This window comes from Bifidobacterium psychraerophilum (genome assembly GCF_000741705.1).
Taxonomy (GTDB): domain Bacteria; phylum Actinomycetota; class Actinomycetes; order Actinomycetales; family Bifidobacteriaceae; genus Bombiscardovia; species Bombiscardovia psychraerophila.
In genome coordinates, this window is sequence record NZ_JGZI01000010.1 from 519045 (window position 1) to 634387 (window position 115343).

General features: G+C 59.0%; 87 protein-coding genes and 2 other RNA genes (2 of these 89 cut by a window edge). 28 read left to right on the forward strand and 61 right to left on the reverse strand.

The window, feature by feature from the left end:
* The 4 genes from secA to hpf all read right to left on the reverse strand — a co-directional run.
* Positions 1–2786, reverse strand: partial view of a preprotein translocase subunit SecA gene (gene secA / locus BPSY_RS09310; RefSeq protein ID WP_033495236.1) — the 5' portion only. 136 nt of this gene lie to the left of the window's left edge; the window shows 2786 of its 2922 coding nt (coding positions 1–2786); its start codon is at positions 2784–2786; its stop codon lies off the left edge, out of view.
* Between the two features lie 285 nt (positions 2787–3071).
* Positions 3072–6002, reverse strand: coding sequence for an Ig-like domain repeat protein (locus BPSY_RS11180; protein WP_160247969.1), 2931 nt, complete (start codon positions 6000–6002; stop codon positions 3072–3074).
* Between the two features lie 266 nt (positions 6003–6268).
* Positions 6269–12082: a family 43 glycosylhydrolase gene (locus BPSY_RS11185; protein ID WP_051921894.1), complete on the reverse strand. Its 5814-nt coding sequence runs from the start codon at positions 12080–12082 to the stop codon at positions 6269–6271.
* Positions 12083–12859: 777 nt separating this feature from the next.
* Complete coding sequence (gene hpf / locus BPSY_RS09330; protein ID WP_033495234.1) at positions 12860–13522, reverse strand: ribosome hibernation-promoting factor, HPF/YfiA family; 663 nt, start codon at positions 13520–13522, stop codon at positions 12860–12862.
* A 220-nt stretch (positions 13523–13742) separates the two neighbouring features.
* Here hpf and rnpB point away from each other — a divergent pair.
* Positions 13743–14135: RNase P RNA component class A (rnpB, locus tag BPSY_RS11250), an RNA gene on the forward strand.
* A gap of 128 nt (positions 14136–14263) precedes the next feature.
* Here rnpB and BPSY_RS09335 read toward each other — a convergent pair.
* The 7 genes from BPSY_RS09335 to BPSY_RS09360 all read right to left on the reverse strand — a co-directional run bounded on the left by BPSY_RS09335 (position 14264) and on the right by BPSY_RS09360 (position 21478).
* Entirely contained in the window at positions 14264–14821 is a 558-nt protein-coding gene (locus BPSY_RS09335; protein ID WP_081884378.1) for a regulatory protein RecX, read from the reverse strand.
* 53 nt (positions 14822–14874) lie between these two features.
* Entirely contained in the window at positions 14875–16038 is a 1164-nt protein-coding gene (gene recA, locus BPSY_RS09340) for a recombinase RecA (protein WP_033495232.1), read from the reverse strand.
* A gap of 207 nt (positions 16039–16245) precedes the next feature.
* The gene (locus tag BPSY_RS11480; protein ID WP_081884379.1) at positions 16246–16479 is read right to left on the reverse strand and encodes a DUF3046 domain-containing protein; all 234 of its coding nucleotides are present in this window, start codon (positions 16477–16479) and stop codon (positions 16246–16248) included.
* Between the two features lie 55 nt (positions 16480–16534).
* A complete protein-coding gene (locus BPSY_RS09345) occupies positions 16535–17056 on the reverse strand; it encodes a helix-turn-helix domain-containing protein (protein WP_033495230.1) in 522 nt (173 codons plus the stop codon).
* Between the two features lie 156 nt (positions 17057–17212).
* Positions 17213–17761 carry a CinA family protein gene (locus BPSY_RS09350; protein WP_033495228.1) on the reverse strand — a complete coding sequence of 183 codons (549 nt, stop codon included), beginning with the start codon at positions 17759–17761 and terminating at the stop codon, positions 17213–17215.
* Positions 17758–18450, reverse strand: a complete 693-nt coding sequence (gene pgsA / locus BPSY_RS09355; RefSeq protein WP_051921895.1) for a CDP-diacylglycerol--glycerol-3-phosphate 3-phosphatidyltransferase — start codon at positions 18448–18450, stop codon at positions 17758–17760. Before pgsA ends, BPSY_RS09350 begins: the two co-directional genes overlap by 4 nt.
* 172 nt (positions 18451–18622) lie before the next feature.
* Positions 18623–21478: a DNA translocase FtsK gene (locus BPSY_RS09360; RefSeq protein ID WP_033495226.1), complete on the reverse strand. Its 2856-nt coding sequence runs from the start codon at positions 21476–21478 to the stop codon at positions 18623–18625.
* Positions 21479–21690: 212 nt separating this feature from the next.
* Between BPSY_RS09360 and BPSY_RS09365 the strand changes: the two genes are divergently transcribed.
* A complete protein-coding gene (locus tag BPSY_RS09365) occupies positions 21691–22350 on the forward strand; it encodes a Fic/DOC family protein (RefSeq protein WP_238556859.1) in 660 nt (219 codons plus the stop codon).
* 116 nt (positions 22351–22466) lie between these two features.
* Here BPSY_RS09365 and BPSY_RS09370 read toward each other — a convergent pair whose 3' ends face one another.
* The 3 genes from BPSY_RS09370 to miaB all read right to left on the reverse strand — a co-directional run bounded on the left by BPSY_RS09370 (position 22467) and on the right by miaB (position 25880).
* Positions 22467–23210: a carboxymuconolactone decarboxylase family protein gene (locus BPSY_RS09370; protein ID WP_033495222.1), complete on the reverse strand. Its 744-nt coding sequence runs from the start codon at positions 23208–23210 to the stop codon at positions 22467–22469.
* A gap of 141 nt (positions 23211–23351) precedes the next feature.
* On the reverse strand, positions 23352–24371 hold the full coding sequence (gene miaA, locus BPSY_RS09375) for a tRNA (adenosine(37)-N6)-dimethylallyltransferase MiaA (protein ID WP_051921957.1): 1020 nt from the start codon (positions 24369–24371) through the stop codon (positions 23352–23354).
* A gap of 57 nt (positions 24372–24428) precedes the next feature.
* A complete protein-coding gene (miaB, locus tag BPSY_RS09380; protein ID WP_033495220.1) occupies positions 24429–25880 on the reverse strand; it encodes a tRNA (N6-isopentenyl adenosine(37)-C2)-methylthiotransferase MiaB in 1452 nt (483 codons plus the stop codon).
* A 252-nt stretch (positions 25881–26132) separates the two neighbouring features.
* Between miaB and BPSY_RS09385 the strand changes: the two genes are divergently transcribed.
* Positions 26133–26858, forward strand: coding sequence for a GTP pyrophosphokinase (locus tag BPSY_RS09385; RefSeq protein ID WP_081884380.1), 726 nt, complete (start codon positions 26133–26135; stop codon positions 26856–26858).
* Positions 26859–26951: 93 nt separating this feature from the next.
* Here BPSY_RS09385 and BPSY_RS09390 read toward each other — a convergent pair whose 3' ends face one another.
* Positions 26952–27911, reverse strand: coding sequence for an aldo/keto reductase (locus tag BPSY_RS09390; RefSeq protein WP_238556844.1), 960 nt, complete (start codon positions 27909–27911; stop codon positions 26952–26954).
* 123 nt (positions 27912–28034) lie between these two features.
* Here BPSY_RS09390 and BPSY_RS09395 point away from each other — a divergent pair, with 123 nt between their 5' ends.
* Positions 28035–28850, forward strand: coding sequence for a Bax inhibitor-1/YccA family protein (locus BPSY_RS09395; protein WP_033495216.1), 816 nt, complete (start codon positions 28035–28037; stop codon positions 28848–28850).
* A 328-nt stretch (positions 28851–29178) separates the two neighbouring features.
* Here BPSY_RS09395 and acnA read toward each other — a convergent pair whose 3' ends face one another.
* From acnA to BPSY_RS09455, 12 genes are all read right to left on the reverse strand, one after another.
* The gene (acnA, locus tag BPSY_RS09400; RefSeq protein ID WP_033495214.1) at positions 29179–31890 is read right to left on the reverse strand and encodes an aconitate hydratase AcnA; all 2712 of its coding nucleotides are present in this window, start codon (positions 31888–31890) and stop codon (positions 29179–29181) included.
* 137 nt (positions 31891–32027) lie between these two features.
* Positions 32028–34505, reverse strand: coding sequence for an HAD-IC family P-type ATPase (locus tag BPSY_RS09405; protein WP_033495435.1), 2478 nt, complete (start codon positions 34503–34505; stop codon positions 32028–32030).
* A gap of 183 nt (positions 34506–34688) precedes the next feature.
* Positions 34689–35309, reverse strand: coding sequence for a type 1 periplasmic-binding domain-containing protein (locus tag BPSY_RS09410; RefSeq protein ID WP_033495213.1), 621 nt, complete (start codon positions 35307–35309; stop codon positions 34689–34691).
* Between the two features lie 119 nt (positions 35310–35428).
* Positions 35429–36685, reverse strand: a complete 1257-nt coding sequence (locus tag BPSY_RS09415) for a class I SAM-dependent RNA methyltransferase (protein WP_033495212.1) — start codon at positions 36683–36685, stop codon at positions 35429–35431.
* Between the two features lie 9 nt (positions 36686–36694).
* Positions 36695–37579: a DUF3159 domain-containing protein gene (locus BPSY_RS09420; RefSeq protein ID WP_081884383.1), complete on the reverse strand. Its 885-nt coding sequence runs from the start codon at positions 37577–37579 to the stop codon at positions 36695–36697.
* 43 nt (positions 37580–37622) lie between these two features.
* Positions 37623–38519, reverse strand: a complete 897-nt coding sequence (locus BPSY_RS09425) for a DUF3710 domain-containing protein (RefSeq protein ID WP_033495211.1) — start codon at positions 38517–38519, stop codon at positions 37623–37625.
* Between the two features lie 172 nt (positions 38520–38691).
* A complete protein-coding gene (locus tag BPSY_RS09430) occupies positions 38692–39552 on the reverse strand; it encodes an exodeoxyribonuclease III (protein WP_033495210.1) in 861 nt (286 codons plus the stop codon).
* Between the two features lie 189 nt (positions 39553–39741).
* The gene (locus BPSY_RS09435; protein WP_033495209.1) at positions 39742–41778 is read right to left on the reverse strand and encodes a dipeptide ABC transporter ATP-binding protein; all 2037 of its coding nucleotides are present in this window, start codon (positions 41776–41778) and stop codon (positions 39742–39744) included.
* A gap of 26 nt (positions 41779–41804) precedes the next feature.
* Positions 41805–42824 (reverse strand): ABC transporter permease, encoded by a 1020-nt coding sequence (locus tag BPSY_RS09440; protein ID WP_238556845.1) that lies wholly within the window; start codon positions 42822–42824, stop codon positions 41805–41807.
* A 10-nt stretch (positions 42825–42834) separates the two neighbouring features.
* Positions 42835–43761, reverse strand: a complete 927-nt coding sequence (locus BPSY_RS09445) for an ABC transporter permease (RefSeq protein ID WP_033495207.1) — start codon at positions 43759–43761, stop codon at positions 42835–42837.
* A gap of 159 nt (positions 43762–43920) precedes the next feature.
* The gene (locus BPSY_RS09450; protein ID WP_033495205.1) at positions 43921–45567 is read right to left on the reverse strand and encodes a peptide ABC transporter substrate-binding protein; all 1647 of its coding nucleotides are present in this window, start codon (positions 45565–45567) and stop codon (positions 43921–43923) included.
* Positions 45568–45881: 314 nt separating this feature from the next.
* The gene (locus BPSY_RS09455; protein ID WP_033495203.1) at positions 45882–46835 is read right to left on the reverse strand and encodes a tyrosine recombinase XerC; all 954 of its coding nucleotides are present in this window, start codon (positions 46833–46835) and stop codon (positions 45882–45884) included.
* A gap of 177 nt (positions 46836–47012) precedes the next feature.
* Between BPSY_RS09455 and BPSY_RS09460 the strand changes: the two genes are divergently transcribed.
* From BPSY_RS09460 to BPSY_RS09470, 3 genes are all read left to right on the forward strand, one after another.
* Positions 47013–47888: an ABC transporter ATP-binding protein gene (locus BPSY_RS09460; RefSeq protein ID WP_081884385.1), complete on the forward strand. Its 876-nt coding sequence runs from the start codon at positions 47013–47015 to the stop codon at positions 47886–47888.
* On the forward strand, positions 47885–50512 hold the full coding sequence (locus BPSY_RS09465; protein ID WP_033495201.1) for an ABC transporter permease: 2628 nt from the start codon (positions 47885–47887) through the stop codon (positions 50510–50512). The genes BPSY_RS09460 and BPSY_RS09465 overlap by 4 nt, the downstream gene beginning before the upstream one ends.
* 130 nt (positions 50513–50642) lie before the next feature.
* On the forward strand, positions 50643–50897 hold the full coding sequence (locus BPSY_RS09470; protein ID WP_033495427.1) for a DUF6725 family protein: 255 nt from the start codon (positions 50643–50645) through the stop codon (positions 50895–50897).
* Positions 50898–50926: 29 nt separating this feature from the next.
* Here the strand turns inward: BPSY_RS09470 and BPSY_RS09475 are convergent, their stop codons facing one another.
* The 9 genes from BPSY_RS09475 to BPSY_RS09515 form a co-directional block, all read right to left on the reverse strand.
* Positions 50927–51991, reverse strand: coding sequence for a prephenate dehydrogenase (locus BPSY_RS09475; RefSeq protein ID WP_081884427.1), 1065 nt, complete (start codon positions 51989–51991; stop codon positions 50927–50929).
* 32 nt (positions 51992–52023) lie between these two features.
* Positions 52024–53049: a prephenate dehydratase gene (locus BPSY_RS09480; protein ID WP_051921897.1), complete on the reverse strand. Its 1026-nt coding sequence runs from the start codon at positions 53047–53049 to the stop codon at positions 52024–52026.
* Positions 53046–53651, reverse strand: coding sequence for a hypothetical protein (locus tag BPSY_RS09485; protein WP_238556846.1), 606 nt, complete (start codon positions 53649–53651; stop codon positions 53046–53048). Before BPSY_RS09485 ends, BPSY_RS09480 begins: the two co-directional genes overlap by 4 nt.
* 243 nt (positions 53652–53894) lie before the next feature.
* Positions 53895–55817: a translational GTPase TypA gene (typA, locus tag BPSY_RS09490; RefSeq protein ID WP_033495199.1), complete on the reverse strand. Its 1923-nt coding sequence runs from the start codon at positions 55815–55817 to the stop codon at positions 53895–53897.
* Positions 55818–56157: 340 nt separating this feature from the next.
* Positions 56158–59058 (reverse strand): isopeptide-forming domain-containing protein, encoded by a 2901-nt coding sequence (locus tag BPSY_RS09495; RefSeq protein WP_156099254.1) that lies wholly within the window; start codon positions 59056–59058, stop codon positions 56158–56160.
* Between the two features lie 310 nt (positions 59059–59368).
* The gene (locus tag BPSY_RS09500; RefSeq protein ID WP_100841100.1) at positions 59369–60778 is read right to left on the reverse strand and encodes an MFS transporter; all 1410 of its coding nucleotides are present in this window, start codon (positions 60776–60778) and stop codon (positions 59369–59371) included.
* 160 nt (positions 60779–60938) lie between these two features.
* Positions 60939–61622 carry an SMC-Scp complex subunit ScpB gene (scpB, locus tag BPSY_RS09505; RefSeq protein WP_100841101.1) on the reverse strand — a complete coding sequence of 228 codons (684 nt, stop codon included), beginning with the start codon at positions 61620–61622 and terminating at the stop codon, positions 60939–60941.
* A 78-nt stretch (positions 61623–61700) separates the two neighbouring features.
* A complete protein-coding gene (locus BPSY_RS09510; RefSeq protein ID WP_081884386.1) occupies positions 61701–62618 on the reverse strand; it encodes a segregation and condensation protein A in 918 nt (305 codons plus the stop codon).
* Positions 62618–63457, reverse strand: coding sequence for a ParA family protein (locus tag BPSY_RS09515; protein WP_033497780.1), 840 nt, complete (start codon positions 63455–63457; stop codon positions 62618–62620). Before BPSY_RS09515 ends, BPSY_RS09510 begins: the two co-directional genes overlap by 1 nt.
* A gap of 328 nt (positions 63458–63785) precedes the next feature.
* Between BPSY_RS09515 and BPSY_RS09520 the strand changes: the two genes are divergently transcribed.
* Together BPSY_RS09520 and BPSY_RS09525 are read left to right on the forward strand one after the other, a co-directional pair.
* Positions 63786–64895 carry an extracellular solute-binding protein gene (locus BPSY_RS09520; protein WP_051921898.1) on the forward strand — a complete coding sequence of 370 codons (1110 nt, stop codon included), beginning with the start codon at positions 63786–63788 and terminating at the stop codon, positions 64893–64895.
* Between the two features lie 48 nt (positions 64896–64943).
* A complete protein-coding gene (locus BPSY_RS09525; RefSeq protein ID WP_081884388.1) occupies positions 64944–66620 on the forward strand; it encodes an amidohydrolase in 1677 nt (558 codons plus the stop codon).
* 68 nt (positions 66621–66688) lie between these two features.
* Here BPSY_RS09525 and xerD read toward each other — a convergent pair whose 3' ends face one another.
* The 6 genes from xerD to BPSY_RS09555 all read right to left on the reverse strand — a co-directional run bounded on the left by xerD (position 66689) and on the right by BPSY_RS09555 (position 72263).
* On the reverse strand, positions 66689–67735 hold the full coding sequence (gene xerD / locus BPSY_RS09530) for a site-specific tyrosine recombinase XerD (protein ID WP_081884389.1): 1047 nt from the start codon (positions 67733–67735) through the stop codon (positions 66689–66691).
* A 93-nt stretch (positions 67736–67828) separates the two neighbouring features.
* Positions 67829–68212: a 50S ribosomal protein L20 gene (gene rplT, locus BPSY_RS09535; protein WP_033497782.1), complete on the reverse strand. Its 384-nt coding sequence runs from the start codon at positions 68210–68212 to the stop codon at positions 67829–67831.
* Between the two features lie 42 nt (positions 68213–68254).
* On the reverse strand, positions 68255–68449 hold the full coding sequence (gene rpmI, locus BPSY_RS09540) for a 50S ribosomal protein L35 (RefSeq protein WP_033497784.1): 195 nt from the start codon (positions 68447–68449) through the stop codon (positions 68255–68257).
* Positions 68430–69263, reverse strand: a complete 834-nt coding sequence (infC, locus tag BPSY_RS09545; protein ID WP_051921963.1) for a translation initiation factor IF-3 — start codon at positions 69261–69263, stop codon at positions 68430–68432. Before infC ends, rpmI begins: the two co-directional genes overlap by 20 nt.
* A 260-nt stretch (positions 69264–69523) precedes the next feature.
* Positions 69524–70492, reverse strand: coding sequence for a peptide-methionine (S)-S-oxide reductase MsrA (gene msrA / locus BPSY_RS09550; protein WP_033497829.1), 969 nt, complete (start codon positions 70490–70492; stop codon positions 69524–69526).
* 76 nt (positions 70493–70568) lie between these two features.
* Positions 70569–72263 (reverse strand): spermidine synthase, encoded by a 1695-nt coding sequence (locus tag BPSY_RS09555; protein ID WP_033497788.1) that lies wholly within the window; start codon positions 72261–72263, stop codon positions 70569–70571.
* A gap of 111 nt (positions 72264–72374) precedes the next feature.
* On the opposite strand from BPSY_RS09555, the gene BPSY_RS09560 reads away from it, so the two are divergent.
* From BPSY_RS09560 to ybaK, 4 genes are all read left to right on the forward strand, one after another.
* Positions 72375–73130 carry a thiamine diphosphokinase gene (locus tag BPSY_RS09560; protein ID WP_238556847.1) on the forward strand — a complete coding sequence of 252 codons (756 nt, stop codon included), beginning with the start codon at positions 72375–72377 and terminating at the stop codon, positions 73128–73130.
* Between the two features lie 145 nt (positions 73131–73275).
* The gene (locus tag BPSY_RS09565; RefSeq protein ID WP_051921899.1) at positions 73276–73671 is read left to right on the forward strand and encodes an arsenate reductase family protein; all 396 of its coding nucleotides are present in this window, start codon (positions 73276–73278) and stop codon (positions 73669–73671) included.
* Positions 73672–73771: 100 nt separating this feature from the next.
* Complete coding sequence (gene gap, locus BPSY_RS09570) at positions 73772–74824, forward strand: type I glyceraldehyde-3-phosphate dehydrogenase (RefSeq protein WP_033497790.1); 1053 nt, start codon at positions 73772–73774, stop codon at positions 74822–74824.
* A 121-nt stretch (positions 74825–74945) separates the two neighbouring features.
* Positions 74946–75464: a Cys-tRNA(Pro) deacylase gene (gene ybaK, locus BPSY_RS09575; RefSeq protein ID WP_033497792.1), complete on the forward strand. Its 519-nt coding sequence runs from the start codon at positions 74946–74948 to the stop codon at positions 75462–75464.
* Positions 75465–75500: 36 nt separating this feature from the next.
* On the opposite strand, the gene BPSY_RS09580 is transcribed toward ybaK, so the two are convergent.
* Positions 75501–76580: a 4-hydroxy-3-methylbut-2-enyl diphosphate reductase gene (locus BPSY_RS09580; protein WP_100841102.1), complete on the reverse strand. Its 1080-nt coding sequence runs from the start codon at positions 76578–76580 to the stop codon at positions 75501–75503.
* Positions 76581–76851: 271 nt separating this feature from the next.
* Between BPSY_RS09580 and BPSY_RS09585 the strand changes: the two genes are divergently transcribed.
* Positions 76852–77841: an aldose 1-epimerase family protein gene (locus BPSY_RS09585; protein ID WP_051921900.1), complete on the forward strand. Its 990-nt coding sequence runs from the start codon at positions 76852–76854 to the stop codon at positions 77839–77841.
* A 124-nt stretch (positions 77842–77965) separates the two neighbouring features.
* Positions 77966–78040 (forward strand): 50S ribosomal protein bL37, encoded by a 75-nt coding sequence (locus tag BPSY_RS12120; protein ID WP_003817083.1) that lies wholly within the window; start codon positions 77966–77968, stop codon positions 78038–78040.
* A gap of 286 nt (positions 78041–78326) precedes the next feature.
* Here BPSY_RS12120 and BPSY_RS11650 read toward each other — a convergent pair whose 3' ends face one another.
* Together BPSY_RS11650 and BPSY_RS11655 are read right to left on the reverse strand one after the other, a co-directional pair.
* On the reverse strand, positions 78327–78623 hold the full coding sequence (locus tag BPSY_RS11650) for a hypothetical protein (RefSeq protein ID WP_238556848.1): 297 nt from the start codon (positions 78621–78623) through the stop codon (positions 78327–78329).
* Positions 78620–79393 carry a sigma-70 family RNA polymerase sigma factor gene (locus tag BPSY_RS11655; RefSeq protein WP_415453408.1) on the reverse strand — a complete coding sequence of 258 codons (774 nt, stop codon included), beginning with the start codon at positions 79391–79393 and terminating at the stop codon, positions 78620–78622. Before BPSY_RS11655 ends, BPSY_RS11650 begins: the two co-directional genes overlap by 4 nt.
* A 172-nt stretch (positions 79394–79565) precedes the next feature.
* On the opposite strand from BPSY_RS11655, the gene BPSY_RS09600 reads away from it, so the two are divergent.
* Complete coding sequence (locus tag BPSY_RS09600; RefSeq protein WP_033497794.1) at positions 79566–80321, forward strand: exonuclease domain-containing protein; 756 nt, start codon at positions 79566–79568, stop codon at positions 80319–80321.
* 142 nt (positions 80322–80463) lie between these two features.
* On the forward strand, positions 80464–81465 hold the full coding sequence (locus BPSY_RS09605; RefSeq protein ID WP_202961809.1) for a lipid II:glycine glycyltransferase FemX: 1002 nt from the start codon (positions 80464–80466) through the stop codon (positions 81463–81465).
* A gap of 47 nt (positions 81466–81512) precedes the next feature.
* Here BPSY_RS09605 and BPSY_RS09610 read toward each other — a convergent pair whose 3' ends face one another.
* Entirely contained in the window at positions 81513–82718 is a 1206-nt protein-coding gene (locus tag BPSY_RS09610) for a DegT/DnrJ/EryC1/StrS family aminotransferase (RefSeq protein ID WP_033497845.1), read from the reverse strand.
* A 194-nt stretch (positions 82719–82912) separates the two neighbouring features.
* On the opposite strand from BPSY_RS09610, the gene BPSY_RS09615 reads away from it, so the two are divergent.
* The 3 genes from BPSY_RS09615 (at position 82913) to BPSY_RS09625 (ending at position 86504) form a co-directional block, all read left to right on the forward strand.
* Positions 82913–84460 carry a UDP-N-acetylmuramoyl-L-alanyl-D-glutamate--2,6-diaminopimelate ligase gene (locus BPSY_RS09615; protein WP_033497847.1) on the forward strand — a complete coding sequence of 516 codons (1548 nt, stop codon included), beginning with the start codon at positions 82913–82915 and terminating at the stop codon, positions 84458–84460.
* The gene (locus BPSY_RS09620) at positions 84460–85686 is read left to right on the forward strand and encodes a carboxylate--amine ligase (protein WP_033497796.1); all 1227 of its coding nucleotides are present in this window, start codon (positions 84460–84462) and stop codon (positions 85684–85686) included. The genes BPSY_RS09615 and BPSY_RS09620 overlap by 1 nt, the downstream gene beginning before the upstream one ends.
* A 74-nt stretch (positions 85687–85760) precedes the next feature.
* The gene (locus tag BPSY_RS09625; RefSeq protein ID WP_033497849.1) at positions 85761–86504 is read left to right on the forward strand and encodes an aspartate/glutamate racemase family protein; all 744 of its coding nucleotides are present in this window, start codon (positions 85761–85763) and stop codon (positions 86502–86504) included.
* Here BPSY_RS09625 and smc read toward each other — a convergent pair.
* Positions 86467–90126, reverse strand: coding sequence for a chromosome segregation protein SMC (gene smc, locus BPSY_RS09630; protein WP_033497798.1), 3660 nt, complete (start codon positions 90124–90126; stop codon positions 86467–86469). The two genes, BPSY_RS09625 and smc, sit on opposite strands and share 38 nt — an antisense overlap.
* Positions 90126–91547 (reverse strand): bifunctional folylpolyglutamate synthase/dihydrofolate synthase, encoded by a 1422-nt coding sequence (locus BPSY_RS09635; protein ID WP_033497800.1) that lies wholly within the window; start codon positions 91545–91547, stop codon positions 90126–90128. Before BPSY_RS09635 ends, smc begins: the two co-directional genes overlap by 1 nt.
* 295 nt (positions 91548–91842) lie before the next feature.
* On the opposite strand from BPSY_RS09635, the gene BPSY_RS09640 reads away from it, so the two are divergent.
* Complete coding sequence (locus tag BPSY_RS09640) at positions 91843–93405, forward strand: aminopeptidase P family protein (RefSeq protein ID WP_051921902.1); 1563 nt, start codon at positions 91843–91845, stop codon at positions 93403–93405.
* Positions 93406–93532: 127 nt separating this feature from the next.
* Positions 93533–94078 carry an NUDIX hydrolase gene (locus BPSY_RS09645; RefSeq protein WP_033497802.1) on the forward strand — a complete coding sequence of 182 codons (546 nt, stop codon included), beginning with the start codon at positions 93533–93535 and terminating at the stop codon, positions 94076–94078.
* A 105-nt stretch (positions 94079–94183) separates the two neighbouring features.
* Here BPSY_RS09645 and BPSY_RS09650 read toward each other — a convergent pair whose 3' ends face one another.
* From BPSY_RS09650 to BPSY_RS09685, 8 genes are all read right to left on the reverse strand, one after another.
* Positions 94184–95452 (reverse strand): N-acetylglucosamine-6-phosphate deacetylase, encoded by a 1269-nt coding sequence (locus BPSY_RS09650; protein WP_033497804.1) that lies wholly within the window; start codon positions 95450–95452, stop codon positions 94184–94186.
* A 59-nt stretch (positions 95453–95511) separates the two neighbouring features.
* The gene (gene nagB, locus BPSY_RS09655) at positions 95512–96300 is read right to left on the reverse strand and encodes a glucosamine-6-phosphate deaminase (RefSeq protein ID WP_033497806.1); all 789 of its coding nucleotides are present in this window, start codon (positions 96298–96300) and stop codon (positions 95512–95514) included.
* A 102-nt stretch (positions 96301–96402) separates the two neighbouring features.
* A complete protein-coding gene (locus tag BPSY_RS09660) occupies positions 96403–97407 on the reverse strand; it encodes an ROK family protein (RefSeq protein WP_081884429.1) in 1005 nt (334 codons plus the stop codon).
* Positions 97404–99449: a family 20 glycosylhydrolase gene (locus BPSY_RS09665; RefSeq protein ID WP_033497808.1), complete on the reverse strand. Its 2046-nt coding sequence runs from the start codon at positions 99447–99449 to the stop codon at positions 97404–97406. Before BPSY_RS09665 ends, BPSY_RS09660 begins: the two co-directional genes overlap by 4 nt.
* A 51-nt stretch (positions 99450–99500) precedes the next feature.
* Positions 99501–100655 (reverse strand): ROK family protein, encoded by a 1155-nt coding sequence (locus BPSY_RS09670; RefSeq protein ID WP_051921903.1) that lies wholly within the window; start codon positions 100653–100655, stop codon positions 99501–99503.
* Between the two features lie 93 nt (positions 100656–100748).
* Positions 100749–101624, reverse strand: coding sequence for a carbohydrate ABC transporter permease (locus tag BPSY_RS09675; protein WP_081884391.1), 876 nt, complete (start codon positions 101622–101624; stop codon positions 100749–100751).
* Complete coding sequence (locus BPSY_RS09680; protein ID WP_051921904.1) at positions 101621–102619, reverse strand: carbohydrate ABC transporter permease; 999 nt, start codon at positions 102617–102619, stop codon at positions 101621–101623. Before BPSY_RS09680 ends, BPSY_RS09675 begins: the two co-directional genes overlap by 4 nt.
* 134 nt (positions 102620–102753) lie before the next feature.
* The gene (locus BPSY_RS09685; protein ID WP_033497812.1) at positions 102754–104067 is read right to left on the reverse strand and encodes an extracellular solute-binding protein; all 1314 of its coding nucleotides are present in this window, start codon (positions 104065–104067) and stop codon (positions 102754–102756) included.
* 405 nt (positions 104068–104472) lie between these two features.
* On the opposite strand from BPSY_RS09685, the gene BPSY_RS09690 reads away from it, so the two are divergent.
* The 4 genes from BPSY_RS09690 (at position 104473) to ssrA (ending at position 108719) form a co-directional block, all read left to right on the forward strand.
* A complete protein-coding gene (locus tag BPSY_RS09690) occupies positions 104473–105678 on the forward strand; it encodes an ROK family transcriptional regulator (RefSeq protein ID WP_033497814.1) in 1206 nt (401 codons plus the stop codon).
* Positions 105679–105758: 80 nt separating this feature from the next.
* A complete protein-coding gene (locus tag BPSY_RS09695) occupies positions 105759–106661 on the forward strand; it encodes a carbohydrate kinase family protein (protein WP_033497815.1) in 903 nt (300 codons plus the stop codon).
* A gap of 61 nt (positions 106662–106722) precedes the next feature.
* Positions 106723–107967 (forward strand): MFS transporter, encoded by a 1245-nt coding sequence (locus BPSY_RS09700; RefSeq protein ID WP_033497817.1) that lies wholly within the window; start codon positions 106723–106725, stop codon positions 107965–107967.
* 354 nt (positions 107968–108321) lie between these two features.
* Positions 108322–108719, forward strand: a transfer-messenger RNA (tmRNA) gene (gene ssrA, locus BPSY_RS11485).
* Positions 108720–109204: 485 nt separating this feature from the next.
* Here ssrA and BPSY_RS09710 read toward each other — a convergent pair.
* Complete coding sequence (locus BPSY_RS09710) at positions 109205–109435, reverse strand: hypothetical protein (RefSeq protein ID WP_033497450.1); 231 nt, start codon at positions 109433–109435, stop codon at positions 109205–109207.
* A gap of 22 nt (positions 109436–109457) precedes the next feature.
* Here BPSY_RS09710 and BPSY_RS11725 point away from each other — a divergent pair, with 22 nt between their 5' ends.
* Positions 109458–109691 (forward strand): hypothetical protein, encoded by a 234-nt coding sequence (locus tag BPSY_RS11725; protein ID WP_033497448.1) that lies wholly within the window; start codon positions 109458–109460, stop codon positions 109689–109691.
* Positions 109692–109861: 170 nt separating this feature from the next.
* Positions 109862–110743, forward strand: coding sequence for a hypothetical protein (locus BPSY_RS09720; protein ID WP_033497446.1), 882 nt, complete (start codon positions 109862–109864; stop codon positions 110741–110743).
* Positions 110744–110899: 156 nt separating this feature from the next.
* On the opposite strand, the gene BPSY_RS09725 is transcribed toward BPSY_RS09720, so the two are convergent.
* The 4 genes from BPSY_RS09725 to BPSY_RS09745 form a co-directional block, all read right to left on the reverse strand.
* Positions 110900–112834, reverse strand: a complete 1935-nt coding sequence (locus tag BPSY_RS09725; protein ID WP_034886820.1) for a P-loop NTPase fold protein — start codon at positions 112832–112834, stop codon at positions 110900–110902.
* A 68-nt stretch (positions 112835–112902) separates the two neighbouring features.
* Positions 112903–113847 carry a pentapeptide repeat-containing protein gene (locus BPSY_RS11190; protein WP_152596826.1) on the reverse strand — a complete coding sequence of 315 codons (945 nt, stop codon included), beginning with the start codon at positions 113845–113847 and terminating at the stop codon, positions 112903–112905.
* 639 nt (positions 113848–114486) lie between these two features.
* Positions 114487–114663, reverse strand: coding sequence for a hypothetical protein (locus tag BPSY_RS09735; RefSeq protein WP_162178450.1), 177 nt, complete (start codon positions 114661–114663; stop codon positions 114487–114489).
* Between the two features lie 471 nt (positions 114664–115134).
* Positions 115135–115343 carry the 3' portion of a helix-turn-helix domain-containing protein gene (locus tag BPSY_RS09745; protein ID WP_081884392.1) on the reverse strand. It continues 181 nt past the right edge of the window, so only the last 209 of its 390 coding nucleotides appear in the window; its start codon lies beyond the right edge, outside the window; it ends in the stop codon at positions 115135–115137.

The following is a 115343-nucleotide window of genomic DNA, read 5'->3' on the forward strand; positions in this document are numbered from 1 at the left end:
GCAGGGACCTTCTGCTCCGCGTGGCTCAGGGGCTTGGGGCCGACGACGGATCCCTCCTGAGCTTCTTCATCGGCGGATGCGTCATCCTTCGGCTCGGCGAGCTCGGATGCCGCTGATTGCTCATCCGCATCCTCATCGCTGCCGTCAGGATCCTCGGGGGCGTTGAAGGTCAAGGTTTCGGCCGCATCATCACCCTCGGTGGCGCCACCTTCACCCAGGCTCTCACGTGCCTGGTCAACCGCGGCATCCTCATCGCTCTCCGAATTCAGATCCTCGGTTTTGGCGATCTGATCGATGTCGACGTTGAAGAGCAGCTGGATGCTTTCCTCTTTGATCGCTTCGATCATCGAGTTGTACATCTGGTATCCCTCACGCTGGTATTCCACCAGAGGATCGCGCTGGCCCATGCCGCGCAGCCCTATGCCGTCCTTGAGGTAATCCATCTCGTACAGATGCTCGCGCCATTTGCGGTCGAGCACGGCCAGCACCACACGGCGTTCGAGCTGGCGTGTGCCTTCCGATCCGAGCGCTTCCTCGCGGTTCGCGTACTGTTCCTTGGCATCGTCGACGATGGCCTGATGCAATTGCTCCGCTGCCTTGTCACCCTTCAGCGAGGCGATCGAATCCTTGGTCTCCTCCTCGTCGATGCCGATCGGGTAGATGGAGGAAAGCGCCTTCCACAGTCCTTCATAATCCCAGGTCGCGGGCTTGTCCGAGCCCTTCCTGGCGCCACGGATATACGAAGTGGCGATATCCGATATGAAGCGCTCGATATCATCATGGATGTCTTCGCCCTTGAGCACCGCCTGGCGCTCTTCGTAGATCACCGTGCGCTGCTTGTTCATCACATCGTCATACTTGAGGACGTTCTTGCGGATTTCGAAGTTGCGTGACTCGACGGCCTTCTGCGCATTGCGCACACCCTTCGAAACGCTCTTCGACTCGATGGGCTCGCCTTCGGGCAGTCCCTTGGACATCACTCTGGCGACAAGCTGCGTGTTGAACAGACGCATCAGGTCATCCTCAAGGCTGAGGTAGAAGCGGGATTCACCGGGATCACCCTGGCGGCCCGAACGGCCTCTCAGCTGGTTGTCGATACGACGCGACTCATGGCGTTCGGTACCGAGCACATACATGCCACCGAGCTTGACGACCTCTTCATGCTCGTCCTTGACCTGCTCCTTGACGGCCTCAAGGGTCTCGGGCCAGAGCCTCTCATAATCCTCGGGGGTGTCCTCGGCGGAGTATCCATCGGCACGCAGCTTCTGATCGGCGAGGAACTCGGTGTTGCCACCGAGCATGATATCCGTTCCTCGTCCGGCCATATTCGTCGCGACGGTCACGGCACCCTTGCGTCCGGCCACAGCCACGACAGAAGCCTCCTTGGCATGCTGCTTGGCGTTGAGCACCTGATGGGGGATCTCAGCGACATCAAGCAGTGTGGAGACGACCTCGGAGGATTCGACGGAGGCCGTGCCGAGCAGCACCGGCTGCCCTGTGGCATGGCGTTTCGCCACATCCTTGACGATCGCGGAAAGCTTTTCCTTCTTGGTGCGGAAGATCAGATCATCCTGATCCTTGCGGACCATCGGACGGTTCGTGGGGATCGGCAGCACACCGAGCTTGTATGTGCCCATGAACTCGGCGGCCTCGGTCTCTGCGGTACCGGTCATGCCTGCGAGTTTGTCGTACATACGGAAGTAGTTCTGCAGCGTGATGGTCGCGAAGGTCTGGTTCTCGGCCTTGACCTCAACGCTTTCCTTCGCTTCGATGGCCTGGTGAAGACCCTCGTTGTAGCGACGGCCGGACAGGATACGACCGGTGTGCTCATCGACGATCAGCACCTCCCCACCCTGGACGACGTAGTCGCGGTCACGCAGGAAGAGCTCCTTGGCCTTGATCGCGTTGTTCAGATATCCGATGAGGGCGGTGTTGCTGGGCTCATAGAGGTTGTCGATACCGAGGTAATCCTCGATCTTGCCGATTCCCGAATCCAGGATGCCGACGACCTTCTTCTTCTCGTCGACCTCATAATCCTCGTCGCGCATCAGCTTGGGAACCAGGCGGGCGAACTGGCGGTACCAGCGGGTCACATCGCCCTCAGCCGGGCCTGAGATGATCAGAGGCGTACGCGCCTCATCGATCAGGATGGAATCGACCTCGTCGACTATGGCGAAGTTATGGCCGCGCTGGACCAGATCGGCTTTCTCCCAGGCCATATTGTCGCGGAGATAATCGAATCCGAATTCGTTGTTCGTGCCGTAGGTGATGTCGGCCTCATACTGCTTGCGACGTTCCTGGGGTTTCTGATCGGTTACGATGCAGCCGACCGTCATACCGAGGAAACGGAAGATTCGGCCCATGAGCTCCGACTGGTAGCTGGCAAGGTAGTCGTTGACCGTGACCACGTGAACGCCCTTGCCGCTCAAGGCATTGAGATAACTCGGCAGCGTGGCGACCAGGGTCTTGCCTTCACCGGTTTTCATCTCGGCGATGTTGCCCCAGTGCAGGGCGGCTCCACCCATGAGCTGCACATCGAAATGACGTTGGCCGAGGGTCCTCCTGGATACCTCACGAACCGTGGCGAAGGCCTCGGGCATGATCGAATCGAGAGATTCACCCTTCTCGATGCGTTTCCTGAATTTAGGAGTCTGAGCCTTCAACTCTTCATCGCTCATTGCTTTGATGTCATCTTCCAAAGCATTGACCGCGGTGGCCACGCCTTGGAGCTTACGAAGCTGGTGCCCTTCGCCGATACGGAGGACTTTATCCAGGATTGCTACCACGTTTCGCTCCCTAATATGCTACCTATTGCACAGGCATTGCCCAACGCTAGAGCGCCGGGCACAAACTTCGTCCATGATACTCGAATGCTGCGATTTACACTACTTGCACACGCCAGTCGTGCATGGCATCCAGGCACGCGCAGAGCACGGCTTTGGCGTGTGGCGACCCACGGTGCCGAGAACGCCACCCTACGACGGATCCCCACACATGATGCGGCCGCGTCCATTCGCACAATGAATACGATGCGCGTGGACGCGGCCGCGATGTCCGACAGCGGGGTCGGGTTAGTGCCTTTCGGCCCCCTCACGCCTGCGGTGTCTGATGATCATGACCAGAGCCGCCATGCAGGCCAGACCTGTCGCAAGCACCGCCGCGACAAGGGCATTGGCACCGGTTCTGGGGAGTGCACCGGAGAGCACCTTCCCGGAGACGTCCTGCGCATCGGCTGCAGCCGCCTGCCCGGCCGAGTCCCCGCCCTTCCCGGATGTTCCCGGTTCCTTGCCATTGCTGCTCCCACCGACCGTGACAAGCCCGCCGAGGGCCTTCTGCAAGCCCGTGAGGGCGGCATCGACCTGCTCCTGCGTTGAGGAGGCATCGGATAGGACCGCCTGCGCACGCTGCAGGGCGGCAGTGAGAACACGCCATGAATCGGCCGTATAGGCTGTGCTCTGCAAGGCGGATGCCTTGTCCACCGCATCCTTGAGCGCGGAGGTATCCACCGTGCCCTTGCCCGCGTCGATTCTTACGCTTCGCGTCTGGGACACCGAGGGTTGCAGCTCTTCGAATCCGAGGTACTCGGCACGGATCGTGTGCTTCCCATCCTGCAGATCGGCGGGGATCGGCATCGTCGCCTGGTAGCTTCCCGACACCCCTTTGAGCTCCTGTTTCCCTATGCTGGCGCCATCGACGAAGAATTCAACGGAACCCGCCAATTCACCGTTGTCCGCTGCGGATACAGTCGCATGCACCTGCTGACCGGCTGTCACCAGCTGGTCTTCCTCAACACCAGGATCCGTCGTGGTGGCAACGTCAGGGACCGCCGTGCCTGTGAAGGAGGCGTATTCCGAGGCCGTCAGACCAAGCGCGGAACCGTGGCGTATCTTCGCCCCGCCATTGAGATTCATCGCCCCCGCATAGGTCCATTCCTGATTCGCATCACCTTCGGTGACGATGTCATCGGTCACCAGCGGCATATATCCGGGGCCACCGTAGTCATCCACGAAGAGCATGTATTGTGAGCCGGCGACACCCGGAACCGAGGATGACGAGATGCCGCTGTCCCCATCGTTGATCTCCATGATCGAAGGACCTTCGACGTATCTGGCGGCATCCTTGTTGGATGTCGTATTCCACAGCTGCTCCTGGATCATGCACCAGCTCTGAGGATCCGTCAGCACGGTGCAATACCGGGGAGAGGAGTCCGAGTAGTCGAGAACGGCCTGAAGGTTTTTGGACTTCTCCACGAAGATGTCCTTCTGCGCTCCGAATTGGGTGTCCTCCGCCTTGGTGAAGCGGTAGTAGTAGCCGTCCTCCCCCTTGGCGACGGTGGAGTCGATCCGGGCTTTTCCTGAATCCTGCCAGACCTTCGCCTGGGTGAAATTCACGAAATCCTTGGTGGTGGCCATCATCACACGCGAACCGCACCAGGCGGATTCTCCTGAATACCGGGAAGGCTGGCACACGGTATGGGCGGCATCCGCATACAAGCGCGAAGACCAATACACCACATACTCCCCCGCTTCATCATCCCAATACGCCTCCGGGGCCCAAGTCATGCCGGCGAGATCCGAGGACACCTTGACATGCCGCTGCTCGCCCCAGTTCACCAGATCCGTCGATTCCCATATCTCCAGATACAGGGAGCCCTTCGACTGGGCATCCCCCCAACTCGTGCGGCCTATCTGCAGATCGGTGGCGAGCATATAGAACTTGCCGCCGTCCTGGGAACGCATGATGAAGGGGTCTCGTAGCCCCTCATCACCGTATGTGGAGCTCAGCACCGCCTGGCCATTGTTCACAGGCGACCAGTCAAGAATGTTGTTCCCGTTGGATTTCGAGAAAAAGATCTTCTGACCGGCGGCGTTGTCACCGGTGAAGTACGCGAACATGTATCCCGTTTTCGGTGCGATTCTCGACTTGGCCTTCACCGTCGAGGGGATGTCGCGGGACGCCGAAACCCCATCCACCGTCGCCGAGAGTCTCAGCACTGCGGGTATGTCCTGTGCGCCGTAGGCCGGCTGATCGACCTTCAGGGCATCCAAGGTATCGGAATCCCCTGAATCCACGACGCGCATGCCCGTTCCGCCGGCCGTGACCTCCCAATCCACCGGCGTGCCATCCGCCAGCGTCTTCGGCAGGGAGGCATCAGCGGTCAGCTCACTGAGATAGTTGGCATCGAAGGCATCCAGCCGCTGTTGCAGCGACACCTTGGGCGTCGTTATCTCCACGTTGTCCAACACGCCGGAAAAGTACTCACCGGACACCCAGTTGGCCTTGCCGAGTTGCACGATCCCGCCGGATGAACCAAGTATCGAGGTCAGGGCTTGACTCGCGGTGGGTGTCTTCTGAGCAAGCAATTCACCGTTGACGTAGAGCTCGGTGATGTCATTCGTTATTCGCAGTTCGATATGACGCCATCCGGCGGTGATGCCGCTTACGGAGGGACTACCCGAGTTGTCGCGTGAACCGCTGTTGTTCCAGCGCTGGACCCCTGTCTGGGTGGCACGTTCATTCACGGCCAGATAATGCTCATTCGGATAGCTGGGGGCCGTGGCATCCCTCGACGCGTAAAAGGCCCAGCCTTGGCTTTCCGCGCTTGCCGCCGTATACACGTCATAGGAGATGGTCACATCATCAAGCCCCGCCAGCAGCGGCGTACCATCGCTTTTCACCACATTGAGCCATTGCCCGTCCGCGAAGCTCAGAGCCTGCGACCCATCTCCTTCGTAGCCGTTGCTCACGGAGACATCCGCGGCCTTGGCCAGGGTCGCCTTCGCCGAACCCGTCGAATCCTCGATCGCACCGGTCTGGCCGGATGAGAGCTCGTTGAAGTCGAAACTCGCCAAAACGCTGTGCTCCGTCTCGTCGGCCGCATATGCGGTGCCGGAAACCGCCACACCGGAAATCATGACGGCGACCGCCATGCCACCGCTCGCCACCAGTCGGAACGCCTGTCTGAGGGGACGATGCCTCGCCCCGCCTACTTGAACAACCATGAATGCCCTCTCCTTTGCTGATAAGCCCCATTGCTTCTGCAAGCTGCCTTCGGGAATACGATGATCTCGGTTTTTTCCTTGCATATGACGGATTCACCCATGAAGTCCGCATCAACTCGCATCCCTTACCATGAAAGCTGCTGGCACCAATACGGTCAACAACCCACGGTAACGATTCCATAACAGTATGCCGACGCACGCCGATCGATCCATCACGGCGTGCAGGTGGTGCACCGGGTACGCGGCGCACCACCTGCGATCTCGGCTCAACGGCGGCGATGTCTACGCACCGTCAATATGGCGAGCGCCCCCAATCCAAGCAGGACAACGACACCATATGAGATGACGAGTGTGCTCGCGCCGCTTTTCGCCAGCGGACCGAGAACACGGCCGGAGACTGCAGGGTCCGCACCAGAGGATGCACCATCCCGCGACCCGTCAGGCGAAGGCGAAGCGGGCTCCGTGACCTTGGGGTCATCGCTGACCTTCACCAGATCCTTGATCGCGGCGAGCAGCGAGGCGGTGGCGGCATCAAGCCGCTCCTGCGTCGCCTCCTCATCGGCGAGCGCCGTGCGGGCATCATCCAACGCGGCGAGCAGCGCCGACCATGAACCGGCCGTGTAATCGCTCTGCTGCAATCCTGTGGCCTGGTTGATCGCGGTGCGCAAGCCTTCCCTGTCGGCATCCTCCGGGGGCAGCAGACCGTCCACGGTGACGACGAAGGAGGTCGACACCGGCGGAAGCGAGGCCTTCAGCGTGACGGTGACGGTTTTGTTTCCGGCGGTGAGCGCTTCGAAACCGGAGAGCTCATACTCGTCGGGATCCAACGGGGATACCGATCCATCGCTGTAGGTGGCGCTCACCACGAGTCCGGTCGTGTCGATCGCCACCGCGCCCACCGTATAGTTCGTTTTGACAGGCATGCTGGTGACCGCAATGGATGTGACCACCACAGGCGCAGGGGTGTCGTCGTCCTGGAGCATCACCGTGTACCTTCTGCTGCTCAGATCGTCAGCGGTGACGATGACCGTCACCACACCGTTCTGGACCGTCACGTCGGAATCCGCCGTGCTGTCACTCGTCGATACGGCCACATCATCGCTCGTGATCCGACTGACATCGTCGACCGTGAGGGTCTGCGTCTCCTTGGAGACATCAAGATCCACACCGCCCACACTCAGGGATCTGAGCGTGGCATCGTTCTCCTTCACCGTGCTTGCCCCCACCCCGAGCAATGTCGGCGTCACGGGCTTGAACAGGCCTTCGTCATCCAGTTCGAGTTTGTCTATCGCCGTTTCCCGGTGATACCCCAGGCCTGAAGTGTAGAAGCCGAGAGGTGTGTAGAAGCGGTGGTACACGATGTAGAGATCATCGCCGTTCTCCATGATCGAATGATGGGCCGTTCCCTTGAGATCATTGGCATTGTCCTTCTGCAGCAGAACGTATTTGTAGGTGATGGCACCGTTGAGGGTGTCCGATACACCGTAATTGACCCGATAGTTCTCGCTGCCGGTATCATCCACGGACCATGTCCAATGGTATTTGCCGGCGATCCTGTTCACGGTCACCGCTTCCCGGAAATCAGTCAGACCGGAGAGCTTGCGAACGCTGCCGGGGACGATGCTTGTCATGTCATCCCCGAGCTGAGCTATGGCGGCTGAGCCGTTACCGTAGAGGATGTAGGAGACCCCGTCATCATCGGTGAAGATCGAGGGGTCGATGGCTTGCCCCACGCTGACGCCCTCCATGCTTGCGGTGATCAGAGGCTGTTCGGATGGCAGGAACGGCCCGGCCGGGTTGTCGGCGACGGCGACGCCGATCGCCGAAGTGCCGCTGGGCAGTTTCGCGCAGTAGTAGTAATAGTATTTGCCGTTCTTCTTCTCGATTGTCGGGGCCCATGCCGAACCCACCGACCACGGTGATTTGACGTAATCGTTATCGGCGTCCCTGTTGACATCGAGAATCACACCCTCATCCGTCCAATTGACCATATCCGTGGAGGACCAGGCGTGGAATTGCGTGCCGCTCCAGGAACTGAAACCATCGGTTGTCGGGTATATCCAGAATTTGCCATCGAAGACATCGGCATCGGGATCCGCATATTGGCCCGGAAGGACCGGGTTGTTCGCCACCGTCACGCCGAGGGTCCAGCTTTCGCTCCTGTTCCCCCTGTTCACGACGATCGTGGCATCGCCATCATTGACGTCAACGGCGCCGCCATTGGTGAAGCCCTCACCATTGACGCTCGCTATTGTGGCGGCGGCCCCATTCAGACTGAGCGTGACCGGCACCGCGGACAGATCCGTGCCTTTGCGCACGTACGCACTGATCGTCTTCGTCTTGGCGTCGATTGTGCTGGTGATCGCGGTATGGCTGTCAGTACCGGTCACACTCGTGCTTTCGGGGACGGAACCGACCTGCGCCCCGATCAGGATCTCGGCATCGTCATCGATGAGCTCCTCGTCACTCAGCGCCCGGTCGTGGATAACAAGATTGTCGATCTTTCCATTGAAGTACTCCCCGGCTGTCGTCCAGTTCGCCTTGCCCACCTGAAGCACGCCTCCGCTCTGGCCGAGGATCGCACTCAGGGCGTGCGCCGAGTCGATGGCATCGTTGCTTGCCTTGAGTACCCCATCCACATACAGCTTCGTCGTGCTGTTGCTGACCACCAGATCGACATGCTTCCATACGCTGCTGCCTGTTGTGGACACATTCCCGTTGTTGGCGCGCCCTGATGCGAAGCGTTCGACGCTGATGGAGGAGGACTCGTCCATCACACCCAGATAGTTCTCCGCGTTGTATACCGCGGCATCGCTGTTTGGAGCTGCGAACAACGCCCACTTGCCCGACCCGACCAGGGAATCATAGGAGAAGGTCACCTCATCATGACCGGCCAACAGTGCCGTCCCATCGGCTGCGGTGACGTTCAACCACACCTTGTTGTTCAGATCGGCTGCCGTGGTGCCGTCCAAGGTGTTTTGGGCCGTGGATACCGTGCCGTTCACGGTGGCTTTCGCCCCGCCGGTGGCGTCATTGATGGATGCCGCTCCTGCGGTGAGGTCGTTGAAATCGAAATCGGCGAGTACGCCTTCCTCGGATCCATCGTCGGACGCCAGTTCCTCGCTGCTCAAAGCCCTGTTCCAGACCTTCACATCGTCAATCGATCCTTTGAAATATCCATCCGCGGCGTAGAAGGATTTGCCCAGATACGCCATGAGATCCGTACCCAACCAGTTAACGGGATTCGAGCTGATATTGCTGCCGATCAGTGCGCCATCGGAGTAGACCTGTTGTGTACGCTCGTTGAAGACGACCGTGATCGTATGCCATCCGCTTCCGATATTCGCGGTGACGGCATCCTCATAGCCACTCGACCCCTTGGTGATCGCGCTCCTGACATCCCCACCCGAACGATTGCGCAGCATGTAATACTGTTGGGAGTTCTTGCCGAAGGCGAAGGTGAAGAAATTACCCGTCTGAGCGCTGTTGACCTTCATCTGCACGGTGAGCTGGGATTTGCCATCGAAGAGGCCTGTGGGGAATTCGGCATAGCCGCCCGTACTGCCGTCAAGGGACAGCACATCGGATTGCAGATCCTGATCCCCTTGCGTGGTAGTGGCACCATGCATCGTCAGTGCGTTGTCACCACAGGAATCCGCCCCTACGTCCGATTCGTCGTCGAAGGTGTAGCACGCTTGCGGACCCGATCCGGCTGCGGCGGGTTCGGCGGCTTCGGTGTATTGGGTGACGAAGGCGGATTCCAAGGCCTTGCGCTCGGCGGCGGTGACGGAGATGATGCCACCGTGGCGTTTTTTGATGGCGTCCCAGTTGAAGTCGGTGAAGTCGACATCCCATGTGCTGGGATCTTCGATATCCGTGAATCGGAATGGACGGTATCCTGCGTTTTTGCCATATTGATCCGCGATCAGCGCGTACACCGGCTTGCCATCCTCGGTGGTGCGATCGTCAGGATTGTATGTCACCCACTCGAAGCCTTCCACACCACCGATCGCGCTGAGCTGACTCGCCCCGACGAAATCGGACAGTTTGCCGACGGACACCCATTGGTCATCCGAAGTCCGTTCGGTGACCAGGCCTGTTGTCGGTACGTCGATGCGTTTGGATTTCTCGATGTTCAGATCACCGTCGCCCGAGATGCGGTAGTACCAATCGCCGATCTTGATGATGCTCACATCGATGACCGAATTGCTCCTGTCGATCCACAGCTCCGGTTTCGAGAAGCTTCTGAAATCGCGGGTTGTGGAGATGTACATATTCAGGCTGTCGCCGAGGTTGTCAGCGGGGCAGGAATTCCAGCAGTTCGTCGCCCAATAGATGAAGTATTGGCCCGTCGCCTCATCCCACCACGCCTCGGGTGCCCACATCTTCTCGACATCACCCAGGGGTGCGGCGAGCTCACTGAGGAAAGGCCCCTCCCAATGCTTGAGATCGGTTGATTCCCAGGTCTGGATCTTGGTCGACATCGGCCCGCCCCAGCCCTGGGTGGCGACTTCCAGATCCGTCGCGATGATGTAGAACTTGTCCCCTTCAGGTGATCGGATCAAGAAGGGATCGCGCACCCCCTGCTTGCCCACATCCGTGGTCAGTGAAGGACTGGTGTCGTCGTTGCTCAGGTCAAGCCAGTAATCGCCGTCCTCGGAAGTGGCGAAATAGATATTCTCCTTCTCACCGGTGTTATCGGCGAAGTAGGCGAACATGTAGTCGCTGAGGTCGCTCTGGGACGGTTTGTCATAAGCGGCTTTGACGGTCAGTGCGAATTCGCGCTTCGCGGCCGTGCCGGGAATCGAAGCGGACAAGGTGACCTGCTGATCACTCGCACCACGCGTCACCACCCCTGCGGCCTTGCCGCCCTGGGCCATGTCCGTGATCACCGTCTCGTTGTCCGAAGACCAGGTTATCGAGAATCCGTGGCTGGTCACATCAGGCAGGGTCAGATTAGTACGAACATCGTCGGGATTCAGCAGCTCGACCGCCTCCAGATCGGATTGCGCCAGATCGTCATTGCTGGGAATCGTGACCGATATCCTTTGCGTGGCCGTGACACCGAAGATATTGACGGTCGCCGTCAACTCGGCCGAAGCCGCCTGCTGCGATGGGTACTGTTGCAGCACGGCTGTCGAGCCCTCCTTGATGACCAGCACATCCTCGTTCGAGGAGGTGTAGCTGACCAAGCCGCCGTACGTATCCAAAGCGGTCTCTTCGGCGGTGAGCGTCAGACTTGTGGAAATCCGGGCGGCCACTGCCGCCGCTCGCAGCGCCAGGTGATCGTTGGGCACTGTGACCTTGAAGTTGTCGATGCTGCCGTTGAAGTACTCTCCGTTCACCCAATTGGCACGTCCCAGCTGCAGCACGCCACCTGTGGAGCCGAGAATGGACGAGAGCGCCTGGGCCTCGGTCGGCGTCTTCTGATCGACCAGCTCGCCGTTGATATACAACGCCGTGCTGTCATTGGAAACCTTCAGATCGATATGACGCCAGCCAGCGGCGACGCCGCTTGCCGACGGGCTTCCGGTGTTGTCACGTGAACCGCTGTTATTCCAACGTTGCACCGTCACCCGATCACTACGGTCGATGACCGACAGATAATGCTCGTTCGGATACGACTGGGCGTTGGCGTCCCTTGCGGCGAACAGACTCCAAGCTTGGCTGTCGGATGTGGCTGCCGACAGCACATCATAGGAGAAGGTCACCTCATCAAGCCCTGCCAGCAGAGCGCTCCCATCACTCTTGGTGATGTTCAGCCACTGGCTGTTGCCGAACGCCAGGGCCTGCGAACCATCACCCTGATACTCATTCACCGTAGGGGCGTTGGCGGATTTCGCGAGCGTCGCCTTCGCGATGCCCGTCGAATCCTCCAAGGTGCCGCTCTGCCCCTGCACGACGTCGTCGAAGTTGAAGTCCGCGATGGTCACATCGGCCGTGTCCTCCTCCTGCGCGGAGGCCACCTGGGGTGCAACGGCCATCGAAAGCAAGGTGGCGGCTCCCAGAACCGCTCCAAGCGCCCGTTTGCCCCATCGCCGTATATCCGCTGCGAGCGCGTTGCTGTTTTCAGTCATCATTGACCTTTCCTTCATCGTGATTGATCCTTCGGATCTTGCTTCACCACTCTTGATTCCCTTTGGCGGTATACAGTCGGCGCATCAGGATTCATGGCTTCGTCATCGCAGCCCTGAATTCGCCGGTGCGTGGGTTTCGAGCAGACCTCCCCGAAGCGTCTGCGCACCTGGTATTCACTCCTGTTTATGTACCCCTGGTATCAACGCCTGTGTATCGACGTCTGCATATCCATGTCTGTGTGAACCCGGCATCTCCGTCCTTGCCCTGCCGCCTCCCTCATCAATGCTGCCGCCTTCGATATCAACGCCGGAGCTTCATGTGCACCGAGGCGCTGAGATGGAGTTAATCTATCACGCTGAATGTTCTCTCCTTGGGCGCGGATTTCAACGAATCTTCGCCTTGCTCACTGACGGATCATGCTTGATTCCTTGGAATTCCGGCATTCTGGGATGCGTGGAGATTCTTGTGTGCCCTTTGGTTATGCAGATAACGATTCGATAACAGTTTGATCCGACACCGAAACGCACACCGCGAATGCAGGGTATGGGCTGTTGCGGCCTTTGATTCCATCGTCCACACTGTGGAACAATGCCGACCGAAAGCGTGCCTGCGGAGATGCCCTGGCCCCGGAGGGCCAAGCCATCCGGCTTGGACCATACGATCGTTCGGAGCAAAGCAAGAACCCCCGCACATCACCATGTGCGGGGGTTCTTCACGATTCTTGTCGATCAGGGTCCAATCGGCGGACCTTGACGACAACAATCCAGGTATTCGAGGTTTCAGGCCTCAGCGTTCTCCGGGGTGTCGATTTCGAAGACGCCGTAGCTCCAACCGTGACGGTGGTACACCACCGAGGGACGTCCGGTCTCCTTGTTCACGAAGAGGAAGAAGTCGTGACCGATCAGTTCCATCTCATACAGGGCCTCATCAATGCTCATCGGTTCGGCGATGTGGAGCTTGCGACGGATGACGATAGGCGTATCCCCGACCTGGACCTCGACAGACTCGCCTGGGGCCAGCTCGCTGGCAACGGCCGCTTCCGGGCTGTTATTCGGCTCGTCCTCCTGGGCTGTCTCCTCCGGGGTGGTCGGCAGGACCGCGCCCATATCGACCGGCACCGGGTTGAGGTAGCCACGCCTGTGGTCCTTGCGGCGGTCACGGGCCCGGCGAAGACGCAGGGTCAGCTTGTCGAGTGCCATATCCAAAGCGCTGAATTCATCGGTGCTTGACGCTTCGGCACGAACCACCGTGCGGCCTGCGATCACGGTTATTTCCACACGTTTCGCTGTATCAGCCTGGCGTGGGTTGCCTTCATGGGTCAATACGATCTGAGCACGCTGGGCATCGGGAGCGATGGCGGTCACACGATTCAATTTGGTGTCCACCACGTCACGGAACCTCTGCTTAATTTGCGTGTGGCGACCTGTTACGACGTTCTCCATGTGAACCTCCTTGGATCAAGCGGCAGAGCCGCTGTGTGTGGTGAGCGGCGCCTTCACCGCTCGGGTAACTCATATTGTAACCGACTGAGATTCAACATCCGCGGAGCGCAAAGCCCAAATGCCCGGAAATTTCAACAAGTCAGACGGTACGCTTCGATTCCTGCCGCAGCTTGCCTCCGTACCGTGAGCCTTGTTCCACTCACTGGTAATATATGATGGTTGAGACCTCTTGATGGCCGCGGCGTGAACCTGGAACAAGCGATTGGGAAGGGTTGGCGCTGAGGAACTTCCGGGCTCCATAGAGCACGATGGCGGATAACGTCCGCCCAGGGTGACCTGAGAGATAGCGCAGCAGAGAACAGACCGCCCGGGCCTGAAGGTGACTTCAGCCCAGGTAAGGGTGAAACGGCGGTGTAAGAGACCACCGGGCCGCTGGTAACAGCAGGCCGCATGGCAAGCCTCATCGGGAGCAAGGCCAAGCAGAAGGCGTTAAGGGCTGCTCGCCCGTGCCTTCGGGTAGGCTGCTAGAGCTTGATGGCAACATCAAGTCGAGATGGATGGCCATCCATCCTGCAAAGGATGACAGAACCCGGGGTAGAAGAGGTCTCAACCACACTTCTTGGTGATTCTTCGATCATGCCGCCGCATATGTGCAGCCATTGGGCTTCCGGGCATGGATATCCCTGGATTCACGGTGCCGCACTAACATCACATATGCAGGGCAGCGGGCCATATCCCGCTTCATACGAAGAGATCGTCGAAGACCTTGCGCAGCGTGTCAGGGCTATGACCTTTTCGCCCTCCCGCACTCCACAATCTACGCATCCGGACCTTGCGCTCCAGACCGTGGGTTCTCCGCTCGACGCTACGGCCGAGCTCATAAGCAGCATCGACGAAGTCCCCACGCTGCGCCGCCTCTTCGATGAGCCGCGCGGCGAGGGTCGCCTCCACACCCTTGCGTGACATCTCCATGCGGACGCCACGCTCCCCCATGTCACGTTGCAGGCAATAGCGCATCAGATCCTCAGCGTAGGCCTCGTCGTCGAGCAGACCCAACTGTTGCAGGCGACATATGACCGCGTCGACGGTCTCCTCTTCGTAGCCTTTGCCGATCAGACGTTTCGCCAGATCCGAGGATGAACGCTGTGCGGCGTCCAGGGAACGCAACGCCGACTCCTTGCATGCGTCAAAACGCTCATCATCCGACCGATCCATCGCATCGCTCCCGCTGGATCCCGAGGCTGTGGACAGCTCCGTATCCATACCCACCTGGCCAAGAAACTCATCAGCGGAAATCATGAAACCTCATTTCAGGAACAGCTGTGACCTTCACGCATGCATCGTGTCTTCGATCACTTGGACTCGTTGCCCTCATCGGCCGTGGCGTCCGACCCGGCGTGTTGCTGAGCGTTCTCCTGTCCATCGCCCGAGGCATCGCTTTGGGCGTCACCTTCCGCCGCCTCGTCCTCCGGCTTCGGAATCAGACCGAACTCCATCTTGACGCGATCCTCTATCTCATTGGTCAGCTCAACATTGTCCTTGAGGAAGTGACGCACATTCTCACGTCCCTGTCCGAGCTGGTCGCCGTCATAGGTGAACCATGAACCCGACTTCTTCACGATATTGGTCTGCAGGGCCATATCCAGCACAGAGCCCTCACGAGAGATGCCCTCGCCATAGAGCATGTCGAATTCAGCGGATTTGAAAGGCGGTGCCATCTTGTTCTTCACGACCTTCACCCTGGTGCGGTTGCCGACCGCCTCATCGCCATTCTTCAGGGTCTGGATTCTTCTGATGTCAAGACGGACCGAGGAATAGAATTTCAGGGCCTTGCCACCGGTTGTGGTTTCAGGGCTTCCGAAGAACACACCGATCTTCTCCCTCAACTGGTTGATGAAGATCGCCGTGGTGTTCGCCTGCGCCAGGGCTCCTGTGATCTTGCGCAGCGCCTGACTCATCAGACGCGCCTGCAATCCGACATGGCTGTCTCCCATGTCACCCTCGATTTCGGCTTTCGGCACCAGTGCCGCGACCGAATCGATAACGATGATGTCCAAAGCACCTGAGCGGATCAGCATGTCGGCGATCTCCAGGGCCTGCTCGCCGTTATCAGGCTGCGAGATGATCAGGGAATCGGTATCGACACCCAGTTTCCGCGCATACTCAGGATCCAAGGCGTGCTCGGCATCGATGAACGCCGCCACGCCGCCGTTACGTTGGGCGTTGGCCACCGCGTGAAGCGTCAACGTCGTCTTGCCGGAGGATTCCGGACCGTAGATCTCAACGACCCTCCCCCTGGGAAGGCCTCCGATGCCCAGGGCCATATCCAAAGCCAGGGAGCCTGTTGGAATCACTTCGACGTTTTGCACCGGGCGATCGCCAAGACGCATGGCTGAACCCTTGCCGAAGTTCTTTTCCACTTGCGCAAGCGCCGTATCAAGCGCAGCCTGGCGTCGAGATTGAATATCGCTTTCGGCGTCTTTCTTCGATGCGCGGGCGCTTGTATGTTGTGCCATCTGGCCTCTCCTTGCTCATCCAACTGATCTGACAGTACACACCATAGAGCCGAATCGGAGCACAACAGTTATGCCACACACCTTGTGGTCGAACATGCTTCATACTGCCGGACGGTGATTAACTGAACTCAGGGCATGACTATACCCGAACATTTGTTCGAATACAAATACCCGTGGCCATTTCTGACGATACGGCCACGGCTGCCTTCACCGTGCAGGCATAGGCGGGGCATTATGATCCTTGCCCCAACGTGTTGAATCCGGTATATCCATCTGGTCGCACAATACGTTCCAGACCGTCCGAGGCTCGACGCCCGCATCCAAGGCCTCAACCACCGTGAGGGAATCCAACTCATTCAGCCGTTGGTCCCTCGATAGGCTCCGTCCATATCCACGCCCGAAAACCTCTTCGAGCAACTCCCAGAACTCCCGTTCTCTCACCGACGGAACCCTCCCATGTTGATGGCAGCCGCCTCGGCAGCCACCGTATTATTCATCAGTCCTGCAATGATTCAATGTAGTCCGCGACCATACGCAGCATCTGGGACACACTCACGCCGAGCGCCTCAGCGATCGAGCTCAGCAGCTCGGAGCTGGCCTCCTTCTGGCCTCGCTCGACCTCGGAGAGGTAACCGAGCGAAACGCCGGCGTTCTCACTGACCTCACGCAGGGTCTTGTGATCCTTGGTCCTCAAGTCGCGCAACACATGACCGATGGCCTCGCGCAACGACACCTGATGCGTACCCGCATAGGCCTCCTCGCTGCTTCCGGCAGCAGCGGGCATCGAGCGCGCGTCGCCGCCCTCCTCCTGCATCCACATGCGTGCGAGGGCCGCCTGACGCTCATCTTTGGCCTTCTTGGCCGCCCTGGCCCTGATTACCTGCTGTTGCGCAAACAGCACCGCCCGACGCTGTGCCGGCGTCAGATCCCTGACGCGTGCCGCGCCTTCATGCACATTGTTCGTCTGTAGTTCGAAAGAATCCTCGGTGTGTCGCAACACTGTCTGATTATTAGCCATCACGTGCCCCTTTCGTACCGCTTCGTTCCTGTGGTCTTCACTCTGCACAACAATGCCCAGCGCGTAATATTCCTGAAAGCGAACCGGAACTAACTTAATGTGAGCGACGTCACAACAGCGGAGGGCCGATCAGGGCATCGCTGCGTATCGGCAAGCTCAGGCATCCAGCAGCTTGGAAAGGGTGCCAAGCACCTCAAGCACGGTGGACTCGCGTACATCCTCGCGTGAACCCTCCAGGTGCAGCTCGCGGACATACACGCCATCCTTCCGCTCACCCCCATGCCGCAAGGCCGAGGCGTCGGGGAATGCCAGGGCTATATAGACCAGGCCTGCGGCTTTGTCCCCATCGGGTCCCGGACCGGCCACACCGGTGGTGGAGAGTCCGATCACACGATCCACGGTGTCGTCGTTGCCGTAGAGTCTGGCCGTCGAAGAGGCCATGTGACGGGCCACCTCCGGGTCGACGGCTCCCCTGGTGCGCAGTAGTTCAGCATCCACGCCGAGGATGGACTGCTTGGCTCGGATGTCATAGGTGACGGCCGAACCGAGGAAGACCGCGGATGCACCAGGCACCCGTACGAAGGCGTCCGCGAGCAGACCGCCCGTCAGGGATTCCGCAGCGGCTATGAAGCAGTGTTCACGAAGGCATGCGGCAAGAATCCGCGATGCAATCCCATCCGAGGGTCGCCGCGCGGAACGGCTCATTTCGCCACCCCGTCCTTATCTTTTCGCTCCACATCCGCGACATCGCCGTTCCGCCCTCTGCGTCCCGCAAAGGTGTTCACCAGATACTCCGCGCCTGAATAGAGGCAGAGGAACAAGGCGACAAGCATCACGACCAATGTCAGGGTCTGATACCCGGACACCACCTGTGTGGACAGCGAAGTCAAGGACCATACCGGCGCAAGCAGCATGGCGATGCCTACGCATTGCGCAAGCGTCTTGAACTTGCCGGCCTGCGAAGCCGCTATGACCTTGCCGCCCGTGTCGATGACCACGAAACGCATGACGGTGATACCCAGCTCTCGGATGAGGAACAGCGCGGTGATCCACCAGGACAGCTCGTCCAGCACCGATGCCACGACGAGGGCCGAGCATATCAGCAGTTTGTCCGCAATCGGATCCATCAGCTTGCCCAATTCGGTCACCTGATCGAACCTGCGGGCCATCCAGCCGTCCAGCTTGTCTGTGGAGGCGGCGAAAACGAACAGACCGAAGGCCCACCAACGCATCGTCGTATCGGCTATGCCCATCGTGCCCGCACGAACATCGAGAATGATGAATACGACGACCAGAACGATCCTCGCGTAGGTCACCAAATTCGGAGGGCTGTTCCACCCTGCAAACAAATGCCCCTTCGTCTGCCTTGACTCGGACTCAGAGTGCTGCTCCATACCCTCTCCTTGACCAACGGAACTCATGATTCCCACTCCAATGGCATAGATACCAACGAATTCACCTCATGTTCATGTTTCCAGTTTCAACTACGTTACTCTATCGGGCGGTCCTTGGAGGCAGGAGACGCCGCTCGGCGAATCGACGCATGCCGTGAGGTCATGGCGGCGGCTACAGCGTGGGCTGTTGCGCGACCTCGGCAGACCCCGACGACGCCTCGAGACTGCCGGTCTCCCCTCGAATGAATGCCAGCACCTCCTGCAGATCCTGTGGCTGCACCAAGACCTCCCTCGCCTTCGAACCCTCGGAGGGACCCACTATGCCCCTTGACTCCAGAAGGTCCATCAGACGTCCCGCCTTCGCGAAGCCCACGCGCAGCTTGCGCTGGAGCATGGAGGTCGAACCGAATTGCGAGGTGACCACCAACTCCGCAGCCTGCAGCAGGACATCCATATCATCACCGATATCCTCATCCGGTTCCGGCTTGTTCTCGGCGCGCTCGGTCATCTGCTCAATATCCTCGCGATAATGAGGCTTGCGTTGGGTCCGTACCGAATCCACCGCCTTGCGGATCTCCGATTCACCGACCCAGGCTCCTTGGACGCGCAGAGGTTTTGCGGACCCCATCGGCAGGAAGAGGGCATCTCCCTGACCGATCAGGGTTTCGGCACCCGTGGTGTCGAGGATGACCCTTGAATCGGTGGCCGACGATGTGGCGAAGGCCAGACGTGAAGGGATGTTGGCCTTGATGAGGCCGGTGACCACATCCACCGAAGGACGCTGCGTCGCGAGCACCAGATGCACGCCTGCGGCGCGGGCCAACTGGGTGATGCGTTGAATGGAGCTTTCCACATCGTTCTTCGCCACCATCATCAGGTCGGCCATCTCGTCCACCACAACGAGCAGATACGGGTAGGGGGCCACCTTGCGTTTGGACCCTTCGGGCACATGGACCTTGCCCGCGTGGACCGCCTCGTTGAAATCCTTCACATGCCGGAAGCCGAAGTACTGCAGGTCGTCATACCTGGCATCCATCTCCTTGACGACCCATTCCAAAGCCTGGGCCGCTTTCTTCGGATCGGTGATGATGGGCGTGAGCAGGTGCGGAATACCGGCATAGGCACTCAGCTCAACACGTTTCGGATCCACCATGATGAGTCTGACCTGCTCCGGCGTGGATCGCATGATCACCGATGTCAGCATGGAATTGATGAAACTCGACTTACCTGAACCGGTGGCTCCCGCGACCAGGAGATGCGGCATCTTGGTCAGATCAGCGGTGACGAAATGACCCTCCACATCCTTGCCGACTGCGGTCAGCATCGGATTATCGTCCGATTGGGCCTTATCCGAACGCAACACATCGCCCAGATGCACGATCTCGCGATCCACATTCGGAATCTCGATACCGATTGCGGACTTTCCCGGAATCGGAGAGAGGATGCGCACATCCGAACTCGCCACGGCATAGGCGATATTGCGCTGCAGATTGGTGACTTTCTCGACCTTCACACCCGGACCCAGCTCAACCTCATACTGCGTTACCGAAGGGCCCCTGAGGAATCCGATCACTTTGGCATCCACGGAGAACTGTTGGAACGTGGATTGCAATGCCTGGATCACGTGATCATTCGCGGGTGTTCGCGCCGCATGGGGCTTGCCACGTGCCAGCAGTTCCAATGAGGGCAGCTGATAGGCCTGGAGACTCTCATCCCCTCCCTCGCCGTTCATCCCGCTCTGGTTCAGGACGCTATCCCTCTCCTCTTCACCGGAGCCTGATGCCTGACCATCCGCTTGACCCGCGGCGTCGCCCTCAATGCCGGAAGCCCCCATGCCGGATATCACCTGGGTCTGGTTGTCGGGATTCCATGGGTCATCCCATACACCGGTATGCCGCTCGCCCGGAATGGCCGAGGGAACTCCCGCCGTCCCGGCGCCAGCAGGCATCCCCGCCTGAAGGACACTGGTCGTCTCAGCCGTTGCGGGCAGCCCGGCCCTTCCCAATATCGCGGTCTCGTCGTCACCGTGCCCCTCACCGAGTATGGTCTGGGCTATATCACCGTGCTGGCTCGCCGCTTTCTCAAAGGCGTCATCACCCTCATACCTGTCAAGTTTGCGGTCATCCTCGCCTCCACGCCCCCGCCGGAACAGCCTGGACAGCCAGGAGCCTTTGCCGGTATCCTTTTCGGCCACGTCATCCGTGCCGTCTTCATGCGTCGGCACCCCCTGAGCGAATGAGATCGTGTCATCCCCCACGCGGACCTCATTCGGGAATTCCTCGTCATCACCGTTCTCGGATGCCGTCTTAGCTGTGAAACGGGCGGCGACGGCGCTGCCCAGATGAGGGATGTCGGAGACATGCAGATGCGAGATCATCAGCACGGCGAACATCGCGGCGATCACGAAGAGCACGATCGCGAAGGCTTTGGACAGACCCCAGGCCAGGGGGGAACCAAGCATGAATCCCAGAAGACCACCCGACTCCTGGAGAATCGCGATGTCGAACACCCGATGGTCAGAGGCAACAGCCACGTCGATAATCGAGCACACGGACCACAGCAAGAGGAACCATCCGCTGACCACACGCGGATTCTCCGAGCTTGTCCCCGAATTCCGGATCAAGCGGGCCGCGACGATGACCAGAAGGACCGGCAGCACCACGCTCATCACGCCGAAGGCACCCGACGCGAGGGCGTGCAGCACACGACCAAGCGCACCATCGACACGGAACCATTCGCTGGCGCAGAACAGCACCGCGAACACAATCAGCATGAAGCACAATCCGTCACTGCGATACGCGGGATCGTACTGGCCCACACCGGTGATCGAACGGATCAACGATCCGAATCCACGCGGTATGCTCAGAATCGCCTTCTTCCACCAGGCTTCCGGCTCAGACCGCACGTCTGACTCGCCCTTCTTGCCTTTCGGGGCGTTTTTGGATGTGGAGGAACCTCGCGCCGACGATGATCGACGCTGCTTGCCTGATGGTGAGTCGGTATTATCCGTGGATGTGCTTCGTGTCATAACGCCTCCAGATTACCCAGAAAGATGCGGTGGAGCTCGTATTCGGGCATGTTTCGCACAATATTTTCGCCGGATCCGAGCGAATGCAATCGCCGCACACGGGCATCCGCATGTGCCTCCCACTTTTTGCGGCTACCATCGGGACTATGACGACACCTGCGGAACGTGCGAGCGCAGTCGCATTTGCCCAACAAAGCTGCGCATTGGAATCCTTGACGCCGAGCAGCGCGGTGATCGCCGCCGCCGGCCGCTATGAACGTGGTGATCTCAGTACGGATCGCCTCCTGTCCGAAGGATCAGCCGAGAGCGTGGCGGACAAGATCCTGGTGCGGACCATTCTGCTCATCGAACGCGGATGGCCATTCAGCGGGGACCTGCAGGAGCTGCGCGCCATACATCAGGGACTCTTCACGGGCGTCTACGATGATGCCGGAACACTGCGCACAGGCGATACCACAAAAGGAAAGAATGCCCGCTCGTCGAACCCCGAAGCGTTCTTCCCGGCCGGGTTGATCGAAACCGGGGCGGCCAACATCTCAAGGGAGCTCGCCGAGAAACGCAATCTGAAGTGTCTGGACCGCGCGGACTTCGTCAACGCCCTGGCACACATCTACGATGAGCTCGGTTATCTGCATCCCTTCGTGGGAGGCAACGCGATGGTCCTGCGCATATTCGCCTCGCGTCTCTCCCATGATGCCGGATGGGATCTGGATTGGGGCACAGTCGATGCAGCCTCATACAAAAACGCCAAGCACAGCGCATACAACGGGGATACCTCGGCATTCGAGCGCCTCTTCGGCACCATCATCCGACCGGCCAATCCGACCCGCAGCTTCCTGATAGCCGGATGGGATCAAGGCCCCGCCCACTGAGTCACAGCAGCTGCCGACTGCCCTCACGCGGCGGATGTCCGGATGGTTGACACCGGACATCCGCCGCGTATTGGTATGCGGAGCTTATGCCATACAGCGTAGCGGTGAGCGGACGATCACCGCTCCTCCAGCAGACGCAAGGCCTTCCGTACCCTCGGGAAACCGATATACGGCAGGCATTGCAGCACGGCATCGGCCAGCACGTCCCTGTCATTGCCCACCGCGATATTCGCGGCCAGATGCCGCCTCAGATCCTCATCGCAGTCGCCCATCGCGGTCAGCAGGCAGAAAGCCGCCATTTCGCGAGTTGGAAGATCCAGACCCGGGCGGGTGAAATAATCCCCAAACGCATAATCAGTGGCCAGCCCTTCCAGCACCTCCATGGGTGAGGGCCGCCCCGGCTCCGAAGCCGCATCGTCCCCAACCTGCAGCTTCAAGCGCTCACGGATCTCCACACCGCTGTGATGCGTGGTCGACAGCTCCGGCACAGGAGCTTCATCCAAAGGCAGGGCGACACCCTTCGATTCAAAAAGATCATTCGCCACCCTGAGAAAGGGGAACACCCTCCCCATACCGAGAAATGCAAGGGACTGATAGATGGTTTCCTTGACCGCCCGGGGTTCCACGCCAACATTCAACGCGACCTGAGCCATCACTTCAAACTCATCCAGAGCGTCGCAACCCAACAAGGAGGAGAGAACCACCAGGGAGCGCTGCCCGTCATGCAAGGCACCGCGATGGGCCACATCCCCATAGGCGAAGCGGTTGAACATCTCGACGAATCCCGGGTCGCTCTCCCCCAAAGGCTTCTCATCCTGGAACATTCGTTCAAGACGTTTCCTGGTATTTCGATGTGCCATATACCCTTCCTCTCAGCTCAGCGGGATCCTTCACCCACGTGCGGGCCTGCACACACCCGAGCATACGGCAGCACCACAAGGCGTGCATCCGGGACACCGCCACGCATCATGCGCGGCTCGGCCACATGAGTCCCATGAGCATCATGAGTCGATCATGCCCAGATGATGCTTGGTGTATTCCTCCGCAAGGGCATCCGTGGAATCATAGTCACCGGCATCGGCGTGGGATACGATTGCCACGGCATTGTCCAACAGATCCGGGTTGAGGGCCTGCAACCAGTGGATCCTCGGATCCCTGCCGAACCAGCCCATCTGCTTGCGGGCAAGACGTTTCGTCTTCTGCGCGATATCCGCGAAAGCCTCATCCTCATCGATCAGACCGTCAAGCACATCGATCATCTGCTGGTATCCGAGAGCCCTGGCAGCCGTGGCACCCAAGCGGGGCCTGATGCGACGCACCTCCTCCATGAAGTCATGGGCGCGCATATGCTCGGTACGCAACTCGATGCGCTCATCCAACGCTGCGCGCGGAAGATCCAAACCGATCTGGACGCTGGGGATGATGTAACGGTATTTGGGCAGATTCGCCGAATAGGGCCTGCCGGTGATGGCTATGACTTCCAAGGCGCGAATGGTGCGCCTGACGTTGTGGGCATCCATATGCGAAGCGGCTTCGGGATCACGAGAACGCAGCTCGTCGAACAAGGCTCCGGGACCCTCCGTATCCGCACGTTCCTCCAATCGGGTCCTGATCGCACGATCGGTTCCGGGAAAGCGTATGTCATCCAGAGCCGCACGCGCATAGAGGCCCGAACCACCAACCAGAATCGGCCTGATGCCACGCTTCTGCAGATCGTGGATACAGGCCCTCACCAAGGTCTGGAACCGCGCGACGCTCATAGCCTCCTCGGGTTCGATGACATCCAGCAGATGATGCACCACGGCGGCGCGTTCCTCCTCGGAAGCCTTGGCGGTGCCCACATCCATGCCCTTGTACATCTGATAGGCATCCGCATTGATGATCTCACAGTGCTCACCACGTCGGGCCAAAGCCCCGGCCAGCGCTATCCCAAGACCTGTTTTCCCCGATGCGGTAGGCCCGACGATGGACACCACACGATGTGTCGCGGCGAAATCCCGGACATCCGAATCAGGCACCATCCGCGCCTCATCTTCCACATTCATAGTCATCTTCCGTGATCAGCCGATCCTTTGTGTCTACCGTCTCACCGTATACCTGTGATCGATCAGGCGCGGGTCGGGATCGGCGATCAGATAGTGCTTGCCCGCATGCGTGACCGTGCAGGTCACCACATCCCCCACCTGCGGCCTCGGGCAGCCCTCAGGGGTGCCGATATGAACCAGTGTTCCGCTGCGTTCACGTCCGGTCACCCGCTTGGTGTCGGCGTCCTTGCGGCCCTTGGCATCCGTGACCAGCACCTCCACATCATGACCCACAAAGGCCTGCATCTGTTCAGCCGTAATCGCTTCCTGCAGATGGTTGAGTCGTTCGAAACGCTCCTGCACCACGTCGTGCGGTACCTGTTGCATCGACGCGGCCGGAGTGCCCGGTCGCGGCGAATACTGGAAGGTGAATGCGGAGGAGAAGCGCGACTCCTCGACCATCCGCATCGTCTGCTCGAAATCCTCGTCGCTCTCGCCAGGGAAACCGACAATGATGTCGGTGCTGATCTGCGCATCCGGCATCGCGTCACGAACCTTGCCGAGGATCGTCGTGAAACGCTCACTGCGATAGGAGCGCCGCATGGCCCTGAGGATCCTGTCGGAACCCGACTGCAGGGGCATATGCAGCTGATGCATGATATTCGGAGTCTCCGCCATCGCCGTAATCACATCATCCGTGAATGCGGCAGGATGAGGCGAAGTGAACCGCACCCGTTCCAGACCCTCGATATCCCCGCAGGCACGCAACAGTTTCGAGAAGGCGAAACGATCGCCTGTGGAATAGCCATAGGAATTGACATTCTGCCCGAGCAGGGTCACCTCCTTCGCCCCGCCATCCACACAGCGCTGTATCTCATCAAGCACATCGCCGGCACGCCTGTCACGCTCCTTGCCGCGCACAGCCGGCACGATGCAGAAGGTGCAGGTGTTGTTGCACCCCACCGAAATCGACACCCAGGACGACACCGCGGAAGCCCTGGAGACCGGCAGCTGACTGGGGAAATACTCAAGATCCTGCAGCACCTCCACCTGCGAATGGTGGCTGTCCCGCGCTTCATGCAGCAGATTCGGCAGGGAGGCGATGTTCTTCGTACCGAACACGGCATCGACCCAAGGGGCGCGCTGGGCGATGCGATCACGATCCTTCTGCGCCATGCAGCCACCAACGGCAATCTGCATATCAGGACGCTCGCGCTTCAATTCGGCCCACATGCCCAAAGTCCCGTACATCTTATCGGAGGCGTTCTCACGCACCGCACAGGTATTCAGCACGATCAGATCAAGATCCTTGCCCTCGACCTGATCGGCATTCGCTTGCACATAGCCCGTCGATTCCAACACACCGGAGATCCGCTCCGAATCATGGACATTCATCTGGCAGCCCAGAGTATGCACGTAATACACGCCGAGACCCCGTCCGGCTGCGGAATCCGACTCCCCCACGCGCGGCATGCGCTCCTGCTCAGTCATCATGGCTTCATCCATAATCCTAGATTCTAACGAAAGTCACGCCGGAGAACGATCCGCCGCCACGCCGTCGCATCCCATCGCCGCACACCGCCAAACAGCCCGAAGAAACGGCCGGACACCCTCATCACGACCACAAGCGCGTGATTGAGTGGTGCACATCGAAGCAAACCCACAGCCAATATTGATTCACCTGAGTACAGTTAGAGACTCAACAGGGGCATCAATGATCCCGCCGAGGAGGCGACTGTGATATTAGATCGCAAAAACATGACGAACACGGCAGAGCTGGCTACCCGAATCAAAACAATGGACGATGGTTCATTCAATAAATTCGACAGCTCAAGCGTAACCGAATTCGTCGATCTGATGCAGATATACGAGGGTGCCATGTACGAAATCGGCACCAAGCTCGAAATCCTCGACAACGAGTTCCAGGTCCGATTCAGCCACAACCCGATACATCACATGGAACGCCGCCTGAAAAGCTCGAATTCCATCATCGAGAAACTGCACCGAAAAGACCTGCCGATCAGCGTCGAATCGATTAAGGACAACCTCTTCGACGTTGCAGGCATCCGCGTCATATGCAACTATCGGGACGATGTGTACGCCGTTTCGCGTTACCTCTCGGAGCAATCGGACATCCAGGTGCTACGGGTCAAAGACTACATTCGCAATCCGAAACAGAACGGATACCGCAGCCTGCATGTCATCTACGCCGTACCGGTGTTCCTGACATCCGGCCCCCACTACACACCTGTCGAAGTCCAATTCAGAACCATCGCGATGGATTACTGGGCAAGCCTCGAACACCAGCTCAGATACAAATCAGACCTCCCCGACTCCCAGCTGGCCCAGCACTCGCAGACGCTGCTCGACTGCGCGCGCTCACTGCAGAACGTGGAAGTCCAGATGCAGTCGATTCATCGAGATATCAGCGGGGCGCCGCAGGAAGAGGAGGATGGTGCACCACAAGCACCATCCGAACAATAACCCACACCAACCCGCGGCCCTCGCGGCCAACACCACCGCTCACCTCGCCTACACGAAGCCCACAGGGCTCCGCGCCTCACGGCTCAGCAGCAATCAGAATGAGAAATTATCAGGATCGGCACCATTGCGCTTGCCGGTGTTCAACGCATAGATGGCCGCCATCTCGTTCTCATCAAGGGTGAAGTCGAAAACATCGAAGTTCTGCTTGATGCGCTCCTGATGCGTGGACTTCGGAATCACGATCACACCACGCTGCAGATGCCAGCGAATAACAATCTGGGCAGGCGATTTGCCATGCTCATCAGCGATCCGCTGCAATACGGGATCCTTCAACAGATCCCCGCCGGTACCACCCAGAGGACTCCACACCTCCACATGGATGCGTTTGCCGTGGCAGTAATCGACCAAATCCTGATTGGTGAACTGAGGAGAGGATTCGATCTGATCGACCGCAGGACGCACGGCGCTGATCATACGCAGCTCCTCAAGATGATGCTGATGGAAGTTGCTCACCCCGATCGCACGGATCCTGTGCTGGTGATACAGGTCCACCATCACCTCCCAGGCACGCTGCCAACCATCGACAGGCCAATGGATCAGATAAAGATCCACATAGCTCGTGCCAAGCCGATCAAGGCTCTGATAAAAAGCCTCCTCGGTCTTCCCCGCCCGAATATCGTCATTCCAAAGCTTCGTGGTCACAAAGACCTCACGGCGACGCACACCCGACTCGCGAAGAGCCTGGCCGACGGACTCCTCGTTGCCATACACAGCCGCCGTGTCGATATGGCGGTAACCCGCCTCCAAAGCCCAACGAACGGAATCCACCGTCTCCTTGCCTTCGGGTGTCTGGAACACGCCCAAGCCGAGCTGCGGTATGCCGATTCCCGTGGTGCCGACAGCGCCCCCCACGCTCGAAGCATCCCCCGAGTACTCGTTGAGTGTAAGAATTTCCGGTCCCTCGTGCTGCATACATCTCCTCTCCGGGCAGTCGGCAGTGGCCGACACCCACACCCTCCGCACCAGTCTGCGGGGCTTTTCGCGTGTACTCATCGTATCGTCGCCTCCGTGCGCGACCAAGACTGCGCCACCGGAGTAATTCATATAACAGTAAGGTTCCTCCCATATTATGTGATGTACATAACGATTGGAAAGCTCTACGCAGAAGGAGCGGGAATGACATACGGCAGAGAGCCCCAAGGGAATCAAAGCAATCCGAACCAGTACCAGCAGCAGTACGGTCAGCAATACACCCAGCAGTCCTATGCGCAACAGCCCATCATGAACGCCCAAACCGTCTATTCCTACGACACCGTTCAACAGGCATCGCGCACCTCCATCACCCGGGCATACGGCGAGATGGCACTCGGCCTGCTGGTGACCGCCGTCGTGGCCCTGATCTCACAGGCCACCGGCGCATTGGAAGCCTACATGTCCGCCACCGGCACCATCGGTTGGATCATCATGGCGGTCGTCCAGGTCGGTTTGGCCGTATCCCTCGGCGCACGCATCATGAAGATGAAACCATCCACCGCACGCCTGATGTTCTACGCATACGCGGCCCTGATGGGATTCACCCTCAGCTCATTGTTCTGGGCATACAACGCCAGCACCATCATCATCACGCTGGGCTTCTGCGCGGCATTCTATTTCGCACTGACGATGTTCGCCCTCACCACCAAGGTCAACATGCTCAAAGCAGGGCCGATACTGATGGTCGGACTCGTCGTTCTGATCATCTCCCAGATCGTGCTCATGTTCATCGCCCCCAGCGCCACCACCCTGCGCGTCGTCGCAGGAATAGGCGTAGTGCTGTTCGCGCTGATGACCGTATACGACGCGCAGCGCACCAAGGCACTCTTCGCCCAGTTCGCCTCACAAGGTCCGGAAATGATAAAGCGCATATCCATACTCTGCGCACTCAGCCTGTACCTCGACTTCGTGAACCTCTTCCTCTACCTGCTCCAACTCTTCGGAGTCAGCGACAACTAGTCCCCGGCGGCACGCGAAAGGCCCCTGGAAGTTCTCAGACAGTGGTGAGAACTTCCAGGGGCCATTTCATATATCGGTGCGTGTAGGGCGCTTGCCGCCCTGGGTGGGGCGGTTAGCTTGGATTGCATTGGCTGCACAGTTGGTTTTTTGGATTTCCCCGTGTGGCGATCGCTGCGCGATCCTTCGCGCCCTTGGCGGGCGCTCACTTCGCCTTGCATTGGCCGGACAGTTGGTTTTGGGTTTTGCCTCGTGTGGCGATCGCTGCGCGATCCTTTGCGCCCTTGGCGGGCGCTCACTTCGCCTACACACAGCCCACTGGGCTGTGTGCTTAACGGCTCAGCATTAGGTTTCGGAGGACGTATTGGAGGATGCCGCCGTTGCGGTAGTAATCGGCCTCACCGGGGGTGTCGATGCGAACCACCGCATGGAAGCTCACCGAGGTACCGTCCGCACGAGTGGCGGTGACCTCAAGCGTCTTCGGGGTAATGCCTTCGTTGAGTGCGGTGACGCCCTTGATGTCGTAGCTTTCGGTGCCGTCAAGACCCAGGCTCTTCGCGGACTCGCCCTCCGGGAACTGCAAAGGCAGCACACCCATGCCGATCAGATTGCTGCGATGTATGCGTTCGAAGCTCTCCGCGATCACGGCGCGGACGCCGAGCATAACCGTCCCCTTGGCCGCCCAATCGCGCGAGGAGCCCGTACCGTATTCCTTGCCCGCAAGGATCACAAGCGGAACCTGATGCTCCTTGTAATCCAGGGAGGCCTCGAAGATGGTGGTCGGCTGCTTCGTCAGGAAGTCGTAGGTGAATCCGCCGGGCGTCACATCATGTCCGGCTGAGGCGAGCAGAAGATTACGCAAACGGATGTTGCCGAAGGTCCCGCGGACCATGACCTCATGGTTGCCTCGTCGTGAACCGTAGGAATTGAAATTCTTCGGGCCGATGCCATGCTCCTGCAGGTACACGCCCGCAGGACTGCTGGACTTGATGGCCCCCGCCGGCGAGATATGGTCCGTGGTGACCGAATCGCCGAGCAATGCGAGCACCTTTGCGTTCTCGATATCACCCACCGGCTCCGGATCCTGGCTCATGCCGTCGAAGAAGGTCTGCTTGCGCACGTAGGTCGAGTCCGCATCCCAGGTGAACAACTCGCCATCCGGCACGTTCAGGCCCTTCCAGCGCTGGTCGCCATCGAACACCGATGCGTAGTCGTTGACGAACATATCCCTGCTCACCGTGGATTCGACCACATGCTCGATATCCTCGTTGCTCGGCCAGATGTCGCTGAGGAACACATCCTTGCCCGAGCCATCCTGTCCAAGCGGCTGAGAGGCGAAGTCGAAGTCCATCGTTCCGGCCAGGGCGTAGGCGATCACCAGAGGAGGCGAGGCCAGATAGTTCATCTTGACGTCAGGGCTGATGCGCCCTTCGAAGTTGCGGTTGCCGGACAACACTGCCGTCACCGTCAGATCGTTGTCATTGATGGCTTTGGAGATGGCGGGATCCAGAGGACCTGAATTGCCGATGCAGGTGGCGCAGCCATAGCCGACCAGTTCATACCCCAAAGCGTTGAGATCAGAGGTGAGACCGGCCTTGTCCAGATAGTCGGTAACGACCTGTGAACCGGGTGCCAGCGAGGTTTTGACCCACGGCTTCGGCTTGAGGCCCTGCTGATGGGCATTGCGGGCCAGCAGACCCGCGGCGATCATCACCGAAGGATTCGAGGTGTTGGTGCAACTGGTAATCGAGGCTATCGCCACATCGCCATTGCTGATATCGAACTCACCGTGGGTGTCGGTTTTCACCGGCACCTTCTCCGCAGTCGTTTCAGGCGTGATGTACGAAGGCACCGTCTGCTCGAAGCTGCTCTTCGATTCACTCAGCCGGATGCGGTCCTGTGGACGCTTCGGGCCGGCTATGGACGGAACGACCGTGCTGAGATCAAGCTGCATGTACTCCGAGTACTCGGGTTCTACGTAGTCGGGCGAATCGGTGTCATGCCAGAGCTTGTTGGCTTTGGCATAGGCCTCGACCAGGGCCACCTGCTCATCGGACCTGCCTGTGAGACGCAGATAATCAAGTGTGATGTCGTCGATCGGGAAGATGCCACAGGTCGAACCGAATTCAGGACTCATATTGCCCAGGGTCGCGCGGTTGGCGAGAGGGACATTGCTGACGCCTTCGCCGTAGAACTCGACGAATTTACCGACCACTCCGTGTTGGCGCAGCATATCGGTGATGGTGAGCACCACATCGGTCGCCGTGACGCCTTCGCTGATGCTTCCGGTCAGTTTGAATCCGACCACACGGGGAACGAGCATGGAAATCGGCTGCCCGAGCATCGCGGCCTCGGCTTCGATGCCGCCGACACCCCATCCGAGCACTCCGAGACCGTTGACCATCGTCGTGTGCGAATCGGTGCCCACGCACGAATCCATGTATGCGAGGCGTCGGCCCTGAGCATCGTCGGAATCCTTGGTCATCACGACCTTGGCGAGGTACTCGATATTGACCTGATGGATGATGCCGGTCCCCGGAGGTACGACGCGGAAGTTTCTGAAGGCCTGCTGTCCCCACCTCAGGAACTGGTAACGTTCACGGTTGCGCTGGTATTCGATGTCCATATTGCGCTCGATCGCCCCGGGGACGCCGGCCACATCTATCTGCACCGAATGGTCAATGACCATCTGTGCGGGCACCTGGGGATTGATGACCTCGGGGTCGCCGCCCAGATCCTTCACCGCATCACGCATGGTGGCAAGATCCACGATGCATGGAACGCCGGTGAAATCCTGCATGACCACACGGCTCGGCGAGAACTGGATCTCATGGCTGGGTTCCGCATTGGGATCCCAGTCCAGCAGGGACTGGACGTGTTCATCCGTGATGTTCGCACCATCGGTGTTGCGCACCAGATTCTCCACGAGCACTTTAAGGGAATACGGGAGGTGATCTATCCCCGGAAGCTCGGCGATGGAGAAGTAGTCGAAGGACTCCTTCCCTACCTGCAATGTTGAGAGCTGATCATCGTGCACAGACATGCTTCCTCCGTGATTCTAGACGGGTATCGCCACCAGATCCGTACGATCATTCGGACGGCACACTTGAAGGACCGAAACCGGTCCTCTGCCAACATATTGATTATCTGTCATAAATAATACATTTCCTGTTACCAGTTCTAGCGTGTCATCTTTCTCCGTGAGAAAATCCTCAGCGCCCAGGGCACCAGCCACACGCAGAACAAGAATACGCAGGCCGATACCGCAAGGGCGGAAAGCGTCGCTAATAGCGTTGTGCCCGAAGGCATGGAGAGCTCGAAGAATTTGGCGATGAAGGGGATGAACAAGCCGGTGATTCCGGCAGCGGCGAATACCAGCAGCAGAATTCCACGCCAAGAGCGCAATGGGCGAGCCACCCGGGCCAGTACGAAAATGCCCATGGCGAACAACACGATGGAGCAGACCACGCGCAGCTCTGCCAGATCAGCCCGATTGGAAAGATCCCAACCCATTTCGAAGGGAATGATCCACGCGGTGAGCAAGACGGACAGGCCTGTGGCGATACCGCACGGCAGCGCGAAGGCGACCACCCGCTTGAGGAATCCGGGCTTGTAACGGCTCACATTCGGGGCCAGAGCCAGCAGGAACGCCGGAATGCCGATGGTCAGAGAACCTATGTAGGTGATATGTCGCGGCAGGTAGGGGTACGGGATGGCGCTGAGCACGACCCCGATGGAGATCAGTGCCGAATACACCGTTTTGACGACGAACAGTCCTGCGACCCGTTCCATATTCGCCATCACCTGGCGCCCGCGGGCCACCACATCGGGCAGATGCGAGAACTTGGAATCGACCAGAACCACCTGGGCCACCGATTTGGTGGCGGGTGCGGCGTTGCCCATAGCAACGCCGAGATCGGCCTCCTTCAAGGCGAGGGAATCGTTCACACCATCGCCCGTCATCGCCACAACGTGCTGCCGTGCATGCAATGCCTGCACGATCGCCTTCTTCTGCTCAGGAAGCACACGCCCCAGCACGTCAACATGCTCAAGGACTTCCGCCAGCTCCTCGATGTCGTCCGGCAGCTGTCTCGCGTCCATCGCCCGCGGCTCACGGTTTCCGGTCAACTCCACTTTGGAAGCAATGGCCCGAACGGTTCCCGGGTTGTCGCCGGAGATGATACGGCAACGAACACCCTGATCCCTGAACCATGCCAAGGTGCTTTTGGCATCCTCACGGATCCTCTCGGTGCAGACCACCAGGGCTTCAGGATGCAAGGACCCCGGCAGTTCATGCGTATCGGCGAAGTGGCTGTCGGAAGATGGGGATGCCGTGTCCTGGTCCATGTTGCGTGCCAGCAGGAGCACACGTGAACCCTCATCGGTCAGCTGCCCGATCAGGGTATCGATGCGCTCGCGTGCGGACTGCGATTGGGGGCTTTGCCCATCCTCGATCCGATCCAGCAGAAGCTCGGGGGCGCCCATATACCATTGGCTTCCATCCGTGAAGGCCGCAGCGCTCCATTTGCGAGCCGATGAGAAGGGTATCCGCTGGGATACCTGTGAGGAGGGATGAATCTGAGGCAGTCCTTCGGCAACGGCTTTTCCGGTGGCATTCGGCTGTTCCTCGGCGCAGACGTCCACCAGACGCTGCTCAAGATCCTCACGCCGCTCATCCTCGTTCAGAACCCGCAGTTCGCTGAACATGATGCCGCCATCGGTTATCGTGCCCGTTTTATCGAGGTTCAGGGCATCCACACGCGCCAGGGTTTCAACCGATTCCAGTTCCTGGACCAGGGTCTGCTGCCTGGCCAGCCGGATTGCCGCGATCGCGAAATTCAGCGAGGTCAGCAGCACAAGGCCTTCCGGGATCATGCTGACGACCCCGGCCACCGCTGCGACGACGGCCTGACGCCACAGACCTGTCTGAATCGCCGATTGCAGACCGCCAACGGTTCCGAGTTGCGTCCAGATCAGCAGCACGCATAGCGGCACCACCACGAAGGTCATCACACGCAGAATCGTGTTGATGCCCTCATTCAGATCCGAACGGGTTTTTTTGAATACCTTCGCTTTGGCGGTGAGCTTGGCCGCATAGCCGTCGTCCCCCACGGCCACCACGCGGGCCAGCGCCAAGCCTGAAACGGCCACCGAACCGGAATAGACCTCTTCGCCCTCGCTGTGGCTCACCGTCCGCGATTCACCGGTCAGCATGGATTCATCAAGCTCAAGCCCGTAGTCCTTGACTATCGCCGCATCCGCCGGAACCTGCTCACCTGCACGTATCCAGAGAAGATCATCAAGGACGATCTGGTCATGGCTGATCAGCTCATCCCGCCCATCACGATGAACGAGGAAATCCGATTCAACCAGGATCGAGAGTTTGTCCAGCGTGCGTTTCGCCTTCAGCTCGGTGATGATGCCGATGCCGGTGTTCACGATGATGATGCATCCGAAGACCGCATCCTTCCACTGACCGGTCAGCAGCACGACGATCATCGCGATGAAGATGATGGCGTTGAAGAGCGTGAATACATTGGCCCTGATGATCTGACCGAGCGATCGTGAGCTCTCGGACTTCACGACATTGATCTGCCCTGCATTCACCCGCACGCCCACGGCCTGGGCGTTGAGTCCGGGCTCATCCACATGGGGCATCGCAGTCTGCGAGGACTTCGTCTTCTCGTGTTGTTCCAAGGCATCTCCGTCACTCGCCATAGGCATATCCACTCCTGAATCATCTCGTATGAATCCCAAACAAGCTATTCCCAACCACTTAACGCCATCGATGCGCGTCCGTCATGCACACCTGCACCTCTACGTTTACACGCACCCACACACCTACACGTTCACACATATACGTTTCTCATGAGGTCTGTCGTCGATCACCATGCTCAGCACCTGAGCCACCGAATCCTCCTGAGCATTCGCCGCAGGGCAGCCCCGGGAACCACTGGGCAGCAATTGCGCCGCGTACAGCTCCCCGTTCAGAGTGATGGCAGCGTCCCCGACCAGCACAACGGGGATTCCCGCCCGTCTCGCCTGCTCCAGAGACTGCGACAGTGCGGAATCATCCTTCCCTGAAACCCCGTCGCCAACAAGCACGATCGCCGAAACCCGGCTGTCAACGGCACCCTGGATGGCCAGCGCCTGCCCGTTCCGCACCTCCTGGGCCGAGGCATACACCGTATGGATGTTTTCCTCATCCAACGCCGCCAACAACCGCGCGCCGCGCTGGTCGTCCGCAGCACTTGCACCCACGAGCGCAAGACGAATGTCATTGCGGTCGATGCCGTCGTGCTCCACGGTGTTCTCAAGCGATTGCGTATCCCCCACCGCAGCACCTTCAGGAGAGCATGCGGACAACACCGATCCCATGGAGACCATCATGAGCAGTGCGCAGCAGAGGCGACGCAGATAGCGTGCCTTCCAGCCGGTGCATCCGCATGTGGTAATCATCATTGTGATTCTATGCCATGCCGCTCATGCTCGAAGCTGAAGCCCGGCGGTGCTCACAAGGTGGACACGTGCCGCCGGAACACCACATCATATGCGTCAGGACCCCTCGATGAGGAGGCGGATCACCGTGAGAGCAGGGCGACCGTCTCCACATGATGCGTCATCGGATAGATGTCGAAGGCCTGCACGCTGTCCAGGCTGTACCCGAGGTCGCATAGCACGCCGACGTCCCGTGCCAGGCTCGTCGGATCGCATGCCACATACACCACGGTCGATGCCTTGGATTGCGCGATCTGCCTGCAGACCTTGCCTCTTGCACCCGCGCGCGGCGGATCGAGGACGATCGCATCCGGCGAATCCAGATTCGAGGGAAGGTGGGCGATGGTGGCAGCGACATCCCCGCATCGGGCATCCACATGGTTCACATCCATGCTGCGAAGGTTATGACGGGCATTGCGCACAGCCGTTTTGGATCCCTCGACGCTGAGCATGGTGCAGCGTTCGGAGATCATGGTCGCCAGCGGCAAGGTGAAGAGACCGGAACCTGAATACAGATCCCATATGCATGCACGCCGGGCATCCCCCAGACGGGCACGAAGCAGATTCACGACCTCACCGGCCAAGGCCTGCGGCGCATCCCGGTGCACCTGCCAGAAACCGGATGCATCAACACGATAGTTGAATGACCTTCCGTTGATCTCGATCTTTTCCTGCAGTTTCTGCGTTCCGGCCTGCAATTCATCATTGCTGAGGAGCCCGAAATTATCCCCTGGCCCCTTTGCCCCGCGTGGCTCGGGAACGGAGAGGCGGATATGGGTGCCCGGCGTGTATGCGGTATCCCAGAAGCCCTGCTGCTCGGCCACCGTGAGCAGGGACTTCGTGGCCAGAGGCATGTCGCGGAGCTGCACGCGCTGGTGGGTGCCGCGTCTGCGCATAGAGGGTCGTCCTTCCTCGTCGGCGATCATCTCGATTCTGGTGCGCCAATGCAGGCCGCCCAGAGCAGCGTCACCTTCGGGTCGGGTGATGGGCACCTCAATATCCTGATGCCCCAGACGCCGCATCTGCTCCTGGATGATATCGGCCTTCCAGCGCAGCTGGCCGTCGAGCGAGACGTGGCACAGATCCGCGCCACCAAGACCGCCGCCTTGCGACAACGGACCGGCAAGCGGCCAGGCGTAGGCTACACGATCAGGGCTCGCTTCCAGAACCTCGTCGACTTCCGCGGTCCAGAATCGATCGTCGCGCTCATGGGGTTCGTCGATGGTGACCCGGAGCAACTCGCCGGGAAGCGCAAAACGAACGAAGACGACGCGCCCATCCACATGTCCGACGCAACGTCCCTGGTCAGCGAAACGCTCGATGCGTATTTCGACCTGCATTACCACCCCTTATTCCTCGGCTGATGCACCGTTGTCGGTGCTGGCGTCATGGCCCACGACCGCGATGTTGTCGTCCTGGTGCGCTGCGGCGCTGTCGCTCACCACATTGACGGCATCATCCCGCTTGACCGTATGGGCACTCTCCGCAGCCGCGCCGGAATCGGCTTCGCCGACCTCCTCGGCGGCGGCCTGCTCCTGCGCAAGGCGGTGAGCGTGCAGGGCGGTGGCGATCATCAGCCATGACAGCCAGATGGCACAGGCGAAAAGGGGAACTCCCATGACCAGCCGCGCCGTGCCCAGCAGGGCTATCTGATCACTGAGATACATCGGTACCTGAACGATCAGGCGCAGACCGAAAATCGCGGCCCACAACAAGGTGACCTTGGTATAGGCCGCATACAGCGCCTTGTCCGAACGCCAGGAATCAAACCAGGACCGGAAATCGGACAGTGTGGGGTTGCGGACGAATTCGATCAGCACCCCGATGCCGGGAACGCGCGCCAACACGGTGACGGGCAGCACCAGCAGCCAAAAGGCGTTCGTGATGAAACCAGGAAGGTAATAGTTCCTCGCATCCTTGCTGAACCAGGCCCAGACCAGGCATATGCCCACTGCCGCGACCCCGCTCAGGGCACCCATCACGGGCTGCCGCTGCAGCATTCTCAGCAGCACCTCCAATACGGCCAAAACCGCGGAGATCAGCACCGTCAGCTTGAGATCACGGGTGAGCACGAAGCATGTGACGAATACAAGACCCGGCAACAAGGATTCGACGATGCCTCTGACGCCGCCGATGGCATCCATAACGGAGAAATCCTCCTGTGCCAGCATCGCCAGGCCCGTGCGAGGCACCGATCCGGCAGGCCCATCCCCTGTGGTGCTCTCAGGCTTCATCGTATCGTCCTCATGGGTATCGAAGTCTTGCGGATTCACTGCCTCAGCGCATCTCCGAGAACATCGGCCCGCGGGACAGCGTGGACTTCACCTCGGTCTGCTGGTCGCTGTTGAAAGGTCCCTTGGGTTTGCCAGGGATCTTGGCGTCCTTGTCATCGGAATCCTGTGCGCCGTCTTCCTGCTCGTCGTCGGCGTCCTCATCGGGAGCCACAGGAGGATGCATCGGGATCAGATCGTGTGGTGCAAGAGGTTCGTCCCCTCGTTCAACGACGATATCCGAGAAGTACTGATCCAGGATGTCCTTCTCCTCGCTCGCGGCGGCGGCATTGCCCGAGAAGATGCCTCGCAGCATCCAACGGGGACCGTCCACCCCGACCACGCGCGTCATCAGTCGTTTGCCTTTGACGCTTACGGGCAGCAGGATCTCAGTGCCGAAGGCGCCCTGCTCTTCGGTCGATTCCGGATTCGCGTTGATGAGGTCGGTGCGCACCTCGTCCCACAGTCCCATCGTTTTGGGAGCCGCGAAGGCCTCCAATTCCAGGCTTGACGAGCCGTAGGTGATCGTCGCGCCCAGGATCTGACCTGTGCTCCTGTTCGCTTTGAGTCTCAGCTCCACACCTTGCAGATACGGAAGATGGAAGGCGCCGACGTCAAGATGCGAGCCGTAATCGATGACGTCGTCATCCTCGGCATCCCAGGGGCCCTCATATGTCGTTCCCTGGTAGGCCGACTCGTCGTCATCCTCGTCATCCTCGACGAAGTCCACAACGGGCTTGGCATCCTCATCATCGGCCGCCTCATCCGCGACCTGCTCATCGAGGTCTTCGGTATCTTCGATCTCGGCAGCGTCAAGGTCCTTGTCCTCGGCTTCTTCAATCGGGGCTTCATCATTCGTTTCATCACGCTTCGACCGTTGCTTGCCGAATCCAAACAGACCCATTATTCCTCGTTTCTTGGCTTTTCGCCGCACTTGCATGCCGTAATACAGACTAGTCGCACTACCGTTCCCTCGCCATAGTGCATGCCCTCAGTATTGAGAACGAGCGTCCCATAAGACACCCGACTGCCGCGCATGGCACGGACATGCCGCCGTACCCTGCTTAGCGTAGCGCTCAAACCTCATAGCTGACGCTGAGCGGGGCGTGATCGCTCCACCTGGTGTCGTAACTCGGTGCTTTGTCAATAGTAAATCCTGTTGCGGCCTGTGCCAGTTCAGGTGTGGCGAACTGATAATCGAGCCTCCAACCGACGTTGTTGTCGAAGGCACGGCCACGTTGGCTCCACCATGTGTATGGCCCCTGTATCTCCCCGGCCAGTTCGCGCATCACATCCACGAATTCGTATTCACCGAGCCATTTGTCGATGTATGCACGCTCGGAGGGCATGAAGCCTGCATGTTTCAGATTCGCCTTGGCATTCTTGATATCCAAGGGGGTGTGCGCGATGTTGAAGTCACCGCAGAGCAATGCCTGGCGCCCGCCCTTGGCCGCCTCATCCCTCATGGTGCCGAGCCTGTCGAGCATGCATTCCAGAAAACGGAATTTCTGCTCCATCTTGGTGGGGTCGTCCGCATCGCCTGAATGCACATAGATGCATGCGACGGTTATCAGATACCCCTGAGGGGTGCGTACATCCGCTTCGATCCAGCGTCCGCTGTCGACGTCCTCTTCCAATCCGGGCAGACCGTAGCGCATATCGACCACCGGCAGCGATGACAACAGACCGACACCGGCGCGCCCCTTGATCCTGCAGATCTCGTTCATCCGGACAAGATCTTCCGCTTTCGCGATTTTGCCTGCGGACTCGTAGCGCTCGGCCACCTCGCCGAAGATCGGATCGATCTCTGTTTGGGGTGCCCTCACCTCCTGCATGCACCACACATCCGGCACATGATTTCCGATCCAGTCCTCAACACCTTTGCGCTTTGCTGCGCGGATACCGTTTACGTTAGAAGTCGTGACAGTGATGCTCATACTGCACACCCTAGCACCGGCTGTTGCCGCATCACCGTAGGCCTGCACCGGATTGACAGGAATACGACGCGCCGAGGTCGGGCACCCCGCTCGGCATCCCCGGTCGCACGCGTGAACATACGCGGAAGGCCCGGGAAAACGATCGAATCGTGTTTCCCGGGCCTTCCGCTCGGCATCAGAACCGGTGCGTCACTCCGTGTCGAGCCCCAGTTCAAGGTTCCCGCCGGGAATGGCCGCGAGCAGGTCCTTGGTGTACTGGCGCTGAGGATGTTCGAACACCTCATCGGTTGTGGCGTGCTCGACGAGTTTGCCGTGCTGCATCACCACCACTTCATCGGCGATCTGCCTGACCACGGCAAGATCGTGGGTGATGAAGAGATAGCTCAGACCACGCTCGGCCTGCAGATCATTGAGCAGATGGAGCACCTGATCCTGCACGAGCACATCCAATGCGGAGACGGCCTCGTCGCAGATGATCACATCGGGGTCGAGGGCCATCGCCCTGGCGATCGCGATGCGCTGGCGCTGTCCACCCGAGAGCTCATTGGGATAGCGTCCCATAACCGACTGGGGCATCTCCACCAGATCAAGCAACTCGGCGACGCGCTTGCGGCGACTCGAATCGTTGCCGATACGGTGGATGCGCAGGGGCTCCTCGATGGAACGGTATATCGAATACATCGGATCAAGCGAACCATAGGGGTTCTGGAACACCGGCTGCACATGCCTGCGGAAATTCATCAGTTCCTTGGCATTGAACTTGGCGATGTCCTGACCTTCATAGCTCACCGTCCCGGATGTCGGGTCGAGCAGGTGCAGCACCATGTTGGCCACCGTCGACTTGCCGGAGCCGGATTCGCCGACGATCGCCAGGGTGGTGCCGCGCTTCACCGAGAATGAGACATCGTCAACGGCCTTGAAGAGGTCCTTGGTCCGGGGCAGTTTGAATTCCCTGGTCAGATGGTCGACGGTGATGATGTGCTCGCTGCGGTCCAGACCGCTCTCGTCGACGAGGTGGTGCTCCATCAGACGTGTCGCATCCTCACCGCGTTCCGTGGCCGAGATGATGCGCTGCGAAGCCAAGGAGGGAGCGGCGTTGACGAGGCGCTTGGTGTAGGGATGCTGAGGATGCTGCAGCACCTCAAGGCTCGGCCCGGACTCGACGACGCGGCCTTTGTACATCACCACGATGTGCTGAGCGCGCTCGGCGGCCAGACCAAGGTCGTGGGTGATGAACAGTACGGCCGTACCCAAGGAATCGGTGAGCTGCTTGAGATGGTCCAGGATCTTCTTCTGCACGGTCACGTCAAGCGCGCTGGTGGGTTCATCGGCGATGAGCAGATCCGGGCGCGAGGCAAGACCGATGGCGATCAGCGCGCGTTGGCGCATGCCGCCTGAGAATTCGTGCGGGTACTGGCGTGCACGGGTCGCGGCATCCGGAAGACCGGCCTCGGCCAGCAGACCGGAGATGCGGTCATCGATGGAGGAACCGGTGACATTGCGTTTCGCGATGTCCCAGGCCTTGTCCTGTCCGACACCGGCCTGGATGAGATCCTGCGCCACCCTCCAACGGGTTTCGGAGCCGGGAATCCATTCACCGGTGAAATAGTCGATCTTCTTGTCGATGTTGCGGACGCCGGCTTCATCCAGTGCCTGCCGCGACTCGGCCAGCAGAGCCGGCAGCTCCTTCGAGGAGATGAAGAGTTCGTCGTCCTTCTTCTGCAGATCCACTTCGGCGTCCGCGAAGGCTTTGGACAGATTGGAGCGCTTCTCGTGCTTGACGTCCATCCCGTTGGCCTTCAGCGCCTCCTCGACCTGTTTGCCGATGCGCCAGACGGGGTTGAGGTTGCTCATCGGGTCCTGTGGTACCAGACCCATCTCGCGCCCGCGGATATGCTCATACTCCTTGCGGCTCAGATCGCTGATGTCTTTGCCTTCGAGCGTGATGCTGCCGCCGACCACATGGCCGGTCCCCGGCAGCAATCCGAGCACGGCCATCGCGGAGGTCGATTTGCCCGATCCTGATTCGCCGACGATGGCGACCCACTGTCCCGGATAGACATTGAAGGATGCGTCGCGCACCGCATGGACCGATCCACCGGTATCCGTGGTGAAATCGACCTTCAGGTCCTTGACTTCAAGCAAGGGCTTGTCCGGTGCCAATACGGTTTCGAGGGCTTCCGCGGACTGTTGTGCAGCAGCTGCGGGCTGATTGTGTTCAGTCATATCGTGTTCAGTCATCATTCCTCCGCTCAAGCCGTCCGGCTCTTGGGGTCAAGGGCATCTTTCACAGCATCGCCCATCATGATGAAGGCGAGAACGGTGATTGCAAGTGCAAGCGACGGGTAGAACAGCACCTCGGGATGGACCCTCAGCAGCACCTGTGCCGTCGAAATATCTCCGCCCCAACTGACCACAGTCGAAGGAAGACCTATGCCCAGGAAGCTCAAGGTCGCCTCTGAGACGATGTAGGCGCCGAGGGAGGTCGTGGCGATGACGATCACCGGGGCCAGGGAGTTCGGAACCACATGCCTGAAGAGGTTGCGCATCGGGGAGGAGCCCAGTGCCGTCGAAGCGGTATTGAACTCGAGGTTCTTGGTCTCCATCACGGAGCCACGGGTGATGCGTGCGACCGAAACCCATCCGAAGAGCGCGAGGACCAGAACCACTTTCCAGATCGAGGAGGATGTGCGGAACATCTGGAGCACCACGATCGCGCCCAGAAGCAGCGGGATGGCGAAGAAGATGTCGGTGATGCGGCTCAGCAGCGCATCGACCCAACGGCCGTAGTACCCTGCGACGGCACCGATGACGCCACCGAACAGCGTGGCGATGAGTGTGGTGAGGATGCCAACGCTGACCGAGGTGCGTGTGCCGTAGATCACACGGGAGTAAATGTCACAGCCCTGCTGGTCGAAACCGAGCGGGTGCCCGCTGCTGCCGGGATTCAGGGAGCTCTCGAGCGTGCAGTAGTTCGGGTCGAGCTTGGTGAAGAGCTGCGGGAATATCGCGACGACGAGGATGAAAATGATCAGCAGGCCGGAGATGATGAACAGAGGGTTCTTGCGCAATGTGCGCCACGCGTCGGCCCACATGCTGGTGGCCGGTTCATCCTCATCTACGGTGTCGACTTCCTTGAGCGGTGTCTCATCCAAAGGTGCGACGAAGCGTTCCTGCCCGGGGAATGGTGTGATGACGAAATCCTCCGCCGCTCCGGAAGATGCGTCACGGGAGATATTGCCTTCTTGTTCTGGCTTCATTTGTTCAGACATCGTTATCCTCTCACGCATACCGGATTCGTGGGTCGAGCACCGCGTAGAGCAGGTCGACGACCAGATTACAGATCACGAATATCAGGACCAGAATCGTCACGATGGACACCACCAGGGTGCCTTCCCCTCGCAGGATGCCCTGGTACAAGGTATTGCCCACGCCTTGGATGTTGAAGATTCGTTCGGAGATCATGGCACCGCCCATAAGAGCGCCGATGTCGGTTCCCAGGTAGGTGACCACCGGGATCATCGAATTACGCAGGATATGCCTCATCGTCACCGCGTTGTTCGTCATGCCCTTGGCACGTGCGGTACGAACGTAGTCCTCGTTCATATTCGAGGCGATCTCGGAACGGGTGAGACGGATGATGTATGCCATGGATACGCTGCCCAGCACCATTGCGGGCATCAGCAGATCCAGGAAGCCCGGATTGGTACCTGCCGTCACCGGAAGAATATGCCACTTCACACCGAAGACAAACTGCATCACGAAGCCCGTGACGAAGGTAGGTACGGAAATCAGCAGCAAGGAAACGATCAGTATGACCGTGTCATACCACTTACCCTTTTTCAGACCGGAGATGATGCCGAAGATGACACCGAAAATCGCCTCGAAGACGAAAGCCATCAATGCGAGCTTGATGGTGACCGGGAATGCACGCCCGATGACATCAATCACCTGCTGCCCGCTGAAGGTCTTACCAAAGTCAAGTGTCAGGGCATTCTTCAGGAACAGTAAGTACTGAACGATGAATGGCTTGTCAAGATTGTATTCAGATCGTATCTGTGCTGCAACGGCCTCATTGACCGGTTTGTCACCAAACATCGCTTTGACCGGGTCTCCCGGCAGCGCGAACACCAAAGCGTAGATCAGCAGAGTCGTGCCGATCACCACTGGGATCATCTGCAGCACTCGCCTGAGCAGATATTTACCCATCGGCTTGCTCCTTTTCGATTACCCGGATATCGCATTCCGGCTTCATTGTTACTCCAACCATCCCATAAACATGGAAAAGTGCATCAGGTATGGCAAGGACCGTTCCCCGCATGGTCCTTGCCATGCCCTCTGCACAATCTTCAGACCGTCAGCTTACTCCTACTTGGTGAGGTCCTGGTAGACGGGAAGGTTCTTCCAGTTCATGGTGAAGCCCTTCACGCCCTTTGCGGCAACGCCTGCCGCGTTGGAGTAATACAGCGGAACCGCCGGGAGATCCTCAAGGAGGATTTCCTGCGCCGACTGATAATCCTTGTTGGCTTCATCCTCGCTGCTGCTGCTTGCAGCTTGGCTGATGAGCTTGTCGAAGGCGGTGTTCTTGTAATCGCCATCGTTGGAACCATTGCCGTCGGCTGCTGATGAAGAGTACAGCGGCTTCAGGTAGTTCTCTGCGGATGGGTAATCTGGCTGCCAACCGGTACGGAAGGCGGACTTGATGGAGCGATCGGTGACCGCTGCACGGAACTCGCTGAATGTTGGCATCGGGTTGGTTGCCGCGTCAATGCCGAGCGTGTTCTTGACGGAATTCACGATGGCGTCGTAAACGGGCTTCGCACCGCCATCGGCGTTGTAGGCGAAGGTCAGCTTGTCGGATGACTTCCACTCGGAAATCTTGTTGGCCTCGTCCCACAGCTTCTTGGCTTCGGTCTTGTTGTACTTCAGCACCGAGTTGCCCTTGAGGGAATCGGAGTATCCGGGGGTCACAGGTGAGGTGAAGTCGACGGCCGGGGTGCCGATACCGCCGAGCACCTTGTCCACGATGGCCTTGCGGTCGATGGACATGGAGATGGCCTGGCGACGGAGATGACCTTCCTCATCGTTCTTGAAGTGCTCAAGAGTCGAGGGGAATGTGAATGACTGGAACACGGAACCGGCCTTGTTGTATGCCTGCAGCGTGTCGTCCGTCTGGAATGTGGTGGTTGCCGAAGAAGGAACGGTTTCGAGCACATCGAGGTTGCCTGCCTGCACATCAGCGTATGCAGGATCGACATCGGTGTACATCTTGAAGGTGATGCCGCCGTTCTTGGCCTGCTGGTTGCCCTTGTAGGCGTCGTTCTTCACGAGCTTGATGCTCTGGTTATGCGTCCAGGATTCGAACTTGTACGGTCCGTTGCCGACAGGCTTCTCGCCGAAGGCCTTGGGATCCTTGAAGAAGGACTCGGGCAGTGGCGCGTAGGCGGTGTAGCCGAGCATGATCGGGAATACCGAGCTTGGCTCGTTCAGGGCAACGGTGAAGGTGTTGTCGTCAACGACCTTGAGTCCGGAAAGCTGGGCGTCGGAGGCGACACCCTTCTCCTGCAGTGCGTCATAACCCTTGATGACGGAGAAGAAGCTTGAGCTGACCTGAGCGTTGGTCGCATCCGCACCGTAGCTCCATGCCTTGGTGAAGGACTCGGCGGTGACGGGTGTGCCGTCGGTGAATTTCCATCCGCTCTTCAGCGTGATGGTGAACTCCGTGTTGTCGGAGTTGGCGGAAATGTCCTTGGCGACCTCGTTCGATGCCTTCCCCTTGGCGTCGAAGGAAACGAGCTTGGCGAACAGCAGGTCGATCGGGTTGCCGCCGCAGGTCTCGTTGGTGTTGGTCGGGATCAGCGGATTCTGTGGCTCGCAGCCATAGGCGTTGATGATGCTGGTGCTCGCTGATGCGTCACTTGACGCATCGCTGGAACTACTGCCACACGCACTGAGCCCAAGGGCCAGAACGCAGGCGGCAGCAGTGAACAGTGAGAGTTTAGAACTCTTCCTCATTGATTTTGCTCCCCTACTTGTATAGATATTGCTGCGCGGGGTCACCCCCACGCTCCCCGGTGCGACCCCTTCTACCGTCACCCCAAGGTTGTTCAACACTATATTCTTGTCGCAAACCAGCAATCGCACAATTCCGAAAATTAACAAGTTGCTCATCAGCAAAGTCTTTTCCGGCCCATCGCCATTCAATGAATGCATATCGAAATGTCAGTGTCCTATAAGGATTTGGCAGTATTGTTACCTTTTTGCGGTATCAGAAAGACGGAAAAACATCAGTATCCGAATGTTACGAGAATGTTAACGGATGGTGGATTTCACGCTCTCGGGAAAGCCTGGTCGTATCGATGCCTCAATTGTTCTATGGACACATGCGTATAGCGCTGCGTGGTGTTCAACGATGCATGCCCCAGCAATTCCTGCACCTCACGCAGATCGGCTCCGCCGTCGAGCATATGCGTCGCCGCCGAATGTCTGAGCGAATGCGGTGAGATATCCGGTACTCCGGCCTTTCTGGCTTCCCGATGCACCACATCCGAAGCCTGCCTGACCCCGAGGCGCCCGCCTCTCGCACCGAGGAACACGGCATCCGAAGACGCCCTCACCAGCAGCTGTGGACGGCCATGTTCCAACCAGCGTTCCAACGCGATCCCCGCCGGCGCCCCGAAGGGGACGACCCGCTGCTTATTGCCCTTGCCCAGCACGCGAAGCGTGCGCCGGGAAAAATCGATGTCCGCGATGTCCAAGCCGACCAGTTCCGAGATTCTGACACCCGTGGCATACAGCAACTCGACAAGAGCCGCGTCACGGAATTCGAGGGCGGCCTGTCTGCTTCCGCCTGCATCCCCCTTACGCTCCTTGGAAGACGTGTCTGAAAGCAGCTCATGGACAGGATGCTCGGCGCTCTCCATCATCTGTGTCGCCTGCGTGGCCGTAAGAATCCGGGGCAATTCATGAGACTGCTTCGGTGTGATGAGTTCGGCGGCGGGATTGGTGGGGATGATGCCCTGGTCCTGAAGAAAGGCGAAGAAGCGTCTGACGACGACGATCTTCCGGGCGAGCGTCGAACGGGCATGACCTTGTGACTCGTGAGACACCCATAGCCGCAGATCAGCGAGTGTGACCGTCGACAGGTCCTCGACTCCACGCAGCTCCAATATATGCAGCAGCTCGGTGGCATCCTCCCCGTAGGACTTCACCGTGTTAAGACTCAGCCCGTCATTGACACGCACATATCCGAGGAAGCGATCGCGTTCAGCATCAAACCGCATACCTGCCCCTGCCTGAATAGCAACTGTATTATGTGTTCTACCACCAGAATAATGGCAGCCCTGAGCACCTGGCGTTCTTGTCCCAATCATCTGCTTCGGTGGAAGCATAACCAGCTACTGACAGTATTGCTGTTCGCCATGCGCCTCAACGCATAAAAGCAAGGAATAGGACTGAATATGGCACTTCATTCATCACGGGAGACCGAGCAACGAAGGCAGCTGGAGGCGCGCAGCAGACGACGCGGAGGCTCACCGGACACGGCGGAGGCCGACGGCACCGCGCTCGGAGCCACCGTCGCACAGGCGATTGACCTCACCAAAACATACGGGGACAAGGACGCCGTGGTCACGGCGCTCGACCATGTGAATGTGGAATTCAAACGAGGGCAGATGACCGCGATCATGGGCCCCTCCGGTTCCGGTAAATCCACCCTGATGCATTGCATGGCAGGTCTTGACACACCCACCTCCGGCAAGGTCATCGTGGAATCCCTGGAGGTCTCCTCGATGTCGCAGAAGGAACTGACCAAACTCCGCAGGGAACAGATCGGCTTCATCTTCCAGTCCTTCAATCTGGTCCCGACGCTGACCGCTGAGGAGAACATACTGCTCCCTCTGCAGATCGCAAAGAAAAGCATCGACCGGGCATGGTTCGACCGTGTCGTTGATGTGGTCGGGCTCAGATCAAGGCTCACCCATCGTCCGAGCCAGCTGTCCGGCGGCCAGCAGCAGCGCGTCGCCTGTGCCCGGGCGCTGATGGCCCGCCCCTCGGTGGTCTTCGCCGACGAACCGACCGGGAATCTAGATTCCAAATCCAGCAGCGAGGTACTGGGATTCCTCAAATCCTCGGTTTCGCAATACGGGCAGACGATCGTCATGGTCACCCATGACCCCCGTGCCGCATCCTATGCGGATAGGGTCCTGGTCCTTGCCGACGGCAACGTGACCCGGGATATGCAGCATCCGAGCTATGACGAGATCCTTGCAGTGTTCAGTGATGACGACAGCGCCCCCGATGATGGCAATGCCAGCGGCGACGAGGTCCTGTCGTGATCAAAATCGGACTCAGGGAGGCCCGCTCCCATTTCTCAAGATTCGTCATGTCGATCATCGCGATCGCGCTTGGTGTCGGCTTCGTCGTCGGATCCTTCTGCTTCCGCGAGATGCTCAACAACCAAGTGGATCAGATGATGGCCTCCAATATGGATGCCGACGTCTATGTGCGCGGCGACAAGGCCGTTTCGGATGACGGATCGTCATCATCGCAAAACACATACAACGACATATCCATCTCGCTGACAGACGACGTCTCATCGCTTTCAGGCGTGAAGTCGGCGAAGGTGACGTACTCCGTCTCAGGTCTGGTGCTGGTGGGCAAAGACGGCAATGCCGTCGCCACCGTTGGTGCGCCGACCCTGGGAATCGGGATTTCATCGGCGGAACCCTGGCGCTCGGCCTCACTGACCCAGGGCAGCTATGCCTCCGGCAAGGATGAGATAGCCCTCGACTCCTACGCCGCGCAGAAGGCCGACCTCAAGGTCGGCGATCAGACCACGCTGGTGTATCCCGATGGACCACGCACCGTGAAGGTCAGCGGCATCTTCCACACTTCGAACAGCCAGGCCGGAGCCCTGATCATCGGACTCGACCCCACCGTGGCCAAGGCCTCAAGCGACGCGCTCGCGGAAGATCCCAACGTCACGCAATACATCGCGGTGTACGGATCGGCGAACGGCGGCACCGCATTGGACGCGGCGCAGCAGAGCGCACTCGCGGACACCATCAATAACTCCCTGCCTGCGTCAAGCAAGGCGAGGGCCGTCACCGGCGACACCATACGTGACGAACAGTCGCAATCGGTGAAGGACTCATTGGGCTTCATCCAGCCGCTTATTCTGATATTCGCGATTATCGCCCTCTTCGTCGGATCCTTCATCATCGCCAATACCTTCTCCATGATCGTGCGTGAATCGATGCGCGGCTATGCGCTGCTACGCTCGGTCGGAGCGTCCCCGGGGCAGGTTTTCGCCACGGTTATCGTCCAGGCGATCGTGCTCGGTATCGTGGGATCGCTTGCGGGCATCGGCTTGGGCTGGGGCATGGTGAAACTGATAGCTGAAGGGATGTCCCAGATCGGTTCGCCTCTCACCGGCTCATCCAACCCGACCTGGCGCGATGTGATCATCGCTCTGCTCGTTGGTGTGTGCGTCTCCCTGTTCGGTGCCGCACTCCCCGCCAAGCACGCCTCACTCGCCCCGCCGCTTCAGGCCATGAACGAAACCGTGAATCCGGAGAAGCCCACGCGTCTGCGCGCGATGCTGGGTGGCATCATGTGCATTCTGGGCATCGGATGCTGGGTGTTCACCGTCATGCTCGCCGACAACAAGGACGGGCTTACCCCCTGGAAGACGGTTAATGACATGAACAGCGGGTGGCCGCTGGGCGTAGGCGCCGCGCTGCTGGTTATCGGATTCATCGTGCTGAGCCCCGCTCTTGTCACAGGGGTGAGCAGGGTTCTGGGAAGCTTGCCTTCCGTGTTCTTCCCTGTCACAGGAAAGCTTGCGACCAGAAACCTCGCCCGTTCAAAACGTCGCACGGCGAACACCGCCGCCGCGCTCTTCGTCGGTATCGCTATTGTCAGTTGCCTGGGCGTTGTCGCATCCTCCGCGAAGGCCTCGGTGGCCGGAATCGTCGACAACGGTCTCAAATCGGAATTCGTCGCGATGGCGAGCGGAGGCATGGGTGTGATCCCCGATGCCGCCGTGGATGCGGTCAAGGGTGTGGACGGCGTGAAGTCCGTCACGGCGAACAAACTCCTGCAGCATGTTGAATACGACGGGAAAAGCTCCACGGCATCGACCGTGACCACGGATAGCTCGCTGTTCACCGACGTCTTCACTCCGGCGAATACCGAAGGGGACCCGACGAAGGCGCTCAAGAACAATGAGATGGTCGTCGCGAAGAACACCGCCGACGATCATGGTTGGGCGATCGGCGACCGCATCGAGGTATCCACTGATCTCGCGACCGTGAAGCTCACCGTCGGTGCCATCACCAGCGATGCGACATTCAGCTCATCCATCATCATCGGCCATACGGAGGCGGATAAGCTCGTCGTACCGCAGATGCAACGCACCACGGCGATGTACATCAGCACCACGAAGGGCGCCGATCTGGCCAAGGTGAAAAAGGATCTCATCGCCGCAGTGAAACCGTATTACGTCATTTCGGTGATGGACAGGGATGAGTTCAAATCCACGATCTCCTCGATGGTCGATCAGATCATGCTGATTCTGTATGCGCTGTTGGCACTGTCCATCGTGATCGCGATATTCGGCATCGTCAACACCCTGGCCTTGAGCGTTTCCGAGCGCACGCGCGAGATCGGCCTGCTCAGGGCCATCGGCACAGGCAAGGGTCAGGTTCGCGGCATGCTGGCCATCGAAGCTTCGATGATCTCCGTTTTCGGCACCTTGATCGGCCTGCTGGTCGGCAGTGCCGCGGGCGTGGTGATTCAGAAGGTCTATGCCTCGCAAGGTCTGGAGACGCTCAGCGTCCCCTGGGGGCAGCTCATCGTATTCCTGTTCATGGCCATTCTCGTGGGCGTGCTGGCGAGTTTGCCACCAGCCAGAAGAGCGCTGAAGGTCCCGGTGCTGGATGCCGTCGCCAGCGAGTAGCATCGGCCCCATGAGGGCGGAACAGCACGACAGTGCAGCCAGGAGAGGGGACGCGGGCATGCCACAGGCAGATGGTCCAAAGGTCCCCCTCCGGCGGGACGAGGATTCGGAAGCTCGGGAAAAGGCCGAGATCACGGCCCGGCAGAGCAGGCTCCCCCGTCGGATCCCCGTGGGTGCCAGGGTCGTCGTCAGAACCGCAGAGGGTGTGGATCCCGATGATGGCCGCATGAAATACCGCGACTTCATCGGGCATGTGCACCATTGGGATGGCAATGAACTCGATCTGCTGCGCGATCCCGCCGCGAATGGCTCGCGCGCGGCTCAACGGCTGTGGATCGAGGCAGGCAGGATCGTCCGTATCAAAGCCATCCCGGAACGCCGATGATCTGACGGCACCCTGGGATTTGGGAACGCTCAGCTCATGGCCCTGGTCATGATCCGGGCTTCATGGGTGGTCAGAAAAGCAGTGATCCGCTCTCCCCTGCGTGCTGATTGAAGCAGCTCCTCACGCCAGGAGGCGTCATCCAGCAGGATGCTGTCCGAAGCCCCGTCACTCTCCCGGTCCCTGTTCTCGGCATCCCCTCCGTCACGCTGATTGGCCTTGAAGACGCGGAAGGGATCGGCCTGGGCAAAGAAGCGGGTGATTGCCGCTTCATCCCCGTCATGGAGGGCATCGGCGACATTCGTCAAGCGTTGGGCCACGGATCTGAGCAACGCTTCGACATTCCTCGAATCCTCCTCGACCATCGCCCTGGTGCGCATCGGATCGGTCAGTGAGACCCTGGTCATATCGCGCCATGAACCGGCGGAGAGCGCAACCGCGATATTGCGGTCGGCCGAGTCCACCAGCTCGTTGGAGAGCGCGGTGGACACCACATGCGGCATGTGGGAGATCAGAGCGGCACAGGCGTCATGGGTGCCGTCGTCGAGGGCTATCAGAGCGTTATCCGCACCTTTGCAGATCATATCGGCCACCGTCAGGAAGCGTGAGTATGCGGTTTGCTCATCGACGGTCACCGCCCATAGGGCCTGATCCAGCAAGCCGCTGCTTGATGCCTCGAATCCTGAGCATTCATTGCCTGCCATGGGGTGGGCGCCTACGTAATACTCACCCAGGCCCGCTGCATTCACCTGCTCGCGAACCTCTCCTTTGACGCTGCCGACGTCGCTAAGTGTGATCGAAGGGTGCCACGAAGGTGCCAGCTCCTTGAGGATGCCGGGGATGGTCACCAGCGGCGTGGCGAGTACCAGCACGTCGGGTTTTCCCGTCACCAGGTCCTGTAAGGAATCGACGCAGTGAATCCCCGCCTTCGTCGCCTCCTTGTACGGGCGGTCGTTATGGTTCCAGGCAATCACGAAACGACCACGCTCGACCAGTCTGCGTGCCAATGAGCCGCCGATCAGTCCCAGACCCGCTATCGCGATTTTGTGCGCCGAGGTCAGAATCGGTGATGCCTCAGCCCCCTTCAACGGATGCATCATGCCCGAAGCGTGAGAATCCGGCATGGCGGTCACCATAGCAACTCCTTACTTACGTATTCATTGGTCATAGCACGATCGTCCTCCGCAGCCGTGAAGCCGGAGGACACCCCACCGTCCGGAAGCATCCAGGCCGTCACCGGAGGGTTGGGGCGCTCACGTCTGGGGTAGACGGCAAGCGTTTTGACCCAATCCCCCTTGGCGATCATCGTCTTCAAAGCCTCTCGGAAGCGTTGTTGCCACGGTGCGGCGTCAATCGTGGCGATGAAACTGTAGGTACCGTCATTGCCCTTGATCGGACGCGAAATGAAGCTGGTCATATTCAAGCCTGCGTCACGCAGCACATCCAGCGCGTCTGCGAGCACCCCCGGGCCTGTACTAAGCGGGATGAAGGCGACGATCGACTCAAACTCGCCATCGCTCTGACCCTCTTGACCGTGCAGGAACTCAGCGGCCTGCGTTCTCTGGGCCATCACGAGGAATTCGGTTCGTGCGCCCTGATAATCCTGCACCTCGGTATCCAAGGTCCGCAGCCCATACAACGATCCACAGATGCGCGGCCCCAGGGCGACCTGTCCCGGTTCCACATCCCTGCATGCCGCCGCATTGGATGCGGCCGGCACAGGGCGCAGACCTTCCCGTTCGATGTAGCCTGAGCACTGCGCAAGACCATGCGGGTGTGCGCTCACCTCCCGCTGCGCCGAAGGATCCTGCTGCGAATCACCATCCCTGGTGAAGGCGTCGAAGGCTATAGGCACCCCCACCCTGGCGAATGCGGCAATATTGCGTGCGTCGATCATCGCATCGAGATTGGGGACCACATATCCCTCGACATTGCTCTCCCAGGCGATCACACCCCAACCGTCCCCCGACTCCACGGCGGACATGATCGCGGACGCGCTGCGCTCGGCGATCAGCAGAGCACCACCCTCACCCGGTAGCAGGGCGCGGACGGCATCATTCGCCGCCTGATGGGTGAAGGAGCCTTCGGGGCCGAGGTAATGCACGTGAACCGGTGAGCTTCGGGATGCTGAATCCGATTGCGGAGTGGTGGTCATGATTGCGTCCGTGGATCGCCCGAAGCCTGATTATCCAAGACGGCACTGTCCGAGGCGGCACTGTCCGCAGCAACACTGTCCGATACGAGCGCGTCCGCCGCCGTATCATCCGCCTGCCGCTTCACGGTGTGCACCTGATACCAACGCTGGGGAAACACCAGCATCACCAATTGCACCACGATAACGCCGAAAAGCCAGATATATCCGGCGTGCAGCCCGAAGAAACTGAGGAACACACCCTTGCCACCGACCGGCACGAGCACATCCCCACCAGGCCCCGGAAAAGCCATAAGCCATGCCATGGCCGAGGAGGAAAGCAGATGGAAGCCCGCTCCGAGAACCCCGCTGCGGCTTCGTGCCGCCCAGGCGGATAGCCCTACCAGCAGCAGGGCGAGCACCAGACCATAGGGAATGTTGCTGGCAGCCCCCATCCTGTGGGCTGGACCGGCCACAGCCGCGGCGAGAAAACCGCTGATGATCGCGATGAACAATCGTCCCGGTACGCCCAACTGGTATGAGAAAGGAAGATAGGTGCCCGTATGCTTCACGGAAGCACCCGCTGAGGTGCTGCCGATCGGCTCTTGGAAACTCGATGATGCCATGCCACCAGATTAGCCCACACCCTGTCATCCCGTGCGAAGCATCCTGCTGCACCTTCATCATGCGGCATGGTGAATACCTCGTTGCGAACACCTCTTTCCGCATAGGGCATTGGCGTATCCCACCGCGGATAATGAATGTGCCACCCGCGATGCACGCGGGTGGCACTCTGATCGGCACATCCATCACACTAGGTGATGGCTCCTTCATCCGGTCACAGTCGGATGGACTGCGACCGGCATAGCTCAGCTATTCTGGTTTTGGCGGCGCTGCTTGGAGTACCACTTGTACCACTGATCGCGGTCGAGGATGATCTTGCGGATGCGGATGCTCTCCGGTGTCACCTCGACGCATTCATCCTCGTTGGCGAAGTCCAGGGACTCCTCAAGGCTCATGCTGATCGGCGGTGTCAGCGTCTCCAGCACGTCTGCGGTGGCGGAACGCATATTGGTCATATGCTTTTCCAAGGTGACATTGATGTCGAGATCACCAGGCTTGTTCGTCACACCGACGACCTGACCTTCATACACCGCTGCCTGTGGCTGCACGAAGAAGTTGCCACGGGCCTGGAGCTTCTGCATGGCGTAGGGGCTCGCCTTGCCCTTGCGGTCAGCGACCATCGAGCCGTTCTGACGGGTCACGATGGCACCTGCCCAAGGGGCGTATCCGGCTGAAATGGAGGATGCGATGCCGGTGCCGCGTGTGGCGCTGAGCAGCGCGGTGCGGAATCCGATCAGACCACGGCTCGGCACGGTGAACTCGATGCGCACCCAGCCTGAACCATGATTGCTCATCGAGTCCATACGGCCCTTGCGCTCGGCCAACAGCTGCGTGACGGTACCCATGTATTCATCAGGTACGTCGATGGTGGTGGCTTCCATAGGCTCATTGATCTTGCCATCAATGATCTTCGTGACCACCTGTGGGCGACCGACGGTCAGCTCGTATCCTTCACGGCGCATTTCCTCGGCCAGAATGGCCAACGCGAGTTCGCCACGGCCTTGAACCTCCCAAGCGTCAGGACGCTCGGTGGGAACCACATGGATCGAGACGTTACCGATCAACTCGCGCTGCAGGCGATCATTGAGCATACGTGCGGTCAGCTTGTGGTCTTTCCCTTCTGTACCCACCAGAGGAGAATCATTGGTGCCGAAGGTCATCGAAATGGCGGGCTCGTCAACGTGGATGAGCGGCAAGGGCTTGGGATCGTTGGGATCGACGATCGTCTCACCGATCATGATGTCGGAGACGCCGGCGATGGCGACGATGTCCCCGGGGCCGGCTTCCTCGACAGGAACGCGCTCAAGACCCTTGGTGCGCAGCACCTCGGTGAGCTTGAAGTTCTCCAAGGAGCCGTCCACACGGGACAGTCCGTAGTTCTTGCCCTTGACCAAGGTGCCGTTGTAGATGCGCACCAGACCCAGACGTCCGAGGTAATCGGATGCGTCGATGTTGGTCACATGAGCCTGCAGAGGAGCATCCTCGTCATACTGGGGAGCCGGGATGTTCTTGAGGATCGCGTCGAACAGCGGCTCAAGATCGTCATTGTCAGGAGCTTCGCCATCGGCAGGCCTCTCGGTGGAGGCATGACCGACCTTTGCGGCGCAGTAGATCACCGGCAGATCGAGCAGTGCATCGAGGTCAAGGTCGATGCCTTCCTCGCTGACATCCTGTGCCAGACCGAGCAGCAGATCGGTGCTCTCGGATACGACCTCTTCGATGCGCGCATCGGGGCGATCGGTCTTGTTCACGCACAGAATCACCGGAAGCTTGGCTTCCAGCGCCTTGCGCAGCACGAAACGCGTCTGCGGCAGCGGGCCTTCGGATGCATCGACCAGCAGCACCACACCGTCAACCATCGAGATACCGCGCTCGACTTCGCCGCCAAAATCGGCGTGGCCTGGGGTATCCACCACGTTGATGGTGATGCCCTCGGGCTCACCCAGCTCTTCGGCCAGAGGGCCGGTGTACTGCACAGCAGTGTTCTTCGCCAGGATGGTGATGCCCTTTTCACGCTCAAGAGCGTTGGAATCGAGCACGCGATCCGGGACTTCTTCCCTCTCTGAGAAGACATTCGACTGCTTGAGCATCGCATTCACCAGGGTCGTTTTGCCGTGATCAACGTGTGCCACGATCGCCACATTTCGAATATCGCCACGAACCGCCATCAAAACCTCATTCTGTATTTTGTGTTTTCTCGCCGTATCAAAGATGTCCGGCATAAGAGACCTTCAAAAGAAACCTCGCCAATTCTAGCGATGTTTCTCGACTTATTCACCAGCAAGAGATTCTATACCTTGTTGACCGCGTATGTTGATGCCTGAGATCACGCAAAAGCCATGCCGAATCACTGATTTCGGGCACCGTCCCGCGCACCGGATCCTCTAGCTGCATGTGCTGTGCGCTTGTATGTATTCGACGCGCTCGATGCACTCGACGCACTCGATGTATTCGATCCTGTTGCCGCTCTCGCTGCGGGGAGAGCGGCACGGGACCTTCCCTTCTTGTTCAGCTGAGGATGTTGGCTGTGGTTTCGGCTCGGTGGGACAAATAGTACGGGCGTACCGCGAACACCAGAAACAGTATGGCAAGCACCAGCAGGATGAGGATGCCGACACCCCCGGTGTAGGGCAGGTTCGCCAGGGAGTGGGCCGGGTCGGCCACCATGACCGCGCGCCCATCCTGGGACACGAAGGCCAGGCTGGTGCCATGGGCACGATACGACGCCAAGGTCACCTCACTGGCGTCGGTGTTCCACACCGGGAGCACCTCCACCATGAAGGCCGGCACCTTGAAATACCCCGACGGGGCCGTACTCTCCCTCAGGGAGAGCGCACGAGCCTCCACACCCTGCAACGACAGCGTGCCGTCCGTGTGGGAGAAGACCTCACTGAGCGCACCCGCGTCACCGGGCACCGCCAAGCGGTACACGCCCGGAGCCAGCTGCACGAAGCCGAGCGGCTGCCCGTCGCGCGTCACCTCGAAACCCGCGCCACCCAATACCCTGGTGGTGTCGTCCTTGTCGACCTTCACCAGGTCCAACCCGAACACATACGCGTTCGCCACGGCGCTCCTGGACTCCACGCCCGGGCCCGCATCATCCCAACCCGATGAGACCCCCGCCACCCGTGAGCGGGTCAGGGTCGCCGTGTTCACATTCGGATGCAGTCCCCCACCACCCGGAGCGGACAGGGACGCGCCCGTGTTCAACACCGCCGCATACCTGATACGGATCAGCGAACCCACGGGAACCGAGGCCTTATTCGCCACACGACCGGACACATCCTCAGCAAACACAGCCTTCAAGCCGCTCACACTCAACGTGTCACCAGACACCCCGACCGACAAACCAGCCGTGCCCGTCACATCCGTACCCGGCGACGGCACATCCATCAACACCCGCACCCCGGACACGGCGGGCAACGTCAAGCCGGGGTCGGCCACATCAGTCAGGTCGAACACGTAAGAGGAATACGGCAAAGAAGCGAAGGACGACAGGTCGGGCACCTGCAATGCGATCTCATACTCCACCGCCGCACCCAGATCGAAACCATCCATACCAGCATCATTCACAACCCGCTTCGCAACATCCGTGATACTCGTCTTCAACGAGGCACGACCCAACCTGGGCTTGCCCTTGACGCCGGCGTCGGCGAAATCCACCATACGACCATCACCACCGTCCAACACCGGGTTGAAGACCCTGGTGCCCACGATGATCGGCAGGGAACCACCCGACGCCTGACTATCATCCACCACCAAATACAAGCCAGGACCGGACACCGGCAACACCACAGTCGACAGGGAAGAGAACGTGCCGGCGGGCAGGCTGCCCGCCACCGGGCCCAGGGACGCGGTGTCACCCGCCAACGCGCGCGCGAACAACTGCAGACTGCCCGCATACGGACTGAACGCCGAAGTCACATCATCACTCAACGGACTGGTCGGATACCCCAACCAGTGAGATGCCACCCAGCCGATGGGATTACCAGCATCCACACCCACACCACCAGCCACACCAGCCGCAGCCAGAAGCACGGACACCAACCCGGCAGGGGTCGTCAATTTCACCGACCCGAGCGCACCCGTATGATCGAACACCGTATCCGTGTAATCACCGATTTTGTACGCCTTCAACCCACCCGATGTGGTACCCGTCACGTCGATGCCGTAGGAGGGAGGGGTCTTCACCTTCCAACCTTTGATCGTGGTCTTCACCGGCTCGGTGGCCCTATTCGTCAACCCCGTGGTCGCACTGCCATCCTGCTGCCCCCACACATACAGGTCATAATCCTTCGACACATCCGGCATCAACGACTCGGGCAACGCCATGTTCCCGCCAGCACTCGTACGACCCGAACCCAACACCATGTTCGTGGCCGGATCCACGACCTTCCAACCCATGTCCGAGCCCAGATCAGAACTACCCGACAGACTCAAGGCCCGCGACCCCGCAGCACCCGACACCGAAGCAGACCACGTATGCAGCTGCTTGCCGGGCTCGACATAGGTCAACCGCAAATCACCAGACGTATTCTGACCCTGATCACCACTATCCGCAGACAACACCAACTGCTCAAGACCCAAACGAACAGCAGGACGCAAACCCGAAGAGGTGAAAAACGTAGTGTCGTCGGAGGTGCTACCACCGCTGAGTACTGTAAACGCAATATTCGTGTAGTACCAGTGAGCAGAACGCAGCCAAAAGGCAAAAATACCATTGGCACAACTACCTGTGGGACAGGCAAGATTAGCGTCTGATGCCCCGCCAGAAGTGTGGTTGAAATACTTATTCACATCACCGATCGACAAGGGGAATACCTGGTACGCGTTCACCGAATCGGACTGCTGCGTATAACTCCCGGAGCCACACCCCACAGGCTGAGCAGCCGTGCACACGCCCTCCACTGGAGCGGCACGCAGCAAGGATTGCTCGAAGGAGGAATAATTCACAGCACCCACAGCATCCGACACCAAAGCCAGATTCGACCGATACGCACCCGCCGCACTGTCAAAAGAATTGCTTGGGGGATAATTCGCATCAAACGAAATACCGGAAGTCACCGTATCATCAGCCCACAGCAAGGCCTCATTTGCCGCAACCGACGTGGTAGCGGACTTCGTCCACGCCTGATTCTGACCAAAATCGGCATCCGGCACACTCGCCACCGCGCCCTTAGCCAGAGTCTTGTACCCGCCGGACACCGTTGCACCGCCATAGGTGCCCGCACTCCCCTGCTTGCCAAACACAATCCGACGCGTCGAAGCCCAATTACCCGAAGCCACAGGAAGCGCACCCGCACCCAGCGTACTGAAATACCCATCAGGCCCCAGATCAACAGGAGCAGCAGACGCCCGATCCACCGGCAGCGCCACCAACACAAGAGGCAGGACCAGGAACAGGGACAACAGGAAGGCGACTACTGCCCCCCCCCCCCCCCGACACGGCACATGGCTGGCACACCCAGAGCGACCAACACGACCAGACACACGACGACCGACAGCACGCAAGCAAGCCATAGGAACACTCCCGCCTTAACACCATCCCCCGCGTGACTGCTCGTCAAAACCCGGTAGAGCCGGAAGCCCTGCATGAACGGCAGTTGCGAGGAGGACACGCAACGAACATGATGTCCTTAATCATACAATACGTATATATTATGTTCCGACCTAGTACCTGACGACGTTGGAAGTTGGCATCCCATGGCCCGGTGTGCAGCTAGTCCTCGAGTTGTTCGCCCTTGCGTTCGGGGAGCATCAGGGCGCTGAGGCATGCGAGCGCGAAGGCCACGCAAAACACGATGAAGGTGACGGTTTTCTCACCGTTGCCCAGCGCGAGGAAGAAGGGCACCAGCAGTGGGGCCGCGATAGCGGCCAGCCGTCCGACCGATGCCGCGGCCCCCGCAGCGGCGGCACGTAGGCGTGTCGGGTATATCTCCGGTGTGATGGCGTACAGCACACCCCACGCTCCCAGATTCGCCGCGGAGAGCAGCATGCCGAATCCAAGCACCTGAGCCACGGAATCCGCCTGCGAGAACAGCAGGGCGGCGATGGCGGAAACAGCGAGGAAGGTGCATAGCGTGCGTCTTCTACCCCACACTTCGACCAGCCATGCCGCCAGGAAGTATCCCGGCAACTGTGCGATGGCGATAAGCAGCGAGTATCCGAAGGAACTGGTCAGGGAGCCGAACTGTTCGGTCAGCAGCGACGGCATCCATGTGAAGGCCCCGTAGTAGGCAAAGTTCACGAAGAACCATGTCATCCAAATCGCGGCCGTTCTCCCCCGGAATCTGCTGTCGAACAGTGCTCTTGTGGGGATCCGTTGCAACGGCGCCTGCCGTGGGGATGCGACCGGAGCCACTCCTCCGGCCTCTTCGAAATATCGGACCGCTGCTTCGGCACGGTCGTCCATGCCTTTCGACTCCAAATATCTCACAGATTCAGGAATATGGATTCTTGCGACGATCGCATAGAGCAGCGGAAGCGCCCCGATGAGCAGGGCCCAGCGCCATCCCCAGTCCCCCGTATTGGGAATGACGTAATACCCTATGGCGGCTGCGACAATCCAACCGATGGCCCAGAAGGATTCGAGCAGCACCGTCATCCTTCCCCGGTGTGCCGCAGGAGAGAATTCACTGATCAGGGTCGAAGCCACAGGAAGTTCGGCACCCAGGCCGAGTCCTATGACGAAGCGCGCCAGCAACAGGGCCAGTAGGGTCATCGACAGCGCCATGCCCGCACTGGCTATGCCGAATATCACCAGGGTTGCGGTGAACACCGTTTTGCGCCCTATCCGGTCGGCCAGAAAACCACCGAGAGCGGCACCGATCGCCATACCGACGAAGCCTATGGACAGCACCCAGGATCGCTCGCTGAGAGTGAGCTGGAAATGTGGGTCGGCTGCGATCGCGGCCACGACGAATGAGACCAGTCCGACGTCCATCGCATCGAAGGCCCATCCGATGCCGGACGCGAGCAGCAGTTTCCTGTGGGCGCGGTTGACCGGCAAACGGTCCAAGCGCTGATTCCTGCTCAGGCTCTGCGGCTGTTCCGAGGACTGCGTGGCAGCAAGCACGGGCGAATCAGCCGGTGACGACGAATCTGCATGGTGTTCCGTGGGCTTACGCATAAGGCATCCTTCTGCTCAGGGACGTGGCCTGCTTCTCTCTACAAGGCACCGGATACACACGACGATAATGCACAGGGCACAGCATCCATAAGGGATATCCGCACACCATACGCCCAGTCCGCTGCGAGCATGACGTTGCGGGTCCCGTCCTGTAGTGCACCTACCGGTGTTCCTCCTCATCGATCACCGCATCGACCTGCGGAAGGAAGGGAGCCAAAGAGGGCAGATCGGCAATACTTTCCAAACCCATATGGTCAAGGAAATCAGGTGTGGTCGCCAGCAATCCTGCCCTGGTATCCGGGTCGGCACCGTCCTCTTGCACAAGCCCTCGTATTGACAGGGAGCGGATCACGCCGTCCGAATTCACCCCGCGTATCGCGGCGACCTGCGCCCTGGTAATGGGCTGCTTGTACGCGATAATCGACAAAGCCTCCAAAGCCGCCTGCGACAATTTGGCGCTCTGCCCATCGGTGACGAAGGCGGATACCACGTTCTCGTACACCGCGCGACTGCAATACTGCCAGCCCCGGGCGGTGTGCCTGAGTTCGAAGCCACGCATCGGCTTCGAGGCATCTCCCTCATAATCATCCTGCAGATCGGCAAGGGCCTCTTCGACCTGATCCTGGGCTGTTGACAGCACCCTCGCCAGATCGGCGCTGTGCTGGGGCTGATCCGCAGCCATCAGCATGGCTTCCAGGCACGCGGGGAGACCGCCCGGGAAATCGTTCACGTCAAAATCCACGTATTCAGGTCGGGTGTCAACAGGTCTGGAGTTCTGCTGCGATGCCACCTCCGTGCCCGTCGTCTCTTCGAAGTCATCGCCCTGATACTCGGTACCCTCCATGACTCCTCCTCTCCCCTTCGTCATTCATCGCGATGCCCCGGCCTTTAGCGCATAGGACATCATCATTGTCGTGTAGGACTATGCAAAATCCTTGGCGCTCATCGTGACTTCCTGGGTATCTTCGGCATCGACATCCCATCGCAGATACAACTCTTCGAAAGGCCCAGCCTGTTTCACGTGCAAGGCCCCCTGTTTGAAGAAGGCCAGGATCGCCAGGAAGCGGGCCACCATCTCCATCGTCGACCGCGCATCAGCCACCAAGGCCTTGAAGGTCACCACGGCACCCTTGTGCACCGTCAGCCGCTCCCTGACCAGAGACGCCTGCTGCTGCAGATCCACAATCGGCACATGCAGCTGGGCGACCGAAACCTCGGTCATCGGAGCATTGGCCAGCACCTGTGCGGCGATTCTGGCGAGCGCCTCACCGTCGACATCCCACTGCAGGGGAGGCAAACGGTCGGCAAAGGACCTGTCGCTTTCGGGCGTATGAGGATACCGTCCCGAATTGGCGGCCAGCAGCACGCGAAAATCGTCACCCGCACGCTTGAAGGCCTTGTATTGCAGCAGACGGGCGAAAATCAGATCCCGCTCGCGCAAGGCTTCCATGCTCTGCTCACTGGGTGATCCGTCATCACCACCAGGCAGCAATGCGGCGCTTTTGGCCTCGATGAGCACCGCGGCGACGTCAAGGAATGCGCTCGCCTCATCCATGCTGTTCTCGAAATCCAACTGCCGCACATAGGCGATGAACTCCTCGGTGATGGTCGACAGCGAGACCTCGGTGAGTTCCAATCTGCGGTTGGCGAGCAGGGCCAGCAAGGCGTCGAAAGGACCTTGGTACACATCCAGATTCACCGAGAAACCCTGTTCTCCGTACTCATCGCCGCGGCTTTCGCCTTCACCCGGGTTGCGGGCGAAGTCCACGGCGACACTCACATCAGCGTGTTCGGCAATGCCTCCACGGGTGAATGCGCCTTCGGCCTCCTGCCCGTCCATCAGGCAACTATGCCCCTACTGATGAGCTCACGGGCGACCTCACGGTATTCCTTGGAGGTCTTATGGGTCGGTGCGTACATGCTGATCGGCGCTCCGGAAACCGTGGCGTCGGGCAGTTTGATCGACCGGGTGATCACCGTATGGAAGACCTTCCCCTTGAAGGCTTCGAAAATACGCTGCAACACCTCCTCGGAGTGCAGGGTCCTGGTGTACATCGTGACCAGAACCCCATACACCTCAAGCGAGGGATTGATGCGATTGCGCACCTTCTCGATGGACTGCATCAGCAGGGCCACCCCGCGAAGTGCAAAGAACTCGGCTGCAACGGGTATGACCACGCCATCGGCGGCGGTGAGCGCATTCACCGTCAGCAGGCCCAAAGAGGGTTGGCAATCGATGATGATCAGATCATATTCGTCCCTGAGCGGCCTGAGCGTACCTGCGAGGACCTGTTCCCTACCGACCTCGGTGACCAACTGCACTTCGGCGGCGGAAAGATCGATATTCGCCGGAATGATGTCCAGGTTGGGGAATCGGGTGTGCACCACCACTTCGTGGACATCCATCGAGGGGTTGAACAAGGCGGTGTAAATCGTATTGTCAACGCTATTGGCGTTGATGCCCAGACCGACCGTCGCCGCACCTTGCGGATCGAAGTCCACGATCAGCACCCTGCGGCCGTAAAGGCTCAGCGCGCCGGCGATATTGATCGAACTGGTGGTTTTACCGACCCCGCCCTTCTGGTTGCACATGGCGACGATGCGGGCAGGTCCATGTTCGTTCAATGGTTCAGGGGCGGCGAAGGTTTCATACTCTCGCCCAAGCAAATCCGTAGGCATACCCCCACAGTACCAACATATCCCGTCGTGTCCGCAATTATTGCCTGTACCATGTTTCGCTATCCCCCATCATCCAGGATCCATGACCGCTACGGGACCCGGAGTCGCATGAAGAATAACCGATATCGTAGCTGATATTTGATTATTGAGAGTATTTCTATTGCTCTTATGCAAATCACGTTGATTTCTTCGTTAATTTCTCGCAATGATAACGAAACACGTAATTGATATTCCACATAGCAAGAGTTTTCTTTGCCTCCACCAGCTGCGGCTGACCACAACACTGCACCGTCACAGGCCTCATCCTCACAGAATGAGAAATACCGATATGAAGAAACCCTACGCACCCATTCTCGCCACATGTTCAGCCGCCGCCTTACTGCTCACAGCAGGATGCGCGTCAGGAGTCGGAACGGAGAGTTTCACCGAAAGCTCCGCAGCGGCCTCCTTCACGCCCGCGAGCAGCGGCGAACTGCACATCTACACGTGGTCTGACTACTATCCGACAGACCTGCTCGAAAGTTTTGAATCGGATACCGGGATCAAAGCGACCATTGATTATTACGAAAGCAACGAGGCCCTGATGTCGAAGATGGAGGCGACCTCCGGCAGCGGATACGACATCGTGGTGCCGAGCGATTACGCGGTCCAGCTACTGGCGGACGACGGTCTGTTGCAGAAGATCAACGCACTCGACCTGCCCAACGGCTCCAACATCGAAGAGGACTTCCGTGAGGTGTATTACGACAAGGGACGCGAGTATTCAGCACCCTATCTCTATGGCACCACGGGATACATGTATGACTCCTCACTGCTGAAGGACGGCGAGGAGGCCCCGGACAGCTGGGAGGACTATTTCACATCCGACGCTGCATGGAACAAGAGTCCCGGCATCTTCAACGACCAGACGGACGGCGTCAACGCCGCCCTCCGGGCGACCGGAGGCGAGCCCTGCTCGACCGATGCGAAGGAACTCCAGGCCGCGCAGGATCTGCTGATGGAATACAAGAGCAAGGTGCAGAACATCAGTTCCGACACCGTCATCGATCGCCTGATCTCCGGCGAGAATTCGGTGGCGATGATCTGGAACGGTGCCGGGCACAGGGTCACCACCGAAAAGTCGAGTATGACCTACGTGTATGCGAAGGAAGGCGTGTCCTCCTACCAGGACAACTGGGCCGTACCGTCGGGTGCGGAAAACGTCCAGCAGGCACTGACCTTCATCAACTGGATGCTTGAGCCCGAGCATGCCGCCGCGGCAGCGAACTACCAGGGCTACGATGCGGGGATCACAGGCGTCGACAAGCTGCTTGACGAGAGTCTGCGCAACGATCCGGCCGTGATGCCGCCCGATGATGCCGACATAGAGCTGATACCCACCTGCTCCAATGCGACCATCAACAGCTATTCGAAGATCTGGGAGAGTTTCAGATCCTGACGTGAAGCGCTCCGAGAAAACCCCATCCGAACACCACGACAAGGAGTGATGTTGTCCACTTCATCACAGCAGCAAGCGGCGTATGCGACGGCTCCCCCCACAGGTACGGGCAGTGGGGAGGCCATCACATTCAGCAATGCGAATATCTGGATTGACGCCAAGCGGCGCAGCACGGCGATCACCGTCAAGAACGGCACCGTCATCGCGCACGGTGCGCAGGCTGAGGAGTATGGCAGTCGCAGCGGCACGATTGTCGATATGGATGGGGCCTGCATGATCCCCGCTTTCTCCGATGGACATTGCCATCCGATTTTCGGCGGCATGGAAAGCATGGGACCAAGCATCAGCGATTTGCAATCGGTTGACGCCATCGTCGCCGAAGTCTCCAGATGGGCGGCGTCACACGGCGAAGCGACCTGGATCACGGGGGCGAGCTACGATCCTTCACTCGTCCCCTCAGGCCGTTTCGACGCACGCTGGCTTGATGCCGCCGTCCCGGACCGACCCTGTTATCTGAGAGCCCACGACTACCATTCACTCTGGTGCAATACCGCCGCCCTGAACATCGCCGGCATCACAGCGGACACCCCCGATCCCGAACTCGGCAGCATCGATCGCCGTGACGACGGATCGCCATTGGGCACGCTCAGGGAATGGCATGCCGTTGATCTGGTGATGTCGAAGGCGCCGCAGACCGGCCAGGACACCCTTGCGCGCGCACTCGCCGTGGCCTGCAGGGCGCAGAACCGGCGTGGCATCACCTGGATGCAGGATGCCTGGGTCGATGAGGGGATGCATCTGCCCTATCTTGAACTGCTGCGAAACGATTCCCTCACCGTCCGTTCGAACCTCGCACAGAGGGCGGATCCCGCTTTCTGGATGGATCAGACGGAGGGTTTCCTCAATGTGCGGAGCGATGTGACCCAGACCGCCGCCGACCTGAAGCGCTCCGACATGCTCAGCGCCCGCACGATCAAGTTCTTTGCGGACGGCGTGGTGGAATCCGGCACCGGTGCAATGCTGGAGCCATATGCGGCCAGCTCCGATTGCGGTATGGAAGTATGGAAGCGCGAACATCTGATACGTGCGGTCACCCACTTCGACGCCCTGGGATTTCAAACGCATATCCACGCCATCGGAGACCGCGCCGTACGCAATGCGCTTGACGCCATCGAAGCGGCCATACGCAAGAATCCACCGTGGGACAGGCGTCCGGTCATCACCCACTGCCAGGTCATACAGCCCAGCGATATCCCCCGTTTCGCCGCACTTGGGGTGATCGCGAATGTGGAAGCCTATTGGGCGCAGATGGATCCTCTGATGGTCGAGCTCACGGCCCCCAGACTCGCGGAGAGGACGGAGCTCCAGTATCCGTTTGCATCGCTGGAAGCCTCGGGCGCCAGGCTCTCCCACGGCAGCGATTGGCCGGTTTCGAGCAATGATCCGCTCCTGGCGATATCCACAGCCATGACCCGGCAGACCGCATCCGGCGAACCCTCGGGAGGATGGCTGCCGAAGGAACGCCTTGCCATGCGGTCCGCGATGGGGATGGCTCTCGAAGGTGCGGCGTACCAAGGATGGACCGACGGCTTCCGTGGCAATCTGAACATAGGCAGCCATGCCGATCTGGCGATGCTGAATGCCGATCCGGAGCATGCGTCATCGGATGCACTCGCTGGGATTGCGGTGACGCAGACCTGGCTCAAAGGCGCACGCGTGTGTTGATGGCTGCGCCTCTGTGCTGATTAACAGATGCGCCGATCAAGCGACGCAGCAATCAAAGGATGTGCCGATCAGCGGGCGCGGGGATGTGCCAGCAGATAGGCCTCGATCAGGTTCTCAGGGCTTACATGCGTGTAGATCTGGGTTGTGGTGACCGATGCATGCCCCAGCAGCTCCTGGACGGTACGCACGTCGGCTCCACCCTGGATGAGATGCGTGGCGAAGGAGTGCCGCAGGGTATGGGGATGCAGGGGTCTGGTGATTCCAGCCCGCTGCCCCGCCTGCTGGACTATCTCCCACACTGACTGCCTCGAAAGCCGTCTGCCGCGTTTGTTCAGCATCACGGCAGACAACTCCGGCTGTCGCCGGGCCCGACGCTGCAAATCCGGCCGTCCCATATTCAGATATCTGGCCATCGCCTCACGCGCATAGGATCCGATGGGAACAAGGCGTTGTTTGGAACCTTTACCCGTGAGCTTGGCCACGGACGATTCAAGATCGACATCGCCGAGATCCAGACCCACCGCTTCGGAGACCCGGGCCCCGGTCGCATACATGAATTCGAGCAGGGCTTTATCCCGCAGGGCCACAGGATCCTGAGCATCACCTGAGCCGGCGGCCTCAAGCAGATCACCGACTTCCTCGATGCTCAACACATCCGGGAGGCTTTGGGGCGACTTCGGGGCCTTCACGCCTTCCGAGACGTCTATCGGAACCAGCTGCTGCCTCAAGGCGAAACGGTGGAACTCATGCACGGAGGCAAGTCTTCTCGCCCGGCTCCTCGGGCTCTCCGACGCCAGTGAGGTGATGAAGGATTCGACATCCTTGCGGCCGATCCGTGATACCGAGGTGATGCCGTGCTGTGTCAGAAAATCCGTGTATACGCGCAGATCGGCGGCGTAGGCCTTGACCGTGGCCGGCGACAGACCGCGCTCGACGCCGGTATAGGCCAGGAACTGTTCGAGAAGCGATGAATACGCCTCAGCGGATCCCTGTGGGCCTTGGGAATCCCCCTGCGATTCCGCGAGAGCGGGGACCGGGTCGGCGCTGTGCGAGGAGGCATCGGCGGCGGCATCATCACCGTAGGCCGGATCCTCTCGGTACGCTTCTTCGCTCATTGCTGTTCCCCCTCATCGCGATCTGATGTCCGATGCTTCCCTCTGAAGAACGAAAAACCCCGCTTGCGCGGGGTTTTCATCACATTCCTGTAATCAGGCGGCAACAGGTGCGTTGACGTCCTCAGGCAGTGCCTTCTTGGCCTCAGCGACGATTGCGCTGAAGGTCTCGGGATCACTCACGGCGAGCTCTGCAAGTGCACGACGATCGAGATCGATGTCGGCCAGACGCAGACCCTGGATGAAGCGGTTGTAGGTCATGCCCTCAGCGCGGACGGCAGCGTTGATACGCTGGATCCACAGCTTGCGGAAATCACCCTTACGAGCCTTACGGTCGCGGTAGTTGTAATTGAATGAGTGGAGCAGCTGCTCCTTGGCCTTGCGGTACAGACGCGAACGCTGACCACGGTAGCCGGAAGCCCTCTCAAGTACTGTGCGACGCTTCTTATGAGCATTCACCGCGCGCTTAACACGTGCCATTATCTTTCCTCAGCTTTCTTGGATTTTTGGCTATCGGCCAGCTCAGTGGTTGAGCAGCTTCTTCATCTTCTTGGACTGGCTGGGCGCGAGCACCTGGTCTGCGGCCAGTGCGCGGCGCTTACGTGCCGACTTGTGCTCAAGGTTGTGGCGCATCGCGCTGCCGACCTGCATCAGCTTGCCTGTGCCAGTGACACGGACGCGCTTGGACGCGGCGGAATTACTTTTCATCTTCGGCATTGCTGCCCTCCTTGGTTGTTGTCTTGTTCACAGAAGTCTTTGCGGATGCGACCGCATGCATCCCCTTCGCGGCCACCGATGCGGCCGGCTTTGAGGACTGGGTGGAGGCCTTGTGGATCCTCTCACCGGCTTCGGATGCGGTCTGAGGCTTTGCCTCCTGCTTGGCGGCCAGGCGTGCCGCCTGACGTGCCTGACGCTCGGCCTTGGCCTGATCGCCACGACGGCGCTGCTCTGATTGCGTATGCACCTTCTTGCCTTTTGGAGCCAGGGTCATGATGATGTTACGACCCTCCTGCTTCGGGGAAGATTCGATGCTGCCAAGATCGGAGATCTCATCGGCCAGACGACGCAGCAACTCGACACCGCCGATAGGACGGGACTGTTCGCGTCCGCGAAGCATGATGGTGACCTTGACCTTGTCGCCACCCTGAAGAAAGCGGCTTACATGCCCCTTCTTGACCTCGAAATCATGGCTGTCAATCTTGAGGCGGAAACGGATTTCCTTGACCTCGGCAGTGCTTTGATTACGACGGGCCTCGCGGGCCTTGATCTTCTCGGTGTACTTGAATTTGCCGTAATCGATGAGCTTGGTCACCGGTGGTTTGGCGTTCGGCGCCACCTCGACCAGATCGAGATTCGCCTCCCGTGCCAGATTGAGCGCGACCGAGGTTGCAATGACCCCCACCTGTTCGCCGTTTGGTCCGATCAGGCGTACTTGGGGTACTCGAATCTCGTCGTTGATCCGTGGTTCGTCGCTAATGATGACTCCTTCGCTTACTGCTCTTCGTGGAGCCTCGTCTGGAGTCCTGCATATGTCATTGGGTTCAGTGCACAGCCGATCGCACGCCGGAATGGGCATCATGATGACGCCACAACTCACAGCAGCAATATCTCAGCGCAGCGTACCAGACGCCGCAACAGGCCTATGCCTTGAACCCGAAGCCATGCAAGGCTTCCAGGTGGGAAGTTCCGCTTTCTTGATTGCTCAAGCCTTGTAGATAATACCACATACCTGCGAATGCCGTAACCACGGCATCAGACGGCCGTATTCCGGCTTCCTGCCCCGGCAGCCCTTCAATCCAATGCCGAAAGGTATTCCCCGTAGCCTTCTTCCACCATCGCACTCTTGGGGACGAAGCGCAATGACGCCGAATTCATGCAGTACCGCAGCCCGCCACGTTCCGCCGGGCCGTCATCAAAGACATGCCCGAGGTGAATCTGCGTATCCGCGGTGCGGATCTCGGTACGTGGCCGACCTGGAATCGTATGGTCGCTATGCTCGGTCACCACATCCGGCGAGATGGTCTTCGAGAACGCGGGCCAGCCGCAACCCGAATCGAATTTATCCGTCGAGAGGAACAGCGGCTTACCGCTGACCACATCCACGTAGATTCCCGCCTCGAAGGTGTTGTCGTAGGCATTGTTGAAGGGCATCTCCGTGGCGGCGTGCTGCGTGACCTCATATTGTTCGCGGCTGAGCTGCCATATCCGCTCGATGTAGCGTTGGCGGTTGGCGACATTATGGATCTTGGCGATCGAAATGTGGCAGTAGCCGCCCGGGTTCTTATTGAGGTAATCCTGGTGGTAGCCTTCGGCCGGATAGAAGTTGCGCAAGGCCTCGACCTCGACCGCCGGGCTTCTGCCTTCCCGCTTCTCCAGTTCATGGAGTGCCTGACGGAAGACCGGCTCCTGCTCACCCTCCTGGCCTTCGGACCAGAACAGGCCGGAACGGTATTGCCGTCCGACGTCATTGCCCTGCTGGTTCACCGCGAAAGGATCGATCACATCGAGGAACAGCAGCACCAGGGTGCGCAGCGTCACCCGATCCGGATCGAATTCGACTTCGACGGCCTCTGCGGCATCGGTTTCCCCGCTGCACACCTCTTCGTAGCTGGGATTGGGCTTGTTGGACTGCGCGTAGCCCACCTTGGTGGACAGCACGCCATCCACGCCCTGGAGGTAGCGTTCCATACCCCAGAAGCATCCGCCTGCAAGAACAGTTTTCTGACTCTGTGAAGCCGCATTCATCGAAACCGTATTCATGGAACCAGTATCCGCCAGGGAGAAGGCACAACCAAGCTTCTCCACTCATGGCGGAACGCCGACCCGGAATCGCGGATCACTGCATCTGCATCAGACCCGAGATGCCTTTGGTACGCAGCACCTCTTTATATGGTCCCGACTGCTGGGCGATCAACTCGTCGATGGCCCGCATACCGAGCAGCTCGACCGGAGCCTTGTCATCGGTGAGCACCAAGGAGGACTCATCGGCATTGGGGCTGTCCACGGTTTCGAAGCGTGAGGCGACCGTGCCCATATAACTGGTCAATGCGGCGTCGCCCGTGAGTTCCTCGGTCCGGCGCTGCAGCGCAGACACTTCGGCGGATTGCTGCATCGTGTTGGCGGAGGTCATCGTATTGGCGGAGTCACGATGCTCCCCGCTCGGGGCTTTGGCGAATAATTCGCGGTTCGTGGTGCCTTCGACATCCGCCATCACCACCGATTCTGAGTTCGCGCCGACATTGAAAACGCTGGAGATCGTGGCCTGCAGGGCCTGGTTGATCGACCCCTCCCCATCGGAGATCATGTTCATGTTCACTACCATCACTCCCCCGGGATTCAGATGCTCCCGGACCGCGGTGAAGAACTCGCTTGAGGACATCTGGAATGGAATCGTGATGTCCTGATAGGCATCGACCATGATGACATCGAATTTCTCGTCACTGCCCTCCAACCAGGCGCGGCCGTCATAGGTACTCACTGGAATATCGGAGGGTTCATCGAAGTATTTCCCGGCCAGATTCGTGATGGACTGGTCGATCTCGACGCCCTGGATGCTCATATTCGGGTAATACTCACGCAATTGGCGTGCATACGTCCCCGTGCCCATGCCAAGGATCAGAGCGGAATCCGCCTTGTCCGCCAAGGCGGGCGCGGCGAGCGCGGTGTCATAGTACAGGCCGGTGAGCCCACCCTGTTTCATCGTCACGGATTGCACGCCGAAGAGCACATTGGTCGACAGTATGGTCCGATCGGCCAGGGTCTTGACCTGCAGATAGTTGTAGATCGACTCGCCCTCGTAGGTGAGTTTGCCCTCCCAGAAGGCGAATCCGGTCAGCGGTGACAGTATGGCCGAGACCACGAATATCACGATGCTGATAGCGCTGGCGACGCGTTTCACCTTGGCCGCCGCGAAGTAGATGATGGGGAGCGCAAGCAGAAACCCCGAGAAGATGAGGAAGGTCACGAAGGTGCCCGCCGCGGGAATGGTGACGAAGGTCGGCAGGAAGGTGCCGAGAATCGAACCCACCGTATTGCACGCGCCGAGCCTGCCGACGATGGTCGCATTGTCTTCCAAGGAGTCGGTCGTGAATTTCACCAGTCCGGGAGTGACCGTCCCCAACAGGAACAGCGGCGGGACGAATATGATCATGCAACTGACGAAGGCCGCGATGACGAGGAAATTCGTGGAAACGCTGATGATCAGCAAACCGGATATCAGAATGATGATGTACTTGCCGACCAAAGGGATCAGGGCGATCCATACGGCGGCGATCAGGATGCGCAGATACAGACGGTCGGGGTTGGGGTCTTTGTCCGCTCGGCGGCCTCCCCACATATTGCCCAGGGCGAGCGCGATCATGATCGTGCCGATGATGATGGTCCATACGATCTGAGAACTCGAAAAATACGGTGCAAGCAGGCGTGACGCACCCAGTTCCGCCGCCATCACCGCCATTCCCGAGAAGAATTCCGTGACATACAGGAATATTTTCGACCGCAAAATCGGTCTGACGGACGTTGTCTGCTGCATGCGGCCCCCATGATCGCGGTATGCTCTCTCTTCCACAAACGATACAGCTTCCACGGCACTACGCCCTAAGATGGTGTTCCATATGCGGGCCTGCATCATCATTGACAAGGCATGGCTCGTCTGCAACACGGAGAACGGGGTTCGATGGACACCACACGACATGGCATCATCTTCGGTGCCGGCGAGTATTTCGGCATACGTCCCACGCCGCTTCCGCAAGCACTTGTTGTCGCGGCCGATGGGGGCTATGACGCCGCGAGGTCATTCGGTTTCACCCCGGATGCGGTTATCGGCGACTTCGACTCCCTGGAGGGCGACATCCCCGACAACGGGCACACGGTGCGTCTCCATCCCGAAAAGGACGACACCGACATGCTGTCCGCCTTCAAAATCGCCTGGCAGCAGGGGGCCCGCATATTCGACGTCTACGGAGGACTCGGCGGTCGTCTTGACCATACGATCGGCAACCTGCAACTGCTGGCGGAGGTATCCAGGCATGGCGGCATCGCCTTCCTACACGGCGCGGATACCATCGTCACCGCCATCAGCAAAGGCACGCTCAGCTTTCCCGCAGGGAATGTCGAAGCCCGCCGTATGATCTCGGTGTTCTCCCATTCCGACACCTCCTACGATGTGACCGAAATCGGGTTGAAATACGAGCTCGACCGCGTGCAGCTGCGCAACGATCATCCCCTCGGCATCAGCAACGAATTCAGGAGGGATACGCCCGCCACGATCCGCGTCGGCGAGGGAACGCTGGTCATCACCTTCCCCAGTGAAGCCCCGAGTCCCGAATGGACCGGCACCATCACGCCCAGCCCTACTCTCGGACCGATAGATGACCATATCTCCTCGTTGCTGGCCTGAACTGGCCTGATTCAATTTCAATTACCGGCCTGACTGCCGTATCGGCCTGACTCATTGCCTGCCTGACCGGTTGTCGGCCTGAACTGGCGGCATGAGTGTCGAGATCGTCTCGCCCACACCGCCGAAACAGTGCTTAACTGAGGGTATGAGTACGATTCCAACAAATGATTCCAGCACCTCCGACGATGAGGCACTGTTTGTGTGTTATCCGAAGTGCTCGACCTGCGCCAAGGCACGCACCTGGCTCAACGAGCATCACGTCGATTTCCATGAGCGGGACATCAAAACGGACAATCCCAATGCACAGGAATTGACCTTATGGCATAAGCTCAGCGGCCTGCCGATCAGGCGTTTCTTCAACACTTCGGGCCAATCCTACCGAAGCCTCGGCATGAAGGACCGTCTGCCGTCGATGAGTCTTGAAGAGGCAGTAGAGCTGCTGTCCACGGACGGCATGTTGGTCAAGCGTCCCATCCTGATCCAAGGTCGGCGCGTGCTGGTCGGATTCCGCGAAGAGGCCTGGGTGGAGGCTTTGCTCTAGTACAGGCGGCGCATTAGAGTTGTCCTTGTTATAAAAGTTGGCCACGACGCCTTGCGTCTTGTGCGTGAGCGCCACGGCCTAATCCCTGAGGGAGATATACATGACAGTAAAGATTGGCATCAACGGCTTCGGTCGTATTGGTCGTCTCGCATTCCGTCGTATCTTCGAGCTGCAGCATCGCGGCGGCGAGGCCGGTGACATCGAGGTCGCAGCAATCAACGATCTGACCACGCCTTCGATGCTGGCATACCTGCTGAAGTACGACAGCACCCACGGCACCTTCAAGCATGACGATGGCACTGCGGTCGAGATCACCTCCACCGACACCTCGATCGTCGTGGACGGCAAGGAATACACGGTGTACGCCGAGCGTGACGCCGCCAACATTCCTTGGGTCAAGAACGATGGCGTGGAATTCGTGCTCGAGTGCACCGGTTTCTACACCTCCGCGGCCAAGTCACAGGCCCACCTTGATGCAGGCGCCAAGAAGGTCCTCATCTCCGCTCCCGCCAAGGATGACGTTCCTACCGTTGTCTATGGTGTGAACCACGAGATTCTCAAGGCTTCCGACTCCATCGTGTCCGCCGGATCATGCACCACCAACTCCCTGGCCGCAATGGTCAAGCTGCTTGATGACAAGTTCGGCGTCAAGGTCGGATTCATGACCACGATCCACGCCTACACCGGCACCCAGATGATTCTGGACGGCCCTCGTGGAAGCAAGCCACGCGCCAACCGCGCAGCCGCGATCAACACGATCGAACACTCCACCGGTGCCGCCAAGGCAATCGGCAAGGTCGTTCCTTCCGTTGACGGCAAGCTGCAGGGTCACGCACAGCGCGTCGCCATCCCTGATGGTTCGGTCACCGAGCTGACCACCATCCTGGATAAGCAGGTCACCATCGAAGAGATCAACGACGCCTTCAAGGCCGCCTTCTCCGACACCGATTACTTCGGCTACAACGCTGATGGCATCGTTACCTCGGATATCGTCGGCGACACCCACGGTGGCGTCTTCGACCCAACCCAGACCGACGTGAATGACGCAGACGGCGCACAGCTCGTACGCACTGTGTCCTTCTACGACAACGAGTACGGATTCACCTCGAACATGATCCGCACCCTGCTGTACTTCGCCGAGATCTCTGAGTGATCCGGTAATCACGGCATTCGGGAGGAGCCCGTCAGACTTGTTCTGACGGGCTCCTTTCTTGTCCTCAGGCCGTGGCATCACAGATAGGGATAACGGCTTAGGGAATCCAGGAGGAAGACCGATGGGCAGAACATCGAAGCGGTCGAAGCAGCGCAAGGGATCGGCTTCCACACCGGCGACGGCGGCCTTGGAAAGGGCCGAGATCCCCTTCCACATATACGAATACGAGCATTCGGCGGATCATATGGATGCCGGATACGGCGTCGAGGCGGCGGAGAAGCTCGGACTCGATCCCAGGCAGATCTTCAAAACGCTGATGGCGGACACCGGCTCCGAACGCATCATCGGCATCGTTCCGGTGACCGGGCATCTCGATTTGAAGGCCTTGGCGGCGGCCGCAGGAGCGAAGAAGGCCACGATGGCCGACCCGAAGGTGGCCCAACGCGAAAGCGGCTATGTCCTTGGAGGCATATCGCCACTGGGGCAACGCAACGATCATCTCACCGTTCTGGACGACAGCGCATTGCAATTCGACGAGATTCTCGTCTCCGGTGGCAAACGTGGATTCGATATCGGCATCGATCCCCATGATCTCCTGGACCTGCTGCATGCCAGCCATGCCGAGATAGCGAGCTGGTAGAGGCCCCGACCGCGTCCGAGGCAACGATCCGGAGCATCAGTCCGGGAGGGAACGCAACTGGCTCGGCAATGCGAAATGCATCGTTTCGCTAAGCGATCCCAGAACGGAGACCTTCTGGAAGCCCAGGGGCCGCAATGCCTCCACAAGCTCCTGCACCAGATGTTCGGGCACCGATGCGCCTGAGGAGATGCCGACGGTGTTCACACGCTCCAGCCAGGACACTTCCAGATCCTCGACGCTGTCCAGGAGATGGGCCTTGCGAAGACCAGATGGACCATCCTCAGCGACCTGCCGGGAGGTGCCCTGACCAAGGGCACCTTGGGCATCGAGCACCTGCTGGGCCACTTCAACCAGCCGCACCGAATTCGATGAGTTCTTCGATCCGACGACGATCACACAATCCGATTGCCTGGCCAGCTCTTTGATCGCCGTCTGACGGTTCTGTGTCGCATAGCAGATGTCCTCAGTGGGAGGCTCCTCAATCCACGGAAAGCGTCTGTGCAACTCTGCGCTGATATCCGCAGTCTCATCGACGCTCAAGGTGGTCTGTGTCAGACGGGTGAGCTTCGTGCCACGATCGAAATCCAAAGCATCGATGTCCGCCTGCCTTTCCACCAGATGCACGTGTTCGGGTGACTCCCCGATCACACCCAATGCTTCGTCGTGACCGCGATGCCCGATGTACACGATCTCATAGCCGGCCTTGACATACCGCAGGACTTCGCGATGCACCTTGCTGACCAGCGGACAGGTGGCATCAACGATGCAGATGCCCCTCTCCCGTGCCTCCCGCTGTACGTCCGGAGATACCCCATGAGCGGAGAACACCACCGGCACGCCGGCTTCGATCGCCTCATCTGGGATCTCATCCAGCTCCTGCACGAATACGGCACCCTGCTGCGCCAAGGAATCGACGACCTGACGGTTATGCACGATCTCTCGCCTGACATAGACGGGTGGGAATACGCCGTCATCGGACATCCGAGCCTTGTTCCTCGAACGATCGAGAATCGTCTGCACGCTATGGACCGCGCGATCGACGCCGGCGCAGAAACCACGCGATCCTGCGATCACTATGCGCTTGGGATCATGGCCGTCGTTCTCGGTCGTCATCATCTCTGATCACCGTGTCCTTGCCTGGCGGGTCGGGTAAACAGGCCCCACATCCGGTGGCCTTCGCCCATCCTACGGTGCCGTGACCGCACCATCATGCCCGGCCCTACCCTCTGCACCGATTATGCACCAACACCATCGGGCTGTGGACATACGGGAGGCAGGAGACGGCAGACAGGAGGCGGGGTCGGCGCCCAGGCATCCGGATAGGGATATCGGGCAGTAGAATAGTGAGCGATAACAATCAGCCGTCAATGCGGAGGGCACAGAGATCATGACGTTGAACGCCAACAACGCTTCACCGAGCAAAGCACACAGCAACACGCCAAGGACGGGACAGCAGTATTCCATCCGTTACGGCGATTACAGCGCCGTCATCACCGAATTGGGAGCAACGCTGCGGCGCCTTGACTTCCGGCACAAGAACATCGTGGTGCCTTTCGATGATAACGAAGTGGTCCCCTGCTGCAACGGCTACGTGCTCGTCCCCTATCCGAACCGTCTTGAGGATGGGGCTTACGATTTCGACGGGGAACACTATCAGCTGCCCATCGATGAAGCGAGCAGGCAGACGGCCCTGCATGGTGATGGCTACCGGCATATGTGGGTTCTTGAAAGCCTCACCGAGAGCAGCGTGACCTTGAGCTGGCGAGTTCCGGGAATCATCGGCTACCCCTTCGACGTGATCGTCACCGTCACCTACGCCCTGGGCGCGGAAGGCCTGACGATGACCACCGTCGCCTACAACAACGACACCAAGCCGGCACCTTGGGCCTTCGGCATACACCCCTGGCTGTCGAACGGCTCACAGGCCACGGACCCTGATGACATCGAGGCCGCCAATGCCTTGTGCAAGCTGACACTCCCCTGTGATTCGCATGTGACGGCCAGCCCCGATCGTCTGCTTCCCACGGGCGTGGAGCCGGTTGAGGGGAGCGTCTACGATCTGCGCGGAAACCCGAGCCTTGAAGGAAGACCCTTCGATGACGCCTGGACCTCCCCCATTCGGGATCACGACGGCAATACCACTGCGGTGTTCACGCGCCCCGACGGTTTGCAGATATCGCTGACCGGCGATGACACCATCAACGCCTGGCAGGTCTGCACCGCAACGGGCTTCCCCGAAGGGCACCACCCCTCCGGAGTCGCCGTCGAACCGATGACCGCCTATGCGAACGCCTTGCGCAGCGGCAAGAACCTGGTGTCGATCGAAGCCGGTGCATCATATGGCACCACCATCCACTACCAGGCGCGGCAATACTGAAGCGACCGGAGACACCCCGGCACGATCCCGTCGGATATCCACCGCACGGGCAAGGAAGTTGTGTCCGTCCTGTCGATGTGAGATAATCCATCAGGTTTATTCGTAATGAGCAAAGGAGTCCATCATGGGCATGCGTGGACGTAAGCGCAAAGATCGTCGTAAGAAAGCCGCTAACCACGGAAAAAGGCCAAACGCCTGATACAGCGACCTATTCGCCAGCATGGCGAATCAGGGAAGATGGAACCCTTTGACGGTTCATCACCCCACCGGCAAGTCCGGCTGCACGCAGCCGACGGCAGGTGGGGTTTCCTGTATCACCAGCCTGGTCACGGGCATCGTGCGGCGTGGTATCAAAGCCATACAGGCATGATAGGCCATATGAGCCTTATGCCCCGGAAGCCGGGAAGCATTGCATAAGGTGAATGAAAAAGCCTGTGTAAATAGAGCCGATGCGAATAGAGTCTATGTGAATCGAGCCGATGCGCTCAGTGGGCGATCTCCTGGGTACCGTCATCGCTACCCTCATGCCGTGTGCTGTCCAACTGCTGCTCCGCACAGACATCTGCCATCACGTGTCTCAGTCTGCGAATCAGGCAATCCGGAGCCTGTTCAGGCCTGAGATAACTGCGAATCATACCGATCAGCGCCTTCTCGCGCTCGTCGCAACAGGTATCGGGATCGAAGCCTTCAGCGATCTCTATATGCGTCACCTCGACGGTGGCCCGCGTGTCACCCGCCTGCGTCACGGAGATATGACTGTATCGTTCGACTTGATCGCTCATGCCAAACCCTTTCTCCCGTCAATAGCTCCGAGACTGCGCGCCGCACCTTCGACTGGCCGTCGAGAGGTATCGCCTCCACGAATCTTCGTATCCTCGTTCTCCGTGCCAGGCTCGTCGGCTCCGTTGACCGCATTCCCGCTTGTACTCTTCCCATTATGTACTGCGGCATCCACTGGCTTCGCGGATGGTGAAACCTCAGGCCGACCGGAAGTCCGATGCTGGGAGGATTGGGCCCCATCCCGCGCTTTTCCATAGCCCCGCTCGCTGGCATACGCGGCAAGCTGCTCCTTGAGCTGCGCCCGGGCGCGGTTCAGGCGGCTCATCACCGTACCGATTTTGATACCCTGCTCATCAGCCACCTGCTGGTAACTTTTCCCGTCGATTGCGGCATCGATGAATACCTGGCGCCTCTCGGGCGACAGGGTGTCCAAAGCCGACATGATCTCCTCGGGGGCGAATGCCTCCAGATACTCCTGCTCAGCGGATTTCAAACCTTCCGAGGAATGACCTGAGGCCGAGTAGATGTCCCAGTCGTCGTATTCACCGGTCGAATCGTTCGCCCGTTGGGGACGCCGTTTCGCCTTGTGATACTGATTGAAGAAGGCGTTGCGTTGGATGGTCGTCATCCATGCCTCGAAGTTGCTGCCCGGCTCGAAACGGTCGAAAGCCTTGAAGCCTCGTTCGAAGGTGTCCTGAACCAGATCCTGCGCATCATCCGAATCATTGGTGAGCTTCATCGCCTGACGGTACAGGGCATTGACCGCAGGCATGGCAAGAGCTTCGAAGCGTCTGCGTTTCTCTTCAAGCTCTAGGTTTGCCACATCCACCATTGTGCCATCACTCGGCCTTCGCGCACCAAGCGGAGTGTCAGCATCCCACTGGTGGAGACGACAACGGCCCCTCGATGATGCTCTTGTCGGTTTCCAGTCGGACAATGGCTGTATGACAGATACGCATCCCATCCTCGAAGGAATCGAACAAGCGGGAACCCAGGATCAGGAGACCTTGCTCTCCCAATCCTGGCTGCTGGGCTTCGACACCGAAACCACAGGAGCCGCACCCGGAGCGGACGCCATCGTCTCCGCAACCCTGGTGCTGCGCAATCCGCAGACAGGCTATAAGGGTGACGCCATCGCTGAGTGGCTCATCAACCCCCACCGTCACATCAGCGCCGGAGCCAGCCGTGTGAACGGATTCACCGACGACTTCGTGCAAAGCAACGGCGTCGAGCCACAGGACGCCCTGGCGGAGATCAGCGATGTAATCATCCAGGCCCAGCGGAATGCCATCCCGTTGCTCGCCTACAACGCTCCATTCGACGTCCAGATGCTGCTCGGTGATTTGCGACGTTGGGACTGCACCCAGAGCGAAGAGCTTTCGGAAAGCGACATGCTCATCGTGGATCCTCTGGTGATCGACCGTTCCGTATCTCATCGATCCGGGAAACGCACCCTGAGCTTCACCACCGAATACTACGGTGTCGAAGCGCACGGGGATTTCCATGACGCCACCGCCGACACCATTGCGGCCGTGGACCTCGTCAAACCGATGACCACCCTGTACCCTCAGGTCGGACGCCTGACCCTGGCCGAGTTGATGCCATGGCAGCGCGAGGCCCATCGTGTCTGGAAGGAATCATTCAACCGATGGCTCGAATCCAAGGGCCGCCGACCGATTCATGAGGGATGGTTCGAATAGAAGGCGCTGGTTTTGGGAAGAAGTCGTATGGCAAGGGATGCTTCCGCACGCCTCGCCTATAATATAAGCGCATCAGCCGTGCCGGTCCGAAACCGTGTGCGGCCATGCGACGAATAGAACCAATCTTGCAGGGGGCTTCACATTGCTTACCATCCACGAAATCACCGACGCTTCGCAATGGAACGGGATGGTGAATGCCGCGCATGGGCATCCGATGCAAATGTGGCAGTGGGGTGAACTCAAAGCGGCGACAGGTCCTTGGACCGCCTACCGTGTCAGTGCCCAATCGGATTCAGCGGTCATCGGGTGCGCCCAGGTCCTGGTGCGCAAACTTCCGTGGCCATTCGGCAGTATCTGCTACGCACCGCGTGGCCCAGTCGTCAACGACTCCAACGATTACGCGGATGTTGCCGATGCCGTAGCCCAATGGTGCCGCGAGCGCTTCCACCCTGTCTCCCTCAAAATCGATCCACCCACCACCACGCTTTCCCTCTCCAAGGATTGGGCCGAGGGCGACCACGTGCTGATGGCGACCACGGCCATCGTCGATCTGACACCGGATGAGGATGCGATCATGAAATCCCTGCATTCGCGCAACGCCCGCAATTACATACGCAAGGGCGCCAAAGTCGGCATCGAGGTGGTTCCGGGCACACGCGAGGATGTCGATACGGTGATCGCCATCTACCACCAGACCGCGGACAGGGATGGTTTCCCCCTGCACCCGGATGAGTATTACCATCAGGCCTTCGATCTTCTCGGCGAGGTCGGTCAGCTCATCGTCGCCAAATACGAGGGCGAGATCGTCTCCTTCATGTGGAATGTGACCAGCAGCTGGGGCGCATCCGAATTGTGGGCCGGAGCCAATGACACCGGCCGTAAGATGAGGGCCAATTACCCGCTGAAGTGGGGCGCGATGCGGGCGGCGAAGGCCGTCGGCGCGGAGCGGTACGACATGAACGGCCTGCTGAATGACGGCATCAGCGAGTTCAAGAAGTCATTCCAGAATGAGGCGACCATCTGGGCGGGCACGTATGAGAAGGCCCTGAGCCCCCTCTACCATCCTTGGGAGAAGTCGCTGGCGGTCTTCAAGGCGATTCGTCGCCGTAAGAACGCACCGCGCCAGAAGCAGACCAACAACTAGCTCCCCTTGGGCTGGATCCCTTCGGACCGGTATCCGAGAACGCCCTTTCAGCCTTGCCTGGCGATGATCGCGGCTACGGCGTTCACCTGCTCCGGGTTCAGATCGGTGGGTATGCTGATCGCGCCCGCCACCAGTTCGTCGGTCACCTTCAGATGAGCGCGGTCGTGCGGAACATGGTAAGCATCAGGGTTCTCCACTCCGGGGAAGAGCTCGGGACGATACCAGCGCTCGGCATAGACACCCGTCGATCTCAACGCGGCGATGATCTTCTCGGCGAGGTCGGTGGAAGCGGCGAAGACCGGGAAACGCAGCAGAGGCTGCGGCTCCCCGGCCATCACCTGTTCAGGAATCGAAACGACCGTCGAGCCTCCCAAGGATTTCCTCAGCAGTTTCACGCTGGCGGAGCGTTTGCCTTCGTTGGCCTCCAAGGAGCGCAAGGACCGCAACACCGTCATCTCGATCCACGGGGTCGGCCGCAGGGGCTCGTAACCGAGTCCGCCGCGCCTTTCGACATTCGCGATCGGGGGTTCGTACAGACCCACGCGCGTGAGCCAGGAGCGCATACGTGATCCCAGACCGCCGGGCATACGTCCCAGCACCCTGTTCTCGTTGATGTACATCCGGGTCACGCAGTCCAGACGCTTCCCCGGCCTCGGCAGATTCGCCAAACGCGACCGCAGGCGCCGATCCAGCTCGGGAGCGCTTCCGGCCAGTCCGGGATTCACCCAGATCGCCCCGCCGAAGCGCGTGGGCAGTATCTTCTCGACACCAAAGGAGTGCACGGAGATATCGGCGAGCGCCTCACCATCATCGTCACGGACCATACGTGTCACGCAATGCGCGCTGTCCTCGATAAGCAGGGCATTGGGGATGGCATGCGTCTTCTCCGCAAGCAGGCGCGAGGAGCGGACATCCATCAGCCCGAAGGTGTGTTGCATCATCACCGCACGCGTATCGTCCCCCACGGGCATCGTGTGAGGATCCAGCATGATGCTGTCACGATCGACATCCCCGTATTCCGGCGTCAACCCGGCGGTGAGTATGGGATCGACCGCGGTGCAGCAGGTGTAGAGCTGTGTGCTCACCTTCCCGGGTCCATAGAGCCGGCGCAACTCTTCGAATACGATCGACATGCCGTACCGGGCTTTGAACACGGGGTACCAATCCTCTGCTTGCGTTCCCGTGCGACGCGCCAGTTCGGAACCGAGAGCGTTCCTTGGCGTCTTCGCGATTTCGCTCCGGTTTTCCTCCATGCCACACTCCTTGCGCAGTTCCCTCATCGATATCATCAATCTATCGCGGCATGCACCTGCGATTCATGCAGTATCCCGCACTCCCACTTCCTTCTTTGCATACTCTGCACACAGGAAAAGAAAAGCGATAAATGCCTGAATGTAGAATGACACTGAAAATACCGGGGATCACAGACTTGACGGATCGGATGGATATGGCGTTTACGTTGCAATCGGCGGCGGCTTTGCTCAATCAGCATCACTTGCTTCGAGAGGTCATCGAGGACGGGACTTGGACGATTGATCCGACGAAGCTTCGCGATCGCTCCTTCTCCGACCTCTCCTACGACACGCGCACCGTAACACCGGACACCCTGCTGTTCTGCAAGGGAAGGTTCTCCCCCGAATACCTGAAAGGCGCCAACGAGTCAGGGCTGAGCTGCTACGTCGCCGAGGAGGACTTCTCCGACTTCACCACGGCCACCGGCATCATCGTGAACAATGCGAGCAAGGCGATGTCCCTGCTGTCAGCGGCCTTCTTCGATTTTCCTCAGCATGACCTTACCGTGGTCGGCATCACCGGCACCAAAGGCAAAACCACGACCGCATACTTCACCCAGGCCGTGCTCAACGCGTATTCAGGCGGGAAGACCGCGTTGTTCTCCTCCGTGGACAACTGCCTTGACGGCGAGCATTACGAGGAGTCCGATCTCACCACCCCCGAATCGCTCGATCTCTTCCGCATGATGCATCAGGCCGTGCTCAACGGTATGCGCTATCTCGTGATGGAGGTCTCCTCGCAGGCCTACAAGGTCGAGCGCGTCTATGGATTGCATTTCGACATCGGGGTGTTCCTCAACATCACACCCGATCACATCAGCAGCATCGAGCATCCGAGCTTCGAGGACTATCTCTTCTGCAAACGCCAGATCATCGCCAACTCCAAACAGATGCTGCTCGGCAGGGACAGCGATCATTTCTCGCTGCTGCAGGAGGATGCCCTCTCCCGCGGCATCAAGGTCAGCACCTTCGCCATGCGCGATGAAGAAGGCCATCAGTCCGATGCCGATGTGGTGGCGGTAAGCGATGAGGGGACGCGTCCGGCATTCCACATCTTCGAGAAGGGCCGTGATCTCGGGGAGTATTCGCTCTCCATCGAGGGTGCGTTCAATGAGGCCAATGCCGCGGCGGCCTTCGCGATCGTCCGGGCCCTCGGCGTCCCGGAAGGGGATGACTCCTTGCATGCCTTGGAGTCCGTGCGCATATCAGGCCGCATGGAGCGTTTCGTCAGCCCGGAAGGCGTTATCGCCTATGTCGACTATGCCCATAATTACGCCAGTATCAAGGCGCTGGTCGATTTCGTCTATCAACGCTACGGACAGGACAAGCCGCGCATCACCCTGGTCACGGGTTCGGCAGGCAACAAGGCGCTTGACCGCAGGGAAGGCATCGTCAAGGCGGCACAGGACAGAATCGCGCGATTCATCTTCACCACCGAGGACACGGACACGGAGCCCAATGCGGAGATCTGCGCGCAGTTGATGAGCTATGTGACGAACCCTTCGGTCGAGGCCGGCGTGGAGGAGGATCGAGTCAAAGCCATCACCGAAGCGTATGAGGATGCCCTGCTGCATCGTGACCGTCTGAATGTGCTGCTGATCACCGGCAAAGGCGAGGAGCTCTGGATCAAGGACATGAACCGGCATGTGGAGTACGAAGGCGACACGAATGTGGTCGCACGCCTGTTCAAGGGAGGGAAGTGATGAGCGACTTCGAAGCGGTGCTGCTCGGCAGTGAAACAGGTGCGTACGCGATGGCCCGCGCATTCCATAGCGAATACGGCATCCGATCGCATGTCTTCGGCAGGTTGCAGCTTTCCGTATCGAAATTCAGTTCGATCATGGAGACGACCTTCCACTCCGACCTGACCGAGCCCGAAGCGTTCAGAACGCATATGCTCCAGGCCGGAAGCGATCTGCGCAAACGATACCCGGGCTCCGTGCTGCTGCTGATCCCATGCGGCGACGACTACAGCGCCTTGCTCAGCCGCTATCGTGACGAGCTGAGCCAATACTTCACCTTCACCAGTGTGAACGATCAGCTGCACACCGCGTTGAGTTACAAGAGCAGCTTCTACGATTATTGCGAGCGCTACGACCTGCCCCATCCGAAAACCCTTGCCCTCAGCAAACAGGCCTTCCTTGAGGACAGGCACCGCGCGCTGCCGTTCGCATTCCCCGTCGCCCTCAAACCTGCGGACAGCGTCGAATATCTGTCGATCGATTTCCCCGGACGCAAAAAGGCCTACACCCTGGGCACCCAGGAAGAGCTGAACGAAGTGGTCGACAGCATCTACGGGGCCGGATATTCCTCCGACATCATCATCCAGGACTTCATACCCGGCGGGGACGGCAATATGCGTGTGCTCAACGCCTATGTGGACCAGCACCATCAGGTGCGGATGATGTTCCTGGGGCATGTGCTGCTCGCGGATCCGACGCCGGAGGCGATCGGCAATTACGCCGCCATCATCCCTGATTTCAATGAATCGCTCTGCCTGCGGATCAAGCATTTCCTTGAGGACATCCGTTATGAGGGCGTGGCCAATTTCGATCTCAAATTCGACCCCCGCGACGGCGAATACAAGCTCTTCGAAATCAATCTGCGCCAGGGAAGAACGAATTTCTTCGTATCCCTGAACGGTTTCAATCTCGCGCGTTATTTCGTTGACGATCTGGTCTACGACAAGCCCTTCGACGGCAATACGCTGATCGGCAAGGGCTCCAAGATGCTGCTTGAGGTCCCTCCCTCGGTGCTCAAACGATACACGGAAGCCGGTGAAGCCAAGGAACGCGGTCTCGCCATGCTGCGGGACAAACGGTATTCCTGGACGCTGAGATACGGCAAGGATATGTCCTTCAAACGCAGGCTGCTACTGTGGCGCCTGGGACATCTGACGTCGAAGAACTACGCTCGCTACGAGGACTGAATGCCACACCAGGCAGAATGGAAATCAGATTCCAGCGTGAATGCAATCGTCTGGGATCGGAATCAAGGGGTGATGTGATGCGCAATTTCTTCGCGGTGCTTGGCGGCATGGGAACACTGGCCACCGAAAGCTATGTTCGTTTGGTCGATAAGGCCACGCATGCGCATCAGGATCAGGACTTTCTGGATTATGTGGTCTTCAACGACTCCAGCGTGCCCGACCGCACCCAATTCATACTCGGCGAAAGCACCGATGATCCGTTCGACTACATAGCCGATGACGTGAGGCAGGCAACGGCGATGGGCGCCTCATTCATCACCCTGCCATGCAATACGGCACATCATTTCTTCGACCGCCTTCAGGCGCTCACACCGGTGCCGATCGTGCATATGCCCCAGGAGGCGGTCGCCGAGATGCAGCGCCGCTACCCGGTCCAGACGCATCCGCGCGTCGGCTTCATGGGAACGGAAGGCAGCCTGAATTCCGGCATATACCGCGAGCGCGTCGAAGCCGCTGGCTATGAGTTCGAAGAGCCCGGCGATGAGCTGCAACAGGAGATCAGCTACCTGATCTACCACGACGTCAAGGATACCGGCGTGCTGGAGCGTGACCGCTACGAGGCGACGCTGAAAAGCATGCTGGAGGGGCATCACTGCGATGTCGTCATCCTGGGCTGCACCGAGCTGTCGGTGTTCAATGAGGCCTTCCCGATGCCGGATCTGCCGATCATCGATGCGCAGGAGATCCTGGCCTATGACACCGTTGCCCGGGCCAAGGCGCTCAGGAGTGCTGCATCTTCTGCGACACCACGGCAGTGACCCCATCGGCGCGCATCGTCACACCGTAGAGGGCATCGGCGATGCTCATCGTGCGCTGCTGATGGGTGATGACGATGAGCTGGGCATGCTCCCGCAGATCATTGAGGGCGTTGAGCAGACGGGTGAGATTCACGTCATCCAACGCCGCCTCCACCTCGTCCATCACATAGAAGGGGCTGGGCCTGGCCGTGAAGATGGCGAAGAGTAACGCCAATGCGGTCAGCGAACGTTCACCACCGGAAAGCAGCGTGAGCTGTTTGACCCTCTTGCCCGCCGGACTGGCTTCGACGATCACACCGGTATGCAGCAGGTCGTCGGGATCCTCCAGACGTAACCTTCCCGTTCCGCCTGGGAACAAGGTGTTGAAGACCGTCCCGAAGGCCTCCGCCGTATCCTCGAATGCCTGCCTGAATACGTCGATCATCGTGTTATCGAGATCCTTGACCAGTGAGAGCAGGTCGTCTCGTGATTTCGAGACGTCGTTGCGCTGCTCGTTGAGGTACTGGTTGCGGGCCTGCAGGGCGTCGAATTCCTCCGTGGCCAACGGATTGATCTTGCCCAGGGCGTTCAGGTCGCGCTTGGCCTTTTCCAGACGTTTGATCTGCTCCGCCCTGTTGTAGGGGACCGTGCGGAATTGCTCCTCCCCTGTATTCCGACCATCCGAAGCGTCGGATTCACCGGACTCATCGGACTTATCGGACTCATCGTCAGGAATCACCTGTCCGCTTTCGTCAAGCACCGGCACCGGCTGGTCGGGACCGTATTCATCGATCAGCTCCGGGATTCCCAGCCCAAGACCATCCGAGGCCTGCTGCACCAACTGGCCGAACTGCGCGGCAAGGCGCTCCCGTTCGACATCGAGCTGATGCTCGCTATCCTGCAGGGAGGCGACCGTGGGTTCTATCGCGTTACGCCGCTTTCTCAGATCCTTCAGCTCATCATCGTGGGTTGAAGCCTGGGCCTGCAAGGCATCCCTGCGTTCGCGGACCTGCTGCAGGCTCGTATCGATCAGAAGCTCCACCTGATGCGCCAGATCGGCTATGTTCCGGGCATGCTGCGCGGCTGATCTATGCTCCGCATTCGCCTGTTCGATGCGCGCCCTGCGTGATGTGGCCTCCCGGGCGTTGTCGCGCAGCATATCCGCCTGGCGCTTGTATGATTCGCTGCTGTTACGCGCCTCGTTCCATGCGATTTTAGCGGTGACCTCACGCTCTCTGGTCGCGTTGAGGGAGGCCTCCAATGCCTCCTCGCGCTGTGCGAGCTCCTGCGAATCACCACGGGCGTCTTCGCTGTCGTCGGTCGAGGAGAGCGCCTTCTCAAGGTCGGAGAGCTTCAGGCCGTGCATCTGCGCGTCCTCCTGCGATTCGTCGTGCTTATGCCTGATGCCGTCTATCTGTCGTTCCAAGGCGTCGACGCGTTGGGCGGCATCCTTGAGCGACTTCTCTACCTGCTGTCGCTGGACACGTCGTTCGGTGCGCAGGCCCCGTTCACGCTCAAGCTCCTCCCTGGCGCCGTCACGTGCGGCTTCGGCCAGATCGATGTCCTGTCGCAGGGCCTTCACCTGCCCATCCAAAGCCTCGAATTGACCGAGTGCCGCATCACGTTTAGCCGCCAGGGACAGATCGCTTTGCGGCTGTGAGGAACCACCGACGGCACCCACCACGCTGATCACATCCCCATCCTTGGTGACCGCACGCACCCAGTCACCGGATTCGACGGCGGCGTAGGCGCTACGGGAGTCCTCGCTCGCCGCGACACCGGTGAGGATATGCCGCACGGAGGCGAGCACGCCCTCCGCATGCTCCTGCCGATCAGCCTGCGGATTGAGGCTGACCATCGAGGCCAGCGATCTGATGCCTGGCGTCCGATGCGAAACGGCATCGCCTTCGCCCTGGTCCCCTTCGCTCCGATCTGTGGAAAGCCCGGTCGGGCGCATCACGACGGCCTTGCCGAGATGCTCCTGTCGGGCGCGATCCAAGGCGTGCAGCATATTGTCGCTTCCCGGTACCACCAGCGCGCTTGCGAAGGATTCGAGCGCGTGGGCGACGGGTTCCTCCCAGCCATCCTCGATCCGTATGAAGTCGGCCAACCTGCCCAGAGGCGCCACCTCGGCATCCTCCTGCAGAACACCTGTGGCATTTCTGCTGTCAAGGGTGTCCGACAGGGCATCGGCCTTGGCCTGCAGGGAGATCATACGGGCATTGATATCGTGTTGCCGGTCATTGAGCTCATTGCATCGGGCCTGCGCCGCATCCAAGCGCTCCTTGGCGATATCCAGCGCCTGCCCGTCGTCATCCCCCACGGATTCGAGCTCGGTCGACAGGCCGTCGCGACGGCTGAGCGCTTCCTGCAGCTGCGCCGTCAGATTCTCCTGCTGGGCGACGAAATCGGCCGATCTGCTCTCCGCAAGCTGCACCGCGGAGTGTTCCTTCGCGATCAACTCCCTGAGATTGGACATCCGCGTATCCCGCTGGTGGGCGATACGGCGCAGCTCCGTCAAGGTCTGGCGGATCGAGGCAAGGCGCTTCTCGTCTCCGGCCCGCTCCTCCGTGGCCTCTTCCAGACGCTGTTTCATCCTGGAGACCTCGTTGGCACGCTCCTCGTACTGGGCATCGAGTTCCGCGGCCCGTGCCAGCAGCATCTCCGGATCGTCACCACCCACCGCGCTGACCTGCGACAGCATCGAGGATGAGCGTTCGGCGGCCAACGAGGAGAGGGAATGAAAACGCTCCTGCAGACGCGACAACTCGTGCCAGGCGTTGTTGATCTTCGTGATTTCGGGATTGGATTGGCTGCTGAGGGCCTCCACCTGTTCTATCCGCATTTTCGCCTGCATGAGTTCACGCTGCGCCTCCTGCAAGGCGGTACGTGTTCTGCCGAGGTCGCCGCGCACGGCATCGCGTTTGCGCGTCAGGTGGAGTGCATCCTCGGCCTGGATGCGTGCCTGGGCATCACGGAGCGTGACCTGGATGCCCTCCGCCCGGCGCGAGATCCTGGCCTGTCTTCCCAGGGGACCGAGCTGCCGGTGTATTTCCGAAAGCAGATCATCAAGACGGGAAAGATTGCCTTCCGTATTCGCCAGTTTCCTCAGGGCGCGCTCTTTGCGCTTCCGGTGCTTGAGGATGCCCGCCGCCTCTTCGATGAAGGCCCGGTGGCCCGCCGGATCGGCCCGGAGTATCGAATCCAGCCTTCCCTGCCCCACGATCACGTGCATCTGCTGACCGAGTCCGGTGTCGCTCAACAGTTCCTGGATGTCCAGCAGCCTGCATTGCGATCCGTTGATCGCATATTCCGATCCTCCGTTGCGGAAAATCGTTCGCGTGATGGTGACTTCGGTGTATTCGATGTCCAGCACATGATCGCCGTTGTCGATCGTCAGGCTGACCTGAGCCCTGCCCAGAGGCGGACGCGAGGATGTGCCCGCGAATATCACATCCTCCATCGAGGTTCCACGCAGGCTTTTCGCACCCTGCTCCCCCATCACCCACGCCAGCGCATCCACGATATTGGATTTTCCGGATCCGTTCGGCCCGACGACCGCCGTGATGCCCGGTTCGAAACGCAGTGTGGTCGCTGAGGCGAATGATTTGAATCCGCGAAGCGTGAGCTCCTTCAGATACATCAGACGCGCTCCGATTTGGGCTTCGCCAGATCCTCGTTCATATGCTCCTTCAACAGTGTGCGCGCGTCCCCTGCCGTCACGAAGCTTCCGCAGATCAGTACTCCGCGGCCATAACCGACACCGACCTCATCCTCGGCATCCACCAGATCGACGGCCTCTTGGATGGCGTCCGGCAAGGCATCCCTGCGTATGACGCGGTCCCTGCCGAACACCCTGACGGCTATCTGCTCAAGCTCCTCGGCGGACATGACGCGACCAGTCCAGGAGTTCTCGGTCACGACCACCTGGCTCAGCAGCGGCTCGAGGATGCCGAGGTATTCCTCCACCTGCTTGTCGCGCATCATCGCCACCACGCCGACCAGCTGCTCGAAGTCGTAGCTCTCCTCGATGGCATCGCGCAGGGCCTCGCCCGCATTCACATTGTGACCGCCGTCCAGGATGATGGTGGGTGACGTCCTGATCTGCTCTATGCGCCCCGGGATCTTGACGCTTCCGAGCGCCTGGGAGACCAGATCGCCATCCAAGGCACCGCTCACCGGCAGCACCACTTCCGCCGCGGCCAGGGCGGATAAGGCGTTATGCGCCTGATGCTTGCCGAATTTCGCCACCGGCACCTGCTCGTAAACACCGTTGGGCGTTCGCAGATCAACGACCTGTCCTCCCACAGCGGGCACGCGGTTGAGCACTTCCATCTCCTCGCCGTCTCGCACCAGGGCCTGGGCATGCTGGTCGTGGAAGGCTTTCTCGATGATGGGCATGACCTGGCTGGCATGCGGCTGCGGCCCTATGACCGCCGTTGAACGTTCCTTGATGATGCCGGCCTTTTCGGTGGCTATCTCCTCCACCGTATCGCCCAGCCATTGCATATGGTCCATATCGACCGGACCGATAATCGACACATCACCGTCGAGGACATTGGTCGCATCCCACAATCCGCCCATGCCCACCTCCACCACGGCGACATCGACCGGAGCGTCGGCGAACACCGAGATCGCCATCACGGTCAGCACTTCGAAGAAGCTCATCGCGGGGCCGCCGTCCTTGGCTGATTGGGCGTCCACCATATCGATCATCGGTGCGATCTGCTCAAAGGCGTCAACGAAAGCCTCATCACTGAGCTGCTGGCCATTGATGCAGATACGCTCGTTCACCCGCTGCAGATGGGGCGAGGTATAGAGCCCGGTCTGCAGGCCGTAGGCCCGCACCAGTGCCTCCACCATCCGCGCCGTCGATCCCTTGCCGTTGGTCCCGGTGATGTGGACCACCCTGAAGGATTCCTCCGGATGCCCCATCAGATCAAGCATCATATGCATACGATCAAGATTCAGATTCGTGGTGTTGTGTTCGGTGGGACGGCTCATGATGAGCCTCTCCACCGCCGACATCTGTGCTCCGTCTCGATTCGGATGCTCTAGTGACATTCTCCGCCTTCAATTCTGATCATGCGCCAACACGACAATAGGACAGTGAACATTCTAGGCGAAGCGCGGAACCGCCGGGTATCCGACATCCTTGGTTTCGACCAGAGAGCAATCGCGGCCGCGATGAAGCGGGCAACCTGCGCGTGATCGGAGGAAATCAAGCTTTCAGCCGCAAGCCCATTCGCGCGATACACCACCGGCACTACCATGAACTGCAGAGCAAGCGAAGCCGTGATGCGCATGGATCGTGCCGTCACCGCAAGCGGATCACCAATAGAGTCAATCAGGAGGAAGCATGGGCGAACAGTCCTTGGCCGTCGAAGGGGATTCAACGGATATGGAAGATAGAGTCAACAACAGGACACTGAGACCGGTATCCAGTACCTTCCGCGAGTTCATGACCGAGGGCTGGGAGTCTCAGGAACCGCAGCAGAAGGCGCTGGAATCAAGCGCCTTCACCCCGGCGCGTCTGCAATCCTTGTCGGAGCGCTTTCCCGGCGAACGTCTGGTCATCCCGGCGGGCAATCTGAAGACACGGAACAACGACTGCGACTACGCCTTCCGTCCGGATACGACATTCGCGTATTACACGGGACTCGGCGAGGATTTCGAAGCCGGAGCCGTGCTGGTCCTCAATCCTGTGGCCGAAGATTCCCCTGAGGCGGCGGAAGGCAGGAAACACACCGCCACGCTCTTCGTGCATCCCCGTGCCGATCAGAGCACGGAGGACTATTACCGCTCCTCGCAATATGGCGAGTACTGGGTGGGTCCACGTCCCGGACTCGAGGAGCTTGCCGCGATGACCGGCATCGAGACCGAGGACATCGCGCAGCTTCCTGACGCCCTTTCGAAGGATGTGGGGACCGAGCAGGGCGCCATCCGCGTTCGGGTCGTGCGCGATGCCGATCCGCAGATCACGCAGATGGTCGAGGACATCCGCTGGGCCAACGGATTCGACAGTCCGGACGACAACACCGATGCCGATGGGAAGCTGCACGAGTTCGCGGCCGAGGCACGCATGGTCAAGGACTCCTACGAGGTTTCTCAGATGCGCCAGGCCGTCGACGCGACCAAACTCGGCTTTGACCGCATCCTTGAGCGTCTGCCCGAGGTCGCGGACAAGCCACGCTCCGAGCGCATGCTTGAAGGCGCTTTCAATTCCATCGCACGCGAGCGCGGCAATGATGTCGGTTATGGCACCATCGTGGCCTCGGGAAGCCACGCACCGGTGCTTCATTGGATGCGCAACAACGGAACCGTGAGCAATGGCGATCTCCTGCTCATCGACGCCGGCGTTGAGGTGAACAGCCTGTACACCGCCGACATCACCAGGACCTTCCCGGTCGGCGGCACATTCAGCCCGCTGCAGCGTCGCATCTACGAAACCGTGCTCTCCGCGCAGCAGGCGGCATTCGATGTGGCCAAACCAGGCGTGACCTACTCCGACATGCACCACACCGTGATGCGCGTGCTGGCGCAGGCCCTGCACGACTGGGGTATCCTGCCCGTCAGCGTCGAAGAGTCGCTGAGCCCCTCCGGACAGCAGCACAGGCGTTGGCACGCATGTGGATGCGCCCATCATCTGGGACTTGATGTGCATGACTGCGCCCAGGCCCGATACGAGTCCTATCAGGATGCGCCCATCGAGGCCGGCATGATCTTCACCATCGAACCGGGTCTCTATTTCAAGGACAACGATCTGCTGGTGCCACCCGAGTATCGCGGCATCGGCGTGAGGATCGAGGATGATGTGCTGATGACGGAGCATGGCCCCGAATGGATCTCGGCGGGCATCCCCAAAACCGTTGATGACGTGGAGCAGTGGATGGCGCAGCGCGCCGCCGCGGGGCAACGCTGAATCCAAGACGAAGGACGACCGTCAGCAACGATCGTCGGCCCCGAGCCGAGGCAGCCACTGCCAGTGCTCGGGGCCTTCGCCGGTGAGACCCCGGCACCACCCGAGATACGTCCATAAAGGAGCAATAATGGCAACGCCAGCATTCGTACTTGACCTTCGCCGAACAATCGGTCATGACATGCTCTGGATGATGGGGGTGACCGGATACGTCGTGGACGCCCAGGATCGTATTCTGCTCGGGCGTCGGGCGGACACCGGCGAATGGGCTTTGGTCTATGGCATCATCGAACCGGGCGAGGAACCCGCGGACACCGTGGTGCGTGAGATCAAAGAGGAAACGGGAATCGACGCCGTACCGACCGATCTGGTGAGCGTGAAATCATCCTCGCATGTGCTCACCTACGCCAACGGCGATCAGGCGATGTATATGGACCATCTGTTTCTGTGCACGGTTGACCCGGACGGCAATACGGAGCCCTTCGTCGGTGATGACGAAAGCCTCGAAGTGGGATGGTTCGCCCTGGACGATCTCCCTTCGCCTTTGGCCGAGACCAGCAAGGAAAGAATGCGTTACGTCCACGAGTACCAGGCCAATCTCGCCCAGGGAGACAGCCACGCCCTCTTCGCCTTCACCACCCCCGCCGATGGCGAAGACGCTGACTCGCAGGAGTAGGCGGACCACTCCGCGCCGGAGCTTGTTGCGTATACGGGCTTGTCGGACGAGCTTGAGCCAGATGCCGGCACAAGGATTCAGGCCCCAGGGTGCCAGAGCGGGGATTCAGACCAGTCTGCGCCCCTCGCACCAGACCGATTCCACCTTCCAGGTTTCGGCGCCCTGCACCAGCGCATCGGCTGCATAGCCGGGCGCCAACAAGCCAAGCGGGTATCGCGTCACGTCATTCGGCCGATCGAGCCCCAGGGCACAGGCCGGGCCGACCGTCGCGGCTTCCACCGCTTCCACCGCAGAAATGCCGATCTCCCGGATGGCCCTGCCGACCGCCACATCCAAGGTCAGAGTCGAACCGGCGATCGCGCCATTCGATACCAACCTCGCATGACCGTCCTCCACATTCACCGCGAGCTTGCCCAGCGTGTAATCGCCGTCCGCACAACCGGTGGCCGCCATCGAATCGGTGATCAGGGCCAGCCGGTGCGCGAAAAGGTCGAAGGCCATACCGACCACCGGATTCTGCACATGGAAGCCGTCGTTGATCAGTTCGACCTGGACCCTCCGGTCTTCCAGCACCGCCGGTATGGGACCGGGATTACGGTGCCCTATGCCATTCATCGCGTTGAACACATGCGTGAGGATTCTCGCCCCCGCATCGATGCCGCGTTTCGCCATGGCATAGTCGGCATCGCAATGTCCGATCGCGGGAACCACCCCTGCCTCGCTGAAACGGCGTATCGCCTCAATGCCATGAGACAGCTCGGGCGCGATGGTGATCTGCCGTATGCATCCCTGCGAGGCTTCCAGCAGCCGGTCCACCACCGACGGTTCCGGGTCGCGCAGACAATTCGGATCATGCGCGCCTTTGCGCGAAAGCGCCAGAAAAGGACCCTCCAGATGGGCGCCCAGACAGTCAGGGCGAAGCGCGCACTGCCTGGCCACCGCAGCCATATTCGCGCACATCACGTCAAGAGGGTTCGTGATCAGACTCAGCACCTGACGGGTGGTGCCATGCACCGCATGCCCGGCCCGTGCCGTGGCGATCCCCTCGTCGCCGTCATCGAATGAGCTCTCCCATGCACCGTGGGAATGGATGTCGATATAGCCCGGGGTCAGCATCTTTCCCGCTGCATCAATGACCTCCGGCTGCACTTCCGGTGAGGATGCTGGATGCAGCCTTTCCATTGTGGCCGCGAAATCCTCGTCGCGCGTACCGCTGGCGACTATGCGGCCTTCCTCCGATATCATCCAGAAATGCGGCACGATGCCACGCGCATCGATTTTCGTCGCATTGCGGATGGCGAAGGGCTTCGCCTCGCCGATTGCCGCCCTGCTCAGCGAGCGTACCCGCTGTTCCCGTGTCTTGTCACCAGCCATATGAAAATCAGCTTTCCTTGAGAATATTCGATGCGACGAGATGAGGCCCGCGTCCGTGCTCAGATTTGCTGCCAGGACGGTTTGTTGGCGAACGCGTATTTGTAATAGTCACGGTTGCGCAGGCGTGAAGCCGCCGCCTCATCAACGATGACCGTGGCATGGGGATGCAGCTGCAGCGCCGATGCGGGGCAGAACGAGGAAATACCGCCTTCCACAGTCTCCGCGACGGCTTCGGCCTTGCCCGCGCCGAAAGCGAGGAGCACCAGATGCCTTGCCTTCAGGATGGTGCCGATACCCTGTGTGATGCAATGCGACGGGACCTTGCTGATATCGTCATCGAAGAAACGCGCATTGTCTATCCGCGTCTGCTCCGTCAGCGTTTTGATTCTGGTACCCGATGCGAGGGAGGAACCCGGCTCATTGAAGCCGATATGCCCATCCGTGCCGATGCCGAGAATCTGGATATCGACGCCCCCGGCCCGCGCGATGGCCTCGTCGTATGCCGCCCCGGCCTCCTGTATCGAGTCGAGATCGCCGTTGGGCACATGTATCTTCTCCGGGTCGAGACCGAGCGGCTCCACCACGGTCCTGGTGATGGTGCTCCGATAGGACTGCGGGTGTCTGGGATCGAGACCCGCATATTCGTCGAGCGCGAATCCCCGTACCTGGGACACGTCGATATGCCGCTCATTGACGTCACGCGCCAAGGCCTCATACGCCGCCAGCGGGCTGGATCCCGTCGCCAGGCCCAATACGCAGTCAGGCTTCCTGACGATGAGATCGGTCACGCACTGCGCGTAGATCTTCCCAGCCTCATCCTGATTCCTGACGATTATTACCTCAGCCATTGATGTTCCTCCTCTGTTCAACGAATCTCTGATGTGATGCTTCCTGTGAATGATGCTGCGTTATCCGGTGCCACGGATACCGAATCCGTGTTGTTCACGCTGTCAGACCGTCTGCTGCCACGAGACCGCCGCCGCACCTATCGCGCCTATCGCCTGACCGGGCGGCGAAAGGCTCAGCCTTTCCGACAGATGCAGACTGGCGATGAAAGCACTGCCGCTCTCACGCGCTTGAAGATTCCGGACTATTCGCTTCAGCAGCGCTTCCCCCGTTTTCATCATGCCCCCGCCCAGAACGATGCGATCGGGGTCGAAGCTCAGTGCGACGGTGAGAATCGCCAAGGACATGGCCTGCACCACCATGTCAAGGGTCTCCTCGGCATGACCGTCCCCCTCCTCGCTGCGACGGATCATATCCGGCATCGGGTACCCATCCGCAACAGGCCAGAGCCTGGATACGGCGGATCCCGAGGCCACGGTCTCCAGGCATCCCGACTGCCCGCATTTGCAAGCGAATCCGTGGGTTTCGATCGGAAGGTGCCCTATCTCACCCGCCGCACCGCTCACCCCGTGGAAAACCGTGCCCGATTGGACGATGCCGCAGGCCAATCCGGTGCCGAAGTTGACGAAGGCGAGATTCGAAGCTTCCGCCGCGTCCGCACCGCCCCCGCTGAGAACCGTCCACGCACCGAGGGCGGCGGCGTTCACATCATTCTCGACTGCGACGGGTATTCCGGGAAAGGAATGCTCCAGACCGCTGCGCAGACGGAGTCCGGCTATGCTCAGATTCACCGCGTGGAAGACATCCCCCGAATGCGGATCGATCCGCCCCGGCATGCCGATACCGATACCGGACAAGCGCAGACCCCGCTTCTCTGATTCCTCACGCAGACGCGTCGTCATCGCGGTGAGTTCGCGGGACAGGGCCTCTTCGCCCTGCAGGCTTTCCCGCCTGTCCGATGCGATCACCCCACCCGCGTCATCGATGAGCACCCCCTCCATCTTGGTGCCGCCGACGTCGATACCGATATGGCTGCGCTGCTGCGGACGCCCATCCCCGATACCTTCCAGGGGACGCCCGAAGTCCAGGACCTCACCCGACACGCTCATGATTCCCTCCCCTGTGCCGATCGCGTCCAATCCGCCAAAGCCCAGACCACATCAGCGATCCTTCGCAGCTCGGATTCCCTGCTGACACCTCGCCAGACGGCGGCGTAATTCTCGAACCACATCTCAATCCCTTCCGCCAGCTCCTCCGCACCGGGCATACCCGGGTCGGCGCCCAGTGCAGGCGCAGCGGGATCATGTCTTCCGATCACGTTCCCGTCAGTCGCCAGCATCCGGCCACACGCGTTGAACAGCAGCTGGCCTTCGATCGCCACCAACCATGGCTGGATGATCATCGCCCGTGTCGGGGATGAGTGCGGGGCGTCACGGACCAGGGCCATCCGGGCTTCATCGAGTCGCCGATCAGCCGCGTCCGCCCCACCGATCGCATCCATACGTGAGAGCAGATATGCCCGCCTGACCTCGCTCAGACTCGCGGTGCCCTCGTCATCAAGCCGCAGCGTGGCGCCTTCCGCATTCACCGCCTGCAACACATCACGGTTGACCCCACCCCGGCCATCGTCGAGCTCCAGGAGATGAATCGCATCATCCCAGCCGAAGGCCACGCCCGAGCATGCCAACTTCATATCCTCGACGAATCGGCCGCTGGCATCGCCGTATTCGAGTATCGAGATCCTGGAATCCAGATCTTCGACGCTGATCGCACCCGGTTTCCAGGATTCCTGGGATCCATAGATCATCGCGGGGATGCTCATCCGCGGATCGTTGACATGTCCGTAGTCGCCCCAATCGGTGACCATGAACCCTTCCGCGTGATAGGTGAGACCGTATCGCGCCAGTCTGCTGATGTTCCGCCATGCGCGGTCCAGATGGGGCAGGAGGCTGTTCCAGCAGTGCACGGCCGCGCAGACATACTGTCTGACCCCCGAATCGGCGACAAGCCTGACCTTATCCTCGGTGATGTCCGGGGCGTAGAGCCAGTTGAGCACGATGACATCCTGCGGCAGCAGACTCAGTATCTCCGGCATCTCGACGGCGATATCCCCCCACAGCATCGCCTCATGACCCTGGCTCTGCACGTATTGGCAGAGCCGCTGCACGTAGTCGGCGTACATATGGGCGGGGTCTTGCTCGCCGGCCCCGTCGCGGGAACGCCCCTTGCCGAGGTCAAAGGTCTCGTCGCCGCCGATGTTGAAGTGCGGCGAACTCACCAGATCCAGATACGAGTCGATCAGTTTGCGCGAAAGCCCGAAGGCGTCCGGATGGTTGACGTTGATGGTGTGGTGTTCCTGCCGTTCGATGAAGCTGTATGGACGCTCCGCCTGCTCGGGGAACTCGCCCAAATCCCTGAAACCACGGGTGCGCAGGGTCATATAGTGATGGCCGAAGGTGGAGATGGACGGCACCAATTCGATTCCGCGTTTGCTGCAGTACGAATCCAGCTCCACGAAATCAGCCGAGGTCAGGGGGCTGGTGCCACGCCAGCTTTCGCTCAGGGAATCCACCATCATGCTGTGCTCCACATAGAGCTGCAACTGGTTGTACTTGTAGAGGCAGAGCCGATCGACCCAGCTTTTCAACCACGCCATCGTGGGCACCCGGCCACGGGTGACATCAAGGCTGTAGCTGCGCACCGCATAGGCCGGAGCATCCTCGATGTGCAGACAGGGGATCACCGAACCGTACTGGGATATGAGCTGACGCATGGTCTGCACGCCGTCACGCAATGCGGCCATATCATGGGCACGCAATACCACGGGGGTCTGGGCCCCGCTCCCCTGTGCCACATCGAGCTCGTAGCCGTGCTCGGGCAATGAATCATCGATCGACAGACATATCTGGGCCTGCCAACGCCCGCCTCTGCTGACATTCCAACGCAGTCCCGTCGCAGCCGTCAGCGAATCGGAGAGCTGCGCGCCCAGGAAGCAGGCATCATCCTCACTGGGATTCGAAAGCTCCGCGATCGTGCCCCTCGCGGGAAGTCTCAGCATCCCGGGTAGCATCTCAAGAAGCTGTGGCTCCGGGATCAGAACGGGTCCGGATGCCGCCTGTGTCTGCCGGTCTGCGTGTGTGCGTGCGGTCATATTCGTCGTCTTTCTTATCGCTGTGCTGCTGTCGCTGTGTCTCGATCCGTTTCAGAGCACGGACAGCTCCTTGCGCAGTACCATTGCCGCGGCTCCGAGCATCGCGGCATCCTCACCGAGATTCGACAGCTGCACATGCACCGCGTCCATGAATCTGGATCGTGCCAGGGCGTCGATGCTTCGCTGCGTGGCTTGGACCATTGTTTCGTCCACAAGCCTGCGCGGACCTGACAGCACGATCTGCGTGATGTTCGTCATCGCGACCGGCATCGCCAGAGCCCGTCCGAGATTCTGACCCGCCTCATCGAGTATGCCCGACCTGCCATCGGGGTCCTTGCTGATGCGCTCGTCAAGCACCGGCACGGAGACCATGGTCTCCAGGCATCCCGTTTTCCCGCAGACACATGGAACCGTGCCTCCCGACATCACGACATGCCCGATTTCACCTGCCGTGAAGCCTCTGCCTCTGACGATGCCGTCGGAGATCAGCACCCCGGCGCCGATACCCTTGGCGATCTGCACCAGAATCATGTCCGGCGATCCGCCTGCGAAATACCGTTCGGCGAATACGGCCGCATCGGCATCGTTGGCGACCACCACAGGGCAGTCGGCTACATCCGCCAGCACGGAGGGAAGGTCCATATTGACCCATCCGAGATTCGGGGCCTCGATGACCAGCCCTTCGTCATTGACCGTTCCTGGCGTCGCGACGGCGATGCCGATGACCTTGGACCGGCACCCTTGGCATACCTTGTTGCACAGTTCCCGTATCGCTTCCACATCAAGCACCGCCTGCGGCGGGCAGTCAAGCTCCTCGCGCAGCAGCACACCGCCGACGAGATTCATGGCCAGGGCGCGGATATGCGTGCTGTCCGAAAGATCCATCGCTACCACGCAACCGGCATCCTGATTGAAGCCTATGTCCAGCGCCGGCTTACCCGGTCTGGGGAGGTTCTTGTACTCCCCCTCGATCAGCAGGCCGTCCTTGATCAGCTCGGCGACGACATCGGATGTCGAGACTTTCGACATCCCGGTGATCTTGGCGAGTTGCGCACGCGAAAGCCATGTCTTCGGATACAGGGCCCGCATGATTGCGGTTCGATTGCGCAGCCGGATATCCGATGGGGCCGCACTGGCCAGACGGCGTGAACCCGATTCACGTTTCAAGCCCACGATCTCTCCCAACACGGGTACCTGTGCCGCCATAACCGCCTCCTTATGCCATCTGCCGATGTCCTGCCATCCCTGGGTCCGAAACCGCCGGATGCCAGGCACACGCATGTATATAGTTAACAATACTCACTTAATAGCCCCTTCGGTGATTCCTTTCACCATATTGCCCTGAATAATCATGAAGAATATGACGACGGGCAGGGAGAAGAGCACCGAGGCGGCCATCTGCCCGCCGAAATCCGTGCCCATAGGAGTGGAGAAACTGGCCAGCCACACCGGCAGGGTGTATTTCGACTGGTCCTTCATGAAGGTGAAAGCCGTCAGATAGTCATTCCATGCGGCGATGAAGGCGAAGACCGAAGTCGAGATGATGCCGGGTGCAACCAATGGGAAGGTGATCATCCGAAGGATCTGCCATTCACTGGCACCTTCCACCCTCGCCGATTCGAAGATATCGACCGGAATGGCGAGGAAGAAACCCCTCATATTCCAGATCGAGAAGGGCAGCACCGCTGCGATGTAGGCCAGTATCAGACCCATGTAACTGTTGAGCAGCCCCAGTTGGTTGAACACGATGAACTGCGGGATCAGAAGCGCCGTACCGGGCAGCATCTGGATCGCCAGAACAGTGACCATAATCGAACGTCGCCCTTTGAAACGGTACAGGGTGAGCGCCGCGCAGGCCAGGAAGGCCAGCAGTACCGAAAGCACCACGGAGACCGTGGTGGTCAGCACGGAGTTGAACAGATTGACCAGGAACTGGGTCTGGAATATGGCCGTGCGGAAATTCTGCAACGACCAGTGCGTGGGCAGGAACACCGGATTGACCGTCATCACCTCGTTGCGGGGCTTGAAGGCGGTTATCACCATCCAATACACCGGGAAGAACCAGATGACGCAGAAGATCGCAGCCGCCGTGTTCGTCCTCAGACGCCCCCAAGGGAAACGTTTTTTCGCCTTCACCGGGATGTCCCGGACAGCATCATTGTCCCTTGCGCTCATAGGTCCTCACCTGACTTCAGTAGATTGCGGATGTAGACACCGGTAAGCACGAGCAGCATCAGCATGGTGATGACCGCGATGGCCGACCCCTGGCCGATATCGAAACTCACAAAGGCCTTGGTGTAGGTGAAGACCCCGATGGTCGCGGTCGAACCCGCCGGCCCGCCCTGCGAGACCAGCCAGATCTGGTTGAAGACATTGAAATCCCAGATGACGGAAAGAATCGCGACCACGAGAAGATTCGGCTTGATCATCGGCACGAGTATCTGCCAGTACAAGCGCCACGAACCCGCCCCGTCGAGTTGGGCCGCCTCCAGGCACGAGTGGTCCACCGCTATCGTCGCCGCATACAGGGTGATGGCGATGTATGGCACGGCCTGCCAGACCACGAGCATCCATATGCATATCAAGGCGAGCGCCGTGTTGTTCGACCATGCGGTATTGCTCATATCACCGAAGATGCGCAGTCTGGTCAGCATCCAGTTCACCACGCCGTACCCCGGCTGGAACAACCACTTCCACACGATCGATGAGGCGACGTTCGGCATCGCCCATGCGAAGATCAGCACGAAGGTCACCAGGTAGCGCATCGCGCCGTTCAGCCGTGTCATCATCTGCGAGATGTACATGCCGATCAGCACGCTGCCGAGCACCAGGGCCGCCGTGAACAGCACGGTGCGCAGTATCGCAAACCAGAACTCGCTGTCGCTCAGGGCGATCACATATTGCCTGAGCCCGACGATATTGAATTCACCGGTGAACAGGGAACGCTGGTTGAAGTCGGAGAATGACGAGATCAGGAGGAACACGATGGGCACGGCGACCAGTGCGATGAGGATCAGTCCGGTCGGACCGAAAAGCATGGCCGCCGTTTTGCCGTCATTGCTCCTCAAACCACGCTGCCTCTTGTTCCGGCGCCTGGGAGCGCCCTGATCCCGTGAAGGGTCTTCCCCACTGTGCGGGACAGGACCCACCCCTGTTGTCACGGATGTCATACATCCTCCTTTCACATCATCTGCCCGGGTACCGTTCACGAAAGCCGACTCGGTAGACGGCACCCGGGCACAGGGCCAAGGCCCGTGCCGCTTACGCCCCATGACCCCTGAGACCGCTATGGCCCTCAGAATCACTACTTGGCGAACACCTCGTCCATATGGGCATCGAAGGTCTTCGCCGCCTGCTCCGGCGTGGCCGTGCCGGTTGCGATCGACTGGGTGAAGGAGTTCACCGATTTGTCACCCTCGATGGTCGCCCAGTTCGGTGAGCCCGGCGTGGCCTTCGAGTTCTTCGCCGCCTCGAAGAACCCCTTCTGGGCCTCCGGGAAGTCACTCGATTTCATTGCCTGGCTCAGACCCTCGACGGTGTTGGGCAGCCAACCGTCATTGCCGAACACCCATTTCTGCTGAATTGCCGAGCTGGATGCGATCTTGACCCATTCAAGCGCCAGAGCCGAGTTCTGGCTCTTCGCGGCGATCGTCCAATCCGAGCCGGCCGTCATGGCGGGCTGGTTCTCACCACTCTGGCCCGGCATCGCGAATGTCGCCAGATCATCCTCGCTCACACTGGAATTGATGGTTTTCACAGCGGAGAGCGCCGCGCTGTTGGCCAGAATCGCGGAAGTCGTACCATCGGCAAGCATCTGGTTCTGGTCGGGCGAATCGGTATCGAGACTCCGGGAGGCCTTGCTGGAATAGGTGTTCTGGAATGCCTTCCATTCCTCAAGGCCCTTGATGCTCTTGGCGCTGGAGGTGGTGCCCGTCCAGGTGCCGTCCTTCTCCTTGGCGACGTCACCACCGGCGTCCCAGACGAACTGCAGCATCGAATACCAGTATTGCCCCGGAAGATAGAAGGGTGTGAAGTCCTTGTTCGAGGCGTTCTTCGCCGCCACCTTGTCCAGATCGGCGGTGAATTCCTCCCAGGTCGTCGGCTCGGTCGTCACGCCCGCATCGGCCCAGATCTTTTTGTTGTAGACCACGGCTCTGGCGGCTCCGAAGGCCGGGACTCCGTACAATTTGCCGCTGACCGTGGCCGGATCCTCAAGTCCGCTGAGCCACTGCTTCCCCTCCGAAAGATCCTTCTTATGCGAGGTCAGATCAAGCAGGCCGCCGCTGGAGGCGAATCCCGCCACCTGTGTGTTGCCGATATCGAGCACGTCGGGAGGCGTCGAAGTGGTGAGCGCGGTGGTGATCTTTGTGGTGATATCGGTCCACTGCTGGGTCTCCACCTTGACCTTCGCACCGGTCTTCTTGGTGAATGCGGCGTTGATCGCATCCAATGTCTGTGTTGAATAGTCCCCCTGCATGGCCCATATCGTGATGGTCTTGCCCGCGCCATCGGTGGAATCCGACGACGACGAGGCGGATGAACCGCCAACGGAGCAGCCGCTTAATGCCAGGGTTGCCGCGGTGAGCGCCGCAACCATCATCGTTTTCTTATGCCTCATCTTGAACCCCCATTGATTTTCCTGACAGCCATATGCGCCCAAGGGCTCCGATCTCTCTGCAGTGGGAACACCGCATCTTTCGATGCCGCGATTCCCGAAATCGGCGCCGGGCGCATCGCCGTGAAACGGCGTTGACAAGGAAGCAGCCAAACGATCCCCGAGATACGTGTTTAGTTCACTTTCCTTACTATTGTTTTTTATACGTGCTTTATGTCCATTCGGTTTCGTCAACAAATCCTGAAGTTCAATTCTTTTCGACACTGTTAACGACCCGCGCAGGCGGCCAGGAAAGGCAACACGCCGAATAGACTTTTTTGTATTAACGAAGTTAATATATTACTGTTTGTTTCCACAAGGTTCATAATCGACGACGAAGGAGTCATCGTGCGCTCTGGCACATCAGGGATGCCCCGCGGGGGTGACCACCAATCCCTTTCAGAATTGAACCGCTCACGTGTTGTCGAGTATCTCCATCGCAACGGCATCAGCTCACGCGCCGATATAGCCCATGCGCTGGGACTCACACCACCGGCCATCACCAAAATAACGGCGAAGCTCATAGATCTGGGCATCATCAGCGAAACCGGAAACCTCGAAGGACGATTGAACCGAAGGGCTCTGGGCCTTGCCCTCAACCATTCGAAATACCGTGTGATCGGAGTGAAATTCGCCCGCAGCCTGGTCCAGATCGGCGTGTTCGACATCAGCGGCCGTCAACTCTCGATCATCGACCTGCCTCCCGTGAAGGATACGAGCATCGCCTCCACCATCGTGGAGATCCGCTCGATCATCAGCGATCTGCTGGCGAAGGATCCCGACATCGTCGCGGTCGGAATGTCCGTTCCCGGTCCGTATCTCAGGCATGAGGGACGCATCGCCGTGGTCACGTCCATGCCTGGCTGGACGGAGGTCTGCTACACGGATGAGTTCCAGCACGCATTCCCGGTGCCGACATTCATCGAGCACGACGCCCGCTCGGGCGCCCTGGCGGAAAGCCTTTTCGACCCACGCATCTCATCCGGCAACATCGCCTACTATCTGGTGGGAGAAGGCGTCGGCGTCGGCGTGATGGAGCACGAAAGGCTCATCAACGGGGACCGCGGAGCCGCGACGGAAATCGGACACATCAGCATCGACGTCAACGGCAAAGCCTGCAAATGCGGCAATGTGGGCTGTCTGGAATGCTACTGCTCCGCCGTCGCCGTGCACGAAAGACTCCTCGAATCCGATATCCTCCCCGACCGGGAAAACATTGCATCCATGACGCATCGAGATGCCTGCAACGCCCTGTTCAACGCCGCGAAGCTGGGTAATATGCGGGCACAGCAGCTGGTGAAGGAAACCGCCGAATTCGTCGCATACGGATGCGTCAACATCATCAATTGCTACAACCCCAAGCAGATCGTCATCGGTGACATCATGTCCCAGGCCGGGCCGGCATTGCTGGACACGATCAAGAAAGTCCTGAAACAGCGTGTTGTTCCCGAAATACTGGACGGCACGGAAATCATGCTCTCAACGTTGACGAGCGATCCCACCCTCACCGGTGCAGCCGCCGTCGCGGCAAACCAATTCCTGCGTCATCCCTCCCGCTTCGCCAGAAGCACTTGACCACCGCGGGACGACGACGCAAGAAACGACAACACTCATAACCGAAAAATTGAAAGAAGCACCATCAGGAAGGAAATACCATGAACCAGCCAATCGTACTCAGCCTCGGAGAGCTGCTTTGGGACATGCTGCCCGGAGGCAAGCGAGCCGGTGGAGCTCCTGCGAACTTCATCTACCATGCAATGAAGAATGGATCAGACGGATACTCGATCAGCGCCGTCGGCGAGGATGCCCTGGGCGACGAACTTTCGAATGCCATCACCGATGCCGGCATCAAGTCGATCCTGCAACGCAACGCCTGGCCGACCAGCACCGTCGAGGTCGCTCTGAAGAACGGCATCCCGGAGTACACCATCGTCCGCAATGTCGCATGGGACCACATCGTGCTCACCCGTGAACTCATCGAACTCGTCGGCAAAGCCGACGCGGTCTGCTTCGGCACCCTGGCACTGCGCAGCCCCGAATCACACGACACGATCATCGAGCTGCTGAAGCACACCAAGCCCGGCGCAATGAAGTTCTTCGACATCAATCTTCGTGGTGACCACTACTCCAAGGAGCTCATCACCGAGCTGCTCTGGCAGGCGACCGTACTCAAGCTCAATGACGCCGAGCTGCTACTCTTGCAAGATATGTTCGATATCCGCGGAACCTCCGATGCCGATGCATGCCAGTGGTTCATCGACCACTTCGACCTCGAGTACACCGTTCTGACCGCGGGAAGCGAATACAGCAGCATCTTCGGCCGTACCGGCGACTCATCCACACTCTCCACACCACACGTCAAGGTCGCCGATACCGTCGGCGCCGGTGACTCCTTCTCAGGTACTTTTACCAGCAACATTCTCAAAGGCGTGTCCCTTCACAGCGCTCACCGCGCGGCCGTCAACACGGCTGCCTACGTGTGCACGCAGAACGGCGCATGGCCCGACTATCCGGAAGCCATTCCGGATTACCTCGCACTGGCGGAAGCCGAAAATTAAGCAGTGAAGTATCGTCAGGCCGCGGATGGGGATCCGTGGCCTGACGAAGAGGGGAAAGCACATGTCAAATGCAAGTTCAGGCCGCACTCGGCCAGGAATGAATATCCGGGCGCTCGCGCCGGTGATGATTTCATTCTTCATCATGGGATTCGTCGATCTGGTGGGTATCGCGGCGAACTATGTGAAGGACGACTTCTCACTCACGGATTCTCAGGCCAATCTCTTCACCAGTATGGTGTTCTTCTGGTTCCTCATCTTCTCGGTGCCGACCGGTCTGTTGATGAACCGCATCGGCAGGCGACGCACCGTGCTCATCAGCATCATCGTCACCTCAGCCGCCCTGATTGTTCCCGTCATCGGATACATGCAGCCGTCGAAGGACGTGCGCTTCATTCTGATGATCATCTCATTCTGCTTGCTTGGCATCGGCAACACCCTGATGCAGGTGTCCTTGAACCCCCTGCTCAGCAATCTGGTGTCGGATGACAAACTCGCCAGCACACTGACACTCGGACAGTTCGTCAAGGCGATAGCATCCTTCATCGCCCCGATCCTCGCCGGTTGGATGGCCACGGCATTCGGCATGTGGTGGCTGCTGTATGTGATCTTCCTCGTCGTCGCAATCGTCGGCTACGCGCTTCTCGCAGCGGACCACATCGAGGAAGCAGCACCCGACAAAGGCAAGACCAGCATCGCACGTTGCTTCGCCCTGTTGAAGGACCCGGTGGTGCTGCTCTGCTTCCTGGGCATCGTCAGCCACGTCGGCATCGATGTGGGCATCAATACGACAGCCCCCAAGATTCTGATGGAACAGACCGGCCAGTCACTCTCCACCGCAGGTATCGCGACAAGCGTCTACTTCGTCTTCCGTACGATCGGATGCCTGACAGGCAGCGTCACCCTGCAGCGTCTGAGCAATAAGACGGCACTGCGCATCTGCGCGGTCATGATGACGCTCTCGGTTGTCTGCTTCACCGTGTTCATCACCGTATCGCAGTCCCCCGTGTTCCTCTGCTATCTCGGTCTCGCACTGGTCGGTTTCGGCAACTCCAATGTGTTCTCGCTGTTCCTGACCCGCGGCCTGCTCCATATGCCTTCACGCCAGAACGAGATCTCCGGACTGATGATGATGGGTCTGATCGGCGGGGCCATCTTCCCGCCTCTGATGGGTCTCGCCTCCGATGCCGTCGGCATGCAGACCGGCGCCATTGCGGTGATGTCGGTTGGCGTGGTCTACGTGCTGGTGATCGCGATCTTCCACGGCCTGATCGTCTCCAAGAACGAGAAGGTGAACCCGGCCGACTGATCGACCGCGCTCCCGCTGAATCGTTGCGGCGGGTGCCCATGATGCGGACCTTCCCCAGGTCCTGTGATCGTGGGCACCCGCCGCATTGTATTTGGGGGTCGCGTGCGCATTGGGATTATGTGATTGGCGTCGTATCCTGGCGATGGACGTCGGCACTGCGCATTGGGTAAGCGACGATGCTCGATTGAACAAGCGCAATTGAGCAAGCACGTTGGTGCCGTGCGTTTCGTCGGGCCCGGATTCTGGGTTTTCGGAATACTGCGGTGCGGAAACTGTTGACGATAGTGCTATTGCGGATGTTGTACAATAGGGTGTTCGGTCTTACGGCCGGATGTGTTTGATAATTGAATATATGGGGCTGATCGGTTTCGACGGTGATCTGTTCGTCGCAGAGAAGCGTGCCGAGAACGCGGGGGTCCACTCGTTAATGTCCTCCCGCAAACAACAAGTGCTAAATCTAACCGCACTGAGTTCGCTCTCGCTGCCTGAGCTTCGCGCCAGGAATAAACAGTGAGCAGTGGCTCCGTTCACTCTCTCTCGTCTTCGGGGAGAAGCTGAACGTCATTTAGAGGACTTGCTTGAATCGCTGCGTCACAGGGTGATTCAGGGACTTTAACTGTGAATATGCCAGCCAATAGTTGTCTGCGACACCATTGGGGGCAGAACAATAGCCATACGGCCAGCAGACTACGCACGTAGAAGACTGGGAGTACGGTCACCGGACCCGGGTTCAATTCCCGGCAGCTCCACGAGTATGGAAAAGGTCGCTCCGCTTGGAGTGGCCTTTTTTGTTATATCAGTCTTTAATGCCTCTATTTTCAGGTTTTTCCTATTGATCTGTCTCGGCATGCAGTGACATGCTTTTGCCTGTTATTTCTTGTTTAGCGTGGTAATTGATGTGGTACAAGCGGGATTCTTCACGGGTGTGTGAGGATATTCTGACTCGGAGATTTGGGACGCTACGACAGAAGAAGAATCGGACGAGCGCATGGATAGAGGCCAGCTATCTGACACCCTTCTGGGCATTCGATAAGTGGCCTGGGTTAAAGAAACGCCAATATGCGAACTTCGACATCGATGACGCGGCCGGCGCACTGGTGTGGCTCAAGGACACCAAACTTCGTATCGACGCCCATTCATGGCAGTCTGAGCGTAAGGTTCTTCGGGAATAGACGCGACATACCCCACGATCATGCCCTACCGCTCTACTTCATCCGCTGCAACTATTCTCGTGCGATCAGGCCGGTTGCAGCGTCTCTCGACCGATGATCCGTGCATGTACGCGGAACGACTCAACCATTTCCCCACGGCCTTGCTGTCGATCTCTTTCTACCAAGGAACGCGGTACCCGCACCTGGATCTTCACCGTCTCTTCCCGCTCCTCGGCGACACGGGGCCGGTCCAACAGCACCGACACCACATCATCGGGATCATCGGTGCCGGCGGCCTGCATCAGCAGCGCATCCATCTCGGCCAACACCTACTCGCCAATGCTCGCCTCCGCCTTCGGCGCATCCCATCTCCGCACCTTGTCATTGTTCCCATACCTTGCTGCTTCACTCGTCCAGGAACCCGACTACTCGGCATTCACATGGAACACCATGATCGTGCAGGCCCCAGTCATCTTCATCACGACCCCGATTGCTCAGTATCAACAGGTCGGCATCGGCTACACCGGTATTAAAGATAAGAGACGGGCACACCATGAGAGCGCCGGCACATGAAACGACAACAACTCAGCAATCAGGGCACCAGCCGTGAGGCGATAAAGACAGTGGGCACTTTCTCACACGATGAACCATCAGACGTAAACTGAACTTATGAAAACGTTCTTTAAAAACATTATCAAAGAATACTGGAATCATGGAAACTAAAAGATCACCCATTCCTCCTAGTGTGGGGGATCCTGTTTCTCTTCATCGGCTTCGGCCTGACCATAAAAATGAAAAACACCGGTTACGGCAATCTCGCCTTCATAATTATCGGGAGTCTTCTACTCTATCTAGGAACCACTGACCAACTCATAGAAAGCATAGGGAAAAGCGGTATGTCCTTAGCGCGAGATGTATTGAAAGTATTCAACCTAGATACTCCAAACACCAGACTAAAAGAACTCCTTGCCAAAATTAAAGAAACCAACCCAAAGCTCGGCGAAGGTGTGCAAAATGCGCTTGACGCATATCACGAAATGGAAACTGAAGAGACTAAAACAAGCGAGAAAACTCATTCAACTACAGATAATACTGAATCATTCACCAAACTCGACACAGCTAACCCAGACACCAGCAACAACACAAGGATTATTGACGAAGATGAAGAAGCATCGATAAAGGCACAATCAACCGTCGGCGAAGCAAAGGAACATATAAGACAACTTTGCAAGCTCAAAAAAATCCGCTGCTCGTTTCACAGAAACAGTTGCACGCTTACCCTCAAATCAAGCGAAACGAAGAAGGCACTGCTCTCCGCCAGTACCAACTACAATAACGATGGCTCATGGAGTAGTTGGAACATCATCAACAGCGCCATTACCGACAGCGACTATTATGACTACTACTTTATGACCATATCCGACAAAAACAACATTAACTTATTTGTGCTCACTCAACGACAAATGCGGGAAGTAACACGGCAAAAACAGACAACCAAGCATGGCTTCTATCACTTCTACATCAGCAACGAAGCTGCCGGCATATGGCATGAAATAAGAAACACCACCATAGACTTCCAGAAGTATTACACGACAAACTTGGACTTTCTACAAAGCAACAAATAAAACGGTCAACTACTCAACTATCAGATCAACTATTTCGCATTGATAGATGCACGGGGTTTTACACACGTTTGATCATGAAAAACGGCCCGGATTACCAGGCCGTGGGATCGTGTAGTAACCGGACGTTTACCACACAAGAGACTAGCGGGCTGCATTTTATTGTTGATTTTTCAACTTTGCAAGCACATGCTTGTCATATGACTGGTCATTATAGTCAAATAAGAGAGCTGCCCCTCCTTGGAGTCGTTCTGGTTCCCTCGCCGATGGTTCAATATCATATACATTCCAGAATGTGCGGTATTCTGAATTTTTCAATTTCTCGATTAAGTCAACTTTTGATTTGAACAATGGGTTCTTCGTCGGATTTACGGGCCCGTCCAGCCAGTACCGGTATCCCAGCTGGGCGATCAAAACCTCTGCATCATAGTCATGCTGACCAAAGTCATGGTCGTTCTCTATTTCCTTTGCCTTGGCACTAAAATATACGCTGACATTATCCTCATTGATTGCAGGAATTGCCCTACCGAGAAAATCGCCCGTTGGCATGATTGTGCCGTATAGATTCAGGCATGACCTGTAATAATACATACGCTCGGTAATTCCAATTTCGTCAGATAAGTTTTCTTGTGCAGCATTGAAAATGCCTTCGAAATTGTCTATGAGCTTCCTGTCGAACTCCTCAGAACTGGTATCCATTGATCGCAGTAGTAGCTGTTCCACTAGTTTCAAGCGTCTCGTAAAGACGAGTTTCACGAGTCGGTTCGGTGTGTGACGCACCTCTGAATGCATCGTCGTCACGGCCTCATGTTCCAGTTTCTTCTGGACGTTTCGGTACTCCGTATCCGTCATTTTCTCGATGTAGTCGAGTACCTCTTCGTAATCTGCGAAAGCAGTGGAATCGTTGACAAGAAAGAGCTTTCTGCTCTCAACCTCGGAATTTATGATCTTATTAAGCTCCACAAGCGAATGGTTGGTGGCAAATTCGTTCACGAAATACATCGACGTGTTTGTGGAGAAGTCAGGAGGGTTGTTTTGGTTTTTCTGAAGCACACCATCCATATATGCCGCAATCAAAGAGTTCTCTGCGTTGTCGTCTTGTTCATCCTTTTTCTGTGCGCTGTTACGTTTATCCTTTTCTGGTGGCATCCACCCCGCGGTCAGTTTCTCATATTCTGCGGGATGGAAAAGGTATAGGTATATGATGAACAGTTCCTGATCAGGTTGAACCCTATTCTTCTTATCCTGGTCTATGAATTCTGACTCAACATAAGACAAGTATTGATTCGCGTCTCGTGCCGTGAGACCGTCCTCAGCAAAAAGCGTCTCAATTATCGACGGGTTGAAAGGGATATGTAGTCTGGTTTTTATTGTCTCGGAAATTTGCTGACTGACGTTACTGGATTCAAGTTGGAAGGGAAGAGCGACTTTCTGATCGATGATCTTGCCAAGGTAGTTATCCTTGGTATTCTGCATTTTCCGTAGATCTCCGACAAACACAATTCTGGTGCGTCCATGAATCATATTGAAGAACATGTACATTCCCTGCTGTGTCTCAGCGTCAAGGCGATCAAAATCATCAACGACCAGCACCTTATATCTTCTTCTGCAGGTTAGTACCTTTGCGGAAATCCAAAACAGAAGCCTGTCGATATCCAACCATTTACTCTGCAGAAACCCATAAAGGGTAGTCAGAATGACAGCAAGGAAAGTAACCGGCATCACCCAGTCATTTGTATCTCCCCATTGAACTATGCCACGTGATGCCAACGCACCGCTTCCCAACAGCGACAAAAGAAAAAACAGCCAGCCAAGTATCGTGAAACCAATAGACGTTTTCGGAACTGTTCGGGAGAAAATCCTTCTCGCTAAGGACGCTTTGTCCTTTGGCCGCCACAATGCCAGTTCGATGAATGTGAATTCCCGCAGCGCAGCACTATCCTTGACCGCACGCAAATACTCACTTTTCCCGCTCCCCCAACTCCCTTGCAGGAAATATGTCTTCACCTCACTCGACCCTATCCGTCCGGCGAATGCCTCGGCCTGCCTCGATACATCGATATGATTAATCCGCAAACCACTCTTTTCAACCATCTTGCCCCCTACCAATCGAACATGGATATATCACAGATACAAGGATATGGAATTATCAAAACTGTTCATTATTCCTCTTGCTCTTTATTGATAAATATCATATTGCTGGCATCACAACCCTCAGGCAAAGTGGTGTACTTGTTATAGCGTGCATCTCTCAAATCCACACTCTGCAAATCCGCACCTCTCAGATCCGACTCACTCAGACCCACACCCTTCAGATCCGCAGACATCAGATGCGCTCCCCTCATATCCACACCCGTCAGCTCTACATGTGTCAGATGAGCGCCCTGCAGATGTGCACCGATCAGATCCAGGCTTGAGATCACTAGCCATTGGGTTTGTTGGACACTGTCGTTATCTTCAGAGTTTAACAGCTGGGTTAACTGTTTGCTCAGCTTCAAAAGACCCTCACCTCTTGCATTGCTGTTCAGAAGCAACTTTTCAGTGTCACTGTGCAATAGTTGTTTGTATGCCAGGTCGATGAGTTGCTGAACATGATCTACCCAACGTCTCACAACACCATCAACCCCGTTATCAACATCATTCTCAATGCCGGCGTTCTCACCCTCTCGAATCGCGGCGATCGAATCAGCCGTCAGCGTGGTCCACTCACGTATCAGCCAGATCAACTCATTGAAACCCGCAGCCTGCACCATATGATTATGATCACCCAAATGCTCGATGGCCGCCGCCTGATGACTCATCAACTCGTTACTGCGGGAGCGCAGATCACGATCACGTTGCACCCTCGCAGCCTGACGCGCCTGACGAGTAGACTGCTCCCGCGCCTCCCACGACTGATCCCTGGAACTGTTCCTGTTAAGCACGCCAATGAACACCGTTATGAACGCCGGTATACCAATACTCGCTGCCGCAGCAAACCACTTCATACCGGAGAGATATGCAACAACAACGAGCACTGCCGCGACAACGCCGGCCACAACCACAGGTATCCACCATCGCCGCCACCAACCATCCTCACCCATCGATTCCGGCGTACCCTTATCCACTATCCGCCATCACAACCCTCCATTTCTTGAAGAACCCGCCTCAACGTAAACAGCCGTTATTATCGACGACCTTCGTCCCACGGCCATCCTACAAGCAGGCGAATCAACGTCGTTGTTGATTCGTGCGCCAGCGCCGTAAAGCATGATCGAGCTAATCCAACTCGACAGGTCTGGGCGATAGCACAGTACGAGATCCAACGTTCACCTGCAACCGCTCTGATCTGCCGATTGCTAGATATTGGGTTTCGGTTCTTTAAACGGCAATAACACAGCGAGGCCGCGATTCCTATGTCGCCCCATGATTTTGGTTGTTTCATGGTGCCCAGTTTTGGCTCTCTAGATCGATGTGAGTCCGTTTTCATGGAACATTGGATGCAAGAATATCCTGTGTATCCATCCGTTGCATGGCAAGGACGCAGTGAAGAACGGGCAACGACACCGTCCGGTGGAATGACCCCTCGACGCTTCACGATGAAAGGCATCTTGGTCGCCGTCATTCAGATGAACTCGACTTCGTGTCACCGTGATCAGCAGAATGGTATCGGCCCGCTCGTCATCACCAAATCGCCAGGACACCAAGGGCGATACAGACAATCATCCGCCAGCGAATCGCCACTCATTCCTGGGGAAGTTGTCGGGCTACTCTTTGGGAGTGGATGCGTATGGCATGGTAATGACGACGATGTCCATGCCGTTGCCGGCCGCGATCTCGAAGGACTTGCTGACGGCGCTCTGGCCAGACTCAGATGTCGCTACAGGACAGGAGACGGTCAGATGACAGGTTCCGGCCTTCTTGCTCATCCCCGATCTCGTCACGACCATCGGTAGTGTGATTCATCAGGATATTGCGATACCCGCCCCCTGTATCCGAGACGTCCCACCAATCGACGGTGCACCACCACTGATACCCCAGACCTCTGCTGTTGAGCACATGCGGCATATGACACTCCTGCCGCGGTGAAGACGCCACGTCTTACGCTACGGAGGAGACGCTATCCGTGCGGTCAACGTTGATATGCCATATGAGTAGCGCCCGCGCCACACAGGCCATAACCAACAGTATGGCAAGAGCGATCCCTCGGCCGGCTCTCCATGCTCCCTGACTATGAATCAATTACTGTCCTTTCGACTATTCGAATGAATTCTTTCCCGTGTCGTTAGCAGAATTGATCAGGTTTTTGGTATCGTCATCAAAATACGGCGCCATCAGGGAGTCCTTCTTGGACCCGTTACCCGATATCGAGATCATACTGTGGACCCAGCCCTTCATACCGGCATCCGGGTCTGTCAGCCAAGGTCCGCCCAACATGCCGTCGTGTGCTTTCCATCGCAGTTGGAAGCCTCCACTGTACGGTACAGGAGACCGACCACGAAAGCATTCATCTTCGTTCTGCAGACAAATGGAGTATTGCCCGGAGGATCGCTTGCGGCACTCGGATATCCCAGAATGGTCGCATTGAAATCGTATGGCTCGTTGTAACTCATGCCGTTGCCGC

Excerpts from the sequence above, each read along its gene's own strand:
- BPSY_RS09615 (WP_033497847.1), top strand. The coding sequence starts at position 82,913 with ATGGCGTTTACGTTGCAATCGGCGGCGGCTTTGCTCAATCAGCATCAC.
- BPSY_RS09430 (WP_033495210.1), bottom strand. The coding sequence starts at position 39,552 with ATGAGCATCACTGTCACGACTTCTAACGTAAACGGTATCCGCGCAGCA.
- BPSY_RS09640 (WP_051921902.1), top strand. The coding sequence starts at position 91,843 with ATGGGCGAACAGTCCTTGGCCGTCGAAGGGGATTCAACGGATATGGAA.
- BPSY_RS09455 (WP_033495203.1), bottom strand. The coding sequence starts at position 46,835 with ATGCGGTTTGATGCTGAACGCGATCGCTTCCTCGGATATGTGCGTGTC.
- BPSY_RS09480 (WP_051921897.1), bottom strand. The coding sequence starts at position 53,049 with ATGACCACCACTCCGCAATCGGATTCAGCATCCCGAAGCTCACCGGTT.
- BPSY_RS09335 (WP_081884378.1), bottom strand. The coding sequence starts at position 14,821 with ATGATTTCCGCTGATGAGTTTCTTGGCCAGGTGGGTATGGATACGGAG.
- BPSY_RS09560 (WP_238556847.1), top strand. The coding sequence starts at position 72,375 with ATGGCTCGTCTGCAACACGGAGAACGGGGTTCGATGGACACCACACGA.
- hpf (WP_033495234.1), bottom strand. The coding sequence starts at position 13,522 with ATGGAGAACGTCGTAACAGGTCGCCACACGCAAATTAAGCAGAGGTTC.
- BPSY_RS09420 (WP_081884383.1), bottom strand. The coding sequence starts at position 37,579 with ATGAAGCCTGAGAGCACCACAGGGGATGGGCCTGCCGGATCGGTGCCT.
- BPSY_RS11180 (WP_160247969.1), bottom strand. The coding sequence starts at position 6,002 with ATGGTTGTTCAAGTAGGCGGGGCGAGGCATCGTCCCCTCAGACAGGCG.
- BPSY_RS09600 (WP_033497794.1), top strand. The coding sequence starts at position 79,566 with ATGACAGATACGCATCCCATCCTCGAAGGAATCGAACAAGCGGGAACC.
- BPSY_RS09695 (WP_033497815.1), top strand. The coding sequence starts at position 105,759 with ATGAACCAGCCAATCGTACTCAGCCTCGGAGAGCTGCTTTGGGACATG.
- BPSY_RS09650 (WP_033497804.1), bottom strand. The coding sequence starts at position 95,452 with ATGGCTGGTGACAAGACACGGGAACAGCGGGTACGCTCGCTGAGCAGG.
- msrA (WP_033497829.1), bottom strand. The coding sequence starts at position 70,492 with ATGAATACGGTTTCGATGAATGCGGCTTCACAGAGTCAGAAAACTGTT.
- BPSY_RS09450 (WP_033495205.1), bottom strand. The coding sequence starts at position 45,567 with ATGAGGAAGAGTTCTAAACTCTCACTGTTCACTGCTGCCGCCTGCGTT.
- BPSY_RS09700 (WP_033497817.1), top strand. The coding sequence starts at position 106,723 with ATGTCAAATGCAAGTTCAGGCCGCACTCGGCCAGGAATGAATATCCGG.
- BPSY_RS09565 (WP_051921899.1), top strand. The coding sequence starts at position 73,276 with ATGAGTACGATTCCAACAAATGATTCCAGCACCTCCGACGATGAGGCA.
- BPSY_RS09525 (WP_081884388.1), top strand. The coding sequence starts at position 64,944 with ATGTTGTCCACTTCATCACAGCAGCAAGCGGCGTATGCGACGGCTCCC.
- pgsA (WP_051921895.1), bottom strand. The coding sequence starts at position 18,450 with ATGGAGCAGCACTCTGAGTCCGAGTCAAGGCAGACGAAGGGGCATTTG.
- BPSY_RS09395 (WP_033495216.1), top strand. The coding sequence starts at position 28,035 with ATGACATACGGCAGAGAGCCCCAAGGGAATCAAAGCAATCCGAACCAG.
- rpmI (WP_033497784.1), bottom strand. The coding sequence starts at position 68,449 with ATGCCGAAGATGAAAAGTAATTCCGCCGCGTCCAAGCGCGTCCGTGTC.
- BPSY_RS09665 (WP_033497808.1), bottom strand. The coding sequence starts at position 99,449 with ATGACCGCACGCACACACGCAGACCGGCAGACACAGGCGGCATCCGGA.
- BPSY_RS11650 (WP_238556848.1), bottom strand. The coding sequence starts at position 78,623 with ATGAGCGATCAAGTCGAACGATACAGTCATATCTCCGTGACGCAGGCG.
- BPSY_RS09415 (WP_033495212.1), bottom strand. The coding sequence starts at position 36,685 with ATGCAGGTCGAAATACGCATCGAGCGTTTCGCTGACCAGGGACGTTGC.
- BPSY_RS09425 (WP_033495211.1), bottom strand. The coding sequence starts at position 38,519 with ATGGGTCTGTTTGGATTCGGCAAGCAACGGTCGAAGCGTGATGAAACG.
- BPSY_RS09710 (WP_033497450.1), bottom strand. The coding sequence starts at position 109,435 with ATGGATGCGCTGCTGATGCAGGCCGCCGGCACCGATGATCCCGATGAT.
- nagB (WP_033497806.1), bottom strand. The coding sequence starts at position 96,300 with ATGGCTGAGGTAATAATCGTCAGGAATCAGGATGAGGCTGGGAAGATC.
- BPSY_RS09460 (WP_081884385.1), top strand. The coding sequence starts at position 47,013 with ATGGCACTTCATTCATCACGGGAGACCGAGCAACGAAGGCAGCTGGAG.
- BPSY_RS09435 (WP_033495209.1), bottom strand. The coding sequence starts at position 41,778 with ATGACTGAACACAATCAGCCCGCAGCTGCTGCACAACAGTCCGCGGAA.
- BPSY_RS11185 (WP_051921894.1), bottom strand. The coding sequence starts at position 12,082 with ATGATGACTGAAAACAGCAACGCGCTCGCAGCGGATATACGGCGATGG.
- BPSY_RS09585 (WP_051921900.1), top strand. The coding sequence starts at position 76,852 with ATGACGTTGAACGCCAACAACGCTTCACCGAGCAAAGCACACAGCAAC.
- BPSY_RS09345 (WP_033495230.1), bottom strand. The coding sequence starts at position 17,056 with ATGGCTAATAATCAGACAGTGTTGCGACACACCGAGGATTCTTTCGAA.
- BPSY_RS09445 (WP_033495207.1), bottom strand. The coding sequence starts at position 43,761 with ATGGGTAAATATCTGCTCAGGCGAGTGCTGCAGATGATCCCAGTGGTG.
- BPSY_RS09580 (WP_100841102.1), bottom strand. The coding sequence starts at position 76,580 with ATGATGACGACCGAGAACGACGGCCATGATCCCAAGCGCATAGTGATC.
- miaA (WP_051921957.1), bottom strand. The coding sequence starts at position 24,371 with ATGGTGCCTGATTCGGATGTCCGGGATTTCGCCGCGACACATCGTGTG.
- BPSY_RS09620 (WP_033497796.1), top strand. The coding sequence starts at position 84,460 with ATGAGCGACTTCGAAGCGGTGCTGCTCGGCAGTGAAACAGGTGCGTAC.
- BPSY_RS09520 (WP_051921898.1), top strand. The coding sequence starts at position 63,786 with ATGAAGAAACCCTACGCACCCATTCTCGCCACATGTTCAGCCGCCGCC.
- BPSY_RS11655 (WP_415453408.1), bottom strand. The coding sequence starts at position 79,393 with ATGCCTGCGGTCAATGCCCTGTACCGTCAGGCGATGAAGCTCACCAAT.
- BPSY_RS09610 (WP_033497845.1), bottom strand. The coding sequence starts at position 82,718 with ATGGAGGAAAACCGGAGCGAAATCGCGAAGACGCCAAGGAACGCTCTC.
- BPSY_RS09515 (WP_033497780.1), bottom strand. The coding sequence starts at position 63,457 with ATGCCTACGGATTTGCTTGGGCGAGAGTATGAAACCTTCGCCGCCCCT.
- BPSY_RS09440 (WP_238556845.1), bottom strand. The coding sequence starts at position 42,824 with ATGTCTGAACAAATGAAGCCAGAACAAGAAGGCAATATCTCCCGTGAC.
- BPSY_RS09390 (WP_238556844.1), bottom strand. The coding sequence starts at position 27,911 with ATGAGTACACGCGAAAAGCCCCGCAGACTGGTGCGGAGGGTGTGGGTG.
- BPSY_RS09690 (WP_033497814.1), top strand. The coding sequence starts at position 104,473 with ATGCCCCGCGGGGGTGACCACCAATCCCTTTCAGAATTGAACCGCTCA.
- smc (WP_033497798.1), bottom strand. The coding sequence starts at position 90,126 with ATGTATCTGAAGGAGCTCACGCTTCGCGGATTCAAATCATTCGCCTCA.
- BPSY_RS09680 (WP_051921904.1), bottom strand. The coding sequence starts at position 102,619 with ATGACATCCGTGACAACAGGGGTGGGTCCTGTCCCGCACAGTGGGGAA.
- BPSY_RS09360 (WP_033495226.1), bottom strand. The coding sequence starts at position 21,478 with ATGACACGAAGCACATCCACGGATAATACCGACTCACCATCAGGCAAG.
- BPSY_RS09675 (WP_081884391.1), bottom strand. The coding sequence starts at position 101,624 with ATGAGCGCAAGGGACAATGATGCTGTCCGGGACATCCCGGTGAAGGCG.
- miaB (WP_033495220.1), bottom strand. The coding sequence starts at position 25,880 with ATGGATGAAGCCATGATGACTGAGCAGGAGCGCATGCCGCGCGTGGGG.
- BPSY_RS09475 (WP_081884427.1), bottom strand. The coding sequence starts at position 51,991 with ATGCATCCGTTGAAGGGGGCTGAGGCATCACCGATTCTGACCTCGGCG.
- BPSY_RS09485 (WP_238556846.1), bottom strand. The coding sequence starts at position 53,651 with ATGGCATCATCGAGTTTCCAAGAGCCGATCGGCAGCACCTCAGCGGGT.
- recA (WP_033495232.1), bottom strand. The coding sequence starts at position 16,038 with ATGGCACAACATACAAGCGCCCGCGCATCGAAGAAAGACGCCGAAAGC.
- BPSY_RS09660 (WP_081884429.1), bottom strand. The coding sequence starts at position 97,407 with ATGAGCGTGTCGGGTGAGGTCCTGGACTTCGGGCGTCCCCTGGAAGGT.
- BPSY_RS09670 (WP_051921903.1), bottom strand. The coding sequence starts at position 100,655 with ATGGCGGCACAGGTACCCGTGTTGGGAGAGATCGTGGGCTTGAAACGT.
- BPSY_RS09500 (WP_100841100.1), bottom strand. The coding sequence starts at position 60,778 with ATGCGTAAGCCCACGGAACACCATGCAGATTCGTCGTCACCGGCTGAT.
- BPSY_RS09685 (WP_033497812.1), bottom strand. The coding sequence starts at position 104,067 with ATGAGGCATAAGAAAACGATGATGGTTGCGGCGCTCACCGCGGCAACC.
- gap (WP_033497790.1), top strand. The coding sequence starts at position 73,772 with ATGACAGTAAAGATTGGCATCAACGGCTTCGGTCGTATTGGTCGTCTC.
- BPSY_RS09410 (WP_033495213.1), bottom strand. The coding sequence starts at position 35,309 with ATGATGATTACCACATGCGGATGCACCGGCTGGAAGGCACGCTATCTG.
- acnA (WP_033495214.1), bottom strand. The coding sequence starts at position 31,890 with ATGTCTGTGCACGATGATCAGCTCTCAACATTGCAGGTAGGGAAGGAG.
- xerD (WP_081884389.1), bottom strand. The coding sequence starts at position 67,735 with ATGAGCGAAGAAGCGTACCGAGAGGATCCGGCCTACGGTGATGATGCC.
- typA (WP_033495199.1), bottom strand. The coding sequence starts at position 55,817 with ATGGCGGTTCGTGGCGATATTCGAAATGTGGCGATCGTGGCACACGTT.
- BPSY_RS11725 (WP_033497448.1), top strand. The coding sequence starts at position 109,458 with ATGCTCGCCTCCGCCTTCGGCGCATCCCATCTCCGCACCTTGTCATTG.
- BPSY_RS09645 (WP_033497802.1), top strand. The coding sequence starts at position 93,533 with ATGGCAACGCCAGCATTCGTACTTGACCTTCGCCGAACAATCGGTCAT.
- BPSY_RS09350 (WP_033495228.1), bottom strand. The coding sequence starts at position 17,761 with ATGAGCCGTTCCGCGCGGCGACCCTCGGATGGGATTGCATCGCGGATT.
- BPSY_RS09370 (WP_033495222.1), bottom strand. The coding sequence starts at position 23,210 with ATGGCACATCGAAATACCAGGAAACGTCTTGAACGAATGTTCCAGGAT.
- BPSY_RS09385 (WP_081884380.1), top strand. The coding sequence starts at position 26,133 with ATGACGAACACGGCAGAGCTGGCTACCCGAATCAAAACAATGGACGAT.
- BPSY_RS09405 (WP_033495435.1), bottom strand. The coding sequence starts at position 34,505 with ATGCCCCATGTGGATGAGCCCGGACTCAACGCCCAGGCCGTGGGCGTG.
- BPSY_RS09635 (WP_033497800.1), bottom strand. The coding sequence starts at position 91,547 with ATGTCACTAGAGCATCCGAATCGAGACGGAGCACAGATGTCGGCGGTG.
- BPSY_RS09510 (WP_081884386.1), bottom strand. The coding sequence starts at position 62,618 with ATGGACGGGCAGGAGGCCGAAGGCGCATTCACCCGTGGAGGCATTGCC.
- ybaK (WP_033497792.1), top strand. The coding sequence starts at position 74,946 with ATGGGCAGAACATCGAAGCGGTCGAAGCAGCGCAAGGGATCGGCTTCC.
- rplT (WP_033497782.1), bottom strand. The coding sequence starts at position 68,212 with ATGGCACGTGTTAAGCGCGCGGTGAATGCTCATAAGAAGCGTCGCACA.
- scpB (WP_100841101.1), bottom strand. The coding sequence starts at position 61,622 with ATGGAGGGTACCGAGTATCAGGGCGATGACTTCGAAGAGACGACGGGC.
- BPSY_RS09725 (WP_034886820.1), bottom strand. The coding sequence starts at position 112,834 with ATGGTTGAAAAGAGTGGTTTGCGGATTAATCATATCGATGTATCGAGG.
- BPSY_RS09555 (WP_033497788.1), bottom strand. The coding sequence starts at position 72,263 with ATGCAGCAGACAACGTCCGTCAGACCGATTTTGCGGTCGAAAATATTC.